Genomic DNA, 113488 nt, shown 5'->3' on the forward strand with positions numbered 1-113488 from the left:
GCAGGTCCCGATAGCTCTCCACCCGTTCCCGGCTGGGCACCGCCACCTGGACCATCACCGTGTCCCGCACCTTCACGAACCCGTCCCGCAGCAACTCGCTGTACGCCGTGAGCCGGTGCTCGATGCCCTTGGTGTAGTCGAGCCGGTCGACGCTGAGCAGCACCCGTTTCGGCGCGCCGAGACTGTGCCGCAACTGCCCGGCCTGGGTGACCACGTCGGGCCGGGTGGCCAGCGCCCGCATCTCGGCGACGTCGATGGAGACCGGGAAGGCGCCGGTCCGTACGGTCCGCCCGCCGACCGTTATCGCGTCGTCGGTGGCGTGCGCCCCGAGCAGCTTCTTGGCGAGCTGGGCGACGTTGTGGGCGGCCTGTTCCCGTTGGAAGCCGACCAGGTCCGCGCCGAGCATCCCGCGCAGCAGCTCGACCCGCCGGGGCAGTTGCATGTACAGCTCGGGCGGCGGGAACGGCACGTGCATGAAGAACCCGATCAGCAGGTCCGGCCGCAGTTCCCGGAGCATCGCCGGCACCAGCTGGAGGTGGTAGTCCTGCACCCAGACGGCGGCGCCCGGCTCGGCCACCGCGGCGGCGGCCTCGGCGAACCGGCGGTTGACCGTCCGGTACGTCTCCCACCAGCCCCGGTCGAAGGTCGGCTGCTGCACCGCGTCGTGGTAGAGCGGCCACAGGGTCGAGTTGGCGAACCCCTCATAGTAGCCGCGCAGTTCGTCCTCGGTCAGCGACACGGGTTGTAACCGCAGGGTGCCGACGTCTGGCAGAGCCGGTGCCGGGCCGACCCCGCCGGCCCACCCGACCCAGGTGGCCGGGGTCTGCTCCAGGATCGCGTGCAAGGCGCTGGCCAGCCCACCTGGGCTGCGGCGCCACTCGCAGGCGCCGTCCGGAGCGGCGTTGTCATCCAGGGGCAGGCGGTTGGCGATGACGACGAGCGAACTCTGACGCATCACCGTAGGTTACGGGGTAAACACCAGCATCGGTCTATACGACAGCGCCGTCGTCGAATTCGTCGTCGTCGTCGCCCGAGCGCAGCCGCCAGACGAGGGTGACCGCCCCGCCGACGATCGCCGCGAAGCTGATCAACTGCACCAGGTTGCGGTCGATCGGGAGGAGGGTGGGGAAGAGGAACAGCACGAAGCCGATCGTGACGCCCAGCAGGCCCATCACCGCGTACTTTGAGATGTGCGGCAGGGGTGGGGGTGGGGGAGGGATGTACCGCTCGTCCTCGTCGTCCTCAGCGGGCAGATCGTTGCCGAAGGTGTCGAGTCCGTAGAGGATCGACGGCTCCGGCGGTGGCGGGTCGGTCCGGCGCCGGTTGTGCGGCGTGCCCTCCTCGGTCACCGGCCGGGCCGGGGGCGGCGGAGTGTCCTCGGCGGCCGGCCACGGAGCGGTCTCGGCGTCGACGGTGGTGTGGAAGCCCGCGATGATCTTCGCCCACTCCTCGTCCACCTCGGCCTGGGGCCGTGGGTCGGACGGCGCCGGCGGGGCGGGCGGGGTGGGCGGTGTCCCGCCGGTCACCTTCTGCAGGTGCTCCCGGGCGGTCTCCAGCCGGGTGCGGTCGACATAGAGCCGGTCGATCGGAAGGGCGGGCAGTGTGGTCGCCCGCAGGACCGGGTTCAGATCCGCGGTGGGCTGCAGATACGCCGCGATCCCTCCGGCCGCCAGCACGTCGAGCAGATGCTCGCCGATCCGTGGATCCACGTCACCCGCCACCGCGTAGTCGGCAGCGTCGAGCCCGTTGTCGCGCCGCCCACGACGGGCTCCACCCGCTGTCACCGATGCACACCCCCTTGCCGACCGTGTCTTGAATGGTGACACGGCAGGCACCTGTTGCGGGAGTGCGTTGTGGCGCGCCGCCCCCGCTTCGTACGCTTCCTGTCGCCCCGGACACCCGCGGCATCCGCTGAAAGGACGTCAGTGTTCTACTGGCTGCTGAAGTTGGTGGTCCTCGGACCGCTGCTGAGACTCGTCTTCCGCCCCGAGGTGGAGGGCCTGAAGAACGTGCCCCGCTCGGGTCCGGTCATCCTCGCCTGCAACCACCTCTCGTTCTCCGACTCGATCTTCACCCCGCTGATCATGAAGCGGAAAGTGACCTTCGTCGCCAAGGCCGAATACTTCACCGGCAAGGGGATCAAGGGCTGGTTCTCGCGGATGTTCTTCACCGGCGCGGGGACGATCCCGGTGGACCGTTCGGGCGGCGAGGCCGCCCAGGCGGCGCTGAACACCCTCCTGCGGGTGCTGCGCGAGGGCAACGTGGCCGGCATCTATCCGGAGGGCACCCGCTCGCCCGACGGGCGCCTCTACCGCGGCAAGACCGGGGTGGCCCGGCTGGCGCTGGAGAGCGGCGCCGTGGTCGTGCCGGTGGCGCTGCTCAACACCGACGAGATCCAGCCGACCGGGACGCTGGTCCCGGCGGTGAAGCGGGTGCGGATCCGGATCGGCGCGCCGCTCGACTTCTCCCGGTACGCCGAACAGCGCGGCGACCGGTTCGTCGAACGCGCCATCACCGACGAGATCATGTACGAGCTGATGACCCTCTCGGGCCGCGAGTACGTCGACGTCTACGCCTCGACACTCAAGGCGCCGACGGCCTAACCGGTCATCCCGGCGCGGCGACGCAGGGCCTGCACATCGGTGACGACGATGCGCCGGCCCTCGGTGCGCAGCCAGCCCCGGCTCGCGAAGGAGCCGATCGCCTGGTTGACGCTCTGCCGGGAGCCGCCGGCCATCTCGGCGAGCTGGCTCTGGTTGAGCTCGATGGTGATCATCGGCGCCTGGCTCTCCCCGGAGAGCCGGACCAGGGTCTTGGCCACCCGGCCGGGCAGGTCGAGGAAGACGTGATCCGCGTTCTGCTCGGTGAGGCGGCGGATCAGGCCGCCGACCGAGCGCATCACCGCGTCCAGGATGCGCGGGTTGGAGTGGACCAGCTCCATGAAGGCGACCCGGGACAGCGAGAGCGCCTGTGAGTCCTCGATGGCCTCGGCCGAGGCGCTGCGGGTCGACGCGTCCAACAGGGACACCTCGCCCAGCACGTCGGGCGGGCGGACCACGGTGAGGACCGCGCGCTCGCCGGTCGGTGCGGTCCGGAAGACGGCGACGGCGCCCCGCTTCATGATGATCAGCGAGTCGCCGGGGTCGTGCTCCACGAAGAGGATCTGGCCCTTGCGGTAGTGGCGTGGGACGGCCGCGGCCACGACCCGCTGGCGTACCTCCGGCTCGAGCCCGGCGAACATGTCCACGCCGGTGAGCGCGTCGCCGGAATCCGGCAAGCGATGGTCCACGGCGCTATCCCTCCCCCGGTGGGGACCGCGTCGACCATGAGCCGGCGTCGGCCCCACGACGCGAACGATCACTCTTAGCACGAAGCGTGCCTCGAACGCCATTTTCGAAACGGACATCGGGGCTCGCCTCGTACGATCATGTCCCTTCAGTAGCGTTCTGTAAACCGTCAATCTCGTACAGTGACCGTCGCCCATGTTGTCCGTCGCTTTAGCGGCTTGTGCCGAGATAATCCCGCAGTGCCGGATGACGAGCTACTTCGATCGACGCTGCGCGACCAGTGGCACCTCACGCCGACCGAGCTGACCGAGCTTCCGGCCGCACTGCTGTCGCGTGGCTGGGAGTTCGTGGCGGGAGCCGTCCGCTACACGGCCCGGCTCGTGGAGGCGGCCGCCCGTCAGGCCTTCGAGGCCGGGCTGCTCGCCGCCGAGCACCTGCGCGCCCGGCGGATCGACGCGGGGCAGCCGGTCCGTACGCTCGGCGGCGCCCTCACCACGGAGATCCCGCTCGGGGTGCTGGCCGTCCTGCGGCGGGTCCCGGGCCGCTGTCTGGACGGGCGGGACCCGGTCGATCAGCAGTGGTGGGGTGAGCGCCTCGGCGCCGTACACCGGGCTCTTCAGGGTTTTCGGCATCCGGGCCTGCGCCCGTGGCGACTGCCGGAACCTGACGCGGGTCATCTCGGCGCGGAGCCCTGGCTCCGCGGGGCGGTGACCGCCGCGGTCACCGCGGCCACCAGGCTGACCGTGACGGATCAGCTCACCTACGGGGTGCTGCACGGCGATCCGGCGCCGGACGCGTTCGTCCTCGATCAGTCCACCGGGCGGCTCGGGCTGCTGCACTGCGGGGCGAGCGGTACCGGCCCGCTGGTGTACGACGTGGCCGCCGCGGTCGCCTACGCCGGTGGGCCGGACCGGGCGGCCGAACTGCTGGACGGCTACCGCGCCGCGGGTCCGGTCGGCGCCGACGAACTGGACGCCGCCCTGCCGGTCCTGCTGCGGCTGCGCTGGGCCGTGCTGGCCGAACGGGCGGCCCGTCGTGGCAGCCCAGCCGCCCTGGAGACCGCCAGGGTGGCCCTGGAGTCCATGCCCGGATGACGATGGGTCAGGATGGACCCCGATGCCTTACCGCTATTTCTATGACTGCGAGTTCATCGAGGACGGCCGGATCGTCGATCTGGTCTCGATCGGTGTCGTCGACGAGTTCGGCCGTGAGTTCTACGCGGTCAGCACCGAGTTCGACGACTCCCGCGCCGTGCCCTGGGTGCGCCGCAACGTGCTCGACAAGCTGCCGTCGCCGTCCGACCGGGCGTGGCGCAGCCGGGAACGGATCCGCGAGGAGCTGTACGAGTTCCTGGTCGAGCCGATCCGCGGCCGCAACGAGCAGATGGAGCTCTGGGCCTGGTACGCGGCCTACGACCACGTCGCGCTCGCCCAGCTGTGGGGCGCCATGCCGGCCCTGCCCCGGGAGATCCCACGGTTCACCAAGGACCTGCGCCAGCGGTGGGACGACCAGGGCCGCCCGCACCTGCCGGAGATGGCCGGCCGGCACGACGCCCTGGTCGACGCGCGGCACAACCTGGCCCGGTGGAACGCTATGTCCGCGAAGGCCTGAGCGGCGGGACGCACTCCCGCATGACCGCGCGGATGTCGGTGTCGGTCGGCGGCTCGCCCAGTGAGCCGTTGTCCGGCCGGGCCCGCAGGCCGTCGATCACCAGCTCCAGATAGCGCTCGTAGAGACCGGGCCGGCAGTCGGCGCTGTGCTGCGCCAGCTCGGTGACCATCGCCATGATGATCGGGAAGTCGTGGAACCCGGCGTCGGCCCGGAGCGTGCCCTCGGCGTGCGCGCGCTCCATGATCTGCTCCAGCAGCGGCACGATCTGCTCGCCCGCCGTCTTGAAATGCTGCTCGTCCATGCTCAGTGCGGCGTCGCGCAGCCCGCGGTCGGACGCGTGCCAGCGCGCCGACGTGCGCAGGAAGCCGGTGAGCCCCTCCCAGGCGGACGGGGCGGCGAGCGCCTCCTCGGCGAGGGTCACGAGGTCCTCCAGCCGGTCGGTGAAGACCGCCTCGATCAGCTCCTCCTTGGTGGGGAAGCGGCGGTAGACCGTGCCCACGCCCACGCCCGCGTGGTGGGCCACGTCGTCGAGCGTGGCCGCGAAACCACGGGCCGCGAAGACCTCGTGGGCGGCGAAGAGGATCTTCTCCCGGTTGCGCTGAGCGTCGCGCCGAAGGGCCATGTGGCCAAGCCTACAACTAAGTGGAGATGGTTCCTCAACTTCTGCTGCTAGCCTGCCGAAGTGGAGGACGTACCTCAACTTAGTCCCGGAAGGGTCCTGCATGAGCAGCACCGTTATTGATCGGCCGCCGACCACCGGACGTGAGGCGGGGCGCTGGTGGGCGCTCGTGGTGCTCGCGCTGGCGCAGCTCATGGTCGTGCTGGACGCCACGATCGTGAACATCGCCCTGCCCACGGCCCAGGCCGACATCGGCTTCGACGACCACGGCCGGCAGTGGGTGGTCACCGGTTACGCCCTCGCCTTCGGCAGCCTGCTGCTGCTCGGCGGCCGGCTCTCCGACTTCTTCGGCCGCAAGCGGATGTTCGTCATCGGCCTGATCGGGTTCGCCCTGGCCTCCGCGCTCGGCGGCGCCGCCGGCAGCCTGGAGCTGCTCATCGTGGCCCGCGCCCTCCAGGGCGTCTTCGGCGCCGCGCTGGCCCCCGCCGCGCTGTCGCTGCTGTCCACCACGTTCACCGAGCCGGCCGAGCGCGGCAAGGCGTTCGGCATCTTCGGCGCCATCTCCGGCGCGGGCGGCGGCATCGGCCTGCTGCTCGGCGGCGTGCTCACCGAGACCGTCTCCTGGCGCTGGTGCCTCTACGTCAACCTGGTGATCGCCGCGATCGCCGTGGCCGGCGCCTTCCTGAAGCTGCGGGACGAGCCGGTCCCCGCCCACGGCCGGATCGACGTCCCCGGCACGATCACCGCCGTCGCCGGCCTGGTCGCCCTCGTCTACGGCCTGGGCAACGCCGAGTCGGACGGCTGGACCGGCACCATGACCCTCGCCCCGATCATCGCCGGCCTGGTCCTGCTCACCGCCTTCGTGCTGATCGAGCGCCGCTCCACGCACCCGCTGCTGCCGCTGCGCGTCGTCCTCGACCGCAACCGCGGCGGCTCCTACGCCTCCATCGCGATCGCCGGCGCCGGCATGTTCGGCATCTTCCTCTTCCTCACCTACTACCTGGCCGGCATCCTCCAGTTCACCCCGATCGAGACCGGCCTGGCCTTCCTGCCGATGCTCGGCGCGGTGATGCTCACCGCCACCACCGGCGGATCGATGCTCGCTCCCAGGATCGGCCCGCGTCCGCTGGTCCCGGTCGGCGCCCTGATCGCGGCCGGCGGCATGATCCTGCTGACCCGCCTCGAGCTCGACTCCACCTACGCCTCCGGCGTCCTGCCCGGTCTGATCATCATCGGCCTCGGCCTCGGCCTGGTCTTCGCGCCCACCCAGAACGCCGCCACCTCCGGCGTCGAGCACCGTGACGCCGGCGTCGCCTCCGCGATGATCAACACGGTTCAGCAGATCGGCGGTTCCATCGGCACGGCGCTGCTCAGCTCGTTCGCCGCCACCGCCGCCGCCGACCACATGGCCGGCAAGGAGCCGACCCCGCTGGTCCAGGCCCAGGCCGCGCTGGAGAGCTACCACACGGTGTTCTGGTGGTCGGCCGGCTTCTTCGTCCTGGCCGCCGTCGTCGCCGCGGTGCTCTTCCGCACCGGCCCGCTCGACGTCGACCCGGACGCTCCGCCGGCCATGGCCCACTGACGGCCCGGCCACGCTCTCCGGGGCCGGTCGCCCTCGGTTTCCGGTCCCGCGTTCCACCCTTTCCGGTACGAGCGGCGAAGCCCGCAAAAGCACAGCGGCCGCTCGCGGAGCACCACGCGAGCCGGGCGGGACACCGGGCCGCGGCGCGGCCGCCGGGCTGATGCGCGGGTCCATGTCCGGGCCGTGACAAACGATGAGGTCACACGATCACTGATCGTGTGACCTCATCGCCGTCCTACGTGCACGCAACCCGATGCCGGCGCACACGCGGCCCCGTTCGTGTGCCCGGTCCGGCCGGACGGCGCGGGTGGGCGTCCACGACCGGGGCCGTGTGTGCGCCGGCCGCCGGTTGCGGGGTGGGGGCGCACGACGGGGCGGGCCCGCGCGGGGCGGCCGGAACTGTGGGGAACGGGCACCGCGGCCGCGGCGCCCACCGTCGTTCCCGCAGCTCTCGGGCGGGACGCTGCGGCGCTGGGCGGGATCGGGGCGGTCCGCGCGAAAACAGTCCGGTTTCTGTGGGGCGCGTTCACCCCCGTCAGGTACGGCGACTAGAGTGCGATTGCGGGCCCGCCCCGGGCCGGCAACGCTGCCGACGAAATCGTCCCTGGGGCCTCGACGGGCTATCCGCACTTCGCTACCCGATCCAGGGGGAAGAATAATGCGTATCGGCGTGCTCACCGGTGGCGGCGACTGCCCCGGTCTCAACGCGGTCATCCGCGCCGTGGTCCGTAAGGGCGTGACCGCTTACGGTCACGAGTTCGTCGGCTTCCGCGACGGCTGGAAGGGCCCGCTGGAGGGTCTCACCAAGCCGCTCGGTATCGCTGAGGTCCGTGGCATCCTGCCCCGCGGCGGCACCATCCTGGGCTCCTCGCGCACCAACCCGTTCAAGATCGAGGGTGGCGTCGAGAAGATCAAGGCCAACCTGGCCGAGCAGGGCGTGGACGCGCTGGTCGCGATCGGCGGCGAGGACACCCTCGGCGTCGCGACCAAGCTGCACGACCTGGGCGTCAAGGTCGTCGGCGTGCCGAAGACGATCGACAACGACCTGAGCGGCACCGACTACACCTTCGGCTTCGACACCGCGGTCAACATCGCGATGGAGGCCATCGACCGGCTGCACACCACCGCCGAGTCGCACCACCGCACCCTGGTCGTCGAGGTCATGGGCCGCCACGCCGGCTGGATCGCGCTGCACGCCGGCCTCGCCGGTGGCGCCAACGTGATCCTGCTGCCGGAGCGCCAGTTCGACGTCGAGCAGGTCGCCACCTACGTGACCAAGCGCTTCCAGGTGGAGTACGCGCCGATCGTCGTCGTCGCCGAGGGCGCCCAGCCGCTCGACGGCCAGATGGTGCTGCACAACCAGGAGCTGGACAACTTCGGCCACGTCCGCCTCGGCGGCATCGGCCAGTGGCTGGCCGAGCAGCTGGAGGAGAAGACCGGCAAGGAGGCCCGTACGGTCGTCCTCGGTCACATCCAGCGCGGTGGCACCCCGACCGCGTTCGACCGGGTGCTCTCCACCCGCTTCGGCCTCCAGGCGATCGACGCCGTGCACGAGGGCGACTTCGGCAAGATGGTCGCGCTGAAGGGCACCGACGTCGTCCGGATCCCGCTGATCGAGGGCACCGGCGAGCTGAAGACCGTTCCGCTCGAGCGGTACGAAGAGGCCGAGGTCTTCTTCGGCAGCTGATCCATCGGTGAATGCCGGGGGCCGTCCGGTCCCCGGCATTCCGCGTTCTACCGGGCCGGCTGCCGGCACTGGCAGCCGGCCCGGAACCAAGATCGAGGAGTCTGCGTTGCCCAAGCAAACCGTCGCGGTCCTCGGGGCCGGCAAGATGGGTGAACTCGTCCTCTCCGGCCTGCTCCGCTCCGGCTGGCCCGCCGAGCGGCTGCTGGTCACCGTCCGCCGGGCGGCCCGCGGCACCGAGCTGGCCGAACGGTACGGCGTGACGATCGTCGACAACGCGGACGCCGTCAGCCGGGCCGACATCCTGGCCATCGGGGTGAAGCCACAGGACGCGGGCGTGCTCCTCGACGAGATCGGCGGGAAGATCTCGGCCGACAAGCTGGTCGTGTCGCTCTGCGCCGGCCTGCCCACCAGCTTCTTCGCCGCCCGGCTGCCGGAGGGCACCCCGGTCGTCCGGGTCATGACGAACACCCCGGCGCTGGTCGACCAGGCGATGACCGCGATCTCGGCGGGCCCGCACGCCGACGGCGAGCACCTGGCCATCGCCGAGGAGATGTTCAAGCCGCTCGGCGTGACCATCCGGGTGCCCGAGTCGCAGCAGGACGCGGTCACCGCGCTCTCCGGTTCCGGCCCGGCCTACTTCTACCTGCTGGTCGAGGCGATGATCGACGCCGGCGTCCTGCTCGGCCTGCCCCGCCAGGTGGCGCACGAGCTGATCGTGCAGACCGCGATCGGCTCGTCCGTGATGCTGCGCGACTCGGGCGAGCACCCGGTCAAGCTCCGCGAGGCGGTCACCTCCCCGGCCGGCACCACCATCGCCGCCATCCACGAGCTGGAGAAGCACGGCGTCCGGGCAGCCATCCTGGGCGCCTTGGAGGCCGCCCGCAACAGAGCCCGCGAGATCGCTGAGTCAGCTGGCTCCGCTTCGCTCCGCGGCAAAACGCCTGATAACCGGTGACGAGGCAGGTGATTTCCCGCCGCCAGAAACCCCGCTGGCGTCGGCAAATCACTTGCCTCGTCACCGGCGGCGTTTTGCGGGAATGCTGAGTGCACCGCCGTAGGGGTGAGAGTGGCTGTTCTGTGATGAGGTGGACCGGCGATCTCCGCCCGGAAGCGCCTCGCGGGCGGGCAAGCGCGGGTGAAGGTAACCACGCGTGATCTTGGACGTTATCCCACCGGATTTGGTGGCCAAACGTCCAAGATCGCGAAGGCGCGCGAAGGCGCGCGTGAGGGTGCGATCTCCGCCCGGAAGTGCCTCGCGGGCGGGACCGGGCAGTGAGATCGCGGTGCGCCACGGGACGGCGTCGATTGCGGTCGGGGACGGCCGGTCCCGTACCGGAAACGGGTTTTCAATACCAGATGGCGATGCGGCTGCCGTTCTCCTCTTCCGGGGGGCTGGGGTGGCTGAGGGCCGTGCCGGTGGCGACGCGATGCGCGGTCCACGCGACGGCGGCCGCGTCCAGGACGTCGTCGGGTGGCGCCTGACCGGCCGGGCCGAGGCGTTCCGGCAGGACGATGCCGTTGCGGGCCAGGAGTTCACGGCGGCGCGCCTGGCCGCTCCATGTCTTTTTTGCGTGGGCGAGCGGCTCGCCGGCCATGGTCCGGAAGGACAGCTCCGGGTGGGCCTCGAAGAGCAGGCCGGGGTGGCGTTCCCAGATGGCGTTCGCCTCGAGCAGTTTGGGGCGCAGGGCCCAGGACTGCCGGCTCAGGCCGGCCCCGGTCAGCTCGCGGCAGAGGCGGTTCGCCGAGGTGAAGTCGCCCTCCTGCCAGACGGCGCGGGGCGGCACCCGGAAGACGCTGCCGCGGCGTGGCCCGAGCTGGTCGGCGGCCAGGGTGTCGGCGGCGCGCCAGCGGTCCGGGAGCATGCCGAGGGGGATGTCCACGCCGATGACGGCGGCGCCGGAGCTGCCGGCCACGATCTCGTAGAGGGTGGCGGCCAGCACCGCGCGCCCGAAGGCGCCGTCGCGCAATTCGACGCCGACCCAGCCGAGCGCGTACGCGTCGACCCCGATGACGTGAATGCTCATCGATGCGGCAGCAGCTTCTCGATCGTCGCGATCAGCTCGCCGTCGTCCGGCGTGGTGCCGGGGGAGAAGCGGGCGGCGACCGTCCCGTCCGGGGCGACCACGAACTTCTCGAAGTTCCACTCGATGTCGCCGCCGTCACCGATCAGCTCCCGGTAGAGCGGGTGCCGGCCGGGTCCGTTGACCTCGACCTTCTCGGTCACCGGGAAGGTGACGCCGTAGTCGACCCGGCAGAACTGCTCGATCTCGGTCGCGGTGCCGGGTTCCTGGCCGCCGAACTGGTTGCAGGGAACGCCGACCAGCACCAGGCCACGGTCGCGGTAGTTTTCGTAGAGTTTCTGCAATGCGCTGTACTGCGGGGTCAGGCCGCAGCGAGAGGCCACATTGACCACCAGCACGACCGATCCGCGGTAACGGTCCAATTCGGTCGCGCCACCGGTGAGGGCGCCAATGCTGACGTCGAAGATGGTCATGAGCGAAGACTACTGGGTGTGTCTGCTCGATTGCACCCCGTCGTGCCCGCCGGGCTTTTGTTAAAGAGACCTTAAAGGTGTTCACCTGGCTTGACTGGTGTTAATCGATGTGACTACGGTCTCTTCATCCAATTCTTTGGAAAGTTTCCTAACTGTCGAGGAGACATCCCCGTGCACAAAACCACCCGCCGGGCACTGTTCGCCGGCGCGGTCGTGACCGCGGCCAGCGTCGCGGTTCCGGTCGTGTCGGCGTCAGCGGCCACCGCATGTGCCCCCGCATGGACCTCTACCGCCGTCTACGTCAAGGGCAACGTCGCCTCGCAGAACGGCCACAACTGGACCGCCAAGTGGTGGACCCAGAACGAGTCCCCGGCCACCAACAGCACCGAGTGGGCGGTCTGGACCGACAGCGGCATCTGTGACGGCGGCACCACCCCGCCGACCACGTCCCCGACGACCGCGCCCACCACCGCCCCGACGACGGCGCCCACGACGGCGCCCACGACGCCGCCCACCACCAGCCCGACGGTGAACCCCGGCTCCAAGTGGCTCGTCGGCTACTTCGCCGAGTGGGGCGTCTACGGCCGTGGCTACCACGTCAAGAACATCGACACCTCCGGCTCGGCGTCCAAGCTGACCCACATCCTGTACGCGTTCGCCAACACCACCGGCGGCCGGTGCACGATCGGTGACTCCTACGCCGACTACGAGAAGGCGTACACCGCGGCGGAGAGCGTCGACGGCGTCGCGGACACCTGGGACCAGCCGCTGCGTGGCTCGTTCAACCAGCTCCGCAAGCTCAAGGCGAAGTACCCGAACCTCAAGGTGATCTACTCGGTCGGCGGCTGGACCTGGTCCGGCGGCTTCACCCAGGCGGCCGCCAACCCGACCGCCTTCGCCGACAGCTGCTACAGCCTGGTCGAGGACCCGCGCTGGGCGGACGTCTTCGACGGCATCGACATCGACTGGGAGTACCCGAACGCCTGTGGTCTCTCCTGCGACTCCAGCGGCCCGGCGGCGTACGCCAACGTCATCACCGCGCTGCGCAACAAGTTCGGCGCCAACAACCTGATCACCTCGGCGATCTCCGCCGACGGCAGCAACGGCGGCAAGCTCGACGTGGCCGACTACGCGTCCGGCATCGCGAAGCTCGACAAGGTCTTCCCGATGACGTACGACTACTTCGGCGCCTTCGCCGCGCAGGGCCCGACCGCCCCGCACTCGCCGCTGACCTCGTACACCGGGATCCCGACGGCCGGCTTCAACTCCGACGCCGCGATCCAGAAGCTGAAGAGCAAGGGCGTCCCGGCCAGCAAGATCCTGCTGGGCATCGGCTTCTACGGCCGCGGCTGGACCGGCGTCACCCAGGCCGCCCCGGGCGGTACGGCGACCGGCGCGGCGGCCGGCACCTACGAGGCCGGCATCGAGGACTACAAGGTCCTCAAGACCAAGTGCCCGGCCACCGGCACGGTCGGCGGTACGGCGTACGCGTTCTGCGGCAACAACTGGTGGGGCTACGACACCCCGTCGACCATCGCCGGCAAGATGACCTACGGGAAGAACCAGGGTCTCGGCGGCGCGTTCTTCTGGGAGCTGTCCGGTGACACCACCAACGGCGAGCTGATCACCGCCATCAAGAACAACGTGTAGAACCTGTAATCCGTCTCGCGAGGGGGGCACCGGGCGCAGGCCCGGTGCCCCCCTTCCGTACGCTTTCGGCATGCGCCGTGAGTGGCATCAGCTCAGTCATCCCGGGGTGGGCAACCCGGCCTTCCAGACGTCCCGCCCGTCCACCGACTCGGCCGAGGACGAGGCTCTCGGCCTCGACCACTGGCGATCCCTGCCGCGGGTGCAGATGCCGCCCTGGCCGGACATGGGCGAGGTCGCCGAGGTCTGCAAGGTCCTCGACAACGTGCCGTCGATCGTCGCGCCGTACGAGGTCGACCAGCTCCGGCACCGGCTCGCCGAGGTCTGCGAGGGACGGGCGTTCCTGCTCCAGGGCGGCGACTGCGCCGAGACGTTCGCCGACAACACCGAGAGCCACCTGCTCGCCAACGCGCGCACCCTGCTCCAGATGGCGGTGGTGCTGACCTACGGCGCCTCGATGCCGGTGGTGAAGGTGGCCCGGGTCGCCGGGCAGTACACCAAGCCCCGCTCGTCGCTGACCGACTCGCTGGGCCTCCCGGCCTACCGGGGTGACCTGATCAACTCGCTGGACGCGGACGAGGCGGCCCGCGTCGCCGATCCGCAGCGCATGATCCGGGCGTACGCGAACTCCGCCGCCGCCATGAACATGCTCCGGGCGTACCTTTCGGGTGGTCTTGCCGACCTGCACGGGCTGCACGACTGGAACAAGGACTTCGTCCGCGCCTCCCCGGCCGGCGAGCGCTACGAGGCGATCGCCCGGGAGATCGACCGCGCCCTCGACTTCATCCGCGCCTGCGGCATGACCGACAACGAGGCGCTGCGCACGGTCAGCCTCTACTGCTCGCACGAGGCCCTCGCCCTGGAGTACGACCGGGCGCTCACCCGGGTCTCCGACGGCAAGGCCTACGGGCTGTCCGGCCACTTCCTGTGGATCGGCGAGCGCACCCGCCAGCTCGACCACGCGCACATCGACTTCATCAGCCGCATCGCCAACCCGATCGGCGTCAAGATCGGCCCCGGCACGTCGCCGGACACCGCCATCGAGCTGTGCGAGAAGCTGAACCCGTCCAATGTGCCCGGCCGCCTGACGCTGATCAGCCGGATGGGCAACGGCAAGGTCCGCGACGTGCTGCCGCCCATCGTGGAGAAGGTGCACGCCTCCGGCGCCAAGGTCGTCTGGCAGTGCGACCCGATGCACGGCAACACCCACGAGTCGTCGAACGGCTACAAGACCCGCCACTTCGACCGGGTCGTCGACGAGGTGCTCGGCTACTTCGAGGTGCACCGCGGCCTCGGCACCCACCCGGGCGGCATCCACATCGAACTGACCGGCGAGGACGTCACCGAGTGCCTCGGCGGCGCCCAGGGCATCGAGGACCTCGACCTGCCGGACCGTTACGAGACGGCTTGCGACCCGCGCCTCAACACGCAGCAGAGCCTGGAGCTGGCGTTCCTCGTCGCCGAGATGCTCCGTGGCTGACCTGCGGTCGGACACCGTCACCCGCCCCACCAAGGGCATGCGGGAGGCGATGGCGAAGGCAGCGGTCGGCGACGACGTGTTCGGCGACGACCCCACGGTCAACGCGTTCGAGGCGTACGTGGCCGAGCTGTTCGGGCACGAGGCGGCGCTGTTCACCCCGTCCGGCACGATGGCCAACCAGATCGCGCTGCAACTCGTCGTCCCGGCCGGCGGCGAGCTGCTGGCCGGCGCGGATGCGCACGTGGTCACCTACGAGCTGGGCTCCGCCGCGCTCTACGGCGGCATCTCCACGCGCACCTGGGGCTCGGAGGGCGCCGCCCTGGACGTCGAGCGGATCGCCGCGATGATCCGCCCGGCCGGCTACCCCTCGGTGCCGACCGCCGCGATCGCCGTCGAGCAGACCCACAACCTCGGCGGTGGGGGCGTCGTTCCGCTCGCCACGTTGCAGCACCTGCGCGCGGTGGCCGACGCCCAAGGGGTGGCGCTGCACTGCGACGGCGCCCGGATCTGGCACGCCCATGTCGCCGACGGGGTGACCCTCGCCGAGTACGGCGCCCTCTTCGACACCCTGTCGGTGTGCCTCTCCAAGGGTCTGGGCGCGCCGGTCGGGTCGCTGGTGATCGGCAGCCGGGAGCGGATCACCCGGGCCCGGCTGATCCGCAAGCGGATGGGCGGCGGCATGCGGCAGGTCGGCATCCTGGCGGCCGCCGGCCGGTACGCCCTCGACCACCACATCCAGCGGCTCACCGAGGACCACGAGCGCGCCCGGATCATCGCCGAGGCCCTCGCCCCCTTCGGCGTGGTCGATCCGGAACAGGTGCGTACGAACCTGGTCCCCCTGGACCTGTCGAAGCACGACCTGGACGCGCCCTCGCTGACCGCACAGGCCGCCGAGCGTGGCGTCCTGATCTCGGCCATGCTGCCGCGGGTCGCCCGCCTCGTCACCCACCTGGATCTGGACGACGAGTCGATGGATCAGACCATCGAGGTCCTCAGCGAGCTTCTCGCAGCCCCTTGAGCAGGGCGATGTCCGCCGCGTGCCCCTCGTGCTCCACGGTCGGCGTCTCCACGATGATCGGCACCCCGGCGGTGGCCGGATGCGCGAACAGCTCCGCGAACGGCGCCGACCCGATCCGGCCCTTGCCGATCGTCTCGTGCCGGTCCCGGGTCGAACCGCACTCGTCCTTCGAGTCGTTCGCGTGGACGAGCTGCAACCGGCCCGGCCCCACCGCGGCGAGCAGCGCGTCCAGCGTCGCCGTCATGCCGCCCGGGGTGGCCAGGTCGTGCCCGGCCGCCCAGGCGTGGCAGGTGTCGAAGCAGACGCCCATCCACGGGTGGTTCTCCACCGCCGCGAGGTAGGGCTCCAGGTCCTGCACCTTCGACGCCAGGCTGCGGCCGCCGCCCGCGCTCGGCTCCACCAGCAGCCGGGGCAGGCCCTCGGCGGACGCCCGGTCGAGCAGTGGCAGCAGCGCCTCGCGCAGTTGGTGCAGCGCCTTGCCGGCGTGCGACTCGTCGACCGAGCTGCCCGCGTGGTAGACGACCGCGGTCGCGCCGATCGCCCTACCGCGCAGCAGGGCGTGCTCCAGCGTGGCGACCGACCGCTCCACCGTCAGCTCGGTCGGCGAACCCAGGTTCACCAGCAGCGACGCGTGAATGTACGCGGGCAGGTCCCGCTCTCCGATCCCGTCCCGGAACAGGGTGTCCTGCTTCGGGTCGCCGGCCGGCAGCGCCCAGCCACGGGAGTTGGAGACGTACACCTGAAGGGTTTCCGAGCCCGCCGCGTCGACGTAGGGGAGGGCGGCCTTGGCCAGCCCTCCCGACGTCTTCGTGTGCGAACCGATCCGATGGCTCACAGGAAGCAAGTCAGCTGCACCACACTGTTCGGCGGGACCGGAGTGCCACCCGGCGGGTTCTGCTGCCGGACCGTGGCGTTCGGGTCGATGTTGATCTGCACCTGGAAGCCCATGCCCTGGAGCGTGGCCTGCGCCTGCTGGCACGGCTGGTTCGTCAGGTCGGGCAGGGTGAGCTGCGCGGGACCCTTGCTCACCTGGAGGGTGACCTTGGTGTTCTTCTCCGCGCCGGTGCCCGCCTTGGGGCTCTGCCCGATCACCGTGTCGGCGGGCTTGTCGCTCTCCACCGTCTCCTCGGCGGCCTGCAGGCCCCGCTGCGCCAGGATCGTACGAGCGTTGTTGATGTTCTCGCCGACCAGGTTGGGCACCGTGATCGGCGCCTTGCCCTTGCTCAGCACCAGCGTCACCGTCGAACCGGGCTTGAGCTCGGTGCCCGCCTTCGGGTCGGTGGAGATCACCACACCCTCCGGCGCGGTGTCGCTGTAGACCGCCTTGCCCTGCTTCACCTTCAGCCTGAGTGCCTCCAGCTCGGCCTTGGCATAGGTCAGCTCCTGGCCCTCCAGCTCCGGAACCGGATGCACCTCGGGGCCCAGCGACAGGATCACCCGGATCGTGTCGCCCTTGACGATCTTCGCCAGCGGGCCCGGGTCCTGGCTGACCACCGAGCCCTCGGGCACGGTCTCGCTGTACTGCCCGTCGCCGATGAAGACCTCGAAACCCTGCTGTTTCGCGTACGCGACCGCCTGGTCCTGGCTCATCGTGAGCAGCTGGGGTGTCTCCGTGTACCGCCCCGAGGTGACCCACCAGGTGCTGCCGATCACGACCAGCGCCATCAGGGCGACCAGCGCGGTCAGCATGACCCGGCGGCGGTCCTCGAAGAACCCGGCCGCACCGGCGGCGGGCGGGGCGCTCCGCCGGTGCGGCGCGCTGCTCCGGCCACCCTGCTCCGGCAGCCGCGCCCAGGACGGGCGGTGCGACGCCTGGTAGTTGCCGCCCTGGACCGGCGGCACGATGGCCGTCGCGTCCGGCGCGGACACGGTGGGCACGATCGTGGTGGCGTCGCCCGCGCCGGGCCGGCCCGGGATCTGGCGCAGCATCGCCGTCTCCGCGTGGGTGACGCCGAGGCCGTCACGGGCCGCCTGCACCTCGCTCAGCATGGCGCCGGCGTCGGTGGGCCGGGAGCCGGGGTCACGCCGGGTGGCCCGGGAGACGAGCTGGTCGAGGACCGGGGGCAGGCCCGGAGCGATCGTGGACGGGACCGGCACGTCGTTGTCCACGTGCTGCCAGGCCACCTCGATCGGTTCGGCGCCGTCGTACGGCACCCGGCCGGTGAGCATCTCGAAGAGCACGACGCCGGCCGAGTAGACGTCGGTGCGCGCGTCCGCCTGACCGGTCTGCACCAGCTCCGGGGCCACGTAGGCCACGGTCGCCATGAGCTGCCCGGTGTCGTCGACGCTGCTCGCCTCGATGGCCCGCGCCAGACCGAAGTCGGCGACCTTGACCACGGCGTCCACCAGGTCCGCGGACCCGCCGCTGGGCGCCTCGGCGACCAGCACGTTCTCCGGCTTGACGTCACGGTGCACCAGACCGGCGCGGTGCGCGGCGGCGATCGCGGCCAGCATCTGATCGAGGATCGCGAGCGCCTCGACCGGTGTCAGCTTGACCCGCTGGCTGAGCAGCTCACGCAGCGTCTTGCCCTGCACGAACTCCATCACCAGGTAGGGGAGACCCTGGTGGCGGCCCTGGTCGTAGACGGCCACGACGTTCGGGTGCGTGAGGCGGGCGATCGTCTTCGCCTCGTCGGTGAACCGGTCGACGAAGTGGACGTTGGTGGCCTGCGAGGGGTGAATGATTTTCAGTGCGACGGTGCGCTCGAGGCGCTCGTCGGTGGCGCGGTAGACGGTCGCCATGCCACCACGGGCGACGCGACCGGTGATCCGGTAGCGCCCGTCAATCGTTGTGCCGATCAACGTATCGGCGACTGTGGTGTCCATCGGCGTGAAGTGTATGTGTCTTTCCAGTGGGGGTGACCCAGGATGTCACAGCTGAGTCCAAACGGGTACCTAGACCGGCGTGACCAGCACTTCAGCGTTGCCAGCGACGGTGGCGGCGGTCACTGTCGCCGCTTGGTTCGCTGATGTCCGGGGTGGGGGAGACGCTCCCGCTCGCGGACGGGGAGGCTGAAATGTCCGGCTCGGCGGACGTCGCCGAGGGCGCCGCGGTCGGTGTCGGGGCCGGCGGCGTCTCGCAGTCACAGCCCGGCGTGGGGGGTCGCGTGACGGCCCGGCGGGTGGTGGGAGCGGTCGTCCGTGCGGTGCTCCGAACCGAGGTCGGGGTGATCTTCGTGACGACCCGCGGCCTCCTCTCCCGGGCCACCGGCACGGCACCCATCCCGGCCACCCCGCCCACCGGTTCCACCTCGTCCGGCGGCAGCGGCGCCGCGACCGCCGGCGGCGCGCTCGGCCGCTCGGCCATCTCCCCGGCGAACGTCGTGGTGGCGGCCAGATAGGACCCGGCCGCGCCGGTCAGCCCGAGGGCACAGAACGCGGTAACCGCGACAAATCGCCGCGGTGGCCGGGCGTCGGTCCGCGGCGGTTCCCCCGGCAGGTCCACGAGGGACCCCGGGAAGGTGGACATCCCGGTCGAGGTGACGTCCGGCTGCGGATCCCGGCCGGCCGGGCGGCGGCCCAGGTCGTAGCAGACCGAACGCCAGGCCCCGGCCATCTCCCCACGGACGTTCCGCCACAGGCTCATCAAATGTTCTCCGATCTGGTCTGGCACGCTGTACAGGTGACCGAACCCGTAACCACCGGCCCCGCCGGTTGGATCACCCTGCCGGATGTGTCCGAAAAGCTTGGTTTGTCGATCAGCAAGGTGCACCAGCTGATCCGGGAACGCGCGCTGCTCGCGGTCCGCCGGGACGGCATCCGGGTGGTGCCGGCCGAACTGGTCGCCAACGCGACCGTGCTCAAGCACCTGCCCGGCGTCCTGAACCTGCTGCATGACGCCGGGTACAACGACGAAGAAGCCCTCCGGTGGCTCTACGAGCCGGACGAGGGTCTCGGTGGGAACGCCGCCGTCGCCCTCGGCGGCCCGCTCGCCCGCGAGGCCAAGCGGCGCGCCCAGGCCCTCGGCTTCTGACCGGATGCGGCAGTTCGGCTACCTGTCCGTCCTGGCCGGGTGCCTGCTGGCGGCGCTCTGGCTGGAGCCGATCCTCAAGGTCAACGTGCTCCGCCGCGGGCGCCGCCTGATCCTGACCATCCTGCCGGTGGCGGCGGTCTTCATCCTGTGGGATCTGGCCGCCATAGCCGCAGGGCATTGGACATTCGACCCGGAGCAGATCACCGGCGTCCACCTGCCCGGCGATCTGCCCCTGGACGAGGTGCTTTTCTTCCTGGTCGTGCCGTTGTGCGCGATTCTCGGCTTCGAGGCGGTCCGGGCCGTCCTGCGCCGCCCGGCCGGAGACGAGGAACTGTGACATACACCACAGCTGCTCTGCTGGGTGTCGCGATCGTGGTCGTTGTCGACCTGTTCGTCCTCCGTACCCGTCTGGTCACCAGACTGGTCTTCTGGGCGACATACCCGATCATCTGCACGTTTCAGCTGATCTCCAACGGCATCCTGACCGGGCGCGGGATCGTCGTCTACGACCCGGCGGCGATCATCGGCTGGCGCCTCGTCCACGCCCCGGTGGAAGATCTCCTCTTCGGCTTCGCCCTGATCCTGCTCACCCTCTCCGTCTGGATCACCCTGGGCCGCCGCGGCATCCAGCGCACCCCCGCGGCCGGCGAGGGAAGCGCCCTGCTCCGCCGCCTCCGCTCCTGAAGATCAAAATCAGGATGTCGCATCTCGGTGGTGGGTCCGGACCGCTGCTCCCGCCGAGGGCCCGGGCCGGCTCGCTGGCCGCTGGCGCGTCCAGAACGCTCCCCGCCCCGGGCGACGTGCGTGAGTGGTCACCCTCCCCAACCCCCGTGGCCGGTCCCCCGAGTGCGCCCGGCGTGTTTCGGCCGGATCAGCGGAGAGCGGCGCGGACCGCGACGGTGAGCTGTCCCAGACCGATGAGCTGGAGGACCAGCCAGGCCGCGACGGCGACGGCGAGAACCGCGGGGACCCAGCCGGGCGCGACCACGACGGCCAGTGACGCGACGATCAGGCCCGCGACGGTGACGGCGACGCGGGTGGGCCGTTCCCCGACCGTGACGACGCCGATGTCCGGCATGCCGGCGGCCGCGGCCCGCGCGCGAACGTACTCATGCAGCCAACTCGCCGCCCCGGTGCTGACCGTGAGCCAGGCCGGGGCGCCCGCCAGCCAGAAGGCGGCCAGCCAGGCGGCCTCACCGATCCGGTCGGCGACCGAGTCGTACACGTATCCGGCCCGGCTGACCCGCCCGGTGATCACGGCGACCGCCCCGTCCAGCCCGTCCGCGGCCGCCGCGAGCAGCACCAGCGCGGCGCCGAACGCGAGGCCGCCCGCCCCGGCCGGCACGGCGAGCGGTACGGCCAGGCAGAGCAGCACCCCGGCGAGGGTCACCGTGAACGGCGTGACCCGCCGGGCCCCGAGCCAGGACCCGGTCCGGTACGCCAGCCGCACCCACCCCCGGACCAGCGCCGACGCCCGTCGCGGATCGAAGCCGCCGTGCAGCCCGGCCCACGCCTCCGCGTACTGATCCCAGGTCACGACGCCGACGCCGGTCAGGCAGCGGTGGCGACCTCGGCAGGGGCCAGCTGCTGCCAGACCTCCCGGGTCGCGGTGGACCGGTTCAGGGTGATGAAGTGGATCCCGGGAACGCCCTCGTCCAGGAGCCGGGCGCACATGTCCACGCACGTCTCGATGCCCAGGGCCCGCACCGCCTCCTCGTCCCCGGCGACCCGCTCGAACCGTTCCAGCAGAGCCGGCGGGAAGGGCGCGCCGGAGAGCTGGGCGGACCGTTCGATCGTGGCCATCCGGGTCACCGGCATGACGCCGGGCACGATCGGGGTGTCGCTGCCCGAGGCCACGACCCGATCGCGGAGACGCAGGTAGTCCTCGGCGTCGAAGAACATCTGGGTGATCGCGAAATCCGCCCCGGCCCGGCATTTGCGGACGAAGTGCTGGGTGTCGGTCTCCACGTCGGCCGAGCGCGGATGCTTGTAGGGGAACGCCGCCACCCCGACGGTGAAATCGCCGGCCGCACGGATCAGGCGGACCAGATCCTCCGCGTACAGGATCCCGTCGGGATGCCGCACCCACTCGCCCATCGGGTCGCCGGGCGGGTCGCCGCGAACCGCCAGGATGTTGCTGATTCCGGCGCCGGCCAGCCGCCCGATGACGTTGCGCAACTCGGCGACGGAGTGGTTCACCGCCGTGAGGTGCGCCATCGGCAGCAGCGTCGTCTCGGTGGCGACACGTTCGGTGACGGCGACGGTGGTGTCACGGGTGGTGCCGCCCGCCCCGTAGGTGATCGAGACGAAGCTGGGCCGCAGCGACTCCAGCTCCCGGATCGCCTGCCAGAGCAGTTGCTCACCGGCTGGCGTCTTCGGTGGGAAGAACTCGAACGAGAAGGTGGGCGCCGGGCCGCGGATCAGCTCACCGACCGACGGCGCGCCGGGAAGCCGGGAGGGAAGTCCGAGAGACACGGGAGCACTCTACCGGCCACACCGCCCTCGATGATCCGCCCGAACGTCCGGGTCGGTCACTCTATGTGGTCGGCTTTTTCCGGTACGCGATGAAGTGTCAGCAAAAATCGGGCACGCCGTTTCGCCGTACCATGCGATCCGGGTGAGCCGTCGTGGCCGCGACGCGCGCTCCGGCATGTGACGGTCCGTCGCCGCGTGGGTCGTCCGGTGGATCGCGGTGATACGGCCGAACAGGGGGACGGACGACCAGATAGCGTCGACTCCGTGACGAACTCTCCGCTCGAGTCGGCCGGCCTGCGGCCGCGTGTCGACAAGGCGCTCTCCGGTTTCCTCGCCACCCAGCGCGCCCACCTGCTGGAGATCGACACGGCGCTGGCCGAGGTGGCCGACGCGGTGTCGGCGTTCGTGCTCGGTGGCGGCAAGCGGCTGCGGCCGGCGTTCGCGTACTGGGGTTTCCGCGGCGCGGGCGGCGCCGACTCGGACGAGGTCGTGGCGGCCGTCTCGGCGCTGGAGCTGGTGCAGGCGAGCGCGCTGATCCACGACGACCTGATGGACCGGTCCGACACCCGGCGCGGGGAGCCGTCGGTGCACCGCCGGTTCGAGCTGCTGCACACCGCCGAAGGCTGGCGGGGCGCGGCGGCCGGGTTCGGCGACTCGGCGGCGCTGCTGCTCGGCGACCTGGCCATGGTCTGGTCCGACGAGCTGCTGCACTCGTCCGGGATGGCACTGGCCGACCTGGCCCGGGCGCGGCCGGTCTTCGACCAGATGCGGACCGAGGTGACCGTCGGCCAGTACCTGGACGTGCTCACCCAGGCGACCGGCGACACATCCCTGGAACGCGCCGGCAAGGTGGCCCGCTTCAAATCGGCGAAGTACACGGTCGAACGCCCGCTCCTGCTGGGCGCGGCCCTCGCCGGCGGCGGCCCCGAAGTGTTCGCGTCGTACGCGGCGTTCGGCCTTCCGCTCGGCGAGGCCTTCCAGATGCGCGACGACGTCCTGGGCGTCTACGGCGACCCGGCCCAGACCGGCAAACCGGCCGGCGACGACCTCCGCGAGGGCAAGCGAACCTACCTGGTGGCCGCGGCCTACCAGGCGGTGGACGAGGCCACCCGGCAGCACATGGAGTCGGCTCTCGGCGACCCGGCCCTGGACGACACCGGCGTGGAACGCCTCCGAACGATCATCCGGGAGGCGGGCGCCCTGGCCGCCACCGAATCCCGGATCGAAACCCTGACCACCGAGGCCCTGACCGCACTGGCCGAGGCCCCCATCGAGGACGAGGCCCGAACCGTCCTGCACGCCTTGGCCGAGGCCTCCACCCACCGTTCCGGCTGACCGCCTACCCCTCGCCATCGAGGCCCCGACCGCTCCAGTGGAGCCTCGTCGGGGCCTCGCTTCGTCCTACGGGCCTCCACGCTGATCCGCGTTGTCCTCGCGGGCAGCCCCAGGCTTCGCGGGTTCCCGGGTTCGACCACCGCACCGATGAACGGAACGGAAGCGCTCTTTATTCGGTTGTCGGTGGTCGATGCCGCAGCCTATTTTCTCCTCAGCGAATCCGCCGGGGTGGAACGCCCTTGACCTGTGGATTCCTATTATGCAAACGATTTTCCGGGGGTGACGAAATGAGTGCGGTTCTGGTTCTCAATGCCGACTGCGGGCCGCTGCACCGGGTCAGCCTCCGGCACGCGATCCGGATGCTGTTCCGCCAGGTCGCCGTGGTGCACGAGGCCCAGCAGGACACCCGGATCGGGGTCTACCCGGTGCCGACCGTGGTGCGGCTGGTCTCCTACGTGGTGACGCGGTGGCGGCGCGGGCGCGGCCCGGGCTGGTCGCGGGCCGGTGTGCTGCTGCGGGACGGGCGAAAGTGCGCCTACTGCGGCGACTCCGCCTCGACCATCGACCATGTTCTGCCCCGCTCGCGAGGCGGCCGCAACGAATGGCTGAACACCGTCGCGGCCTGCGGTCGCTGCAACAACCGCAAGCGCGACCGCACCCCCGCCGAGGCCCGCATGCCACTCCGGATGACCCCGTTCGCCCCGATCTGGGCGGTAACGCTCACCTGATCGCGACGCTACCCACCGCCCGGTAGCGCCAGACCTTCCCCTCAAGCGGCGGCCGGCGGGTTTACACGGGGACCCGCCGGCCGCCCACCCCTCCCACCCCTCCGTTGGCACGTGGGTGTGGTGCGTGCCTGCTGGTGGCGCTGCTGGCCACGTCCGCGATTTTGCTGCGCCCGCGTGGGTGTGGTGTGTGCCTGCTGGTGGCGCTGCTGGCCACGTCCGCGTTTGTTGCGCCCGCGTGGGTGCGGTGTGTGCGGCTCGGAGTCCAGGTCATGAGGTGGTGACCTGATCCCGGGGCTCGGCCGGCTCGGTGATCCGGCGGGCTCCCGCCCCGCGGCGGGCTCCCGCCCCGCGGTGGGAACGATCGCGCTCCAGCCACCATTCGGCGATGAGCAGCGGGATGGTCCACCCGAGCCAGGCCGTGGCGGCTGAGGCCACCCATGCCAGGAGTCCTTCGTCGCCGTGGAAGGTCGTCTCCAGTTGGGGCATCAGGGCTATCACGAAGATCGCGCCCCAGATGCGGTTGGTGATGATCGAGGCGGTGAGCGCGAAGCTGCGGATCATCCACCGGCGGTGCTCGCCGAACCGGTGGTGGCGGGCGGCCCGCCAGCCTTTCACGGTCACGTAGAGCCAGACCGCCGCGAGCAGCATGTTGCTGGCCCGGGTGGCCGGCCCGAACGGGCTGAGCGAACCGATCGTGAGGGCCGCGACGCCGGCGGGCAGGACGCCGCCGAACACGTAGACCCGGCCGAGCCGCCGGTGCGCGACCGGATGCCGGCGGCGGAACCATGGCCAGATCTGGAAGACCGAACTGACCAGAGCCACGCTGCCGAACAGCACATGCGGCACGAGCAGCCAGAAGTGCGCGACACCGAGCTCCGGTGGCTGCGGAACGCGGGATCGCGCCGGGTCGAAGCTGAGATACGGCGGGATCGAGAAGGCCACGAAGATCACCACGATCGCCGCGAACGGAACGATCCACGGGCGCTGCCACCATCGAGTCACGTCACGCTCCTAACTGCGTATGAGGTACGCATCGAGCGTATGCCATACGCAATAAACCGGGAAGTGCCTAGGATGAGCCCGTGCCGATGGAGATTCCCCGTACGCTCAAGGTCCTCTGGGGTCTGGAAGAGCGCCGCAACCGCGGCCCGCAGCCGGCGCTGACCCTGGACCGGATCGTCGCCACCGCGATCGAGATCGCTGACCGCGACGGCCTCGCGGCCCTCTCCATGGCCCGTCTCGCCGAGCGTCTCGGCAGCGCGCCGATGTCCCTCTACCGGCACGTGGCCAGCAAGGACGAACTCCTCGTCTTCATGCAGGACGCCGCACCGGGCGAGCCGCCGATGCTGCCGCCCGGATGGCGCGCCGGTCTCGGGACGTGGGCCCGGGCGTTGCAGGCGGTCTATTACCGCCATCCGTGGATCCTCCAGGCCTCGGCCGGCCGTCCACCGCTCGAACCCGGTCAGATCGCTTGGCTGGACCGTGGCCTGTCAGTCTTCGACGGCACCCCGCTCACCAGCCGCGAGCGCTTTCAGGCGGTCATGGCGACGCTCTACTACGTGCGCGGCGAGGCGCAGATCTTTGCGGTCCTTCTCGGCGGTGAGGCGGATATGGCCGACGACGCCTACGGCGCTCTGATCGGCAGTCTGGTGACCGCTGACCGGTTTCCGGCGCTGGCCGTCGCGATCGCCGATGGCCTGTTCGCTCCGGAAGTCGAGGACGTCACCTTCGAGACCGGTCTGTCTCGTCTCTTCGACGGCATCGAACTCCTCGTGTCAGCAAAGAACTGATGGCGGAATGGCAAATCTGGAACGGTTGCGCCAGATCCCGGCCCGGCGCGCGAATCTCGACGCGGACGAGTTGGAGCTGATCGACCGTGCCCGGCGTGACGGCGCCACCTGGCCGGAGATCGCCGAGGCGCTCGGCCTGACCAGCCGTCAAGCCGCGGAGCAACGCAGGCACCGCTTGGCGCAGGCCGCAGAGCGTGCCTCCCGCCCGCAGCGTGCCGAGCTGGATCAGGGCTACGGCCACGCCGCCCCGGAGCTGCGCAGACGTGCCATAGAACTGCACCGGAGAATCGGCGCCGACCGCCGCTGGGACGCCCGCTTCCCGCGTGCCGCGCTGGTCCGCGAAACCCTGGTCGCAGCCCCCGACGCGCCTCCCGGCGCCCTTTACGACCTGGTCGCCGCCGTCCTGAAGGATCTGGCGGATCCCAGCGTCCCCGAATTCCCCGCCCCACTGCGTGCGGCGGTCGACCGTCTCCGAGCGGCCGCGATCAGAGGACCGCGATCAGCTTGAGGCGGGCGGTCGCGTCGGCCGGGTTTCAGGTTCAGGGGATTGCGATCAGTTTGAGGTGGGCGGTCAGGTCGGTTGGGTGTCCCGGGTTCAGGGGATCGCGATCAGCTTGAGGTAGGCGGCCACGTCGGCTGGGTCCCGGGTTACGCAGCCGACGTAGTTGTCCGGCCGGACCAGCACCAGTGTCGGCCCGTTAATGTCGTAAGCGCGTGCCGCGTACCCCTCGGGGTCTTGAAGGTGATGGATCGGGACCGTGAGCTCCGGCAGCGGCCCGGCCCAATCGAAGGCCAGGAGCGTGGCATGCGGGCCGCGCAGCAGATCGAAGACGTGGCCCTCGGCGAGAGGAGAGTCCGGCGCGCGGTCGCCGGCTCGCACCGCGCCCGGCTCGGACCGGTGCTCGGCCGCCAGCGTGCCGCCCCGGTAGTTGAGCGAGAGCTGCCGCAGCACCGGGTCGTCACGGCGCATCGCATCCGCCGAGCCGTCGACGTGGCCGCGGTGCAGCCGGGTGCTGATGCCGAGGACGTCGGCCGCGACCGGCAGGCGCTCCTCTTCGTAGGTGTCGAGCACCCGCTCGTCACCCGTCGCGATCTTCCAACCCAGGTTGTACGCATCCTGAATTCCGGTGTTCAGCCCCTGCCCGCCGGCCGGTGAATGCACATGAGCGGCATCGCCGGCCAGGAACACGTCACCCACCCGGAACCGGGACGCCATCCGGATGTTGGCCCGGAACTCGGACCGCCAGCCCACCTCGGTGACCGTGATCGACGGGTCGACTGATGAGACCAGCTGCCCGGGGGAGAGGTCGGTGGGCGGAGCCGTGAGCTGGAACCAGTCGCCACCCGGCAGCGGGCACAACCCGAGCCGGAACGACCCGCGCTCGGAGCCCGGCCAGACATGCCAGTGATCGCGGTCGAGGCCGGTCAACCGGACGTCGGCGATCATCAGTCGCTCCTCCTCGTGGGTCTCGCCCTCGAACTCGACGCCGAGCGCCCGCCGCACCGTGCTCCGCCCGCCGTCGGCACCGACCACATAGCGCGCCTGCACCACCTCGCCGGTGCTGAGCGTGACCCGCACCCCGCCCTCCTCCTGCTCCAACTCGGTGACACCCACCCCGAACTCGACCGGGATCCCCTCGGCGAGCAGCTCGGACGTGCGCCATTGCGGGACCATCCACAGATTTGGCCAGGGCACGGAGGGGGTCGGCTCGTGCCACTCGTCGAGCCGGAAATCGTGATGCCCGCCGGGCACGTGGGCGCGCAGCGACGGATAGTCGGCGCCGGCGGCCAGGAACCGGTCGATCAGCCCGAGATCGTCGAGAACCTCCAGCGTGCGTGGCTGCAGCCCCTTGCCGCGGGACCCGTCGAAGGGCCGCTCCGACCGCTCCACGATCCGGTAGGGCACGCCATGCCGGGCGAGCTGACGCGCGAGGGTGAGCCCGGTCGGCCCGGCGCCCACGATCATGGTGAATCTAGATTCAGTGAACATGAATTCACCATAGGGCACTGCTAATCTCCCGGTCAAGGAGGTTCGGATGGTGGCATTGGGGATGCGCAAGCGGCAGGCGGCGCAGACCGAGGCGGAGCTCAAGGCGGCCGCGATCCGGGTCTTCGAGCGGGTCGGCTATCTGAACGCCAAGATCACCGACATCACGACCGAGGCGGGCCGGGCCACCGGCTCCTTCTACAAGCATTTCGCGAGCAAGGAGGCGCTGCTCGAGGCGCTGCTCGCCGACCTGCTCGCCGAGGGCGACGAGAGTGCCGAGCTGGAGGGCCATCTCGACGACTTCCGGGATCGCGCGGCGGTCCGCTGGCACGTCTCGGCCTACTGGCACTTCCACCGCCGCCATCGCCCGCTCATGGTCGCGCTACAGCAGGCGGCCATCGTCGACGAGGGCTTCGCCCGCCGCAGCCAGGAACTGCTCGAACCGGATCTGCGTCACATCGCCGACCACATGCGTGGCCTCGACCTGCCCGGTGATCCGCTGGTGGCGGCGTCGCTCTTCACCACGACGCTGTCCGGTTTCGCCGCCACCTACCTCGGCGGCCACGGCCGGGCTCCCGGGGTCTCCGACGACGAGGCGATCGAGACGCTGACCTCCTTCCTGCACGCCGGCCTCGGCGGTGGCGCAAGCTGATCACCGCGGTCCGGCTTCCCTTCCGGTACGCTCCGCGCGCCCCGTGGCCGCGCAAGAGGCGGTCTGCCGCGCCGGTTTCACACGGTCGCGCCCCTGGACGCCGCGTGCGATCGCTGGCTCAGCGTGGTCGGAGGCCCGCGAACACCACCGCCAGGGTCCGCTCCCGCAACTCCGCGTCCCAGCCCCCGTGCACCGCTCCGTGCGTGACGCTGACCAGCAGCGCCATCACCTCGGGCAGGGCCACGTCGGGTGACACCGTCCCGGCGGCCTGCGCCTCGCTCAGCAGTCCGCCGACGGCCTCGGTGAGATGGCCGACCGCCTCGGGCAGGCGGACGGCTGTCCCGCCGCTCTCCAGCAGTCCGACGACCGTGCGCTTGTAGGACGCCTGGGCGGTCAGTTCGGTGAAGAACTCGAACAGCCCTTCCCCGCCGCCGCGCTGGCCGGCCGACTCGATCAGCTCGACCAGCAGCCGCTTCATGATTGCGCCGAGCAGGTCGCCCTTGGTGGGGAAGTGCCGGAACACCGTGCCGATCGCGACGCCCGCGCGCCGGGCCACCTCCTCGGTCGAGGCGCCCGGTCCGTTCTCGGTGAACACCTCGTCGGCGGCGACCAGGATGCGGATCCGGTTGCGCTGGGCGTCGGCGCGCAGCGGAGGGCCCTCGGTCTGCCGCGAAGAAACCTCTTCCAAAATGAGTCTCCACTCATTATTCTCGTACCCAAGTCGAGTGCATACTCATCTTATCGGGAGGATCGCTGTGACACCGACCGAGATCTTCGACAGCATGCGTTCCCGCTGGCTCGCCGACCAGCCGACCTACGATCCCGACCTGCTCGCCGACGACGTGGTGGTCGAGGTGCCGTTCGCCGCTCCGGGCCGGCCTGTGCGGACCGAGGGCAAGCAGCGGGTGCTGGATTTCACGCGGGCGGGCCGGGCGTCGTTCCCGGTGCGCTTCGACGACTGCCGTGACGTGGTGATCCACCAGACCGCCGACCCAGAGGTGATCGTCGTGGAGTACGAGTTGGTCGGCACTCACACCGAGACCGGGGTGACCGCGTCGGCGCCCTTCATCGGGGTGCTCCGGGCCAGAGGCGGCAAACTCGCCCACTGGCGGGAGTACCAGCACACCATGGCCATCGCCCAGGCCCTCGGTCAGGCATAGGCCTCAAGCAGGATCAGTGACCCGATGGCGATGAAGACCAGCGGCACGAGCCAGTGGCCCCAGCGCTCGACCACCGCGATCACCTGGCGGTGCGAGCCGAGCAGGGATCCGGCCAGGCACCACACCGCCACGAGGATGGCGAAGACCACGAGGTAGACGACGATCTCGGTCGCGTCGGCCGTACGGAATAGGGGTGTGTAGACGGCGATGTTGTCGGCGCCGTTGGCGATCGTGATGCCGGCGATGGGCAGCGGGCCGGCGGCGACGATCGGCGGCTCGCCGCCGGAGCCGTCGCGGACGGCGCCGATGAGGCCCTTGACGCCGAGGGCGATGGGCAGGAGGCCGAGGAGGCCGACCCAGCGGTCCGGGATGAGGGTCAGGCCGAGCGCGGCGAGCAGTGAGACGCCCACCAGGGTGGCGATGCCGAGGTATTGGCCCGCCCAGATCTGCCAGGGCCGGGGCTTCCCGGAGGCCCGGGCGGAGAGAAAGAGAACGGTCAGAACGATGAGGTCGTCGACGTTCGTGCCTACGAAGACGCCCACGGCGGCTGATACCGAACCCACGCCGGGATCTTAGGACGCGCCCCGGAAGGGCCGAGAGGGCCCGGGAGGCCGTCGGAACGCGGGCAGGAAAGCCGCGAGAGGGCGCGGGAGGCAGCGCGAGAGGGCGCGGGAGCCGCAGAACAGTTCAGGAGGGGCGGTGGGCAGAAGAAACGGATGCCCGGCACGACGCTGTGCCGGGCATCCGAAGAAGCCGGGTATCGGGCACGCCGTTGTGCCCGATACCTGGAGCGGGGGATCAGCTCTTGCTGATCGCCTTGCGGTAGTCGCTGTTGAGGCGGCCGATGAGGCTCAGCGGGATGCCCTTCGGGCAGACCGTGGTGCACTCGCCGGCGTTGGTGCAGCCGCCGAAACCGGCGTCGTCCTGTGCCTGGAGCATGTCGATGACGCGGCTGTCCCGCTCGGGCTGGCCCTGCGGCATCAGACCGAGGTGGGCGATCTTCGCCGCGGTGAAGAGCATCGACGAACCGTTCGGGCAGGCCGCCACGCAGGCGCCGCAGCCGATGCAGGTGGCCGCCTCGAACGCGGCGTCCGCGTCCTTCTTCGGCACCGGGGCGGCGTGGGCGTCCGGCGCGGTGCCGGTCGGGGCGGTGATGTAGCCACCGGCCTGAATGATCTTGTCGAAGGCGCTCCGGTCGACGACCAGGTCCTTGATCACCGGGAAGGCGGCGGCACGCCACGGCTCGACGTCGATCACGTCGCCGTCCTTGAACTTCCGCATGTGCAGCTGGCAGGTGGTGGTGGCCTTCTCCGGGCCGTGCGCCACACCGTTGATGACCATGCTGCACGCGCCACAGATGCCCTCGCGGCAGTCGTGGTCGAACGCGATCGGGTCGTCACCGTTGAGGATCAGCGTCTCGTTGAGGACGTCGATCATCTCGAGGAACGACGCGTCGGCGGAGATGCCCTTGACGTCGTAGGCGACCATCTTCCCGCCGGCCGTGGGACCGGATTGACGCCACACCCTGACCTTGATGTCCATTACTTGTAGCTCCGCGTGCTCGGGTGGACGTACTCGAAGTTGAGGTCTTCCTTGTGCAGGGTCGGCTTGCCGTCGGCGCCGAAGTACTCCCACGCCGCGGCGTAGCCGAACTCGTCGTCGTGGCGCAGCGCCTCACCGTCCGAGGTCTGGCTCTCGGCCCGGAAGTGACCACCGCAGGACTCGCGGCGGTGCAGCGCGTCGATGCACATGAGCTCGCCGAGCTCGAGGAAGTCGGCCACCCGGCCGGCCTTCTCCAGGTTCTGGTTGAGTTCCTCGCCCTTGCCCGGCACCTTCACCCGGGTCCAGAACTCCTCCTTGAGCGCCCGGATCAGACCGATGGCCTTGGTCAGGCCCTCCTCGGTCCGCTCCATGCCGCAGTACTCCCACATGATCTGGCCGAGCTCGCGGTGGAACGAGTCCACGGTCCGGTCGCCGTCGATCGACAGGAACTTGGCGATCCGGTCCTCGACCTGCTTGCGCGCCTCGACCACGGGGGCGTCGGTTTCCGACACCTTCTCGAAGGGCCCGGCGGCGAGGTAGTTGCTGATCGTGTTCGGCAGCACGAAGTAGCCGTCGGCCAGGCCCTGCATCAGCGCGGACGCGCCGAGCCGGTTGGCGCCGTGGTCGGAGAAGTTCGCCTCGCCCACCACGAACAGGCCGGGGACGGTCGACTGGAGGTCGTAGTCGACCCACAGGCCACCCATCGTGTAGTGCACGGCGGGGTAGATGCGCATCGGCGTCTCGTACGGGTCCTCGCCCGTGATCCGGTCGTACATCTCGAAGAGGTTGCCGTACTTCGCCTCGACGGCCTTGCGGCCCAGCCGCTTGATCGCGTCGGCGAAGTCCAGGTAGACGCCGAGACCACCGGGGCCGACACCGCGGCCCTCGTCGCAGACGTTCTTGGCGGCACGTGACGCGATGTCCCGCGGCACCAGGTTGCCGAACGACGGGTAGATCCGCTCCAGGTAGTAGTCGCGGTCCTCCTCGGCGATCTCCCCGGCGGGCTTCTGGCAGTCCTCGGCCCGCTTCGGCACCCAGACCCGGCCGTCGTTACGCAGCGACTCCGACATCAGGGTCAGCTTCGACTGGTGCGAGCCGGACTCCGGGATGCAGGTCGGGTGGATCTGCGTGTAGCAGGGGTTCGCGAAGAGCGCGCCCTTGCGGTGGGCCCGCCACGACGCCGTGACGTTGCAGCCCTTGGCGTTGGTGGAGAGGAAGAAGACGTTGCCGTAGCCACCGGAGGCGAGCACCACGGCGTCCGCGAACTCGGTGGTGATCTCGCCGGTGACCATGTCCCGCACGACGATGCCGCGGGCCTTGCCGTCGACGATGATCAGCTCGAGCATCTCGTGCCGGGCGTTCATCTCGATGTTGCCGAGGCCGATCTGCCGCTCCATCGCCTGGTAGGCGCCGAGCAGCAGCTGCTGACCCGTCTGGCCCCGGGCGTAGAAGGTCCGGGACACCTGGGTGCCACCGAAGGAGCGGTTGTCGAGCAGGCCGCCGTACTCGCGGGCGAACGGGACGCCCTGGGCCACGCACTGGTCGATGATGTTCACCGACACCTGGGCGAGCCGGTAGACGTTCGACTCGCGGGCCCGGAAGTCGCCGCCCTTGACCGTGTCGTAGAAGAGGCGGTAGACGGAGTCGCCGTCGTTGCGGTAGTTCTTCGCGGCGTTGATGCCACCCTGCGCGGCGATCGAGTGCGCGCGGCGGGGGCTGTCCTGGTAGCAGTACGACTTGACCCGGTAGCCGGCCTCGGCCAGGGTCGCCGCGGCCGAGCCGCCGGCCAGGCCGGTGCCGACCACGATGACCGTCAGCTTGCGGCGGTTCGCCGGGTTGACCAGCTTGGCGGAGAACTTGTGGCGCTCCCAGCGGGTCTCGACCGGCCCGTCCGGGGCGGCCTTGTCGACGACCGGTTCGCCCTCGGTCCAGAATTCGTTAGCAACCATGATCAACCCACCAATCCGGTCAGGACCGCGAAGGGCACCGACAGGTACATCGCGACGAGCACCACCGAGAGGACCAGCGCGACGGCCTTGGCCCGGCGCTCACCCTTGGTGGTCTGCTGGCCCAGCGTGCGGAACGCGCTCCAGATGCCGTGCCGCAGGTGGAAGCCGACGGACACCACCGCGAGGGTGTAGAAGAGGGTCACGTACCAGCGGTCCGGGGCGAAGCCCTCGATCACGCGGGCGGACGGGTCCGTGTCGCCGCCGGCCGGGTTGAACGTGCCGGTCGTCAGGTCGAGGATGTGGTAGATCACGAACAGCACGATGATCACGCCGCCCCAGCGCATGGTGCGCGCGGCGTAGCTGCCCTGGATCTTGGGCCGGTGCGCGTACTTGACCGGCCGGGCCTTCTTGGCGCGGATGGTCAGCGCCGTGGCCGCCCAGATGTGCAGGCCGATGCCGACCAGCAGGCCGGTCCGCTGGAGCCAGAGGAACCAGCCGTGCGGCAGCAGGGGTGTGCCCAGCTCCCGCAGCCACTCCGCGTAGTGGTCGAAGGCCGTCGCGCCCACGAAGATCTTGAGGTTGCCCGCCGCGTGCGCGAAGAGGAACAGCACCAGCAGCGCGCCGCTGACCGCCATGATCATTTTGAGGATGACCGACGAGGGCCGGACCGACTTCGGCGGCGTGGGGCGTGCCGTCGCACCCGCCGCGTTGGTCGTCGTCTTCGGAATAGGAGTGTCTACCGCCACGAGTTGGAAGGTAGGAAGTCCTGAACGATTCGTCTAATGCATGCCGGGTCGGCCTACCATAGATATAGGCTATTACCGTGCAGCTGCAACAACTCAGGTACTTCGTAGCGGTGGCAGAGTTTAGACATTTCACCCAAGCGGCGGACGAACTCGGCGTCTCCCAACCTACTTTGAGTAAGCAGATTCACACCCTGGAAATGTCACTCGGAGCCCCCCTGTTCGAGCGGATCCGCGGCGGAGTCACCCTCACCGTGGCCGGGGAGACGCTGCTCCCGCTGGCTCAGCGCATGATCGCGGACGCCGACGCGGCCCGGGACGCGGTCGCCGACATCGTCGGCCTGCGCCGTGGCGAGGTCCGGCTCGGCGCCACCCCCAGTCTCTGTTCCTCCCTGCTCCCGGCCGTGCTGCGCGGCTACCGCGCCGAGCACCCCGGCATCCGGCTGCACGTGACCGAGGGCAGCTCCCAGGACCTGATCGCCGACCTGCTCGCCCACACCCTCGACCTGGCCCTCGTCGTGCTGCCCGAGCAGGGCGCCGACCCGGTCCTGGAGACCGTCGAGCTGCTCCGGGAGAGCCTCGTGGTGGCCTCGGTCGCCTCCGGGCCGTCACCCACCGTGGCCCGGCAGCTGGACCTCGCCGAGCTGCGGCACACCCCGATGGTGATGTTCCGCGACGGGTACGACATCCGTGACGTGACCCTGCAAGCCTGCGAGCGGGCCGGGTTCACCCCCAAGTTCGCGGTGGAGGGCGGCGAGATGGACGCCGTTCTGGCCTTCGTCGAGGCCGGCCTCGGGGTGGCCCTGGTGCCGAGCATGGTGCTCGTCAACCGGCCGCTGCTGCGCGCCACGCCCCTGGCCCCGCCCGGCATGCGGCGGACCATCGCACTCGCCCAGCGCCGGGCCGCCATCCTGCCGCACGCGGCGGCCGCCCTGCGGGAGGCGGTCATCGAGCACATCGCGGCCGGCGAACTCCCGTTCGGGGTACGCGCTCTGTGATCCAGCGTCCACTTCGGGTAGTCAAGTGGGAACCCCGCGTTTAGCATCCGAGTGTGTGGCATGGCGAGTACCGGCATCCCAGACTGGTCGAGGTCTCCGACACCGAGCGGCTGTGGGGCTGGGAGGACGACTTCTTCATGCGGGTGCTCGCTGAGCGCACCGCACCCCGGGTCCTCGACATGGGCTGCGGCACCGGGCGGCTGGCCATCGCGATGGCCGGCGCCGGCCATGAGGTGACCGCCGTCGACCCGGCCGGGGCCGCGCTGGACGTGGCCCAGCGAAAAGAGGGCGCGGCCGGGGTCCGCTGGCTCCAAGGGTCCTTCGAGGACCTTCCGGACCGGCCGTTCGACGCCGCCTTCATGACCGGTCACGTCGCCGAGCACATCGTCACCGACGAGGACTGGTCCGGGGCGCTGCACCGGTTGCGCGGTGCCCTGGTCACCGACGGGCGGCTCGTCCTGGACAGCCGTGACCCGGCCGGCCTGCCGTGGCGGGAGTGGGCGCCGGACGACACCCGGCGGGACATCGTGCTGGCCGACGGCTCGGTGGTGGAGGCGTGGAGCGAGGTCACCTCGACCGAGAAGGACGTGGTGTCGGTCGTCCATCACTACCGGTTCGACGACGGGCTGGAGCTGACCAGTTCGGCCGCCCATCGCTTCCGTGACGAGATACAGCTGCGCGACTCGCTGCGGGCGGCCGGCTTCCGGGTGGATCAGATCTACGGCGGGTGGGGCCGTGAGCCACCCGGGCTCAGCGGGGACGGTGAACTGATAGTGATCGCGATCGCCGAGCCTCGAATGCTGCCGTGATGTGCCGCTTTACCCGCTGAACCATTGCGGGACATGAATCCCGGACTACTATCCGGCACGCATCGGTACCGACCATTACGACGGGGTTGGGTGACATGTCCGACAACGAGTGGCCAAGGGAGTTGCCTCCACCGAACCACGGTGACTGGGGCGACGAACCCCCGCAGGCTCGCAGCCGCATGTTGCTCTCCGCCGCCCTGGTGATCGTGGTCCTGCTGGTCGCCGGCGGGGTCGCATGGCAGCTCATGCGCAACGGCTCCGCCCAGCCGGCCACGCAGCCCAGCGCCGCCCCGCTGCCGTCGTCGACCCAGCCCAGCGTCGCGCCCTGCCCCGACCCGGAGCTGACCGTGGCCGCGGCGCCCGAGATCGAGCCGGTGATCAGGGCCGCCGCCGTCACCCTCAACCCGCCCGGGCAGCGCTGCGCGCCGATCCTGGTCCGGGCCGAGGAGTCCGGCGTCACCCTCGCCGAGGTGGACCAGCCGGACGTCTGGGTGCCGTCCAGCAGCGCCTGGCTGCGCATCGCCGAGGAGAACAAGCTCGCCTTCCGCACCTCCGGGGCCACCCTGGCGTACTCGCCGATCATGCTGACCGCGCCCGAGGCGATCGGCAGTCTGTACATCAAGGACGGCAAGACCACCTGGAACGAGCTGATCGAGGGGGTCGCCGGCGAGCGGATCCCGGTGGCCACCATGTCCGATCCGCTGACGACCACCACCGGCCTGCTCAGCGTGCACGGCGTGCACGCGGCCACCGCCCTGGCCGCCAAGGACCCCGGCATCGCCCAGCTCCGGGCGCTCACCCTGCGCAGCCGCCTGACCGACGCCACCGCCGACCCGGGCCGCCTGCTCGCCCGGATGGCCGCGCAGTCCGACACCACCTCCGCGGTCTACGACATCGGCGTCTTCCCGCTGATCGAGCAGCAGCTCCTCGCCTACCAGAAGGGTGGGCACCAGGTGGCGCTCACCGGTGCGGCGCCCTCCGACGGGATGGTCGAGGCCGACTACCCGTACGCGATCCGCAAGGGCGCCAAGACCGGCCTGGCCGACCGGCTGCGCGCCGCGATCACCAAGCAGGCGCTCACCGAGGCCGGTTTCCGTACCGAGCCGACGGCCGGCGGCGCCCGCCTGCCCGGCACCGGCAAGGCCCTGCTCGACCCGGCCCGGCAGTGGGCCGGATTCCAGAGCCTCGCCTTCCAGGTGCTGCTCCTGATCGACGCCTCCGGTTCGATGAACGAGAAGATCGGCGGCGGTCCGGCCACCAAGGCGTCCCTGCTCCGCGAGTCCGGTGCGAGCGCGGCCCAGCTGTTCAACCGGGACACCACCATCGGTATGTGGTATTTCGGGGCCGGCGCCGCGAGCAGTACCGCGCACACCGAGGAGGTGTCGTTCGGGCCGATCAACGGCGACGACGGGGGCAAGAAGCGGCGGGACGCCCTGACCGAGAAGATCAAGACTTACCGGCCGCAGTCGAACGCCGGCACGCCGCTCTACCAGAGCGTCCTCGACGGTGTCGACGCGATGCGTAAAGAGGTCAAGTCCGGCCGGCCCTCGGTCGTGGTGGTGCTCACCGACGGCGCCGACGGCGGGACCAGGTTCGCCATGTCCCAGCAGGAGTTCCAGAAGCGGCTCGCGGCCGGCCAGGATCCGGCCCGGCCCGTCCCGGTGATCGCGGTCGGTTACGGCCCGGACGCGAACATGCCCGCGTTGCAGAGCATGGCCAAGGCCACCGGCGGCCAGGCGATCGCCGCCAAGAATCCGGCCGACCTGGCCTCCGCCATGGCCAAGGCCTTCCTCGCGGCGCGAGCCGCCAACTGAAGGCAACTAAAAGGCCGGACCGATCTGATCGGCGACGATCCGGGCGGACAGGGTGACCATCGGCAGCCCGCCGCCCGGATGCACCGACCCGCCGACCAGGAACAACCCGTCCACCGGCCCCCGGTTGCCGGGCCGCAGCAGCCCACCCGCGGTTCCGTAGATGGCCCCGCCCGGCGACCCGGTCGCCTCGGCCAGGTCGGCCGGCGTACGCGTCTCGGCGAACTCCAGCCGCTCCCGCACGTCCAGCCCGCGCCGGGCGAGCACCGCCAGCACGTGATCCGCGTACGCCCCGGCCAGCCCCGGCCGCCGCCAGTCCACAGCGGACCATCCGGTGCCCTGCCGTGCCGCGTTGACCAGCACGAACCACGCCTCCCGGCCGTCCGGCCGAACCAGCGGATCGTCGGCCCGGGTGATGAACACCGCCGGATCGTCCACCGGCCGCGCCCGCCGCCCCGGCGCCCCGAAGACGGCGTCGAACTCCGCGTCGTAGTCGGCCGGGAAGAACACCGTGTGATGCGCCAGCTCCGGAGTCTCCCCGCGCACGCCGAGCAGCAGCACGAACCCGGCCAGGCTCCGGTCGGCCAGCCCGCGCAACGGCTTCGGCGCGGGCAGCAGATCCCGGTACAGGGTGACCGCGTCCACGTTGGAGACCACTACGTCGGCGGGCTGGAACTCGCCCGACGCCAGGCGCACCCCGCGCACCCGGTGGTCCGCCTCGATCGCCGTCACTTCGGAGCGCAGCTTCACCCGTACCCCATGATCGGCGCACCGGGCGTGCAGCGAGTCACCGAGCGTGACCAGACCGCCCGGCAGATACCACCCACCGTGCGTGAGTTCGGCGTAGGGGATCGCGGCGAGCGCCGCGGGCGCGCGGCGCGGATCCGTCCCGGTATAGGTGGCATACCGGTCCAGCAGCATGCGCAACCGCGGATCCCGCAGGTAGCGCCGGCCCAGCGCCCGCAGCGACGACCACGGCGCGATCGCCGCGAGATCACCCACCCGCCAGGAGAGCCGCGCCAGCGACGCGGCACTCACCGGACGTTGCAGCACCGACTCCCACGAGGCGTGCCAGATCCGCGCGGCCCGCCGCCAGAACCGGTCCCAGTCCGCGGCCGCCTCCGGGCCCAGCGCCGCGCCGATCCGCTCCAGGAAGACACCGTGATCGGAGGACGAGTCGAGCGTCACACCGTCCGGGAAGACGTGCCGCACCACCGGATCCAGTGGTTGCGGCCGCAGGCCCAGACCCAGGTCGGCGAACACCTCCGGCAGCGTGAGCAGGCTCGGGCCGGTGTCGAAACGGTAGCCGTCCCGCTCGTGGACACCCAGCTTCCCGCCCGGCCGCGCCGCCCGCTCGTGCACGGTCACCCGATGCCCGGCGGCGGCCAGCCGCAACGCCACGGCCAGCCCGCCGACCCCGGCGCCGATCACCACGATCTCACTCACCGCATCGCCTCCCGCACGGTCACAGAGCCCGGCCACGCCAGGTGAGCAGGTTGCGGCGTCGCCGGTGGAACGAGCGCGCGACCAGCCAGCCGAACAGCACGATCGAGAGCGGGTGCGCGAACGCGTCCGGGACGGCCCGGCCACCGGTCGCCACCGCGCTGATCACCCGGCCGGTCACCCCGAGCAGGCAGGCGGCCAGAGCGACGTCCCACCAGGGACTCATCAGGAACAGCATCGGTACGGCGTACAGAAGAAGGAGAAGGACCACGACGGCGGACGCGCCGAACGCGGAGCCGAACGACGCCCACAGCGATTTGCCGTAACCGTCGGTGAGTTCCCGCCAGGAGCCGTACATGTGACAGGTGGCCAGGCGGGAGCCGTCGGCGAGCGCGATCCGGCCGCCGGAGCGTTTCACCGCGCGGGCCAGGCCGATGTCCTCGAGCACGTCGTCGCGAACCGCGGCGTGACCACCGGCCCGCTGATAGCCGGCGCGATCCAGGACCAGCCACTGCCCGCCCGCGGCGGCCAGCGACGGCCGCGGCGAGCGCTCCATGCCGCGCAGCGGCAGAAACGTCAGCCAGGACCATTGCAACAGCGGTTGCACCAGCCGCCCGGCGCCGACGATCTTGGGGTACGGCGAGAGCAGCGTCACCCCGGCACGCCGCAGAAGCCCGGCCGCCCCGGCGATCGCGTCCGGTTCCAGGACCACGTCCGCGTCGACGAAGACCAGCACGTCCGCGTCGGCGGCGCTGTCGGCCAGTTGCCGGCAGGCGTTCGGCTTGCCGAGCCAGCCCGCGGGCGGGGCGGCCCCGGTGAGCAGGCGCACCCGCTCGTCCCCGGCGGCGATCCTCCGGACCACGTCGGCGGTGCCGTCGGAGGAGGCGTCGTCGAGGACGTGAACGGTCAGGTCCGGGACGCCGCGCTGGGCCAGCAGCGACCCCAGACAGGGGGCGACCCGCCCGGCCTCGTCGCGCAGCGGCAGCAGAACGGCGACCCGCTCGCCGGTGACCGCGTCCCGGCGCGGGCGGCGCAGCAGCAGCGCGTTGACCGCGGTGTGCGCGGTGAGCAGCAGCAACGGCGCCAAGGTGAGCCAGACGATCATGCGCGCAGCCGGGGCAGCAGCGGCAGGACGACGGCGCCCATCAGCACGCCACCCCACGCGGCGGACGCGGGCAGGCCCAGGAAGACGGCGTGCGCGAGAACCGACGAGAAGTAGGTCCACAACCAGAGCGCCAGCATCGGGCCGTCACCGGGCGTGGCGACGGCAGGCCCGGCCGCGAACGACAGAGCCGTCATCAGCAGCAGCGCGAACCCGAGCCAGCCCAGGTGATTGCCGATCGGCACGCCGGGCACACCGGGCAGCGCCGGAGCCGGATCGTGCCAGCGCCAGTAACCCTCGGCGACCATCTGCGGATCGAGGAACAGATCCCAGGCCGCCAGACCGACGGCCGCGACCGCGATCCGGGCCGCGCGGCCCTTGGCCACGCGCAGCGCCGCGAGCCACGCCGGCCAGGCCATCCAGGTCCAGGCCAGCGGGATGATCAGGGGTACGCCCAGCAGTTTCGGCCCGAGCTGACCGGAATAGTCGTAGGAACCGAACGGGAAACCGGTCGCCACCCCGATCGCCTCGACCGCGAAACCACCCAGCATCGCCGTGCCGATCAGCGCGGCCGCGGCCCGCACCCCACGGCTGAGCAGCGCGTGCGTCACCGACAGCAGCACCCCGATCAGCACGGTGGCCACGGTCAGCCCGGCACGGGTGTCACCGGTGGTGAGCGGATACCAGACCTGGGCCAGCACCAGCCCGCCGAGCAGGAACCACACCGCTCAACCGCCGGCCTGCCGCTCGACGATCGGGATCTCCCGCCCGAGGATCGCGAACGCCCGCTCGTCCCCCGGGAACAGGAAGTCGCGCAGCACGTCGCTGAACCCGAACCGCCGGTACAGCCGCCAGGCCCGGGACGTCTGCTCGTCGGCCTCCGGAGTGGACAGCAGCACCGTTTTTCCCTCGGCCATCGCCAGCAGGGCACGCAACTGCCGGGCGCCGATCCCGTGACCCTGCGCCGCCGGGCGGACGTGCAACTCGACCACCTCGAAACAGTCGGCCAGCCACCGGTGCCGGGCCTGCTCGTCGAGCGCGGACCGGACCTGGTCGTGCCACCACTGGCCGGGAGCGGAGGTGTAGCCGTACCCGAAGCCGGCGACCCGGCCCTCCGCGGTCAGCGTGGCCACCGCCCGGAAGCCGGGCCGCCGCGCGTGCGAGCCGATGTAGCCGCGGCGGGTCTGCAACAGCTCCTTGCGGTAGCCCATCGCCTCGCCGTAGACCGCCACCACGTCGTCGAGCCGGCGCAGCAGGTCATCCGGCTGCCAAGCAACGAGCCTCATCGCGTCGTCCGCTCCTTCTCGTCAGCGGTCCATCCCAGGACGGTCCGGTCGCCGCTGATGTCCAGCACCGCGAAACGGGCGAAGAGCTCCTCCGCGTACCAGCGGTCGGCGGGGGTGCGGGCGATCACCGCGCGGTGTTCTGGCTGACGGTACGCGAACGCGGTGAGATCCGCCGCGCCGCGCCACACGCTGACCGTGCCCTGCCAGCCGATCGGCGCCTCACCCACCCCGAAGCGGGCCAGCAGCCCCGGCGCGGCCGACAGTTCCCGGGCCACCGCCGGCACCGCCCGCCAGAACCGCAGCGCCCGGGACGGCCGCAACCGGGCCCGGGTCAGCGCCAGCACCATCCCGTCCGGTCTTTTCCCGGACGGCGTGAACGGGCTCCTGCCACCCCAGGCGCCCCTGCTGACCAGCGGTTCCAGATCGACACGCGCCTGCTTCACGGCGATCCGCTCCCACGTGGGGAACCGCACCGGGCGGTCGCTCACGGTGATCGCCGCCCAGCGGGTCAGGTCGGTGTCGCCGGGGCCGAAGGTGGAGCCGGTGCCCGTACCCAGGAATCTGCCGAACCGGACCCCGGAGAGATGGCGGCGGGCGAAGGCCATGCGCAGCATGGCGGAGCCGACGGCCTGCCGCGGGACCCGCCAGACGTGCAGGCTGACCAGATCATCGGTCACCGCGCCACGGTACCGCGGCCTCCGCGGGGCTTCCGGCTACGCGACCTCGGCCGGGCTTCCGGCCGTCACGCGGACCAGCTCCGGATAGGTGATCGGAAAGACCGACCGGGGTACGCCGCCGGCCGCCCAGATCACCGGACAGCTCTCCAGATCGACGTCGACCAGGGTGCGCACCGGCTTCGGATGGCCGAGCGGGGCGACCCCGCCGATCGCCTGGCCGGTGTGCTCCCGGACGAACTCGGGTGTGGCGCGGCGCAGTTTCGCCACGCCGATCGAGGCGGCCACCTTGGCGGTGTCCACCCGGTGCGCGCCCGAGGTCAGGACCAGCAGCGGCTCGCCGTCGGCGTCGAAGATCAGCGAGTTGGCGATCTGGCCGACCGTCACGTCCAGCGCTGCGGCGGCCGCCGCAGCGGTGTGCACCGCCTCGTCGAGGATGACGATGTCGGCCACGTCGGCGCCGGCTTCCCTCAGCGCCTCCCGGACCGCGATGACGTTGGGATGATTGTGCATCCCCTCATCCTGCCCGACTGTCCGCTTCGGTCAGTGACCGACAGCCTTGGCGCTGGCCTCCCACAATCGCGCGGCCAGGGCGCTGTCGCCGGCGTGCGCGGCCGGCCGGGTGACGGTGCGGCCCACGTAGTAGCCGCCGTCCACCAGCTCCGCCTCGGGCGTGGTGGCCAGCCAGACCAGCAGCTCACCGGCCTTCTCCGGGGTGACCAGGAAGGGCGCGTAACGGTAGAAGAGCCGGGTGACCCGGCCGGTGCCGAAGTTGGTGCGCACCACACCCGGATGGAAGGACACGCTGAACACCTCCGGCCAGCGGCGGGCCGCCTCGGCGGTGAACAGGATGTTGGCCGCCTTGCTCGCCCCGTAGGCCTGCCACGAGCTGTACCGCGCCGGATCGCCGGCCAGCCGCTCCGGATCGGGGCTGCCCTGCATGTGTGCCCGGGACGCGGTGTTCACCACCCGGCCGCCCTGCAACTGCTCCCGCAGCAGGCCGGTGAGCAGGAACGGCGCCAGGTGATTGCCCTGGATGGTGGCCTCGAGGCCGTCGCCGGTGCGGCGGAACTCCCCGACCATGCCGCCCGCATTGTTCGCCAGCACGTCGATCCGTGGACAGGCCGCGCGCAGCTGATCGGCCAGGGCGCGCACCTCGGCGAGGCTCTCGAAGTCGGCCCGGAAGGCGGCCGGCTCCCGCCCTCCTGCCGCCGTCACCCTCTCGACGGCGGTGGCCAGCCGGCCGGGATCGCGGCCGACCAGCACCACCTCGTCGCCGCGGGCGGCGAACTGCTCCGCTGCGGCCAGGCCCACGCCGGAACTCGCCCCGGTCACCACGATCGTCGCCATGCCGCCATGGTAGTCACGAAGCCGTCGATCATCCGTTCGAAAAAGCCGGTGGCACGGCGCCGTGAAGGTTGCCTTTTTGTCGGAGGGGGGTGTTAGTCTCTGCGGTAGTTAGAACGGATGTTCGAAAGGGTGTTCGTTCTGCTCCGGGATCGTGTTTCGCGGCACGTGTCCCGGGTGCGGTGGCCCGCGAAGCGCCGCACACCCTGGTCCGGGCATTCGCGGGTCCGGGCCTCAAGGCAGGCCGTCGCTCGCCACCCCCGACCCCCGGTGGTGGGCGACGGACCCGCCGGCGGTGCCGGCCGGGTGTGGTGTGGGGAAGCTTCACACCCGGCCGGCTTGCCGCCGGGCGGCCCGGACGGGCCGCCCGCCGGGGCTCCGGCTGCCCATTTCGGAGCCCCGGTTCCCGGCACGGCATGCTGCGTCTTCCTCCGCAGCGATCGGTTCGACCCACACGTCGGATGCGGAACAGGCGAGGAGATACGACGATGGCGAGCACCACGGCCCCCGGCCTCACGGCGGCTCCCGGTCCGGCGAGCGCCGGCGCGGCCCCCCGGGCGGATTCGCCCACGGTCCCGGCTCACATGCTGCCGCACCGCACACCGTCCCAGCTGCTGGCGCTCGCCCGGACGGGCTTGATCGAGGCAGCGCACACCACCCCTGACGGGCTGCGCTACGCGGCGGCGCATCTGGCCGCCCTGCGCGCGGCCGCCGCCCTGCTCGCTGCCCGGGCCCGGCCGGCCGCGCCCGGCCGCCGCAGCCGGGCGACCAGCGTCTGGTCCCTGCTGGTGCTGGTGGCGCCCGAGTTCAGCGACTGGGCCGGCTATTTCGCGCTCGGCGCCGGCAAGCGCGCGGCGGCCGAGGCCGGCATCCCCCATGTCGTGAGCGCCCGCGAAGCCGACGACCTGCTGCGCGCCGCCGAGCAGTTCGTCACCGTGGCGGAGTCCGCGCTCGGGTTGACATACCAGCCACCCTTGGCCGCGTGACCGCCCGCTCGCCGTCGTGGGCCGGCGGTCCGCCGGGCCGCGTGATCGTCGGCTCGCCGTTGCGGACCGGCCGTCCCTTCGGCCGCGTGACCGTCGGCTCGCCGTTGCGGACCGGCCGTTCTCTCGGCCGCGCGCCGGCCGCCCGACCCGGGTAGCCCGGCTCAGCGGCAGTCCCGGCCAGTGCGGCTCAGCCGCGCCGGGCGCGTTCCGCGAGGGGCGTCAACGGTTGTTTCGCACCGGCACAGGCCCCGGTAGATCGGGTCCCGCCTACCGGGCGCTCTGGGCTTCGGCGGCCTGGCTCCCCGCGGCCTCGGGCTTGGGCGGCCCGGTTCTCCGCGGCACGGGCTTCGGCGGCACGGGCTTCGGCCGGCGCGATCTCGGTGGGCGGGGCTCGGCGGGCGGTTGAGCGCCGGCGGTGGCCGGGTGGGCAGTGATGTGACGGGGATGTGCGACAGAGCGGGGCATGACGTGGCAGGGCGCATGATCAATGGTGCGGCCGCCCTCGCGGGGCTGGTCCGGACGGCGACCGGGACCGGCGAACCGGGGGTGCACCGGCTGCTGCCGGTGGCGCCCGAGCTGAGCGGGCTGTTGCCGGGGCGTGGGCTACGGCGGGGCAGCACGGTGGCCGTCGCCGCCGGGCAGAGCGTGTCGGCCGGTGGCCGGACCTCGCTGATGCTGGCGTTGCTCGCGGCCGCCTCGCGGAACGGCTCCTGGTGCGCGGTGGTCGGAGTGCCCGCGCTGGGTGCGCTCGCCGCCGCGGAGAGCGGCATCGTGCTGGAGCGGCTCGCACTGGTGCCCGACCCGGGGCCGGACTGGCCCACCGTGGTGGCCGCGCTGATCGACGGCGTGGACGTGGTGGTCGCGGCGGTTCCCGGGCCGGTGCCGGCGTCCGTCACCAGCCGGCTGGCCGCGCGGGCCCGGCAGCGGGGAAGCGTGCTGGTGCCGTTCGGTGACTGGTCCGGCGCCGACGTGACCCTCGAAGTCGGCACGGGCCGGTGGGAGGGTCTCGGATCCGGCCGGGGCCGGCTGCGCCGCCGGGAGGTCACCGTCGTGTCCCGCGGGCGGGGTGCGGCCACCCGGCCCCGGGAGATCACCATGTGGATGCCGGGTGTCACGGTCCGGGACAGCATCCCGCCGCCCCCGCCGTCCACGCTTCCCGAACGGCCCCCGGGCCCTCCGCCCGAGCGGGCCGCACCGCCGGAGGCGGCCGCGCCGCGTCTGCTGCGCCGTTCCGGATCCCCGGCGGGGGCAGCCCGGCCGGACCTGACGTGTGCGCAGGTGAGGAGCTGATGGAGGCGGCTGTTCGTACCCTGCTGGTCTGGTGTCCGGACTGGCCGGTGGTGGCCGCGGAGATCGTGGCGGGGGCGCCGGTGGCCGAGCCGGTCGCGGTGATGTCCGGGAACCGGGTGCTGGCCTGTTCCGAGGCGGCCCGGCGGGAAGGTGTGCGGCGAGGGCTCCGGCGGCGGGAGGCGCAGGGACGCTGCCCGCAACTGGTGGTCGTGGAGCACGATCCGGGGCGGGACGCGCGGGCGTTCGAGCCGGTGGTGGTCGCGATCGAAGGTGTGGTGGCCGGGGTCGAGGTGATCCGGCCGGGGGCCTGTGCGGTCGCCGCCCGAGGGCCGGCCCGCTACTTCGGCGGGGAGGAGGCGGCCGCTGAGCGGATCGTCGAGCAGGTCGCCCTGGAGTGCGCGGTGGAGTCCCAGATCGGGCTCGCCGACGGGGTGTTCGCGGCCGGGATCGCGGCACGGACGGGACGGATCGTCGAGGCGGGAGGCAGCCGGGAGTTTCTGTCCGGCGTACCGGTCGAGGCTCTTGAGGAGCCGGAGCTGACCGACCTGCTGAAGCGGCTCGGGGTCAAGACGCTCGGTGATTTCGCGGCGCTGCCGGCGGGGGATGTGCTGACCCGGTTCGGATTCTCCGGGGCACTGGCGCACCGGCTCGCCTCCGGGGGCGATCATCGGCCGCTCGCGGTGCGGCGGCCACCGGCCGATCTGACCGTGGAGGAGACCTACGACGAGCCGCTCGCCCGGGTGGACGTGGCGGCCTTCGCGGGGCGGGTGCTGGCCGAACGCCTGCACGACAGGCTGGCCGCGCACGGGCTGGCGTGCACCCGGCTCGGTGTGGAGGCGGTCACCGCGGACGGCCAGGAGCTGTTCCGGGTGTGGCGGCACGACGGTCTGCTCGGTGCCGCCGCCATCGCCGAGCGGGTGCGATGGCAGTTGGACGGCTGGCTCACCGGCGCCCGGCGGGGAAGGACGGCACAGCCCACCGCGGGACTGGTGCGGTTGCGGCTGGTGCCCGACGGGGTGCTGGCTCACGTCGGCCTGCAACCGGGGCTCTGGGGTGAGACCGGAGCGGAACGGGACCGTGCGCACCGGGCGTTCAGCCGGGTCCAGGGTCTGCTCGGCCCGGAAGCGGTGGTCACGCCGGTGCTGAGCGGCGGCCGGTCGGCGGACGACCGGGTGCGGCTGGTGCCCTGGGGCGACGAACGGGAACCGGAACGGCCGGTCGCCGTCCAGGCCGAGCCGATCCCCGGCATCGAGACGGTCCCGGTTCTGGAGAGGGCGGTGGCTCCGCCGTTGCGGCTGGCCGCCCCGCGGGCCTCCCATCTGAGATTGGTGGGCGGGCTCCGGACGGAGCCTGCCAACGGGGTCGAGACCTCCGGCGCGGACGGGTTCGCCATGGTCGAGGTGAGGGCCGGGCGGCCCCGGCGCGCCGGGCGGAAACCGGCCGCCCTGCCGCCGTGGCCCGGGCGGCTGCCGCAGCCTTCGCCGGCCGTGGTGCTGGAGCATCCGCTGCCGGCCGTGGTCGCCGACGCGGAGGGCCGGGCGGTCGGGGTCAGCGCACGGCTCGAGCTGACCGGGGCTCCCGCGACGTTGACGGTGGGCCGGCGGGAGCCGGTGGCGATCACCGGCTGGGCCGGGCCGTGGCCGGTGGACGAGCGCTGGTGGGCGGCGGGGGAGTCGCGGCGGCGGGCCCGGTTCCAGATGGCGCTCGCGGACGGGCGCGCGCTGCTGCTGACTCTCGCGGGCGGCCACTGGATGGTCGAGGCCGTCTATGACTGAGCGGGAGCTGTGGGCGATTCCCTCGCAGCGGGTGGTGGATCCGCTGATCGTGGACGGGGACGGTGGTGACTCGCCGGCCTGGAGCCGGAAGCGGGAACCGTACCGGCCCACGCCGGGTCTGGTCCGCGCCGAGAGCACGACTCCGTACGCGGAACTGCACTGTCACACCAACTTCAGCTTCCTGGACGGCGCCAGTCACCCGGAGGAACTGGCCGAGGAGGCGGCGCGGCTCGGGCTGACCGGGCTGGCGGTCACCGATCACGACGGCTTCTACGGTGTGGTCCGCTTCTCGCAGGCGGCCCGCGAACTGCACCTGCCCACGATCTTCGGAGCCGAGTTGTCGCTGGGCCTGACCAGGCCGCAGAACGGCGAGGCGGACCCGGAGGGCACGCACCTGCCGGCTCTCGCGCACGGCCACGAGGGGTATGCCCGGCTGGCCCGGGTGATCTCCGAGGCGCAGCTGCGCGGCGGGGAGAAGGGCCGCCCCGACTACGGCGACCTGGAGCGGGTCGCCGAGACCCTGCGGGATCACGTGCTGGTGCTGACCGGCTGCCGGAAGGGGGCGGTGCCGCTGGCGCTGGCCACCGGGGGGATGGAGCGGGCGGCGTACGAGCTGGACCGTCTGGTGGCCCTGTTCGGCGCGCCGAATGTGGCCGTGGAGCTGACCGACCACGGCGACCCGATCGACGGCGACCGCAACGACGCCCTGTTCGAGCTGGCCCGCAGTCGTCGCCTGGAGGTGGTGGCGACGAACAACGTGCACTACGCGACCCCGTCCCGCCGCCGGCTGGCGACCGCCCTGGCCGCGGTCCGGGCCCGGCGCAGCATGGACGAGATGGACGGCTGGCTGCCCGCGGCCGGCACCGCCCACCTGCGCAGCGGCGCCGAGATGGCCCGCCGGTTCGCCGGCTATCCGGGCGCGGTGGAGAACGCCGCGGTCTACGGCGGTGACCTGGCGTTCGACCTGGACCTGGTGGCTCCCCGGCTGCCGGACCACCCGGTGCCGCCCGGTCACACCGAGATGAGCTGGCTGCGGAAACTGGCGATGGACGGCGCCCGGCAACGGTACGGGGACGACGAGAAGGCCCATCAGCAGATCGAGTACGAGCTCCGCATGATCGAGGAACTCGGCTTCCCCGGCTACTTCCTGGTCGTCTACGACATCGTCCGGTTCTGCCGGGAGAACCGGATCTACTGCCAGGGCCGGGGTTCGGCGGCCAACTCGGCGGTCTGCTACGCGCTCTGGATCACGAATGTCGACGCGGTGAAGTACAACCTGCTCTTCGAACGGTTCCTCGCCCCGGAGCGGGACGGCCCACCGGACATCGACGTCGACATCGAGTCGGACCGGCGGGAGGAGGTGATCCAGCACGTCTACGGGAAGTACGGCCGGGAGCACACCGCCCAGGTGGCGAACGTGATCTCCTACCGGCCCCGGTCGGCGGTCCGGGACATGGCCCGTGCGTTCGGCTTCTCCCCGGGCCAGCAGGACGCCTGGAGCAAGCAGATCGACCGTTGGGGCGACGTGGCCGCCACCGGCACCGACATGCCGGAGGCGGTGCGCGACTTCGCCAACGAGGTGCAGACGTTCCCCCGCCACCTGGGCATCCATTCGGGCGGCATGGTGATCTGCGACCGGCCGATCATCGAGGTCTGCCCGGTCGAGTGGGGCCGTATGCCGGGCCGCACCGTCCTGCAGTGGGACAAGGACGACTGCGCCGCCGTCGATCTGGTCAAGTTCGACCTGCTCGGGCTCGGGATGCTGTCGGCGCTGCACTACGCGTACGACATGATCTCCGACGAGCTGGACATCGGGACGATGCCGCTGGACGACCCCGAGGTCTACGAGATGCTCTGCCGGGCCGACTCGGTCGGGGTGTTCCAGGTGGAGAGCCGCGCCCAGATGGCCACGCTGCCCCGCCTCAAGCCACGGGAGTTCTACGACCTGGTCATCGAGGTGGCGCTGATCCGCCCCGGGCCCATCCAGGGTGGTTCCGTCCACCCGTACATCCGCCGGAAGAACGGCCTGGAGGCGCCCCGCGTGCCGCACCACCTGATGGAGAACGCGCTGGCCAAGACCCTCGGCGTGCCGCTCTTCCAGGAGCAGTTGATGCAGTTGGCGATCGACGTCGCCGGCTTCGACCCGTCGGAGGCCGATCAGCTGCGGCGGGCGATGGGCTCGAAACGGTCGGTGGAGAAGATGGAGAGGATCAAAAAGCGACTGTACGACGGGATGGCCGCCAACGAGATCACCGGACAGCTGGCCGACGACCTGTTCGTGAAGCTCTCCGCGTTCGCCAGTTACGGCTTCCCGGAGAGCCATGCCATGAGCTTCGCCTACCTGGTCTACGCGAGCGCCTGGCTGAAGCGGTACCACCCGGCGGCGTTCTGCGCGGCCCTGCTCAACGCGCAGCCGATGGGCTTCTACTCGCCACAGACGCTGGTCGACGACGCACGCCGGCACGGGGTCGAGGTGCGCCGGCCGGACATCAACCGCAGCGATGCCGCGGCGACGCTGGAGACCACGCCGGAGAGCCGGTGGAGATCCGCGGCCGGGGAGCCACCGCACGCCTGGGGGATCGGCGGCCCGGCCGTCCGTCAGGGCCTTTCCAGCATTCGTACGATCGGTGCCGACCTCGCCGAGCGGATTGAGCAGGAACGCCGTACCCATGGTCCTTATCGGTCAATGACGGATCTCGCCCGGCGTACCGGATGCTCCACCGCACACCTGGAGGCGCTCGCCACCGCCGACGCGTTCGCGGGTTTCGGGCTTTCGCGCCGTGAGGCGCTGTGGGCCGCGGGCGCGGCCTCGCAGGACAAGCCGGACCGTCTTCCGGGCACGGTGACCGGCACCGAGGCGCCCGTGCTGCCCGGCATGAGCGACGTGGACATCCTGGTCGCGGACGTGTGGGCGACCGGCCTGTCACCGGAGACGCATCCGGCCCGTTTCCTGCGCGAGGAGCTGGACCGGGCCGGAGCGCTGCCGATCGAACGGCTCGCTGCGGTGGAGGCGGGCACCCGGATCCGGGTCGGCGGGATCGTCACCCACCGGCAGCGGCCGGCCACCGCGGGCGGGGTGACCTTCGTGAACCTGGAGGACGAGACCGGGATGCTGAACGTGACCTGCTCACCGGGTCTGTGGCAGCGCTACCGGAAGGTGGCCCGGATGAGCTCGGCGCTGTTGGTGCGCGGCCGGCTGGAGAAGGCGGAGGGGGTGCTCAACCTGGTGGCGGACCGGCTCGACGCGATCAGCCCACCGGTGACACCGGCGTCCCGCGATTTCCGATGATTCGCGCCTTTTGCGGTATATGGTGCTTCGGGAAAACATTCGGGGGTGCCTCATGATCCGTACGATGATCGGTCTTGCCGCGGCGCTCGCCGCCGTGGCGGGTGCCGCCGGCCCGGCCGCGGCCGTCACCGGAGGCTCCGGCCCGCGAGGGGCCGCCGACTCCAAGCTCACCCTCACCTATCAGGCCAAAGTCGTCCATCTCACCTGCGGCCCGGCCGGCGGCGACCATCCCCGGCCCGTTCAGGCCTGTGCCACGCTGCGTGACATCGACGGGAACCCGGCCCGGCTCAAGTCGGGCGACGCGTTCTGCATGCTGCTCTACGCGCCGGTCACCGCCCGGGTGCAGGGCACCTGGGAGGGCCGCAGCGTCCGGTGGCAGCAGACCTACGGCAACACTTGCGAGATGGCCCGCGCCACAGGCGTGCTGTTCCAATTCTGAATGGACGTCGCGGTTAGGCTGCCCTCGTGGAAACTTCTACGCGTACCGGTCGTCCGCACGTCACGGCTCGCACCGCCGCGGTCTGGGCGGTGCTCCGCCGGGAGCTGGAGCGGCAGGGTCGCGAGCTGACCGTCCTCGACGTCGGCGGGGGCACCGGCGGGTTCGCCGTTCCGCTCGCCGAGGCCGGCCACACCGTCACCGTCATCGATTCCAGCCCCGACGCGCTCGCCTCCCTCACCCGCCGGGCCGCCGAAGCCGGCGTCGCCGGCCGGGTCCGTGCCGTGCAGGGCGACGGCGACGCGCTCGCCTCCCTCGTCGCGCCGGGCAGCGCCGACCTGGTCCTCTGCCACTCCGTCCTCGAAGTGGTCGACGAACCGGCCGGGGTGGTCGCCGCCATCGCCGCCGCGCTGCGCCCCGGCGGCGCGGCCAGCGTGCTGGTGGCGAGCCGGGCCGCGGCGATCCTCGGCCGCGCCGTCAACGGCCATCTGAAGGCGGCGGCCGCGCTGGTCACCGACCCGGCGGGCCGGGCCGGGCCGCGCGACACGCTGCTGCGCCGCTACGACGCGGCGGGCGCGGGCGATCTGCTCACCGCCGCGGGGCTCCAGGTCGAGGAGACCCATGGGGTACGCGTGATCGCCGACCTTCTGCCCGCGGCCGTCCTCGAGGAGGACCCGCAGGCCGTACTGGAACTCGAACTGGAACTGAGCGACCGGCCCCCGTTCCGCGACGTCGCCTCCCAGCTGCACCTCTTCGCCCGCCGGCCATGACCCGGATCCTCGTGGGGTGAGGGGCGGCGATGACGGTTTCCGGGAGTGAACTGTTCGCGGAGCGGCCGCGGCCGGTCGGGGCGGTGCCCGAGGACGGGCTGCCGGAGGAGGCGTTCCGGACCGTGGCGCCCGCCTACGGGGCGGGCAGTCTCGCCGACCTGCTGCCCAGCGTCTGCGCGGTGCTCGGGGTGCCGGGTGCGGTCGACGTCCTCGGCCTCGGGGAACGGCTCGACGGGGTGGACCGGGTCGGGGTGCTGCTCGTGGACGGGCTGGGGACGTACCAGTTGCCCCGAGCCGTCCCGTTCGCCCCGGTCCTCGCGGACCTGGTCCGGAGCGGCCCGCGCGTTCCCGGGGCGCTGACCGCCGGTTTTCCGTCGACCACGCCGGTCAGCCTGGTGACACTCGGCACCGGGGTGACGCCGGGCGCCCACGGCGTGCTCGGGTTCACCCTGCGCCGTCCGGACGGGCGGGTGCTCAACCACATCCAATGGGCCGACGACCCGGATCCGCGGGACTGGCAGCCGGTGCCGACCCAGATGGAGACCGCCGTGGGTGCCGGGGTGCCGGTCACGGTGGTGAGCGCGCCCGAGTACGAGGGGACCGGGCTCAGCCTGGCCGCCAACCGGGGCGGCCGCTACCTGGGCGCGGGCGACGGCGCCGCGGTGACCGACGGGATGCTGGCGGCGCTGCGGTCCGGTCCCGGCCTGGTCTACGGCTACCACGCGGATCTGGACCGGGCCGGACACCAGGACGGGGTCTGTTCGGACAGTTGGCGTGCGACGGTCCGCGGGGTCGACCGGATGCTGGACCGGCTGGTGCACGGGCTCCCGGCCGGCGCCGCGCTCCTGGTGATCGCCGACCACGGCCAGCTCAACGTGCCCGACGCCGCCCGGTACGACCTCGGCGCCGATCCGGTCCTGGGGGCCGGGGTGATCGGCGTGACCGGCGAGCCCCGGGTTCGCTACCTGTACGTCGCGGACGGTGCCCGGGACGATGTCATGGCGAACTGGCGGGCGGTCCTGGGTGACGACGCCCGGGTGCTGTCCCGGGACGAGGCGATCGCCGAGGGCTGGTACGGCCCGGTCCCACCCCGGCACGCCGACCGGCTCGGGGACGTGGTGGTGATGTGCCGGCGCCGGGCCGTCGTGCTCGCCTCCGGCTGGGAACCGGCCAGAGTGGGCGAGTTGATCGCCTACCACGGCTCCGGCACCGCGGCCGAGATGACCATTCCATTCCTGATCGTCCGATAAGATCTATTTGCTTCAATCGATTTGTCTGGATTTTGAGAGTGTTCGCCGGGGTCTTCATGGGATCATGTGTCCAGGCAGCTCACGGCCGGTGATCAGGGACACACGCTGCCGTGACGGACGGGTTGTGCGGCGCGATGATCGGTCTTTTGGGACGAACCGATCTTCGGTACCCCGAAAATCACCCGCACTCGGTCGTCGTCCCGCTTTCCGACCCGCCGACCCGCTCGTAGACTTGCGTGATAAGGCAGCCGACGGCTGTCCCGCATCATCACATCTGCACCACCCCGACCCCGCCGCGGGGCCGGACATGCGCCCGGGGAGGAATGCCGTGCCGCTCTCGGAGCACGAGCAGCGGCTGTTCGATCAGATCGAGCGGTCGCTTGCCGAGGACCCCAAGTTCGCCTCGGCTGTGCGGGCCAGCGACCCGCGTTTCCACGCACGGCGCCGGCTCCTCATCGCCGCGTTCGTGATCGTCCTTGGTTTGGCTCTGGTCGTCTACGGGACGGTCGACCAGAACACGCCGCTCGGCGTGGCAGGTTTCGTCGTCATGCTCGGTGCCGCTGCCTTCGCGATGCAGTCGAGGCGCCGCAGCCAGGCACCCGACCTGAAATCGGTCGGGGGCACGGCGACCCGCCGCACCCGCTCGAGCCGCAAGAGCGGCGGCTTCCTGGAGCGGCTCGAGGACCGGTGGCGCCAACGCCCGGAGGGGCATCGCTGACCCACCGAGCCGGCTGGCAAGCCGGCTCCGATGACCGGCGGCCGGACATCCGGCCGCCGTCGTCATACCCGCGTCCGTGCTCATCCGGGTCCGTGCTCATCCGGGTCCGTGCTCATCCGGGTCCGTGCTCATCCGGGTCCGTGCTCATCCGGGTCCGTGCTCATCCGGGTCCGTGCTCATCCGGGTCCGTGCTCATCCGGGTCCGTGCTCATCCGGGTCCGTGCTCATCCGGGCCTGCGCTCATCCGGGCCTGCGCTCATCCGGGCCTGCGCTCATCCGGGCCTGCGCTCATCCGGGCCTGCGCTCATCCGGGCCTGCGCTCATCCGGGCCTGCGCTCATCCGCGCCCGCGCTCATCCGGGCCCGCGCTCATCCGCGCCCGCGCTCATCCGGGCCGCGCACCGCTCGCGGAAGCGGCGGGCCGTTGATGCCGCAGGGCGGGCGTCGCCCGTGCCGGATTAGAGCTTTCGCCTTCAAGGACCCAGCGTTAGCTTCCGCCTCCTTTTCCGGTACGCATTACTTTGTCCCGCCGTATCAGGGCCGTCCCGTCCAGTCGGCGCGCTCCCTTTACCCGCTCGGGCCCGTGCCGCGCCCGCCGGGCGCAGATCGCTGGCCGGGCGGGCCCGGCCAGCCGCCGCCACCCCCGTCTGCCGCCGGTCACGGCCAGGCGACCGGCTCGCCGCCCTCGGCAACCGGTCACGCCAGGCGGGTGGTTGCGGTGGTGGTCGCCAGGCATCCGGGGCGTTGCTCCCGGCCGTCACGCCGGTCGCGCCGGGTGGGTGGTTGCGGTGGTGGTCGCCAGGCATCCGGGGCGTTGCTCCCGGCCGTCACGCCGGTCGCGCCGGGTGGGTGGTTGCGGTGGTGGTCGCCAGGCATCCGGGGCGTTGCTCCCGGCCGTCACGCCGGTCGCGCCGGGCGGGTGGTTGCGGTGGTGGTCGCCAGGCATCCGGGGCGTTGCTCCCGGCCGTCACGCCGGTCGCGCCGGGCGGGTGGTTGCGGTGGTGCTTGCCATGCACCCGGGGTGGTGCTTTAGGCCGTTGCGCCGGTTGCGCCAGGTAGGGCCCGCCGGAAGGCGCTCACCGTAGCCGTGATCTTGGGTATGTGCGGGTGCGTGGTACATCCGTGCTGTTCTGGAGCCTGTTTCTCGGTTGTGGGTGGCCGCGATGTCGAGTCGCGCATTCGGAGGGCTGCGGCGTCACCCCGAGTCACCGGCGATCTTGGGCGATGATGACTGTCGGGCCGATCTTGATTCCTGGTCGCTGTCCGGCGGTCAACCATCGCCCATGATCTATTTCCGCTGGAAGACATTGGGTTATCGGATACATCCGGGAGTCTTCTTCTTGGCTGCCTACGGCCGAATCCGCAATCCCTCGTCCAGCGGACGCGTCACCCTGAGCGATCTTGGTCGATTTATCACCGTCTCGGGTGACCAATCGTTCAAGATCGCAGAGCGTCGGCATGTAAAGCGGGCGAAACGGGCATCTGTTCCCCGCGAAAGCCCCATTTCCACCTAGCGCGGCGGATGGCGGCACCTTCGCCGATTCGCCCGACCAGGCGCTTGACGTCGAACCGCAAACGCCCAAGGAGAAGGACGTGGGCCTTGACCACGAAAGATCTCCAGAGGCGCCACTCGGAGTGAGTGGCGCCTCGCGGCTGTAGTGGATCTCAGCGTGCCCGGTTCAGCAGGCGGCGTGGGTTGAAGCGGGACAGGGTCTCGCCGAGGCTGGTCATCCGTTCGGCCGCCCGGGTGGACCACTCCGCCATGCCCAGACGCCAGCTGAGCAGCACCGACGGGGGCAGGAGGAGGGCGCGCACGCGGGTCCCGGTGGGGGCGCCCTCGGCCATGCCGGAGCGGACCCGGGTGAGGGCGACCGCGAGTTCGGCGCCCTGGAGGGGGAGCCGGGCGTAGCGGGCGCGTTCCTCGGCGGTGCCCAGCAGGGTCGCCGCCTCGGCCGGGTCGCCGGTGAGGGACGACTCGCGGATCAGCCGCTGGGCGGTGATCCGGGGCGTCTCGGTCGGGTCCACCGGCACCTGGTAGTCGATCATCGAGTCGATGAGTTCGTCCCAGGCGGCGTGGGCGTCCTCGCGGGCCCGGCCGGTTTCGCTGGTCACCGTGATGTCGGTGATCCCTTCACCGCCCTCGGCGGACAGGACCGCGGGTGCCGGTGACGGCACCGTGGCGGCGTGCCGCCGGCGGCGGACCAGGATCCGGCGCAGAGCCGGGAGCAGCAGCAACGCGATGATCAGTGCGATGCCACCGGCGATCAACAGGCCGGTCCAGGAGGTTTCGTCGGCGATCGGGCCGGCCGCGCCGGTCTGGTTGCCCTCGTTCTCCGCCCGGTTGAGGCGTTCGGCCGCACCGGGGCCCGCCGACGAGTTCGTGCCGGTCGCGCCGGGGCCGGTCGAGGTGGAGGCCGCCGGGGCGGGCCGGTCCACGTCGGGCGCCCACGCCGAGCGGGCCGATCCGGTGACCGAGGCGGACGGTGTGGCGTCGAACGGCACCCAGCCGAAGCCCTGGAAGTAGACCTCGGTCCAGGCGTGCGCGTTCCGGTTGGTGATCTCGTAGGTGTTGTTGCCGATCGCCTTGCCGCGGGTGAAACCGAACGCCACCCGGGCCGGGATGTCGGCGGCGCGGACCATCCACGCCATCGCGGCCGCGTACTGCTGGCAGTAGCCGGCCTTGTTGTTCAGGAACTCGGCGACCTCCGAGGCCTTCCCGGTCGACGGCACGGACAGGCTGTACTTGAAACCCTTCTCCTGGGAGAAGGAGTCGTAGATCGCCCGGACCTTGTCGTAGTCGTTGTCCTTGCCGGCGATCAGCGCCGCCACCTTGTCCTCGACCGTCGCGTCCGGTGGCCGGGCGGTGAACGCCATCAGCGGGTCACCGGGATCGAGCGAGTCCGACTGGCGCAGCGCGGCGGCGTTGAACGTGGGCCGCAGGTACGTGATGTCGTACTGCTGCTCCTTGGTGGTGGCCCGCCCGGAGAACAGCACCTGCTGACTCGGGTCGTACGCCCAGTTGCCTTTGAGGTCGCCCACCTGCAACGCGTAGCTGTAGAGGGGCGCCATGTTCTGCTGGAGCCGGTCGGTGACCTGCACCTGGGCTTGGTACTGCGTGTACCGCGCCGCGCTGGTGGCCGCCACCTGCCGCGGATCGGGCAGGCCCTTGCTCAGCGAGTCGCCCTTCGGGGTGTCGTGGGCGAAACCGTTCTCCGTCAGCACCTCGGCGACGCCGAACCGCAGGTAGAACGGCTCCGGCTCGTCGGTTCTCACCTGGAGCAGCTTGACCGTCTCGGAGTGGTTGAGCTGCCCGCTCAGCGACGCGAACAGGTTGATCCGGCCGCCGTTGCCGTTACCCGGGCCGGTACCGATGCCCGGGCCGCTCTGTGTGATCTGGGAGAGCAGGCCGCCGCTCACGGTGGGCACGGCCAGGGGCAGCACGACGGCCGCGAGTACGCCGACCACGCCGATCCGGCGCCCGGCGGCGGCCAGCGGGGACGGCTCCCAGACGTCCACGTCCCGTCCGTCGCCGGTGAACCGGCGGCCGAAGCGGCGCACCCGGTCCACGTTGTCGGCGACCAGCAGCCACATGTACCCGATGGCGCCGATCATGAACGGCACCGCGGGCACACTGTCCAGGTAGATCGCGACCGGGATGGAGTAGATGGCCAGCATCGGCAGGCCGGCCAGGGCGGGCCGGCGGAACACCGCGGTCAGCAGGTCGACCGCGATGGCCACGACGCCGACGCCGAGCACCGTGACGAACAGCAGGCCGTCCCGGTCGGGGACGGGCACGCCGTACGACCGGGTGTCCTCGCCGGCCTGGTGGATCAGATCCATCCAGTGGCCGAAGGTGTCCGGCTGCGGGATGAAGAACTCCCCGCCGCTGGGGAAGAGCCAGGTCAGCGACAGCACGAAGGCGGCCACCATGCTCGCGGTCTGCGCCCAGGTGGGGAACCGGAAGGTCCGGGTGGCCACCGCGGCACCCTGGATCAGCAGCACCGTGAGCAGGCACTGCATCAACCAGGTCCAGTCCTTGAAGATCGACGACAGCGGCGCCGCGGCGAGCAGCGTGGCCGCGGCCGCGACGAGTCCTAGGCGACGCCGGCCGGTCATCGGATCACCCCGCTGACCGTCTCGGCCATCGCCGCGCGGTACGCGAAGCCCTGCGAGCCCCGCGCCACCGTCGGCCAGAGCGCCGCCAGGGTGTCGCCGTGCGTCACCGGGACCGACCGCCAGCCGCCGCGGACCAGGGCGAGCGACGCGGCCGCGTGCTCCCGGTCGGCCTCCTGCCGTTCCCCGTCGGCCAGCGGCACCCAGGTGGAGCTGTCCAGCGCGAACCCGATGCAGGTGGCGCCGTTGCCGCGGAGCTGGCCGAGCAGGCCCGCCTCGGCGGTGGTGAGCGCGCCGAACAGGCCGATCACCAGGCCGCCGTCGTTGCGCCGCCGGACGTGCTCGACCAGGATCGAGATGTCGCCGTTCTGTTCCGCCTTCACGTCGGCCAGGGTGTCCAGGATCAGGCTCTCGCCGCCGGCCTCGGAGGCGTCGATGTCGGTGCCGGTGCCGGTGACCAGGCGCAGTTTGTAGCCGGCCTCGCGCAGGTGCACCGCGATGCTGGCGACCGCCGACACCGCCCACTCGAAGCTGGCCGTCGGCCCCTCGCCGCGGTGCGCGTAGACCCGGGTGTCCAGCACGATCGTGGCCCGGCTCTCCCAGGGCTGCTCCTCGCGGCGGACCATCAGCTCACCGGTGCGGGCGGTGGACCGCCAGTGCACCCGGCGCAGGTCGTCGCCGCGCCTGTACTCACGGGTGGCCGCGTCGTCCTCGCCGTGCACCGCCACCGAACGGGCACGGCTGTCGCCGGTGCCCGCGTACTCCCCGGCCAGGCGGACCCGGGGCAGCGCCACCACCTGCGGGATCACGGTGAGCCGGTCCACGCTGGGGAAGGACCGGGTCAGCTCGCACAGCCCGAACGGGTCGGTGAGCCGGACGATCAGCGGGCCGATCGGGTAGCGGCCGCGGATGTCGGCGCGCACCGTGTACGCCACCGAGCTGGCCTGGTGTGCCCCGAGCTTCTCCAGCACGACGCGGGGGCGGCTGCCCAGCGCGTACGGCAGGCGGTCCTCCAGGAGCATGGTGCCGGTGGGCAGGCGGGACAGGTTCTGCAGGCGCAGGACGACCCGCGCGCTCGACCCGACCGGGGCCCGCCCCGGCTCCAGCGACCGGGTGCAGGCCAGCTTGTAGCGGCTGCGGCCGACGTACCACGCGGCGAGCAGCGGGAGGGCGGCCAGCAGCACCGCCACCCGTAGCAGGTCACGCTCGCCGAGGATGAGCGCCGAGACCGCGGCGGCGATCGCCGCGGCCAGGAACGAGCGGCCGCGCGTGGTGAGCCCCCGCAGCGCCTCCCGCATCCTCAACGCCCCCGTGACTCGTACGACGCGCGCCCGTCACGGGTGTCGTAGGGATTGCGGGCGTGCGGCAGCGGCAGCCGGTGCACGATCTCGGAGACGATGGCGTCGGTGGTCCGCCGGTTGAGCTGGGCGTCCGCGGTCGGGATGATGCGGTGCGCGAGGACCGGCACGGCCAGCGCCTGGAGATCGTCGGGGAGCACGTAGTCACGGCCCTCCAGCGCGGCCACCGCCTTGGCGGTGCGCAGCAGCTGGAGCGTGGACCGGGGCGACGCGCCGAGCCGGATCTCCGGAGCCTCCCGGGTGGCGGTGACCAGGGCGATCGCGTACTGCTGGACGGCGTCGGCGGCGTGCACCGCGCGGGCCGTCTCGATCAGCCGGCGGACCATTGCGGCGTCCGCCACGGCCCGCAGGTCGTTGAGCGGGTCGTGGTCGCCGTGGGCGCTGAGCATCGCCAGCTCGGCCCGCGGGTCGGGGTAGCCCATCGCGATCCGGGCGGTGAACCGGTCGCGCTGCGCCTCGGGGAGGGGGTAGGTGCCCTCCATCTCGATCGGGTTCTGCGTCGCGACCACCATGAACGGCGCCTGGAGCTCGTAGGTGGTGCCGTCGACGGTGACCTGCCGCTCCTCCATGCACTCCAGGAGGGCGGACTGGGTCTTCGGCGAGGCCCGGTTGATCTCGTCGCCGACCACCAGGTTGGCGAAGACCGCGCCCGGCTTGAACTCGAAGTCCCGCGTCTCCTGGTTGTAGACGCTGACCCCGGTCACGTCGCTGGGCAGCAGGTCGGGCGTGAACTGGATGCGCCGCACCGAACAGTCGATCGAGCGGGCCAGGGCCTTGGCGAGCTTGGTCTTGCCGACGCCCGGCACGTCCTCGATCAGCAGGTGGCCCTCGGCGATCAGGACCGCGAGTGCCAGTCGGACCGTCGCGCTCTTGCCCTCGATGACCTGTTCGATGTTGGCCATGATGGCTTGCGTCGCGACGCGGAACTCGGCGCTCGTCAGCGGGCCTGACGGCTCACCCCAGGTCGGCGTTGTCACGGGCCTCCTCCAAATACGTGTCTACCCCCGTTAGGCGGAGATCACCCACCGTCAAGGGGCACCGTAAGGTCGCGGGCGCCCAGCGGCCGTGGGCCCCGGCGCTCGCCACCCGTCCCCACAGGTTATCCCCGTACAACCGCATCGCCGAAAGGCCTGATCGTGACCCTGTTGATATCGGTTTTCGGGGGATACCGGACGAACGCGTGTCATCCGCCGTCCCAGGCCGGTCGCCTGTGGACAGCCGGGAGTATTTCACGCGCCCGCCATACCGGTCGCCGTCCGTGACGGGGGAGGGGTATCATGCACGCATGGCTCGGTCTTTCCTGCTCCTTAGCCGGCCGTGCTGATCCGTTAGTCGGACCAGGCACGGCTACCCCTCCTGTGCGAGGGGCTTTTTTATGCCCTCTTTCCGAAAAAAGACGAGACGTAGACGAGATGGTGAAGATGAGCGAGACCGAGACCCCACCGTTCCGCTATACCGCCGCGATGGCCGGCGAGATCGAGCTGCGCTGGCAGGACCACTGGGCCGAGAAGGGTACGTTCCACGCGCCCAACCCGGCCGGTGAGCTGGCTGATCCCACGCACCCCCGAGCGGGTGCGCCCAAGCTGCACGTCCAGGACATGTTCCCGTACCCGTCCGGCGCCGGCCTGCACGTCGGCCACCCGCTGGGCTACATCGGCACCGACTGCTACACCCGCTACCAGCGGATGGCCGGCTTCAACGTGCTGCACCCGATGGGCTTCGACGCGTTCGGCCTGCCCGCCGAGCAGTACGCGGTGCAGACCGGCACCCACCCGGCGGTCACCACGGCGGCGAACGTCGAGCGGTACCGGCAGCAGCTGCGCCGGCTGGGTCTGGCGTACGACGACCGCCGCTCCTTCTCGACCACCGACCCGGAGTACTACCGCTGGACCCAGTGGATCTTCCTGCAGGTCTTCAACTCCTGGTTCGACCCGTCGGTGCAGAAGGCCCGCCCGATCAGCGAGCTGATCGCCGCGTACGAGGCCGGCGAGCGCGGCCCGGAGTGGGCCGGCCTGTCCGCGGCCGAGAAGCGCAAGGTCATCGACGGCCACCGCCTGGCGTACGTCTCCGAGGCCCCGGTCAACTGGTGCCCGGGCCTGGGCACCGTGCTGGCCAACGAGGAGGTCACCCCGGAGGGCCGCTCCGAGCGCGGCAACTTCCCGGTGTTCCAGCGCAGCCTGAAGCAGTGGATGATGCGGATCACCGCCTACGGTGACCGCCTGGTCGAGGACCTGGACACGCTGGACTGGCCGGAGCCGGTCAAGCTGATGCAGCGCAACTGGATCGGCCGGTCGCGTGGCGCCCACGTCGACTTCCCGGTCGAGGGCGGCGTCATCAAGGTCTTCACGACCCGCCCGGACACCCTGTTCGGCGCCACCTACATGGTGCTGGCCCCGGAGCACGAGCTGGTCGAGAAGATCACGCCCGCGGCCTGGCCGGACGGGACGCACGCGGTCTGGACGGGCGGTCACGAGAGCCCCGCGAAAGCGATCGCCGCCTATCAGAGAACCGCGGCCGCGAAGACCGACGAGGAGCGGACCGCCGACGGCAAGGTCAAGACCGGCGTCTTCACCGGCGCCTACGCGACCAACCCGGTCAACGGCGCCCAGGTCCCGGTCTTCATCGCCGACTACGTGCTGGCCGGTTACGGCACCGGCGCGATCATGGCGGTGCCCGGCCAGGACGAGCGGGACTGGGCCTTCGCCGAGGTCTTCGAACTGCCCATCATCCGTACGGTGAAGGCTCCTGAAGGTTTTGAAGGGGCTTTCACCGGCGACGGACCGGCGATCAACAGCGACTGGCTGGACGGCAAGGAGGTCGCCGAGGCCAAGGCCGCCATGATCGAGTGGCTGGAGGCGAACGGCAAGGGCCGTGGCGCCACCACCTACCGGCTGCGGGACTGGCTGTTCAGCCGGCAGCGCTACTGGGGCGAGCCGTTCCCGATCGTCTACGACGAGACCGGCCTGCCGATCGCGCTGCCCGAGTCGATGCTGCCGGTAATCCTGCCGGACACCGACGACTTCTCGCCGCGGACCTTCGACGCGGACGACGCGGACACCGAGCCGGAGACGCCGCTGTCCCGGATCAAGGAGTGGGTGCAGGTCGAGCTGGACCTGGGTGACGGCCCGAAGACCTACACCCGCGAGACCAACACGATGCCGCAGTGGGCCGGTTCCTGCTGGTACGAGCTGCGATACCTGGACCCGCACAACGACAAAGTGCTGGTCGACCCGGAGAACGAGGCCTACTGGATGGGCCCGCGCTCGGAAGGCGACGCGGGCGGTGTCGACCTGTACGTCGGCGGTGTCGAACATGCGGTTCTGCACCTGCTGTACGCGCGCTTCTGGCACAAGGTGCTGTTCGACCTGGGTCACGTCTCGTCGTTCGAGCCGTTCAAGAAGCTGTTCAACCAGGGCTACATCCAGGCGTACGCGTTCCGGGACGCCCGCGGGATGATCGTGCCGGCCGACGACGTGGTCGAGCGCGACGGCAAGTGGTACCTGGGCGAGCAGGAGGTGTACCGCGAGTACGGAAAGATGGGCAAGGGCCTGAAGAACGTCGTCACCCCCGACGACATGTGCGAGCAGTACGGCGCCGACACGTTCCGGGTGTACGAGATGGCGATGGGCCCGCTGGACGTGTCCCGCCCGTGGGAGACCCGCGCCGTCGTCGGCTCGCAGCGCTTCCTGCAGCGTGCCTGGCGTCTGGTGGTCGACGAGGAGACCGGCGCCGTCCGGGTGACCGGCGAGCCGCTGGACCCGAAGACCCGCAAGGTCCTGCACAAGGTCATCGCCGGCGTCCGCGAGGACATGGAGGAGCTGCGGTTCAACACCGCGATCGCCAAGCTGATCGAGCTGACGAACGCGCTGACCCCGCTGCCGGTCGCCTCCCGCGAGGCGGTCGAGCCGCTGGTGCTGATGCTGTCCCCGTTCGCCCCGCACATGGCCGAGGAGCTGTGGAGCAAGCTGGGCCACGACGGCTCGCTGGCGTACGCCGACTTCCCGGTCGCCGACCCGGCCCAGCTGGTCGCCGACGCGATCACCTACCCGGTGCAGGTCAACGGCAAGGTCCGCGGCCGCGTCGAGGTCTCCCCGGAGACCGGCGAGGACGAGGTCCGCGCCGCCGCGCTGGCCGCGGTCGCCGAGGCGCTGGGCGGCAAGGAGCCGAAGAAGGTCATCGTGGTCAAGGGACGCCTGGTCAGCGTCGTCGTCTGACCACTGGGTGGACACGGCCCGTCGCGGTACGCCGCGGCGGGCCGTCGCCTGTTTGGATGGGCGGTATGTCTGACGTTCTCGCCGTCGCCCCGCTCACCAGGCCCGTCGACGCGACCGTCCGGCCGCCCGGCTCCAAGAGCATCACCAACCGGGCGCTGCTCTGCGCGGCGCTCGCCGACGGCACGTCCACCCTCTCCGGGGTGCTCTTCGCCGACGACACCCGGGCCATGCTGGGCGCGGTGGGCGCGCTCGGCGCGACGGTCACCCTTTCCGAGAGCGATCGTACGGTCGTCGTGCGCGGCATCGACCCCGGTACCGCCGGCGGCGCCGGAACGATCGACGCCCGCCAGTCCGGCACCACCTCACGGTTCCTCCTCCCGGCGGCGGCCCTCCTCGGCGGCCGTACCGTCGTCGACGGGAGCGAGCAGCTGCGGGCCCGCCCGTTCGGCCCGGTCCTCGGCGCGCTCCGGCAGATCGGCGCGCACGTCGACGAGCTGGACCGGCCCGGCTTCCTCCCGGCCGCCGTCACCGGACCCGCACACGGCGGGCCGGTCGAGGTCAGCGGCCACATCTCCAGCCAGTTCCTGTCCGGCCTGCTGATGGCCGGGCCGTTGATGGACCGCGGGATCGACGTCACCCTCACCTCACCGCTGGTCTCGGTGCCCTACGTGGAGATGACCAAGGCGGTGATGGCGGCCTTCGGAGTGACCGTCACCGGGCTCACCGTTCCGGCGGGCGCCTACCGGCCGGCCGACTACGCGATCGAACCCGATGCCAGCGCGGCCTCCTACTTCCTGGGGGCGGCGGCGATCACCGGTGGGCGGGTCACCGTCTCCGGACTGGGCGCCGGGAGCCTCCAGGGAGACGTACGGTTCGCCGACGTCCTGGAGCGGATGGGCGCCTCGGTGACCCGTACCGCCGACGCGGTGACCGTCCGCGGTGGGGACCGTCTCCGCGGCATCGACGTCGACATGGCCGACATCTCGGACACCGCGCAGACCCTGGCCGCGGTCGCCGTCTTCGCCGACGGGCCGACCCGGGTCCGGGGGATCGGCTTCATCCGCGGCAAGGAGACCGACCGGGTCGGCGCCGTCGTCACCGAGCTGCGCCGGGCCGGGATCGACGCGGTCGAGGACCCCGACGGCTTCACCATTCACCCGGGAGCGCCGCGGCCGACCCGGTTCGCCACCTACGACGACCACCGGATGGCGATGAGCCTCTCGCTGATCGGCCTGCGTGCCCCCGGCATCGAGATCGCCGACCCGGGCTGCGTCGCCAAGACCTACCCCGGCTACTTCACCGACCTCGCCACCCTGGCGTGAACCCGCCGTGACCGGGGGCGGAGCTCGCGGAGGCCGCCCCGGCCCACGCCGATCGCGACCTACCCGCCGGGTGCCCGGATTGCCCGCTCACGGCCGTTGCGCCACGCACAGCGGGAGCTCGCCCGCGGTTCCGTGAGGCGGGTGGGCGCGGCAGCCGGCCGGGTTCGGGTGATGTTGCGGGGGCGCGGCAGCCAGCCGGGTTCGGGTGGCCCGGAGGGCCGTCGGGTGGCCCGGCAGCACAGCCCGGCGGCGGGGTGAGGGCTTGCGTTGCGACCGGCTGATCCGTGCGCCAGGACGGCGGCCAGGGTTGCGGTCGGGTGCTCGTAGCCCGTACGAGAAAAGTAGGAAAGCCGGCGGCGAAGCGATCAGGCCGTGGAAATGGTTCGGGCCCGGCCGGCGCGGGGGCACCAGCCAGACCCGGGTGTTCGCTGTGGCGGGCGCCGTCAGGCGGGGGCGGCGGTGCGGCGGGCGGTGTGGCGCCAGCGCAGGATGATCGCCGTGGAGAGGACGAAGCTGAACACGGCCGGGGCCAGGGTGAGGAAGTTCATCTCGCCGGGGGCGACGACCGCGGCGCCGATCACGGCGTAGGTGACCGTGGACGGGATGGCGGCGATGGTGGTGCCGAGCAGGTAGCGCTTGCGGCACACGCTGGTGGTGCCGTAGGCGTAGCCGACCAGGCCGAACGGGGCCAGCGGCAGGAAGCGGACCAGCAGGACCGCGGCGAGGCCGCGACGGTTCAGCCAGCCGTCGAGGCGGGCCAGACGGCTCCCGGCGCGGGCCTGGAGGGCGCCGCGGCCGGCCCAGCGGCCCGCGTAGTAGGTGGCGACCGCGGCGATCACCGCGGCGGCCAGGGCGGCCGCGGAGCCGGTGACGGCACCGAGCAGGGCGCCGCAGGTCATCGTGATGAGGGTCCGCGGGACGAGAACCGACAGCAGCATGCCGCCGAGGAACGCCACCGCGAACACGGCGCTCGGGCCCATGGCGGACAGGGTGTCGGCGATGTCCCGCAGCGGCAGCACGGCGGCGAGGCCGGCGAGAGCGCCGATCCCGGCGCCGAGCAGGGAGAACCGGATCAGACGGCGCTTCCACCCCAGCGGAGCGGAAGCGGTGGGGGCGGCAGCGTGGTCAATGGCCTGAGGGTCCGCGGGGATTTCGGTTCCTCGCGGGTCGATCAGGTTGTCGGTCATGCAGGCCTACCGCCCCAACTGTCGTCGTTTCAGGACTCGGTGGTGCCGGTCTATACCGCCGGGCTCGCCGCGGCGAGCCGTTCGTTCCGGAGGCGCTCGCTCCAGGTGTCGTCGAGGGGGGTGAGCCTATCCGCGCCGGTGGACCAGCGAAGGAGCAGATCGGCTATCGCCGGGTTGCGGGCCAGCGCCGGGCCGTGCGAATACGTCCCCAGGATCTTGCCCGCCCAGGCGCCCTCGGTCTGGCCGTCGTTGCCGATGCCGCCGGTCACCCGGGCGAGTGGTGCGGCGTGCGCGCCCAGATGGGTACGCCCGCCGTGGTTCTCGAATCCGGTCAGTGGAGGCAGGCCGAGCCGCGGGTCGATGTCACCGCGCAACTCGCCGACCGCCCGGGTCTCGCCCCGGTCGGAGGTGATGTCGAGCAGTCCCAGCCCGGCGCACTTGGCCCCCTTGGCATAGAACGAGTGACCGAGGAGCTGGTAACCCGCGCAGATGGAGAGGATCGCGGCGCCCTGGTTGACCGCCTGGTGCAGGCCTCCGTCGGCGAGCAGGTGCTGAGCCGCCAGGGCCTGGGGGCCGTCCTCGCCGCCGCCGATCAGGTAGATGTCGGCGCTGTTCGGCACCCGCTGGTCGGACCGGACCTCGTAGGTCTCCACCGGGATGCCACGGTCGGCGGCCCGGCGGGCCAGGATGAGCAGGTTGCCCCGGTCGCCGTACGTCGACAGCAGATCCGGGTAGATCCACACGATCCGCAGGGACTCAGTTGACACGGTCCAACTCCGCTCGGATGTCCTGGAACGCCGTGTAGTTGGCGATCACCTCGAGGCGGCCGGGCGGAACGGACCGCAGCGCCTCGTCGAAACTGTTTACGTGCCGGAAGGGCACGTGGTTCACCTGGAGGCGGACCGCCAGGTCGAACGCCCGGTCACCGGTGATCAGCACCGGCCGGTCGCGCAGCGGCGAGAAGTCGACGTCGTAGAGCCACGACGTGTCCAGGCCGTCGGGGTCGCGGGCGTTGATGGAGAGCAGTGTCGGCGCCTGGTCGGCCATGTCGAAGGCCTCCAACCAGCTTGCCGGGTTCTTCGCCAGCAACAAGCGGATGTTGCGACCGTCACGGTCGACCTGGGCGTACCGCCCGGCGATCGACGCCACCCGGGAGAGCCGGGGGAGCGCCTCGATCGGGCGGACCCCGAACTCGCCGGCCACGGCCAGCGCGGTGGCGGCGTTACCGATGTTCACCCGGCCGGGCAGCTGGAGCTTCACCAGATGCCAGTCGCCGCGGGGGTCGATCACGCCCTCGTCCTCGACCACCCACTGCGGGCGCGGGCGGCGCAGCGGGCAGCCGGTGCACCACCAGTCGCCGCCGGACCGCTCGATCGGGTGGCCGCTCTCCGGGCAGACGAACGAGTCGTCGTGCCAGCGCTGGCCGGCGCTGAACCAGGTGGTCTGCGGGCTGCTGCTGGCCGCCCACACCACCATCGGGTCGTCGGCGTTGGCGACCACCCGGATGTCGGGGTGACCGGCCAGCGTGGTCTTCCACAGCTGCGCCATCATGGCCACCTCCTTCGCCCGGTCGAGCTGGTCGCGGGAGAGGTTGAGCAGGGCCACCACCTTGGGCCGGGTCTGGTCGATGACCTGGGGCAGGTAGTGCTCGTCCACCTCCAGCACGGCGAACGGGGTGTGCCCCTCCTTCGCCAGCGCCGAGGTGTGGCCGGTCGGCATGTTGGCGCCGAACGAGTTGGTGGCGACCCGGCCGAGCACACCGACGGCGGCCGCGGTGAGCCGGGTCGTGGTGGTCTTGCCGTTGGTGCCGGAGACCAGCGCGACGGCGCGGCCCGAGGCGAGGTGGGCGAGGAGATCGGGGTCGATCTTCAGACCGATCCAGCCACCGATCACCGAGCCGTCGCCGCGACCGGCGGCCCTGGAGAGCGCGGCCGCGGTCTTCGACACGGAGGTCGCGACCTTGGCGATGAGAGGCATTCCGTCCGTCACGCCAGCGAGGGTACCGGACGCGAAGGTTACGTCGAGTTGCCAGACGGTCAAGATCACCGACCACTTCGGCTTTTGCGAGGTCCGGACGATTCGGACGTGCTCCCAACTGGGTGACGGACTTTTTCTGTGTCCTGATTCACCCGTAACCGTCGACCAAGCGTCACTGTTCCAACACCCTGTGTGGCGGCATTTGTCTCGCGGAGATAACAAATTGGACAGCGACAAATGTGCCAAACACGGAGAGTGATCAATGCGCCGCTGACGATCATGGCCGAATTCGGGTAGCAAGGACTCGCCGGCGGCACACCGCCCGCCGGCCGCACCGGACCGGTTCACGCCGAGCCCTGCCCCGGACCGGACGGTGCGACACCGCAGTTGGCCAGACCAAAACAAGGCAATCGGGGGCAGGGACGGGGGACCCATATCCGGTCTCTCCCGCGACGCCCGGCTTCCACGGGTGACGCATCCGGGAGCGACCTTGGGGTGAAGCCGCACCCACCCGCGGCCGGGCATGCCTTCCCGCCCGAACCCGACAGCTAACCTCGCAGGCGTGCCGGAGGGATTTCTCTACCGTGCACGAACTCAGTTCGCGCCGGCGTCGTCGCACGTCCGTCGGCACCGGTACCGTCGCACTGTCCCTGGGGCTCTGCCTCTGCGCCGGCCAGTTGGTCGCCGCATCGCCGGCGGCGGCCGTGACCGCCACCGTCGCCCCGGTCACCGCGAGTGCGGCAGCCGCGAAGATCACGCCCCAGATCGCCACGAAGGCCAGCACCCGCAGCCTGGCGTGGGGCTCCACCCTCAAGGTCACCGCCAAGGTGATCGACCCGGCCACCGGCCAGGTCGCCAAGGGCACGGTCCGTCTCCAGGGCTGGAGCAACGGCGCCTGGCGTACCTGGGACACCGACACCGTCAAGGGCGGCGCGGTCACGCTGACCGCGAAGCCGACGAAGACGGTGTGGGTCCGGACCCTGTTCACCGGGACCGGGTACAACCAGCAGGCCACCAACAAGATGAAGGTCACGGTCCGCGCCAGTGGCGCCAAGGTCCTGGCCGAGGCCAAGAAGCACAAGGGCGCGCTGTACCTGTTCGGTGCGGCCGGCCCGAAGCGCTTCGACTGCTCGGGCTTCACGAAGTACGTCTACAAGAAGGCGGCCGGCAAGAGCCTGCCGCACAAGGCGAACTCGCAGCAGAAGTACGGCAAGTCCGTCTCCAGGAGCAACAAGAAGGTCGGCGACCTGATCATCTTCCGCAACGGGTCGTACGGCTACCACGCCGGGATCTACGCCGGGAACGGCTACGTCTACGACTCGCCGCACAGCGGGGCCCGGGTCGGCAAGCACAAGATCTGGAACAACAACTATGTGGTGCGGCGCCTCGTCGCGTAGGACCCGTAGTAAGTAAGGAACAGCGCTGTGGGGTGTGACCCGGTCCGGGTCACACCCCACGGGCGTCTCCACTTTCCTCCACGCACCCGCCCCCGAGGCCTCCGGGGCGGGTGTTTTCGTACCCGGAGCGCCCGATGTCGGAAACCGGACGGGGTTGATCATGCGCTTGGCCCTCCACTCCGCTCCACCGCCTGTGAACAGGGCTTTCGTCCGCGAAAACGGCTCGCGAGCGATCGCTTTCGGGTTGCAGGTGGAGGGAAGTGGAGTAGAGTGGGGCGCAGTGGCAGGGGCGGAGGAGCGCAGCCGGACCTGCCGGCCCGAGTTGACAGGCGGTCCACTCCCTCCGTGAAGGAGCGGGCGCCACGGCAAAGGGGTGGGGGCCGATGTTCCTCGGCACGCACACTCCGCGCCTCGACGAGAAGGGCCGGCTGATCCTCCCGGCGAAGTTCCGTGATGAGCTGGCGGGAGGTGTCGTGATCACGAAGGGGCAGGAACGCTGTCTTTACGTGTTCCCGATGCCGGAGTTCCAGAGCATCGCCGGTCAGCTCCGTGCGGCGCCGGTGACGAACAAGGCGGCCCGTGCGTACAGCCGGGTGTTCTTCGCCAGTGCGCATGACGAGGTGCCCGACAAGCAAGGCAGAGTCACGATTCCTGCCCATTTGCGGGAGTATGCCAGTCTTGGTCGCGATCTGGTGGTGATCGGCGCGAGCACCCGGGTCGAGATCTGGGACAAGCAGTCCTGGGATGACTACCTCTCGGCGAACGAGGAAGAGTTCGCCGGCATCGAGGAGGGGGTGCTGCCCGGCGGACTGTAGGGCGTGGCACTCGGTGGGCCGCCGCGACGGCCCGGATCGCCACTGCCGCCGTACTGCGAGATCTCCAGCCGCTCCCGCTCCTGGCGCCTCTTCCCCGGCGCCAGGCGTGCGTCCGGAGCCGGTTCGCCGGCGTGGGACAGAGCGGATGGGGATCTGGCGGTACGGAAGGTGGGCCGGGCCGGAACGGCAGTAACTGAACAACCGGGTGAGACGCGGACGGGTAAGGCAACTTGGGGGGCGACATGGGGGAGCCGCGGGGCACACACGTGCCGGTGCTGCTCGAGCGCTGCATCGAACTGCTCGCTCCCGCTCTGGAGTTGCCGGGCGCCGTCCACGTCGATTTCACGCTGGGTCTGGGCGGGCACGCCGAAGCGGTTCTGGAGCGGTTTCCGGACGTGGTCCTGGTCGGGCTCGACCGGGACACCGAGGCGCTGGCGCACGCACGGCACCGCCTCATCCGGTTCGGCGACCGTGCACGCCTGGTGCACGCCGTCTACGACGAGCTGCCCCGGGTTCTCGCGGAGCTGGAGATCCCGGCGATCCACAGCGGACTGTTCGATCTCGGGGTGTCCTCGTTGCAGCTGGACGAGGCGGACCGCGGGTTCGCGTACGCGCAGGACGCCCCACTGGACATGCGGATGGACCAGTCCCGCGGGGCGACCGCCGAGGAGATCGTCAACGAGTACACGCCGGGTGAGCTGGTGCGCATCCTGCGGCAGTACGGCGAGGAGAAGTTCGCGCCGCGGATCGTCTCGTCGATCGTGCGGGAGCGGGCGAAGGGCCGGATCACGTCGACCGCCCGTCTGGCCGAGCTGGTGAAGGACTCCATCCCGGCCGCCGCGCGGCGAACGGGTGGAAATCCGGCAAAAAGGACTTTTCAGGCACTACGCATTGAGGTGAACGGCGAGCTGGAAGTGCTCGAGCGAGCGGTTCCTGCTGCTTTGGACGTGTTGGCGCCCAAGGGGCGTCTTGTGGTGATGAGTTATCAATCGTTGGAGGACAGGATCGTCAAGCGCGCTCTCACCGCGAGGTCGCGCAGCACCGGGCCGGTCGACCTTCCGGTCGAACTGCCCGGGACCGGTCCCAGTCTGCGGCTGCTGACCCGTGGGTCCGAGCCGCCCAGCGAGGCGGAGGTGGCGGAGAACCCGAGGGCGGCCTCGGTGAAGCTGCGCGCCGTGGAACGGATCGACGAGCAGGAGCAGAGCCAGAAGCACAACCAGGCAGCCGGGGCGGTCCGCGAACGGCCCCGGATGTCTACAACTCGCGGGGGACGAGGGCGGTTACGCCCGGGGGCGAACGAGGAAGAGGGGGAGGGACGAGCATGAGCGAGCGATCCGAAGCGCCGCGGCCGGGGGGCCGATCGGCGCAGCCGCGCGACAACGCCGGGGTGAGCCGCGATGCCGAGACCGGGCGTAACGGTGTGCGGGGGGCACGCCGGTCGTCCGGGAGTTCCGACACGCGCCGGTCAGGGATCCGGGGCCGGAGCGCGGACAAGCCGGCCGCGTCGGTCGACGGGGCCACCGCGCTGAACATCGAGGTGACCGGCGACGCGCCGCCGATCACCGGCCGCGCCCGGCTGTGGGTCGCGCCGCCACTGCCGATCCGCGCGCCGCGGGCCACGTTCGCGGCGGCCATGATCGCCGTGGTCCTCGTCGGCGTGGTCGGCATCCTGCTGATCAACACCAAGACCGTGGAGCGGTCCTTCCGGCTCGACGCGCTCCGCAAGGAGAAGGTGGCGCTCGACAAGCGGCAGCAGGAACTGGACCGGCAGCTGGTCGAGAAGTCCGGTCCGGGCAACCTGGCCGCGGCGGCCCGCCGGCTCGGTCTGGTGCCGGCCGAGGCGCCCGCGGTGATCTGGCTGCCGGAGGGCACCATCGTCCGGACGCCGGTGCCGGGCAAGGGCGACCGGTCGGTGACCGCCTCGGACGACCTGAACCGGGCGGGCACGCCGTCCGCGGGTGCCGGGGAGTAGGCCGGCATGACGCCGAGAAACGAGGACGAGGAACCGCGCCGGGGCAAGCAGCCCCGGCGCGGTTCGTCACGTGACCTGCCGGGCGACGAGCAGCCCGACGACCCCCGGGAGGGCCGGCGCGGCTTCTCCAGCATCGGGGAGGCGCGGGCGTACACCCCGCGCGGCCGGACCGTGGCCGAGCGGGGGCGCCTGCCACGTACCGGGGGCCGCAACGCCGACCCGTTCCGGCCGGCGCTCCAGGTGCTCGACGGGGGCGAGAGCGGCCAGCGGACCCGTGGGCGCGGCCGCCCGGCCGAGCAGCCGCCCAGTCCTCGGGAGAGCAAGGCCGACAAGCCCCGGGAGAGCAAGGCGGGCAAGCCCCGGGAGAGCAAGGCGGACAAGCCCCGGGCCGCGGACAAACCGCGGGAACGCCAACCGGAGCGGCGGGAACGCGAGTCGTCCACCCGTACCAGGAATGCCCGTACCGGAAAAGGCGGAGCCGGACCACGACGGACCGTGCCCAACCGGCCGAAGCCGGTCCCGGCGGAGCCGCCGAAGCTCGCCAGCAGCACCCGCCGGCTGCGGCTCGGCACCGTGCTCGCGCTGTCGTTGTTCGTCACCATCGGGGTCCGTCTCGTGGTGCTCCAGGTGGCGACCTCCCCGGAGGAGGCGGAGAGCCTGCTCAAACTGCGGGAGAACCGGCTCAGCACGGTGGCGCTGCCGGCGCCGCGCGGCAGCATCCTGGACCGGGACCGCCACGTGCTCGCGCACAGCGTGGAGGCGCGCTACGTCTACGTCGACCCGGAGAACGAGGACCTGCGCAAGGACGTGGCCGGCACCGCGGCCAAGCTGGCCCCGCTGCTCGGCATCCGGCAGTCCGAGCTGCTCGAGGACATGCGGCGCAAGCAGGTGCTCGGCAAGTGGCTGAAGTTCCGCTACCTCGCCCGTGGCGTGCCGGTCGCGGTGGCCGACGAGATCGAGGAGCTGGGCCTGCCCGGCATCTACACGCACTCCGACGAGCGGCGTGACGTGCCCGGCCGGGACCTCGCGGCGAACCTGATCGGCTTCACCGGCGACGACCACCACGGTCTCGAGGGGATGGAGGCGCGCTACGACGACCTGCTGCACGGCACCGACGGCAAGCGGGTCTTCGAGGTCGGCACCGGCAAGAAGCTGAACCTGCCGATCCCGAGCGGATTCCAGCAGGAGACCCCGGCCCAGCCGGGCAGCTCGCTCCAGCTCACCATCGACCAGGACCTCCAGTACCAGGTGCAGCGGGTGCTCAACACGGCCGGCCGCAAGCAGAACGCGACGGTGGGCAGCGCAGTGGTGCTGGACATCAAGACCGGCGAGGTGCTCGCCCAGGCCAGTTACCCGCCCTACAACGCCGCGGACGCCGAGAAGTACGACGCCGACGAGCGGATCGACGCGGCCAGCAGCATCGTGACCGACCCGGGGTCGAGCCACAAGGCGTTCATCTTCGGCGCGGCCCTCCAGGAGGGCCTGATCAAGCCGGACGAGCTCATCGAGATCGGTCCGGCGATCAAGAAGGGCGACACCAAGTTCGAGGACACCCACCCGCAGGACACCGGCACCCGGATGACCCTGCCGGGCCTGATGGCCTATTCGTCGAACGTCGGCACCATCCTGATCGCCGACCGGCTCGGCAAGGAGAAGGTCTACGAGTACCAGCAGAAGTTCGGGCTGGGGAAGGCCACCGGCGAGGGGATGCCCGGCGAGGCCGAGGGTGAACTGCTCAAGCCGGAGGACTGGAGCGGCTCCTCGTACGGCTCCGTCCCGATCGGCCACAGCGTCTCGGCGACCCTGATCCAGATGGCGGCCGGGTTCGCGGCCATCGCGAACGACGGTGTCTACATCCAGCCGCACCTGATCAAGGCGACCATCTCCGGTGAGGACGGCGAGGTGACCCCGGCCGCCGCGCCGGAGACGCACCGGGTGCTGGACACCGATGTGGCCCGCCAGCTGCGCCTGATCATGGAGGCCGTGGTCGACGTCGACGGCGGCACCGGTGGCGCTGCCGCGGTCCAGGGCTACCGGGTGGCGGGCAAGACCGGCACCGGCAAGATGCTCATCGACGGCCAGTACACCAGTCACAACGCCAGCTCGTTCATCGGCATGGCGCCGGCCGACAACCCGCGGTACGTGATCGGCGTATCGATGGACGTGCGGGAGGGTAGCGGCGGTGACGTGGCGGCCCCGGCGTTCAGCGAGATGATGAACTACACCCTTCTTCATAACCATGTGCCACCGTCCGGTAGCAAGGCGCCGAAGTTCAAGATCAAGGAGTGAAGCGGGTCGCATGGCGTTGACAGCAAGTCCCCGGGTACGGGGTAGGGTCTGACGCCGTGTCCGGCATTCCACGTCCCGAGACCGTCACGCCGTGCCTGTTGACGCGGCTGGCGGAGCTGATACCGGCAGAACTGACCGGCGGTGACGTCCCGGTCACTGGTGTCACCCACAGTAGCGGCGCGGTTCGTCCGGGCGACCTCTACGCGGCCCTGCCCGGCGCCAACCGGCACGGCGCGGAGTTCGTCGCGGACGCCGCCCGGTCCGGCGCGGTCGCCGTCCTGACCGACCCGGCCGGGTTGCCCGCCGCGCTCGCCGCGGGGCTTCCCGCACTCGTCGCCGCCGACCCGCGGGCGGTGCTCGGCGCCGCGTCGGCGGCGATCTACGGGGAGCCGTCCCGCGGGCTCACCATGATCGGCGTGACCGGCACGGCCGGGAAGACCTCCACGTCGTACCTGGTCGAGTCGGGCCTGCGGGCCGCCGGCCTGGTGACCGGCCTGGTCGGCACGGTGGAGACCCGCCTCGGCGACCTGGTGGTCAAGAGCGTCCGCACCACCCCGGAGGCCACCGACCTCCAGGCGGTCCTCGCCGCCTCCCTGGAGCGCGGCGTCCAGGCCGTGGTCATGGAGGTCTCCAGCCACGCGCTGGTGATGGGCCGGGCCGACGGGATCCGGTTCGCCGCCGCCGGGTACACCAACTTCGGCCAGGACCACCTGGACTTCCACCCGACCTCGGAGGAGTACTTCGCGGCCAAGGCGCGGCTCTTCGACGGCCGGTCCGCGGTGGCGGTGCTCAACCACGACGACCCGGCCGTGATGGGCCTGTTCCGCGAGGGGACGATCACCTACTCGGCGGCCGGGGACACGGCGGCCACCTGGTGGGCCTCCGACGTGCGGCCGTCCGAATTCGGTCAGCGGTTCACGGCGCACGGCCCGGACGGCCTGACCGTCGCGACCGGGGTGGCGCTGCCCGGCCTGCACAACGTGGCGAACGCGCTGCTCGCGCTGGCCCTGCTGGTCGCCGTCGGCGTCGACCCGGCGGTCGCGGGCGAGGGCATCGCCGCCTGCCGGGGCGTGCCCGGCCGGCTGGAGCAGGTCGAGGCGCCCGGTGAGGTCCTCGGCGTGGTCGACTACGCGCACAAGCCGAACGCCATCGTGGCGGCGCTGGCCGCGCTGCGCGAGCTGGCCACGGCGCGCGGTGGGCGGCTGGTCTGCGTGATCGGCGCCGGCGGTGACCGGGACAGGGGCAAGAGGCCGTTGATGGGCGCGGCCGCGGCGCAGGGCGCCGACCTGGTGATCGTCACCGATGACAACCCCAGGACCGAAGACCCGGCATCCGTACGCCACGCGGTGCGCGCGGGCGCGGAAGAGGCGTCGACGCACGCCAAGGTCATCGAGGTGGCCGGACGCCGCGCCGCGATCGAGGAGGCGGTCCGGCAGGCCGTCGCCGGTGACGTGATCGCGGTGCTCGGCAAGGGCAACGAACAGGGCCAGGAGGTGAACGGTCAGGTGCTGCCGTTCGACGACCGGATCGAGCTCGCCCAGGCGCTGGAGGCACACGCATGATCCCGCTCTCGCTCGGCGAGATCGCCGAGATCACCGGTGGCCGGGTGGCCGGCGGCGACCCGTCGGTGATCGTTACCGGCCCGGTCGAGTACGACTCCCGCAAGATCGGCCCGGGTGGCCTGTTCGTGGCGTTCGCGGGCGAGAAGGTGGACGGCCACGACTTCGCGGGCGTCGCGATCGAACGGGGCGCCGCCGCGGTCCTGGGCTCCCGGGACGCCGGCGTGCCCGGCGTCGTGGTCGAGGACCCGCTGGCCGCCCTGGCCGCCCTGGCCCGGGTGGTGGTCGCCCGGCTGGACAAGCTGACCGTGGTGGGCCTGACCGGGTCGTCCGGCAAGACCACCACCAAGGACTACATCGGCCAGCTGCTGTCCCGGCTCGGGCCGACGGTGGCGCCGGCCGGGTCGCTCAACAACGAGCTCGGTTTTCCGTACACGGTGTTGCAGGCGACCGAGGAGACCCGGTTCCTGGTGCTGGAGATGGGCGCCCGGGGCATCGGGCACATCCGCTATCTGACCGAGATTGCCCAGCCGTCGATCGGTGTGGTGCTGAACGTGGGCGCCGCGCACATCGGCGAGTTCGGTTCCGTGGAGGGCACCGCCCGGGCCAAGGGTGAGCTGGTCGAGGCGCTGCCGGCGTCCGGCACCGCGATCCTGAACGCGGACGATCCGCTGGTGGCGGCGATGGCGTCGCGTACCCCGGCTTCGGTTGTCCTGGTCGGTTCCACCGGTTCTCTGACGGCCTCCGGCGTTTCGATCGATGCCACGGGCCGCGCCTCCTACACGCTCATTTCCCACGAGAAATCGGGAGATGTCCGGCTTTCCGTGGCCGGGGAGCATCAGGTGGCCAACACGCTCGCCGCGGGCGCCGTGGCGCTGGCCGCCGGCATGGAGTTCACCGACCTGGTGGCGGCGCTCGGCGAGGTCGGCATCGTCTCCGGCCGCCGGATGGACGTCTTCACCCGGCCGGACGGGATCGTCGTCATCGACGACTCCTACAACGCCAACCCCTCGTCGACCGCGGCCGCGCTGCGGGCGCTGGCATCGATGGGTTCCGGAAAGCGCACCACCGCCGTGCTCGGCTACATGGCCGAGCTCGGCGAGTTCGAGGTGTCCGGGCACGCCGAGGTCGGGCGGCTCGCCGCCGAACTGGGCGTGGACCGGTTGATCGCGGTAGCCGGCGAGGCCCGTCCGATCCTGGACGGTGCGGCCGGCGTGGCCGGGTGGCGGGGCACGGGGCACTTCGCCGCCGACCAGGCCGCCGCGATCGAGATTCTGCAACAGGACCTGCACGCCGACGACGTCGTGCTGGTCAAGGGTTCCCGGTACCGCACATGGGACGTCGCCGACTGGCTGCGGCGCCCCGAGGAGGTTCAGCCCACGTGAGGGCAGTCATCGTTGCGGCCGCGGTCGCCTTTCTCATCTCGCTCTTCGGCACCCCGATCGCGATCCGGGTCTTCTCGGCGCTCAAGGCCGGTCAGCCGATCCGCACCATCGGCCCGCAGACCCACCTGGGTAAGCGGGGCACCCCGACGATGGGCGGCGTGGCGTTCATCCTCGCCACCGTCCTGGCGTACGTCGCCGGGCACGTGGCACTGACCACGCTCCCGGAGCGGCAGATCGCCCAGGAGAAGCCGACCATGACCGCGCTGGTCCTGCTCGGCGTCTTCGTCTTCTGTGGCGCGGTCGGCTTCATGGACGACTTCCTCAAGGTCCGCAAGCGCAACTCGGACGGTCTCAGCGCCAAGGGCAAGCTGCTCGGCCAGCTGCTGATCGGCACCGGGTTCGGCATCGCGGCCCTGTACTTCCCGAGCACCAACGGGCAGACCGTGGCCAGCGAGCAGATCTCCTTCATCCGGGACGTGAGCTGGCTGGACGTCGGCAAGGTCGGCTCGGTCATGGTGTTCGTCTTCGTCATCATGGCGATGTCGAACGGCGTGAACCTCACCGACGGCCTGGACGGCCTGGCCACCGGCGCCTCGATCCTGGTGCTCGGCGCGTACTCGCTGATCGGGTTCTGGCAGTACCGGCACTGGTGCGGTGACAACGACTACGTCGGTCAGGCGGGCTCGCTCACCGCGCAGCACTGTTATCAGGTCCGGGACCCACTCGAGATCGCGATGATCGCCGCGGCGGCCGCGGCGGCCTGTGTCGGCTTCCTCTGGTGGAACACCAACCCGGCCCGGATCTTCATGGGCGACACCGGCGCGCTGGCGCTGGGCGGCCTGATCGGCGGCCTCGCGGTGGCCACCCGGACCACCCTGCTGTCGGTCATCATCGGTGGCCTGTTCGTGATCATCACGATGTCCGTGGTCATCCAGATCATCTCGTTCAAGACCACCGGCAAGCGGGTCTTCCGGATGTCGCCGTTGCAGCACCACTTCGAGCTGGCCGGCTGGAGCGAGGTCAACATCGTGGTCCGGTTCTGGATCATCGCGGGCATCTGCGCCGCCATCGGTCTGGGCCTGTTCTACAGCGACCACCTGGCGGTCATGGGATAGATCTCCCCGCGACACGCCATCGACGTGACGCGGCGGAATGTGGACATCGGACGAAGATGGGGGTATGGCGGACGACCGTACCCAGAAAGCGGCCCGCCCGTCGCTGAGCCGGCAGCTGCTGCCCGCGGTGCACGGGCTGCTGGCCAGACCCCTGTCGTCGTACTACCTGCTGATCAGCAGCTGCACCCTGCTGCTGCTGATCGGCCTCACCATGGTCTTCTCGGCGACCTCCGTGAAGGCGTACGCCGAAAAGGGCAACGCCTTCACGGAGATCAGCAGCCAGGCGGTGTACGCGCTGCTCGGCCTGGTCGCCTTCTGGATCTGCCAGCGACTTCCCGCGGTCACGCTGCGGGTGCTCGGCCGGGGCCTGCTGGCCCTCTCCATCCTCCTGCTCACCCTCCTCGCCGGGATGACCGCGCTGGCCTCGCTGGGGGTGCTGAGCCGGAACGGCGACGGCAACCCGACGCTCGGCCCGCTCGTGGCCGACCTGAACTGGCTCATCCTCGGCTCGTTCAGCATGCAGCCGGGCGAGCTGGCCAAGCTCGGCATGGTGCTCTGGGGTGCCGACGTGATCGCCCGCAAGGGACCGCTGCTCGGTCACTGGCGGGAGCTGGCCATGCCGCTGTTCCCGATCATCGGCCTGCTCTTCGTCCTGGTCGGCTACAACGACCTGGGCACCATGCTGGTGCTGCTGGCGCTGATCGTCGGCCTGCTCTGGGCGGCCGGGGTCCGGATGCGGGTCTTCGGCGCGCTGGGTGTGCTGGGCCTGGCCGGTGTCGGCCTGCTGATCGCGGCCGCCTCCCGCGGCGCCGGGTCGGGCGCGGCGGACGCGGAGAACTACCGGTGGCGCCGGCTGACCGCCTTCATGGAGCCGTTGGAGAACTGCGACACCACCACCGAGGCCGGGCGCTGGTGCTACCAGCTCATCCAGGGCCGGTCGGCGATCTTCGAGGGCGGCTGGTTCGGGGTCGGCCTGGGCAAGAGCGCGCTCAAGTGGGGCTACGTGCCGGAGGCCGGCAACGACTTCATCTTCGCGATCGTCGCCGAGGAGCTGGGTGTCGTCGGCTGCGGCGTGGTGCTGGTCCTGCTGTCGGTGCTGGCGTACACCGGCTTCCGGATCGCCCGCCGGGTGAACGACCCGTTCCGCCGCCTCGCGGCCACCGCGATCACCACCTGGCTGGTCGCCCAGGCCGTGATCAACATGGGCGGCGTGGTGAAGCTGCTGCCCATCACCGGTCTTCCGCTACCGTTCATCTCCGCAGGTGGCAGTGCCCTGATCGTCACCATGGCGGCGATCGGGATGCTGGCGTCGTTCGCCCGTGCGGAACCGGACGCGTCCCGTGCCCTGAACGCCCGTCCGACGCCGCGATGGGTGCGGCTAGTCTGGGCCCCGCTGCCGCCGCTCCCCCCGCCGCGGCGGCCGGGACAGCAGCGCCCGCCTGCCCAGAAGAAGGCCGGCAGGGCACCCGAAACCACGGGGGGCGGAAGGAGACGGTGATGGGTCCGCTGCGGTCGGTCGTTCTCGCCGGAGGAGGCACCGGTGGGCACATCTATCCGCTGCTCGCCTTCGCCGATGCTCTGCGGCGCCACTTCCCCCAGATTCGGATCACCACGCTGGGCAGCCCCAAGGGCATGGAGAACCAGCTGATCCCGGCCGCCGGCTACGATCTGCGGTCCATCCCGGCGTTCCAGCTGCCCCGGTCGCTCAACCTCGACCTGCTGCGCACCCCGGACCGGATGTACCGGTCCGCCCACGCGGCCGGCGAGATCATCGACGAGGTGCAGGCCGAGGTGGTAGTCGGCTTCGGGGGGTACGTGTCGGTGCCCGCCTACCTGGCCGCCTGGCGCCGGGAGCTGCCCATCGTGATCCACGAGGTGAACGTTCCGCCGGGTGTGGCCAACCGGATGGGCATGAAGTTCACCAAGCGCGTCGCCGTCGGGTTCCCGCACCAGCTGGAGCAGGCCGAGGCGCTGCGCAACGCCCGGCTGGTCGGCGTGCCGCTGCGCACCGGGATCACCCACATGGACCGGCCGGCGCTGCGCCCCCAGGCCCTGTACCACTTCGGACTGCGGCCGGACCTGCCGGTGCTCTTCGTCTCCGGCGGCTCCTCCGGCGCTCGTACGATCAACCTGGCCGTGGCCGCCGCGGCCAAGCGCTTGGCCCACGCCGGCATCCAGGTGCTGCACGTGCAGGGCGGGCGCAACGACCCGTTCGAGGTGCCGAACGACCTGCCGGTGCCCTATGTCGTCGTGCCCTACCTGTCGGACATGCAGCTCGGCTACGCTGCCGCCGACCTGATGCTCTGCCGGGGAGGTGCGATCACGGTGGCCGAGACGACCGCGCTCGGCCTGCCGGCGATCTACGTGCCGTACCCGTTCAGCAACCAGGAGCAGCGCCGCAACGCGCTGCCGGTGGTGGAGGCGGGCGGTGGCCTGCTGGTGGACAACAGCGAGCTGACGCCGGACTGGATCGAGCGCAACATCGTCCCGCTGGCGCGGGACCGGCAGCGGCTGGCCCAGATGGGCACGGCGGCGGCGGGTTACGGCCGGCGTGACGGTGACGAGCAGCTCCTGCGCTTCGTTCTTGAAGCGGTGAGCTGATGCTGCGGATTGAGGGAGTGGAACTGTGAACACGGCGGAGCTGACGCCGGCCGGTGAGATGACCGCCGAGGACCTGGGCAGCGTGCACCTGATCGGGATCGGCGGGGTCGGCATGGCCGGCCTGGCCCGGCTCCTGTTGACCCGGGGCGTACCGGTCTCCGGCAGCGAGCTGCGGGAGTGGCCGGCCCTGGCCGCCCTGCGGGCGCTCGGCGGCACGGTGCACATGGCACACGAGGCGTCCAACCTCGACGGCGTGGACACCGTGGTCTACTCGACCGCGATCCCGCAGGACCACGTGGAGATGGTCGAGGCGCGCCGCCGTGGGCTGCGCGTGCTGCACCGCTCCGAGGCGCTGGCCGCGGCGATGACCAACCGGCAGACCATCGCGGTGGCCGGCACCCACGGCAAGACCACCACGACGTCGATCATGACGGTGATCCTCCAGCATGCCGGGCACGACCCGTCGTTCGTGATCGGCGGCGAGATGTCGGCCGCCGGGTCGAACGGCCATCACGGCACCGGGCCGCACTTCGTGGCCGAGGCGGACGAGCACGACCGCTCGTTCCTCATCTACCGGCCGCATGTCGCGATCATCACCAACATCGAGGGCGACCACCTCAACAACTGGGGTGACCTGGAGACGCTGAAGGCCGGGTTCCTCGAGTTCGGCTCGCTGGCCGACGGGTTCGTGGTGACCTGCGCCGACGGGCCGGGCACCGAGGAGCTGATCGCCGGGCTGCGGGCGGCCGGGAAGACCGTCTACACGTACGGCGAGTCGGCGGGCTCGGACCTGCGGATCTTCGACGTCGTCTCGTCGGCGAGCGGGGTCCGCTACCGGGCCGAGCTGGACGGCGAGCCGCTCGGCGAGTTCAAGCTGGCGCTGCCCGGCACCCACATGGGCCTGAACAGCGCGGCCACCGTGCTCACCGCCCTGAAGCTGGGACTGCCGCTGGAGAAGGTGTCCGAGGCGCTGGAGTCGTTCCCGGGGGTCCGGCGGCGCTTCGAGCGCAAGGGCATCGCGGCGGGCGTGCGGGTGTACGACGAGTACGCGTACCACCCGACCTCGGTGAAGGCCGCGCTGCGGACGCTGCGGGAGGTGGCCGGGGACGGCCGGCTGCTCGTGGTGTTCCAGCCGTACCGGGTGTACCGGACCCGGGACCTGGAGGCCGAGCTGGCCGACGGGCTCCAGGTGGCCGACGAGGTGATCTGCATGGAGGTGTTCGGTCCGGGCGAGACCCGCGGCCCGGGCGAGGGCGGCCGGGCGCTGACCGCGGCGATCGACCTGCCCGACGAGCACAAGGTCTTCGTGCCGGACTGGCAGGACGTGCCGGCCGAGGTGGTCCGGCGCAGCCGTCCGGGCGACGTGGTGGTGACCATGGGCGCGCCACCGATCTCACTGATGGGCGACGAGCTGCTGGCCGCGCTCGCCGAGGCGGACCAGCAGCCGGACCTGGCCCGGTAGGTCCGGTGGCGGGCGGGGGCACGCGCAACTGGCGGCTGGTCCGGGCGGACACCGACGCCGTGCCGCCGTCGGCGCGGCGGTTCATGGCCCGGGCCCGGGAGCGGCGCCTGCGTGCCGCCTTGCCCTGGCTGACCGCGGCCGGTGTCGTGCTGCTGGCCGGTGGCCTGGCCTGGGTGGTCTACGGCACCTCGCTGTTCGGGGTGCGGGAGGTCCGGGTGGTGGGCGCCCAGGTGCTCACCGCCGACCAGGTGCGGGCCGCCGCGGCGGTCGAGCCGGACCGCCCGCTGGCCCGGGTCGACCTGGACGCGGTGGCCGCTGCGGTGCGCGGTCTGCCCCCGGTGGACCGGGTGCTGGTCACCCGCAGCTGGCCGTCGACAGTGGAGATCCAGCTGGTGGAGCGCGCCCCGGTGGCCGCGGTGCCGGCCGGCGAGCAGTTCCTGCTGATCGACGACGAGGGTGTGCCGTTCCGTGCGGTCGCCACGCCGAAGGACCTGCCGCTGGCCCGGGTGGCGACACCCGGCCGCAACGACGAGAACACCGGCTCGGCGCTGACCGTGCTGGCCGCGCTCAGCGACGAGCTGCGTGAGCAGCTGGTGGCGATCTCGGTGGCCTCGCCGGTGCAGATCCGCCTGGAGCTGCGCAAGGGCCGGGTGGTCATCTGGGGTGACGACACCGCGAGCAAGCAGAAGAGCATCGTGGCCACCGCGCTGCTGCGGGAGAAGGGCGACGAGATCGACGTGAGCGCCCCGTCGGTGGTGACCATTCGCTAGTCATGCTGATAAACGGACAAAGCATCACGAACGCAATAAATGGTTCAAGGTTACGGCTCAGTCGGATACTCACCACGTAAGCGGACGCGACACGCCGCTCCGGGTCTTTGGCTGAGGCCCCATGTCCGCATACGTTGCCCCGAGAGGTTCGAATGGTTGACATAACTTTGAACCTCTAGTAGAGGGTGAGGGTTTCCTCGCCCTCCCTTGTACGGCAGCGGATGTCGAAGTGCGGTTCCCGGGACCGCAGGGGCCGTCGACGTCCGCCAACCCTGGAAGGGATGGCTGAGCCCGATGACACCTCCACACAACTACCTTGCGGTCATCAAGGTCGTCGGCATCGGCGGCGGCGGCGTGAACGCTGTGAACCGCATGATCGAGGTTGGGCTCAAGGGCGTGGAGTTCATCGCCATCAACACGGACGCACAGGCCCTGTTGATGAGCGACGCCGACGTCAAGCTCGATGTCGGCCGGGAACTGACCCGTGGCCTGGGCGCCGGCGCCCAGCCCGAGGTCGGCAAGAACGCCGCCGAGGACCACCGGGACGAGATCGAAGAGGTGCTCAAGGGCGCCGACATGGTCTTCGTCACCTGTGGCGAGGGCGGCGGCACCGGAACAGGTGGCGCGCCCGTGGTCGCCAACATCGCCCGCAAGCTGGGCGCTCTCACCATCGGCGTGGTGACCCGCCCGTTCAACTTCGAGGGCAAGCGCCGCCAGGTGCAGGCCGAGGCCGGCATCGACGAGCTGCGCAACCAGTGCGACACCCTGATCGTGATCCCGAACGACCGGCTGCTCGCCCTGGGCGACCGCGGGATCAGCATGATGGACGCGTTCCGTCAGGCCGACCAGGTGCTGCTCTCCGGTGTGCAGGGCATCACCGACCTGATCACCACGCCCGGTCTGATCAACCTGGACTTCGCCGACGTCAAGAGCGTGATGAGCAACGCCGGCAGCGCGCTCATGGGCATCGGCAGCGCGCGCGGTGACAACCGCGCGGTCGAGGCGGCCGAGAAGGCGATCTCCAGCCCGCTGCTGGAGCAGAGCATGGACGGCGCCCGCGGCGTGCTGCTCTCCATCGCCGGTGGCTCCGACCTGGGACTCTTCGAGATCAACGACGCGGCCCAGCTGGTCACCGACGCGGCCCACCCGGACGCGAACATCATCTTCGGTGCGGTCATCGACGACGCTCTCGGCGATGAGGTGCGGGTCACCGTGATCGCGGCCGGTTTCGACGCGGGCTCACCCTCCTACAAGCCGGCCGAGCCGGTGCGCAAGGTGCCGGCCCCGGCCCCCGGCGGCGCCTCGCTGCCGCCGGTCCCGCCGCCGGTCACCTCGCCGCCGGCGAGCACCCCGCCGCCGCGCAGCCGGGTGCTGTTCGACGACGTGGACGTGCCGGACTTCCTGAAGAACGGCTCCTGAAGCACGCCCTCTCCCGTACCTCCAAGAAGGTTGAACCTTGACCGACCCCGGACGGCGCGCTGAGCTCGCCGCCTCTCTCGAACAGGTGCGGGAGCGCATCGCGCGTGCCTGCGTGGCGGCCGGAAGGCCGCCCGGGGCGGTCACGCTGACCGCGGTGACCAAGACCTACCCGGCGAGCGACGTCCTGTTGCTCGCCGGGCTGGGCGTCACCGACATGGCGGAGAACCGGGACCAGGAGGCGGCCGCGAAGGCGGCCGAGGTGAACGCCGCGGGCGTGCACCCGCGCTGGCACTTCGTCGGCCAGTTGCAGCGCAACAAGGTCAGATCGGTGATCCGGTACGCGGACGTGGTCGAGTCGGTCGATTCGCTCCGCCTCGCCGACGCGATGGCGAAGGCCGCCGTGGGACGGGAGATCCCGCTGGAGGTGCTCGTCCAGGTGAGCCTGGACGCCGACCCGGCGCGCGGGGGCGTGACCGAAGACGATCTCTGGCGGGTATCCGACGCGGTGGCCTCGGCGGAGGGCCTGCGGCTCGGCGGTGTGATGGCCGTCGCGCCGCTCGGCGAGGACCCCGGCGCGGCCTTCGCCCGGCTGGCCGTCATCGCAGGCCGGATGGCCTCCGAACACCCCGGCGCGACGACCGTCTCGGCGGGGATGAGCGGGGATCTGGAGGCCGCTGTCCGGCACGGGGCGACACACGTACGGATCGGTACATCTTTACTCGGGATGCGAAACTCGCTGCGGTAGCCTTGCCGCGGGCAGCAAACTACACAGGTGTTGTTTTGCGCGACCTGTCGCGGGTCATGATCCACACCGCGGCCGGTGCGTCCGACGACGCGGCGTCGCAACGGGTCGTGGGTCCGAATCGGACCTGGTTTCCGGCTCGTGAGGGGGGACGCGGCACGCCAGGGGGCGCGGGCCGCAACAGCGGACGGAGGTGGGGGCCATGGGTCTTCGGCAGGGAGCGGCGGCATGAACGACCGGAGGGAGTTTATGCCGCCACCGGCCTGGGCTCTTGACTCCCGAGAGGGGGGTCAGTCATGAGCGGGGGCGCGTTTCGCAAGGCCGGCGTGTGGCTCGGCCTCGTCGAGGAGGACGACGACCGCGGTTACGACGACCGTAACTACCGGGAGAGCTCCTACCGTTCGCGCGAGCGTGAGCGCGAGCGCCCCGACCGTTACTCCAGCGACCGTTACTCCGACGAGTTCGCCGAGGACGAGGACGAGGAGGAGCGCGCCGTTCCGCGGGCCCGTGCCGACCGTCGTTCGTCGCGCGCCGACCTCGACCGCCCGTCCCGCAGCGACCTGGACCGTTCGTCCCGCGCCGACCTGGACCGCCCGTCCCGCGGCGACCTGGACCGTTCGTCGCGCGCCGACCTGGACCGGGAGGAGAGCGAGCGCCTCGATCGGGCGAGCGTCCGCTCCATCACCCGGCCGTCGGTCGCGCCCGAGCCGTCCGGCGCCCTGACCTACTCCACGCGGGACAATCTGGCCCTCAAGCCGCAGCCCGCGCATCCGGAGCCGGTCCGCCAGCGCCAGGTCGAGGAGGAGCAGCGGTACCAGATCACCACGCTGCACCCGACCACGTACCGGGAGGCGCGGACCATCGGCGAGCACTTCCGCGACGGCGTCCCGGTCATCATCAATCTGACCGAGATGGATGAGTCGGACGCTCGCCGGCTGGTCGACTTCGCCGCCGGGCTGGCCTTCGGCCTGAGGGGTACGATCGAGCGCGTGACCAACCGGGTGTTCCTGCTCTCTCCGGCGAATGTGCAGGTCACCGCGGAGGACAAGGCGAAGATCGCTGAGGGTGGCTTCTTCACCTCGAGCTGATCGACCCGGAATTGATTGACCCGAACGAGGGATCCGCCTGACGTGCTGTCGATCGTGTTCCAGATTCTCTACATATTGCTGTATCTCTTCTTCATGGTGCTGTTGGCCAGGTTTGTGCTGAGTGCGGTGCTCCAGTACGGACGGCGCTGGCAACCCAGCCGGGGCGCCTCGGCCGCACTCGAAGCCGTGTGGAGCGTCACGGATCCGCCTCTCAACGCGTTGAGGCGTGTGATCCCACCGCTGCGCATTGGTAACGTGAGTTTGGACCTGGCTTCCATCGTGCTGCTGGTTATCCTGTTCGTGCTCATGGACTTCGTATTGGCAAGACTGATCGTGCAGTACAGCTAGACAGCAGCCCCAACCGCGGCCGCGACTGACCCGAGGAGTTTCGATGCCGCTGACCCCGGCCGACGTTCATAACGTCGCCTTCAAGAAGCCCCCGATCGGCAAGCGGGGGTATGACGAGGAGGAGGTCGACGCCTTCCTGGACGAGGTGGAGCGCGAGCTCGCCCGTCTGATCGAGGAGAACGCAGAGCTTCGTGCCCAGGTCGAGCGTGGTGGCCGGGGCGGCGCTCCCGCCGGTCCCGCGGCGGACCCCCGCCTGGCGGCCGAGCTCAACGAGCTGAAGGCGCAGCTGGACCGTGTCCAGCGTGACAAGACCGCGGCCGAGCAGGCCGCCCGGCAGATGCAGGCCGAGCTGGAGCAGGTCCGTGCGCAGGGCCCCGGCGCCGGTGCCGGCGCCACCGGCGCGGACGGCGAGCAGCAGGCACTGCGCGTGCTGATGATGGCCCAGCGCACCGCCGACGACCACGTGGCCGACGCCCGGCGCGAGGCCGACAAGCTTCTCTCCGACGCCCGCTCCAAGGCGGAGGAGGTCACCCGCGAGGCCCGGGCCAAGGCCGACGCCCTCGAGCGTGACGCTCGCCAGCGCCACCAGGAGGCCATGGGCGGCCTGGACGCGAAGCGGACCGCGCTCCAGAAGCACATCGAGGAGCTGAAGCAGTTCGAGCGGGAGTACCGCACCCGTCTCAAGGCCTACCTGGAGAGCCAGCTCCGCGACCTGGACGGCCGCGGCCAGGGCCTCGAGGCCGAGCTGACCCGCGCCGACTCCAACCGGGCCGTGGGCGGTTCGGGCGGTCTCGCCGCGGCCGGTCTCGCCGGATCGTACGGCGGCAGCCGGACCAACTCCATCGAATCGGGTCGCTGACACGGCCCCCCGCACCGCGACGAGGATGAGCCATGATCGTTGCTAGTCTCCTGCTCATCCCCGTCGCGGTTCTGTTTCTCGCGTTAGGGCTGGTCAACGGCTCGAGCAGCCTTCTCATAGCCTCGATCGTGGTCAGCCTGCTGGCCGCGGTCGCTCTCGTCATCGGGACCCGGCAGGCCGCCACGCGGCGAGCGGCCGTGGGCGCTTTCGAGGTGCCGCCACGCCCCGCTCGCCGAGATCCCGAGTTCGACGAAGCGGTGCCGGCGGCTCCCACCGCAACCGACGCTAGCGATTCTGCCCCCGAGCCGGTGGGCGCCGCAGGCGAATCCCGCAGCTATGACGAGCCCGATCCGGCCGATGTGGACGAGGCCGGGGTGGCCGAAGAGCGGGACCCGGCCACTCATCCGGGTGATGTCAGGGAGCCCGCCGGGCCCACCCGCGCAGACTATGCCGATTCTGACTCCGCGGCGGATTCCACCCCGGATTTCCGGGACGTGCCACCGCCCGCCGGGGATTCCGACGAGCAGGCGTGGCGCCCGGCCCCCGCGGGGGCCGCTGTGGAGCAACCGGACGAGTTCGACGAGCCGGACGCCGACGACCCCGACGACGAGCCGCTGCCCCAGTCGGTGCGGCCGGCCGACGCGGTGCTGGTCGCGCGGTTCGACACCGAGGTGCTGGTGGTGGACGGCCGGCCCCGCTACCACATGGCGGACTGCCCGCACCTGGTCGGCCGGCTGACCGAGTCGCTGCCGGTGAACGAGGCGGTCGAGCTCGGGTTCAGCCCGTGCGGTCTCTGCCGTCCGGTGGACCGGCTGGTGGCCACCGTGGCCCACCAGCGTTGAGGGGCCCGGCGGGCGTCTCGGTGCCGGTGCGGGTGCGTCCCGGCGCCGGCCGGACCCGGGTGGGCGGCTGCTATGAGGGCCCGCACGGTCCGGCCCTGATCATCGCGGTGGGTGCGCCCGCGGTGGACGGCAAGGCCACCGAGGCGGTGCGCCGGGCGTTGGCCACCGCACTGGGCGTCCGCGCCGCCGAGGTGTCCCTGCGGCTCGGGGCGACCAGCCGGGACAAGGTCTTCACCGTGACGGCGCCGCCGGAGGAGTGGGAGGTTCGGCTCGCCGACCTGCGCGACGACAACAGGTGATCTTCCCGTCACGGTGGGTGTATCGTCGGTTATCCGACGCCTCTGTGCGCGCTTCGTGGCCGTTTGTCGTTTCCGCGGTTCGCGCCGGGTTGTCGGGATACTTCACGTTCCGTATCCTTGCCAACCTCACCGAGTGCGCGGCCGCCCTTTCAGCCGCGCCGTTTGTGCAGGTGGGGCAAGATCTACCGCGGCCGTCGCGGTGGCACGGGGACCAGACAAGGGGACAGACGGCCCGGCGAGCCGGCGCCGCCGGAGTTCCGCAGACCGCTGACCGCCGCGCCACGCGCGCGGCCGAGGGAGCGACGATGGCCAAGGCAACCGACATCCGGCCCGGTTCGACCGGTACGTCCGCCGCTGAGCGCAACCGCAGTGCCGCCGAGACCGAGGAGATCCGGACGGCGCTGGTCGCGCGGCGTGACGAGCTGCAGGCCGAGTACGATCAGGCGCTCAGTGAGATCACCGAGTTGCAGCGCGAGCGGCTCGCCGACTCGGCCGGGGACGACCAGGCCGACACCGGCACCAAGACGTTCGAGCGGGAGCAGGAGATCACGCTGGCCAACAACCTGCTCGAGCGGATCACACAGGTCGAACGTGCGATCGATCGGCTCGGGTCGGGCAATTACGGTTGGTGTGAGCGGTGCGGCACCCAGATCCCGGTCGAGCGGCTGGCTGCGTTCCCCTCCGCCACCCTCTGTGTCTCGTGCAAGCAGTTGGAGGAACGACGCTGAACGCCGACGAACAGGCCGCGCCGGGGTTCGCACCCCGCGCGGTCGCCGTCCTGGCCGTCACCACGGCGGTCGCCGTGGCGGTCGACCAGTGGGTCAAGCACCTCTCCACCGAGAACCTGGATCCCCGCGAGCCGGTTCGCCTCCTCGGTGGCCTGATCTACCTGTCGCTGCTGCGCAACAGCGGAGCGGCGTTCAGTTTCGGCAGCGGTTACACGTGGATCTTCCCGCTGATCACCCTGGTCGTCGTCGGGGTGATCGTGTGGCTCGCCACGAAGCTGCGCTCGGTGCCGTGGGCGGTGGCGCTCGGTCTGGTGCTGGGCGGCGCGCTGGGCAACCTGACCGACCGCCTCTTCCGTGCGCCCGGCCCGTTCCAGGGCCACGTGGTCGACATGATCAGCGTCTTCGCGCCGTACGGGGAGAGGTTCGCGGTCTTCAACGTCGCCGACGCCTGTCTCACCGTCGGGGTCTGCCTCGCCGTGCTGCTGGAGCTGACCGGCCGCCAGCGTGACGGCAGCCGGATCACCAAGGTGAAGCCGGTGACCGGCACCCAGACGGAGGAGAACGCATGAGCGAGCTTGCGAGCGAATCATCAGGCTCAGTTCTGAACTCATGCCGACGCCGGAGCGCAGCGGAGGTGTCGGTATGAGTGGGCAGCGATCTCTTCCGGTCCCGGACGGGCTCCACGGGATGCGGCTGGACCAGGCCGTCTCCCGGCTCTTCGGGCTCTCCCGCACGGCCGCGGCCACCCTCGTGGAGGCCGGTGACGCGCTGGTCGACGGCATTCCCCGGCTCAAGTCGGAGAAGGTGGTCGCCGGCTCCTGGCTGGAGGTGACCCTGCCGTCGCCGGTGGCCGCGCCCGCGATGGTCGCCGAGCCGGTGCACGGCCTCGGCATCATCTACAGCGACGACGACATCGTGGTGGTGGACAAGCCGGTCGGCGTGGCCGCCCACCCGAGCCCCGGCTGGACCGGCCCGACCGTGGTCAGCGGCCTGGCCGCGATGGGACAGAACGTCGCGACCAGCGGGGCCGCCGAGCGGCAGGGCATCGTGCACCGGCTCGACGTGGGCACCACCGGCCTCATGGTGGTGGCCAAGAGCGAGATGGCGTACAGCGTCCTGAAGCGCGCCTTCAAGGAGCGCGAGGTGGAGAAGCGGTACCACGCGGTGGTCCAGGGGCACCTGGACCCGCTGCGGGGCACCATCGACGCCCCGATCGACCGGCACCCGACGGCCGACTACAAGTTCGCCGTCATGTCCGGTGGCAAGCCGAGCGTCACCCACTACGACACGGTCGAGGCGTTCCGTTCGGCCAGCCTGGTGGACGTACGCCTGGAGACCGGGCGGACGCACCAGATCCGGGTGCACTTCTCGGCGATGCGGCACCCCTGTGTGGGCGATCTGACGTACGGCGCCGATCCGACCCTGGCGACCCGCCTCAAACTGGACCGGCAGTGGCTGCATGCACGGGAGCTGGCGTTCGCACACCCCCGAACGCACGATGAGGTCCGCTTCGTCAGCGACTACCCTGCTGACCTGAAACACGCGCTGGACGTCCTCCAGGACGCCGGCTGACCGTCGGGAGCATCGCCGTGGGCCGCGCGCACCGCATGCGGGCAGTCCTCCTCGGGTTCGGGGGCGCCTCGCTCCGGTTGCAGATCATGACCGGAGTGGCGCTGGCGGCTACCGTCGCGCTGGTGCTCGCGGTGTTCTGGGCCGACCGGGAGCCGCCGGCCGGCACCGATCCCGGCGAGGTCCTCCACGTGGGGGTGGTCGAGGGCCAGTCGGTGGGCGGTTACCTGGCGGCGTCCCGCGACGAGCTGGCGCGGCTCACCGACCCGTCCGCCCCGTCCGCCGGGGACACCTGGGCGCTGGTGGCCTTCCAGCGCTACGCGGCGCCCGGCTGGCTGCCCGATCTGCTGTCCGGGGCACAGGTGGCGCAGGTGTACACGCGGGTGCCGCTGACCGGCTCGCGGACCGCGGTGAACCGGATCCCGGTCTACCGGCTGCCCGACGACGTGACCGCCGGGATGATCTCGGCGGCCGTCTCCCGGGAACGCGAGCGCGCCGACTATCAGCGGCTCAGCCGGGCGCTGACCGGCGACGGGCGCAACGAGATGCGGTTGCGGGCGGCCTACGAGAGCGCCGCCCGGCTCGCCGCCGAGGAGGCCGCCGCCTACCGGGCCGGATGTGAGTGCGTCTTCGCGGCGGTGGTACGCGGCACCCCGGCCGCGCTCGACGGGATCGCGGACCGGCCGGGGGTGCGGGTGGTGGACCCGGCTCCCGAGGTGCGCGGGCTGGACCGTACCGAATTCCGGCCGCCGCGGCCCGAGGACCTGGAGACGGCGCCGGCGGATCCGTCGTCGTCGGCCGTGCCATCCGGGAATCCCGGCGTTGCCCCGGACGCCATCGGACCGTTACCGTCGTCGATCGGGGTCCATGTGACATCCGCCTCACCGGAAAGTTCAGGCCGTACGCCGTCCGCGGCCGTACTGCCTTCCGGGGATCCTGTTGCCGTACCCTCGGCGTCGGACGCGAGTCCTGCTCATGGCGGTCCGGATGCGTCATCGGGAGCATCCACCGGCGATTCCGGCCGTTAGGTTTTCCGTCCGCGAAACGTTCGGGTGGATGCACGTGCACGACCGGGGTTCCGTCATGTGATCAAGAACGACCGGGGGATGGGCGCTCGGCCGGTGGCCCGAATAGGGTTCTCCTCCGTAGCCTGTCAGGGGCGAGACCATCGCCGTGAATGATCGGGTAGGCGCAGAGAGGACGAGCCGTGGACGGGACCGAGACCGGCTGGGGCCGGCCTGCGGAACCAGCCCCGCGCTGGCGGGCGCTGCTCGACCGGGCTCGGCATGGTGGCCGCAGCGAGGAGTCGGAGGAGACTCCGCAGCAGCCGGAGACACCCCAGCAGCAGCAGTGGAACCAGCAGCAGCAGCCGAGCCGTGGCTCGGCCGCGGTCGAACGCCGGCCGTTCAACCCGCTGGACCCGCGCCAGGCCGCGTTCGACGGCCGGCAGCAGGGGCAGCCGCAGCCCGGCGGTTTCGAGCGCCGTGCCCCGGAACCACCGGCCGAGCGCGCCGTTCCGCAGCGGCCGGTCAACCCGCTCGACCCGCGCTGGCAGCGTGGCCGCGAGCCGGAGCAGCAGCACAGCTTCTTCGAGCCGGCGCCGCGCACCCCGCAGCAGCAGCCGGCCCAGCCGGCCCAGCCGCCGGCTCAGCCGCCCGCGCGGGAGTACGGCGCGCCCACCGGCTACCCCCAGCAGAACAACGGCTACCCGCCGTCCGGTAACGGCTACCAGCCGCCGCCGGCGAACGGCTACGCCCCGCCCGCCGGTGCGTACGGGGCGCAGGCCGCCGCGTACCCCCAGGCCCCGGTCGCGCCGCCGCCCGTACCCCCGCAGATGTCCCCGCCGCAGGCGGCGCCGGTCCGGCAGCCCGCTGCTCCGCCCGCGCCGGTCCGGCAACCCGCTGCTCCGCCCGCGCCGGTCCGGCAGCCTGCCGCCCAGCCCGCGCCGGTCTCGCCGGCGCCCGCCGCGGCCCGGATCGAGTGGCGGCAGAGCCGCACCGAGGACGGCATGGACCGTGCCGTCTCGATCATGCGGCGCAAGCTGGGCAAACCCCGGGTGCTGGCGTTCGCCAACCCGAAGGGCGGGGTGCACAAGACCACCGCGACCGTGCTCGCCGCGGCCACCATCGGCAGCGTCCGCGGCCGTGGCGTGCTCGCCTGGGACGACAACGAGCTGCGCGGCACCCTCGGCCTGCGGGCCGGCAGCGCCCGGCACGCCCGGACCATAAAGCACCTGCTCGCCGACCTCATGCGGATCGAGAGCCTGCACGGCGACGCGCTGCTCCAGGAGCTCGACGCCTACCTGCGGCACGCCTCGGACGGCTCCTACGACGTGCTGGCCGGCGAGGAGAACCCGCGGTTCGCCCAGCGGCTGGACCAGGGCACCGTGCGGCGGGTGATGGACCTGCTGCGCCGCACCCACGACGTGATCTGCGTCGACACCGGCAACAACGTGGAGAGCGTCAACTGGCAGACCGTGATGCGCACGGCCGACCAGCTGGTGATCACCACGGTGCCCCGGGAGGACGCCGCATTCACCGCCGACTGGATGCTCGACGTGCTCGAGGAGAGCGGGATGGGCGACATGGTGTCCAACGCCGTGACGCTCATCTCCTGCCCGTCGGCGGGTCACCTGCCGCTGCTGGAGGACTTCAAGAAGCACTTCGCGACGCGGACCCGTGCGGTCGCCGTGGTGCCCTACGACCCGGCCCTGGAGGTCGGTTCCTCGATCGAGTATGGCGACCTGCAACAGGAGACCAGGCAGGCCTGGCTCCGCGCGGCGTCGACGATGCTGGAGCCCTTCGCGGAGTAGGTTTCTGTCGTACGGCGGGGCTAGGCTTCACGGCACTGTTCGGGGAAGAGGGGGTTCCGGGTGTCTGACTCGTTCGTGCACCTTCACGTGCACACAGAGTATTCAATGCTCGACGGGGCGGCCCGGATCAAGGAACTCCTCGCGGAGGCGAAGCGGCTCGGCATGCCGGCCGCGGCGATCACCGACCACGGCAACATGCACGGGGCGTATGACTTCTACAAGCAGGCCAAAGACGCCGGCGTGACGCCGGTCATCGGTGTCGAGGCCTATGTCGCGCCGGAGTCCCGGCTCGACAAGAAGCGCATCAAGTGGGGCCGTCCGGAGCAGAAGTCGGACGACGTCTCCGGTAACGGTGCGTATACGCACATGACCATGTGGGCGCGCAACGCGGTCGGTCTGAAGAACCTGTTCCGGCTCAACTCGCGGGGCTCCATCGAGGGCCAGCTCGGCAAGTACCCGCGGATGGACTTCGACATCATCGCGGAGCACTCCGAGGGCATCATGGGGACCACCGGCTGCCCGTCCGGCATCGTGCAGACCCGGCTGCGGCTCGGCCATTTCGACGAGGCGCTCAAGTCCGCCGCGCGCTACCAGGAGGCGCTCGGCAAGGACTACTACTTCCTCGAGATCATGGACCACGGGCTGTCGATCGAGAAGCGGGTCCGCGACGGCCTGCTGGAGATCGGCAAGAAGCTCAACATCCCGCCGCTGGTCACCAACGACTCGCACTACACCCACGAGGCGCAGGCCGCCGCGCACGACGTGCTGCTCTGCGTGCAGACCGGCAGCAACGTCGCCGACCCCAACCGGTTCCGGTTCGACGGCTCCGGCTACTTCGTGAAGTCGCCCGACCAGATGCGCGCCGTCGACTCGTCCGAGGCCTGGCAGGAGGGCTGCCGCAACACCCTGCTGGTGGCCGAGAAGGTGGACATCGACGGGATGTTCACCTTCAAGAACCTGATGCCCCGGTTCCCCATCCCGGACGGGTTCACCGAGCCGGAGTACTTCCGCCACGTCGCCTTCGAGGGCCTCCGGGGGCGGTTCCCCGGCGGCATCCCCGAGTCGCACATCAAGCAGGCGGAGTACGAGCTCGGCGTCATCCTCGAGATGGGCTTCCCGGCGTACTTCCTCGTCGTCGCCGACTTCATCCAGTGGGCCAAGAACAACGGCATCGCGGTCGGCCCGGGCCGTGGCTCGGCGGCGGGCTCCCTGATCGCGTACGCGATGGGCATCACCGACCTCGACCCGATCCAGCACGGCCTGATCTTCGAGCGGTTCCTCAACCCCGAGCGCATCTCGATGCCCGATGTCGACATCGACTTCGACGAGCGCCGGCGCGGCGAGGTCATCCGGTATGTGACGGAGAAGTGGGGCGAGGACAAGGTCGCGCAGATCGCCACCTTCGGCACGATCAAGGCGAAGGCCGCGATCAAGGACTCGGCCCGGGTCCTGGGCTACCCGTTCGCGGTCGGCGACAAGATCACCAAGGCGATGCCGCCGGACGTCATGGGCAAGGGCATCACCCTCGGCGGCATCTTCAACAAGGACGACAAGCGGTACAACGAGGCCGGCGAGGTCCGCGGGCTCTACGAGACCGACCCGGACGTCAAGAAGGTCATCGACACCGCGCAGGGCATCGAGGGCCTGATCCGGCAGACCGGTGTGCACGCCGCCGGCGTCATCATGAGCGCCGAGCCGATCATCGACCACATCCCGCTGTCCCGCCGGGACGCCGACGGGGCGATCATCACGCAGTTCGACTACCCGACCTGCGAGACGCTCGGCCTGCTGAAGATGGACTTCCTCGGCCTGCGGAACCTGACGATCATCGACGACGCCAACAAGAACATCGAGCTCAACCACGGCCAGAAACTCGATCTGCTGGGTCTGGAGCTGGACGACCCGAAGGCGTACGAACTGCTCTCCCGCGGTGACACGCTGGGCGTGTTCCAGCTCGACGGCGGGCCGATGCGGTCGCTGCTGCGGCTGATGAAGCCGGACAACTTCGAGGACATCTCCGCCGTCCTGGCCCTCTACCGGCCCGGCCCGATGGGTGTCGACTCGCACACCAACTACGCGCTCCGCAAGAACAAGCTCCAGGAGATCACCCCGATCCACCCGGAGCTGGAGGAGCCGCTGCGGGAGATCCTGGAGCCCACCTACGGCCTGATCGTCTACCAGGAGCAGGTGCAGCGCGCCGCGCAGATCCTGGCCGGCTACAGCCTCGGCCAGGCCGACCTGCTCCGCCGGGCCATGGGTAAGAAGAAGAAGGAGATCCTCGACAAGGAGTTCGGTCCCTTCCGGGACGGGTGCCGCGAGCACGGCTACTCCGACGAGGCGATCCAGGCCGTGTGGGACGTCCTGGTCCCGTTCGCGGGCTACGCGTTCAACAAGGCGCACTCCGCGGCGTACGGGCTGGTCTCCTACTGGACCGCCTATCTCAAGGCGCACTACCCGGCCGAGTACATGGCCGGTCTGCTGACCAGCGTCGGCGACGACAAGGACAAGATGGCCATGTATCTGGCGGAGTGCCGCCGCATGGGCATCCAGGTGCTGCCACCGGACGTCAACCAGTCCGCCGGGCCGTTCACCCCGGTCGGCACCGACATCCGGTTCGGCCTCGGCGCGGTCCGCAACGTCGGCGCCAACGTGGTCGAGGCGATCGCCCGCTGCCGCAAGGAGAAGGGCGAGTACGGCGACTTCTACGACTTCCTGTCCAAGGTCGACGCGGTGGCCTGCAACAAGCGGACCATCGAGTCCCTGATCAAGGCCGGCGCCTTCGACTCGATGGGGCACAGCCGCAAGAGCCTGCTCGCGGTGCACGCCGAGGCCATCGACGCCTACGCCGACGTCAAGCGCAACGAGGCGGCCGGGCAGTTCGACCTGTTCGGCGCGTTCGGCGACGACGCCGGAGCCGGCGGTTCGGCCGCGGTCACCATGCCCCCGATCGGCGACAGCGAGTGGGACAAGCGGGACAAGCTGGCCTTCGAGCGGGAGATGCTGGGGCTGTACGTCTCCGACCACCCACTCGCCGGGCTGGAGGTCCTGCTCCAGAGTTCGGCGGACACCAGCATCGCGGCGCTCAACGAGGAGGGCTCGGTCCCGGACGGCCAGGTCGTCACGCTCGCCGGCATCCTCACCGGCGTCCAGCGGCGGATCACCAAGCAGGGCCGGTCGTGGGCGTCGGCCACGCTGGAGGACCTGGCCGGTGGCGTCGAGGCGCTGTTCTTCCCGAACACGTACGAGCTGGTCGGCCAGTACATCGCCGAGGACGCCATCGTGGTGGTCAAGGGCCGGATCGAACGCCGTGACGGCGCCGCCCGGATCATGGCGATGGACATGTCGATCCCCGACATCACCCACAACCCGGACACCAAGCCGGTCACCCTGACGATGCCGATCACCCGGTGTACCCCACCGCTGGTCGACGAGCTCAAGGAGATCCTGGTGAGCCACCCGGGCGACACCGAGGTGCACGTCCATCTCCAGAACGGCAGCCGGACCACGATCATGCGGCTGGGCGGGGTGCGGGTCGCGGCGACGCCGGCCCTGCGCGCCGACCTCAAGATGATCCTCGGTCCGTCGGCCGTCGCCTGACCGTGCCGGCTGATCTGGAAGGATCGCAGGGTGTACCCGAGTGAACAGCCGGCCGGACCCTCCACGCCGGAGGACGGCCCGCGGCCCGTCGCGGCCGTCGCCGGCCTGAACCAGGCCTGGCATCAGATGTGGCGGCTGAACGAGGGCAGCCGGCGCCCGTGGCGGCGTTCGCTGGCCGTCACGGCCGGCACCGCCGGGACGATCGCGCTGCTCGGGGTGCCCCTCGGGCTGCTCTGGGCGTGGCTCACCCCCACCGTCCCGGTGGTCCTCACCGGCGCCGGAAAGGCGCAGGCCTACGACATGTCCGAGCGGTACGTCGCGGCCGACGGCTGGATGACCCTGCTCGGGCTGGGCTTCGGGTTGCTCGTCACGCTCCTGGCCTGGCTGATCCTGCGCCGGGACCGGGGGCCGTACCTCCTCGGTGGGGTGGTCGTCGGCACCCTGGTGGCCGGGCACTGGGTGGCGCCCTCGGTGGGCGAGCTGCTCGGGCGCGGCGCGTACGACGAGTGGAAGGCGACCGCGCAGATCGGCGCGACCTATCTCGCGCCGCCGGAGGTGCAGTCGCTCGGGCCGACCCTGATCCCGGCCTTCGTGGCGGCGATCCTGCTCACCCTGCTGGCCGGCTGGTCCAACGACCCCGACCTGGACCATCCGGGCGCGCAGCCCGGGTGGGGGCCGAACCACGCCTACGAGCCACCCTATGTGGACCACCACGATGCCGGGGTGGGCGAGTACGACCTGGTGGCGGACGCCGAATCGGCGGCGGCCAACGGCACGGCCCCGGGCGAACGGATCACGGACGGCGGCGAGCACCCCCACCGCGAGCCGCACCCTCCCGCCTGAGCCACCCGCTCACGCCCGGCGGGCGCGGCACGGTCGGGACCCGGCAGGTGTTCGCGGGTCTGGTACGGCGGGTTCGCGTAGCCCGTACCGAATCAGTTGGGGCTTGCCGGCCGGGCCAGGTCGGAGAGTGGGACCGGGACGGCCCGGACCCTCGCCAGCAGGCCGGCCTCGCGGTTGAGGATGCGCAGCTCGGCGCGGAGGCGGCTCGCGGTGTCCGGCATCGCCAGGAGCATCTGGCGCTCCTCGACGGTGAGCTGGGCGGTGGCGGCGACCAGGTGGGAGAGGACGGTCGCGTCGTCGGGCACCTGCTCGAGGGTCTCGCTGTTGGGGCGCAGCAACTCCAGGTAGGCGCGGAACGCGGTGAGCACCCGGGGCGCCAGCAGCGTGGCGGTGCCGCTCGGCTCCTCCTCGTCGGGAAGCCAGCGGACGTGGGCGGTCAGGTAGGGCTCGGCGCCCTGCTCGACGCTGAGGACGGTGAACCGGCGTCGGCCGACCGTCATGATGTCGAAGCGGCCGTCCGGCAGCTCGGTGACGTGGCGCAGCTCGGCGGTGCAGCCGACCTCGTAGACGTCGGTGGCGGTGACCGGCCCCTGGGGGGAGTCGCCGTCCTCGGCGACCTCGCTGCCGTGCCGGAGGGTGACCACGCCGAACTCGTGCGGTGTCTCCTCCGAGGCGGCCACCAGCTCGCGCACGAGGGTGCGGTATCGCTCCTCGAAGATGTGCAGGGGCAGCACCAGACCGGGGAAGAGCACCGTGCTCAGCGGGAAGACCGGCAGCCGATCGCTCACGCGTTCAGCCTAGTCCCCACCCGACCATGGTCAACCCGGCGCGGCGTGCGGGTGTCTCAACGCCTGGGCCTGGGGAGTCGCGCATGTGAACCCGGTTGGGCGGCAACCTAGACTGGGTGGCGTGCTGAATCGGATCGACCTGCGCGGCTCCCGCCGGGACCCGCGCGGTCTGCTGCCCCGTGCCCAGCTCGACGTCTCCGTTGCCGTCGAGAGGATTCGCCCGCTTGTCGAGGCGGTCCATGAGCATGGGTTCAGCGCGATCCGGGAGGCGACCGAGCGGTTCGACGGCGTCACCCTGGAGCGCCTGCGGGTGCCGGCCGAGGCGATCGCCGCGGCCGCCGAGACGCTCGACCCCGAGGTGCGGGCCGCACTCGTCGAGGCGATCCGGCGGACCCGGAAGGTGCACGCCGACCAGCGCCGCGCCGACGTCACCACGCAGGTGGTCGACGGTGGCACGGTGACCGAGCGCTGGCTGCCGGTGCGCCGGGTGGGCCTCTACGTGCCGGGCGGTCTGGCCGTCTACCCGTCGACCGTGGTGATGAACGTGGTGCCCGCCCAGGAGGCCGGCGTCGAGGGCCTGGTGGTGACGTCGCCGCCGCAGGCCTCCAACAACGGCCTGCCCGACTCGCGGGTGCTGGCCGCGTGCGCGCTGCTCGGCGTCACCGAGGTCTACGCCGTCGGTGGCGCGCAGGCGATCGCGATGCTGGGCTACGGCTGCGACGGTGTGGATGAGAGCGATCGCTGTGAGCCGGTCGACGTCATCACCGGGCCGGGCAACATCTGGGTGACCGCGGCCAAGCGGCTGCTCCAGGGCACTGTCGGCATCGACGCGGAGGCCGGCCCCACCGAGATCGCCGTCCTGGCCGACGACACCGCCGACCCGCGGCACGTCGCGGCCGACCTGATCAGCCAGGCCGAGCACGACCCGCTGGCCGCTTCGGTCCTCGTCACCCCGTCGCTGGAGCTGGCCGACGCGGTCGAGATCGAGCTGGAGAAGCAGGTGGCGGCCACCAGGCACGAGGAGCGGGTGCGCACCTCGCTGACCGGCGAGCAGTCCGGTGTGGTGCTGGTCGACGACCTGGAGCAGGGCCTGCGCGTGGTCGATGAGTACGCGGCCGAGCACCTGGAGATCCAGACGAGGGACGCGCGCGAGTGGGCCATGCGGGTCCGCAACGCCGGCGCGATCTTCGTGGGCGCGTACGCACCGGTGTCGCTGGGCGACTACGCGGCCGGGTCCAACCACGTGCTGCCGACCGCCGGGTGCGCCCGGCACTCGTCGGGGCTGTCGGTGCAGTCGTTCCTGCGGGGGATTCACGTCGTGGAGTACACCGAGGAGGCTCTCCGTGATGTGGCCGGGCACGTGGTGGCCCTGGCCAACGCCGAGGACCTGCCCGCCCACGGTGACGCGGTCAAGGTGAGGTTCGCCCAGTGACTACCATCGACGATCTGCCGATCCGGGACGATCTGCGGGGCAAGTCGCCGTACGGCGCACCCCAGCTGAACGTTCCGGTGCAGCTGAACACGAACGAGAACTCGTACCCGGTGCCGGACGACGTGGTCGAGGCGATCGGCAAGGCCGTGCAGGCCGAGCTGCGTGACCTCAACCGCTACCCGGACCGGGACGCGATCGCCCTGCGCAACGAGCTGGCCGGCTATCTGGGTCACGGCCTGACCTCGGCGAACGTGTGGGCCGCCAACGGGTCGAACGAGGTGCAGCAGCAGCTGTTGCAGGCGTTCGGCGGCCCGGGGCGCAGCGCGCTCGGGTTCGGGCCGTCGTACTCGATGCACCCGCTGCTGGCGCAGGGCACCGGCACCCGCTGGATCGGGGCGCTGCGTGACCCCGACTTCGGCCTGCGCCCGGAGGCCGCGGTCGCCGAGATCGAGAAGCACGACCCGGACCTGGTGTTCGTCTGCTCGCCGAACAACCCGACCGGCACCGCGCTCGACCCGGCCGTGATCGACGCGGTGCTGGGCGCCGCACGCGGCATGGTGATCGTCGACGAGGCGTACACCGAGTTCGCCCGCCCCGGCACGGCGAGCGCGCTGACCCTGCTGCCGCACCACCCGCGCCTGGTGGTGAGCCGGACCATGAGCAAGGCGTTCGGCTTCGCCGGCGGGCGGCTGGGCTATCTGGCCGCCGACCCGGCCGTGGTCGACGCCGTGCAGCTGGTGCGCCTGCCCTACCACCTGTCGGCGATCAGCCAGGCGGCCGCGCGGGCGGCCGTCGTGCACCGGGCGTCGCTGCTGGCCACCGTGGAGGCCATCAAGGAGCAGCGCGACCGGATCGTCCAGGTTCTCCGGGAGCGCGGCGTGCGGGTCGCCGACAGCGATGCGAACTTCGTGTTGTTCGCCGTTTCGGAAGACCAGAAAGCCGACTGGCAGGCCTTCCTGGACCGGGGTGTGCTGATCCGCGACGTCGGGTTGGCCGGCTGGCTGCGGGTCACCGCCGGGACCGAGGACGAGACCACCGCATTCCTGAACGCCGCCGAGGAGATCCTTCTGTGAGCCGGACCGCCCGTATCGATCGCGTTACCCACGAGACCAAGGTGCTGGTCGAGATCGACCTCGACGGCACCGGCAAGGGCGACCTGCACACCGGGGTCGGCTTCTACGACCACATGCTCAACCAGCTCGCCAAGCACGGCGGGTTCGACCTCACGGTGCGCTGCGAGGGCGACCTGGAGATCGACTCGCACCACACCATGGAGGACACCGCCATCGCCCTCGGCGAGGCGTTCGCCAAGGCGCTCGGCGACAAGCGGGGCATCCGGCGGTACGGGTCGGCCACCATCCCGATGGACGAGGTGCTGGTCCGGGCCGCCGTGGACCTGTCCGGCCGGCCCTACGTGGTGCACGACGAGCCGCTGCTCACGCCGTACATCGGGCCGGTCTACGCGACAAGCATGACCCGGCACATCTTCGAGGCGTTCGGCCACGCCGCCAAGGTGACCCTGCACGTGGACGTGCTCCGCGCCTGCCGTCCGGGCGGTCACCCGGACGCGCACCACGTGGTGGAGGCCCAGTTCAAGGCGTTCTCCCGGGCGCTGCGGGAGGCCGTCGAGATCGACCCGCGTAACGCCGGTTCGCTGCCCTCCACCAAGGGGGTGCTGTGATCTCGCTGGTGCTGTTCGCGCTCGCCGGGATCCTGATCGGCGGCGTGATCCAGCTGGTCAAGTCGGGGGCGACCCGGTTCAGCATCGGGATCACCGCGGTGCTGGCGGTGCTCGCGGTCGCCGGCGGGTTCGCCTGGTGGCCCTCGGGGGAGGCGTGATGGCGAAGAGTGTGGTCGTCCTCGACTACGGCTCGGGGAACCTGCGGTCGGCGGAGCGGGCGGTCGCCCGTACCGGGGTGGACGTGACGGTCACCAGCGATCTGGCGGCGGCCGCCGAGGCGGACGGTCTCGTGGTGCCCGGCGTGGGGGCGTACGCGGCCTGCATGGCCGGGATCGAGGCGCTGAACGCCGGACCGGTGATCGCCGAGCGGGTGGCGGCCGGAAAGCCGGTGCTGGGCATCTGCGTCGGCATGCAGATCCTCTTCGAGTCCGGGGTGGAGCACGGCGTCGAGACCAAGGGGCTGGGCCTGCTGCCCGGTTCGGTCACGAAGCTGTCCGCGCGGCGGATCCCGCACATGGGCTGGAACACGGTCGACGTCGCCGAGGGCTCGCGGCTGCTGGACGACCTTCCGCCGGGGGCACGGTTCTACTTCGTCCATTCGTACGCGGCTCAGGATCTTGATCTTCTGGGTCACGCCCGGGTGACCACCGCGTCGCACGACCTGCCGTTCGCGGCCGTGGTGGAGGCGGGCGCGCTCAGCGCCGCCCAGTTCCACCCGGAGAAGTCGGCCGACTCCGGCTACCTGCTGCTGAGCAACTGGGTCGCGACGCTTTGAGCAAGGAACGCGCCCGGCGCCGGGCCGAGCGGCTCGCCGTCCAGGAACGGGAGAAGGCGGTCCGCGCCCGGCGCGTGGCCCGCCGGGGCCGGCGCCGCGCCTTCCTGCGCTCCCTGAAACCACGGTTCGGCCGGGACGGGCGGCTCTACCACCGCAGCCGCCGGCAGCGGATCGGCATCGTGGTCGTCACGCTGCTGGCCGTCGCCGCCGTCTGGACGCTCATCCCGGACCTGCCACTTCGCATCATCCTCACCGCCATGCTCGTTCTCGCCGTGCCGGCCCTCGTCGTCGTGGTGTTCGGCCGCCGGGCTTAGCTTCGATCAGGAGAAACATGACCCTCCAACTGCTGCCCGCCGTCGATGTCGCCGACGGCCAGGCCGTCCGCCTGGTGCAGGGCGCCGCCGGCTCGGAGACCGCCTACGGTGACCCGCTGGAGGCCGCGCTGGCCTGGCAGAACGACGGCGCCGAGTGGATCCACCTGGTCGACCTGGACGCGGCGTTCGGCCGTGGCTCCAACGCCGACCTGCTCGCCGACGTGGTGCGGCGGCTCGACGTGAAGGTGGAGCTGTCCGGCGGCATCCGCGACGACGAGTCGCTGACCCGGGCGCTGGCCACCGGCGCCCAGCGGGTCAACATCGGCACCGCCGCGCTGGAGGACCCGGAGTGGTGCGACCGGATCTGCGGCGAGTACGGCGACCGCGTGGCGATCGGCCTGGACGTGCGCGGGCGGACCCTGTCGGCGCGCGGCTGGACCCGTGACGGCGGCGACCTGTACGAGGTGCTGGCCCGGCTGGACAAGGCGGGCGCGTCCCGGTACGTCGTCACCGACATCACCAAGGACGGCACCATGCGCGGCCCGAACCTGGACCTGCTGCGCGAGGTGTGCGCCGCCACCGACAAGCCGGTCATCGCCAGTGGTGGCGTCTCCACCCTGGACGACCTGCGGGCCCTGGCCACCCTGGAGCCGGTCGGGGTGGAGGGGGTCATCGCGGGCAAGGCGCTCTATGCGGGCGCGTTCACCGTACGAGAAGCTCTTGCCGTTCTCGGTTGATCTTCCAAGCCTCACGTAGTGCCTGTTCGGCGGCCCGGATGGCGGGCCGGGCCGCTGAGGAGTCCCGCCAGGCGAGGACCACCCGGCGAGTAGGTGTCGGATTTATTCGGACAATTCGGACGCCATCCGGCAGAAAAGAGCGTGCCAGCCGCGGGATGAGGCCCACCCCCAACCCGGCGGCGATCAGCGTCAACTGCGTCTCGAACTCCCCGACCTGGAAGTCCGGAACCACTCCGGGCAGGCTTCGGATCAGGTACTCATAGCAGACGTCACCCGCGCGCACCCCGATCCACCGCTCGTCGCGGGCGTCCTCCAGGGTCGCGGTGCCCTGCAGAAAATGATCATGTGGCACGACCAGGTCGGCGTGATCCTCCCCGAGCGTGATCTTCGAGACCCCGTCCGGGTAGCGCAGCGCCACCTCCGGCCAGTCGTCCAGCACCGCGAGATCGACATGGCCGCGGCGTAACAGGTCGAGACCCTCGTGCGGATTCACCTCGATCAGCCCGGTGGTCAACTGCGGATGTTCGGTGGCCAGACGGCGCAGGGCGTGCGGCATCAGCGCCCGGCAGGCGGTCGCGAAGGCCGTCATGGTGAGCCGCCCGGTGACCGTGTCCCGGTGTGCGGCGAGCGCTGTCTCCGCCTCGTCCAGGCTGGTCAGCACCCGCTCGGCGTGATCGGCGAGGACCCGCCCGGCCTCGGTGAGCCGCAGCCGCCGCCCGTCCTTCTCGACCAGCGTGGCACCGGTCTCCCGCTCCAGCTTGGCGAGCTGCTGGGAGACCGCCGACGGGGTGCAGTGCAGCGCCTGGCCGGCGGCGAGAACCGTGCCGTAGCTGGCCACCGCGTGCAGTGCCCGGAGTCTCCCCACGTCAATCATGTAGCGATGCTACATCGACGGTGTAGCTTATTTTGCTGGTGCTTAACGTTCCGGCCGGGCGAGGCTGGGCCCCATGAGACCGCGTGACCTCGCCCTCGCCGTCGCCGTGGCGGCCGTCTGGGGATTCAACTTCGTCGCCATCGACGCCGGGCTGGAGCACTTCCCGCCGCTGCTCTTCTCCGCCCTGCGGTTCGGCCTGGCCGCCTTCCCGGCGCTGCTGCTGGTCGGCCGCCCGCAGGTGCCGTGGCGCTGGCTCGTCACGGTCGCCCTGGTCCTCGGCGTGGTCAAGTTCAGCCTGCTCTTCATCGGGATGCACGCCGGGATGCCGGCCGGCCTCAGCTCGCTGGTCCTGCAGAGCCAGGCGATCTTCACGATGCTCTTCGCCACGCTGTTCCTGCGTGAGCGCCCGCGCCCGGTGCAACTGGCCGGGCTGGCGGTGGCGATCGCCGGAGTCGCCGTGGTGGCCACCCGGATGACCGCGAACCTGCCCGCCTTCCTCCTGGTCATCGGCGCGGCCGCGGCCTGGGGGGTGTCCAACGTCGCCACCCGCAAAGCGTCGCCGCCGGACACGCTGCGCTTCATGGTCTGGGTGAGCGCCCTGGCCACCGGCCCGCTGATCATCCTCACCCTGCTGGTCGACGGCCCGGCCGCCGACCTGGCCGCGCTGCGTGCCGTCGACACCGAGGCGGTGCTGGCCGTGCTCTACATCGCACTGATCTCCACCCTCGGCGGGTTCGCCGGCTGGGGCTACCTGATGCGGCGGTACGGCGCCTCGACCGTGGCCCCGTTCTCGATGCTCGTCCCGTTCTTCGGCATCGCCTCGGCCACCCTGTTCCTCGGCGAGCGGATCCACGGCGCCGACGTCGCCGGCGGCGCGCTGGTGGTCAGCGGCGTGCTTTTGGGACTGGTCAGGTCCCGCCCGGCCCGGAAACCGGAGCTGGCTAGGGTGGGAGCATGACGGTCGCGGTGCGTGTGATCCCCTGCCTGGACGTGGACGCCGGCCGGGTGGTGAAGGGTGTCAACTTCGTCGACCTGCGCGACGCCGGCGACCCGGTCGAGCTGGCCGCCGCCTACGACGCGGCCGGCGCCGACGAGCTGACCTTCCTCGACGTGACCGCCTCCTCCGACGACCGGGGCACCATGCTCGACGTGGTCCGGCGCACCGCCGAGACGGTCTTCATCCCGCTCACCGTGGGCGGCGGCGTCCGCACCCCGGAGAATGTGGACGTGCTGCTGCGCGCCGGCGCCGACAAGGTCGGGGTGAACACGGCGGCCATCGCCCGTCCCGCGCTCATCTCCGAGATCGCCGAGCGGTTCGGCAACCAGGTGCTGGTGCTGTCGCTGGACGTGCGGCGTTCCGGCGAGCAGCCGAGCGGCTGGGAGGTCACCACGCACGGCGGCCGCCGCAGCGCCGGGCTCGACGCGATCGAGTGGGCCGCGCGGGTGGCCGAGCTGGGCGCCGGGGAGATCCTGCTCAACTCGATGGACGCCGACGGCACCAAGGCCGGTTTCGATCTCGGCCTGATCCGGGCGGTGCGGGCGGTCGTCGACATCCCGGTGATCGCCAGCGGCGGTGCGGGCGCGGTCGAGCACTTCCCGCCGGCCGTCGAGGCGGGGGCGGACGCGGTGCTCGCGGCCAGCGTCTTCCACTTCGGCGAGCTCACCATCGGCGAGGTCAAGGACAGCCTGCGGGCGGCCGGAAACCCGGTCCGCTAGCCGTTAGCGGCCGTCGGCCAGCCGGAGACTGTATTCCCGTACGGCGGCGTTGTAGGCCCGCTCGTCCAGCGTCCACTCGCTCCAGCCGGGCCGGGCCGCCCGGTTGAGCTGCGCCTGCAACGTCATCACGGCCGATGACAGGCCGCTGAACGGCCGGGTCCGCCAGAGCTGCTCACCGGCCGGGGCGATCTCGAACACGTCGTCGTCCACGATGATCAGCCCGGCACCGGCCAGGCGGCGGATCGACTCCTCGAGTTCCTCGCGGGTGGGCACGCTGTGGTGCAGGAAATCCGCCGAGGCGAGCAGATCGGCCAGCGTCGCCCCGGTCACCGGCAGCGCCGCGTGCAGTGCCCGGTCACGCTCCAGGCGCTCGGCGATGACCGCGGAGACGAAGATCCAAGCGTCGTTCCAGTTCCAGTCACCGGCCCCCATGCCGCAATGATGCCGTGCCGTCGGCGTACCCGGAAGCGAATGTGTCCGGAAGATCACTGCCGGCCGGTTGCGGGACGGTCAGCAACGGCAGGAACAGGTGCACCAGCGGACCGATCGCCAGCGCGTACGCGATAGTGCCCACCCCGACTGTCCCACCCAGCAGGAATCCGGCGCCCAGCACGGTCAGTTCGATGCCGGTACGGATCACCCGCAGCGACACCCGCGGGAGCCGCCCGGCCAGCCCGGTCATCAGCCCGTCGCGCGGCCCCGGCCCCATCCGGCTGCCGATGTAGAGGCCGGTCGCGAACCCGTTCACCAGGATCCCGCCGACCAGATAGCCGACCCGGCCCGGCATCGTGGCGGCGGACGGCAGCAGCGCGAGGGCCGCGTCCGCCGCGAAGCCGACCACGATGAGATTGGCCACCGTGCCGAACCCGGGACGCTGCCGCAACGGGATCCACAGCAGCAGCACCGGGATGCCGGTCAGCAGCACCACCCAGCCGAAGCTGATCCCGGTGACCTCGGAGACGCCCTGGTGGAAGACGTCCCACGGGTTGAGGCCGAGACCCGACTCGATCATGAGGGCCATGCTGGCGCCGTAGAGGACGAGACCGGCGAACAGTTGGGGGACACGGCGCAGCAGGCTCATGACAGCCACTCTTCATGCCAATCGGCCGGTGCTAAAGTGCCAATTCATCGGAGGTGGCTATGACGACGTCGGTACGTGGAGACCAATTGGCCCGCCTGCTCGGCCGGTGGCACGCATTGCCGGGCCGTCGCCGCAGCCCTGACTACGCCGCCCTGGCCGCCGCCGTCCGCGGGCTGCTGTCCGACGGCCGGCTCGCGCTGGGCGTCCGGCTGCCGGCCGAACGGGAGCTCGCCGAGGCGCTCGCGGTCAGCCGGACCACCGTGTCCGCGGCGTACCGGAACCTCCGCGAGACCGGCCACCTCACCAGCCGGCGCGGCGCCGGAAGCTGGACCACCCTGCCGCACGGGCACCGGGTGGCCACCTCCGGCCTGTGGACGCCCGACGACGACCTCGACATGATCGACCTCGGGGTGGCGGCCTCCGCGGCGCCGGTCGAGCTGGTGCCGGCCGCCCGTGCCGCCGCCGACGACCTGCCCCGCTACCTCGGCAGCGCCGGCTACCACCCGACCGGGCTGCCCGAGCTGCGGGCCGCCGTCGCCGAGGCCTACTCGGTCCGCGGCGTGCCCACCTCGGCCGAGCAGATCCTCGTCACCAGCGGCACCCAGCAGGCCCTCGACCTGGTGCTGCGCCTGTCCGTGCCGGTCGGGGCGCCGGTCCTCGTGGAGACGCCCACCTATCCGAACGCGCTGGCCGCCCTCGCCGCCCGCCGCGCCCGGATCAGCACCCACGGCCTCGACGCCGAAGCCGGGTGGGACGGCGAGATGCTGCTCGGCGCGCTGCGCCAGACCCGGCCGCGGATGACCTACGTGATCCCCGAGTTCCACAACCCCACCGGCCACCTGATGCCGGCCTCGCTGCGCGAACGCCTCGTCGCCACGGCACACGCGACCGGCACCGAACTCGTCGTCGACGAGTCGTTCGTGGACCTTCCGCTCGACGGGGCGCAGATGCCGCCGCCGGTCGCCGTCTTCGACCGGCACTCCAGGGTCACCTCGATCGGCGGCATGAGCAAGGCATATTGGGGTGGCCTGCGGATCGGCTGGGTGCGAGCGTCCGCGCCGGTCGTGCAACGGCTGGCCGCCATCCGGGTCGGCGTCGACATGGCCAGTCCCGTTCTCGAACAGCTCGTCGCGGTCCACCTGCTCCGCCTCTCCGCGGAGATCGTCACGGCCCGCCGGGCCCAGCTGCGGTTCCGCCGCGACGCCCTGGTCGCCGAACTCCGCGTCCGCCTCCCCGAATGGCGTTTCGTCACCCCGGCCGGCGGCGTCACCCTCTGGGCCGAACTCGACGGCCCCATCTCCAGCGCCCTCTCCCGCGCCGCCGAGGACGTCGGCGTGCGCCTGGCGCCCGGCCCCCGCTTCGGCCTCGACGGCACCCTCGAACGCTTCCTGCGCCTGCCCTTCACCCTCCCGGCCGACGACCTGGTCGAGGCCGTCCGCCGCATCGCCTCGGTCCGCCACGACCTCGACCACGCCACCGCGCCGTCCTGGCGCACCCCCGCCGTCATCGCCTGACCCCGCTCTCCGGCACCCGTCACGCTCGGGCGGGCGTTTCGCTCTCCGGCGGTTCCTTGCGCTTGGTTGGGCGGCTCGTTCTCCGCGGCCCCTTGCGCCTTTTTCACACCCGTTTTCGGTACGGCGTGCGCCGCCCCGCCGAATCCTGGCCGTCCCGCCGGCGCCACGCGAGCATCTGCCGTCCCCCGGCCTGTGCCGCGCCCGCCGGGCTTAGCCCGGTGGTCCCGCCCCACGCGATCACCTGCAACGCAGACCCATGGCGCGCCCGCCGGCTGATCGGTGGTCCGGCCGGTTCTGAGTGCTGTCCCGGGCCCTCCGAAACAGTTCTGGGAGCCGGCCGGTCAGATCAGCCAGGCGCCGTCGCGCATCAGGGTGCGGCCGCGGATCTCGTTGACCTCGCGCCAGGCCTGGACGCGGTCCGGGCGCAGGATCAGGAAGACGTACGACGGGCCGGCCGTGCGCGGATCCCAATCGTTCTGGCCGGCGTAGGCCTCGCCGATCCCGGGCGCCTCGGAGACCGGAAGCCAGCGGTCCAGCACCGTGTCGATCATGATGACGTCGCGGGTGGGGCCGAGCCCGACGCGCGCCCTGCCGGTGGCGATCAGGCTGCGGGCGGTCGGCGACTCCCGGTCCGTGGCCAGGATGATCCGGTTCTCGTGCCAGGCGAGGGTGAGCGGCACGAGGTACGGCCCGTCGGTCGCCACCCAGGCATCGACCACCGGGGCCGCGAGACGTGCGAGGGTGTCGGCCTTGCGCTGGGCTCGTGTTCTCACGACATCGCTCATGGCCGCCAGCCTAGGACGCACTAACAATCTTGCCGACTGTCTCAACCGAGTGAACAGCCCTCACGAAACGCCGGAAGATCACCATGGCGCCTCACCCACCCACCCACAGAACGCCCACCCGACACCTACGGCGGTGCACTCGCCATACCCGCAAAACGCCGCCGGTGTCGAGGCAAGCGATTTGCCGACGCAGCGGGGTGTGCTGCGGCGGGAAATCGCCTGCCTCGACACCGGTTACAAGGCGTTTTGCCGCGGAGCGAAGCGGAGCAATCAGGCCTAGCTCAGATCTGGGCGAGGGATCCCGCGTACATCTTGTCGATCTCGTCGGAGAAGTTGGCCTCGACGCTGCGGCGCTTGATCTTCATGGACGGGGTGACCTCGCCCGCCTCGATGCTCAGGTCGCGCGGGAGGAGGGCGAACTTCTTGATCGTCTCCCAGCGGTTCAGCTTGCCGTTGAGCTCCTGGATGTAGCCCTCGACCAGGGCGATCGTCTCCGGCGCGGCGACGATCTCGGCGTAGGTCTTGCCGGCCAGCGGGCCGGACGCCGCCCACGCGGTGATGGCTTCCTCGTCGAGGGCGATCAGCATGGTGACGAAGTTGCGGTTCTGGCCGATGACGACCGCCTGCGAGGTGTACGGGCAGACCGCCTTGAACGAGCCCTCGATCGCGGACGGGGCGATGAACTTGCCGCCCGACGTCTTGACCAGGTCCTTCTTCCGGTCAGTGATCTTGAGGTAGCCGTCGGCGTCGATCTCGCCGATGTCGCCGGTGCGCAGGAAGCCGTCCTCGGTGAACGCTTCGGCGGTGGCCTCCGGCAGGTTGTGGTAGCCGCGCATCACCGGGGCGCCGCGCATCAGCACCTCGCCGTCGGTGTCGATGCGGACCTCGAGGTCACCGAGCGGCTGGCCGACCGAACCGATCTTGAGCTTGCCGCGGCGGTTCACGAAGTTGGCGGCGCAGGCCTCGGTCATGCCGTAGCCCTCGAGGATCTGGAGGTTGGCCGCCGCGAAGAACTCGGAGATGTCGCGGCTGAGCGCGGCCGAACCGCTGACCAGGACCTTGATGTTGCCGCCGAGCTTGGCCTGGAGCTTGGAGAAGACCAGCTTCTCGGCGATCGAGTACTGGAACGCGAGGCTCGCCGGGACCGGCTTGCCGGCCTGCTGGAGGGCCACCCGCTTCTTGCCGGTGGCGACCGCCCAGCTGAAGATCTTCGGCTTCAGGCCGCTGCCGGAGAGGCCGCTCGTGACGGTCTTGTTGTAGACCTTCTCGTAGATGCGCGGCGGGGCGCACATCAGGGTCGGCTTGATCACCGCGAGCAGGTCGATCAGCCGGTCCACGCGGCCGTCGACGTAGGTCGGGACGCCGACGTGCAGGATGCCGCAGAGCAGCGTCTTGCCGAACGCGTGCGACATCGGCAGCCACAGGTAGTGCAGGTCGGTCGGGGCGAACAGGCCGAGGTTCTCCTGCGCGACGCCCTCCCACGTCCAGCCGCGGTGCAGCAGCTCGACGCCCTTGGGGCGGCCGGTGGTGCCGGAGGTGTAGATCAGCGTGGCCAGGGTGTCCGGGCCGAGCTGGGCGACCACGTCGTCGATGAGGCTGGGCTCGCGGGTCAGCGCCTCGGCGCCGAGCTGCTCCAGGTCGGCGAGGGTGATCTGCGGCGGGGTGGCGCCGGCGTCGGCCGGGCCGTCGATCAGCACCACCTTGGTGATGGCGGTCTCCGTGCCGGAGATCTTCAGGGCCTGCTTCGCGTTCTCCGCGATCAGGACCTTCGACCCCGAGTCGGAGACGATGAACGCGGTGTCCTCCGGCTCGGTGGTCGGGTAGACCGTGGTGGCGGCCGCGCCGGCCACGTTGATGCCCAGGTCGGCGAGGATCCACTCGAGCCGGGTGTTGGACAGGATCGCGACCCGGTCCTCCAGGCCGACGCCGAGCTCACGCAGGCCGGCGCCGATCGCCTTGACCCGCTCGCCCACCTGCCGCCAGGTCAACCAGTCGGCGCCGGTGTCCGTCGCGTTCGGGCCGGCCAGGGCCTGCGCGTCGGGGGTCTTGGCCACGCGCTGGAAGAGCATGTCCGGGATCGACCGGTAGGGAACCTCGAGAGCCATCGGGCGCCGCCTTCAACCTGAACGGGGGGTAGGTAACGTGAGTGTTACCGCACAGTAATGGGCGCACGGCATCACGGGAAGAGTCTGTATCAATCGCCCCCATCCTAGTCAGCGGACGGGCCGGGTCCAGAGACCCGCACATCTCGCATTAGGTTTGCCGCCATGACATTCCTGGTGATCGGCGGCACCGGCATCGACACCGTGGTGCCCGTGGCGGACCTGCCCGTGCTCGGCGCGGACTCGGCCCGGCCGCAGGGACCCATCCTCGATCACGTCTCACACACCGGGACATGCGTGGCGCTCGCGCTGCGCGCGCTCGGTGAGCGGGTCTCGGTGATCGACACGGTCGGTGACGACGAGCCGGGCGGCCGGGTCCGGGCTGCCTTCGCGGAATGGGGCATCGGTCTGCGTGCCGCGCCCGCCCCGGCCGGCACCCGCCGGGCGGTGAACCTGATGAGCCCGGACGGCCGGCGGCTGTCGCTCTACGACGGGCGCGACGTTCCCGGATACCGCCTGCCGGTGGAGTACTACCGGCCGCTGCCGGCGGACGTCCGGCACGTCCACGTGACGATCATGGACTATGCCCGGCACCTGCTGCCCGACCTGCGTGCGGCCGGTGTGTCGATCTCCACCGACCTGCACGACTGGGACGGCGAGAACCCGCACCACCTGGAGTTCGCGCTCGGCGCCGACATCGTCTTCGTGAGCGGGGTGCAACTCGCCTCCGGCGCCGCCGAGCGGATCCTGAAAGAGGGCGTGGCCACCAGGGTCGTGGTCACCAACGGCGGCAAGGGCGCAGACCTGTACACCCGGGACGGCGTGACGCACCGGGACGCGGTCGACCCGGGCGCGCCGATCGTGGACACCAACGGCGCCGGTGACGCGTTCGCGGCGGCGTTCCTCTCCGCCTGGCTGTCCGGCGCCGGCGACGACGCCTGCATGGACCGGGCGGTCATCGCCGGGGCGTACGCGTGCACCGCCCCGGTCGGCCCCGGCTCGTTCATCGACCGGGAGACCCTGACGACTCGCTGATCGGGGAGGGCCTGGCCCTCCTGCGCCCGCTGACCGCCTGATAGAGCAGCGCGCCGCCGGCGATCACCAGGCTGAGCAGGGCCGGCCACCCGTTGAGCCAGAGCAGGCCCACCACCGCCACGAACGCGATCCCGGCCACCACCCGGGACCCGGCGGCCGGCAGCAGGCGCAGCGCCGCCGCCGTGCCGATCACGTAGACCAGCGTGAAGCAGCCGGTCACCAGCAGGGCG

At 71.3% G+C, this 113488-nt stretch carries 107 protein-coding genes and 1 riboswitch (2 of these 108 running past the window's edge); of the genes, 68 read left to right on the forward strand and 39 right to left on the reverse strand.

Annotated features, from left to right (window positions below):
* Together BJ964_RS17900 and BJ964_RS17905 are read right to left on the reverse strand one after the other, a co-directional pair.
* On the reverse strand, positions 1-955 hold the 5' portion of the coding sequence (locus BJ964_RS17900) for an alpha,alpha-trehalose-phosphate synthase (UDP-forming) (RefSeq protein ID WP_188121722.1). 461 nt of this gene lie to the left of the window's left edge; only the first 955 of its 1416 coding nucleotides appear in the window; its start codon is at positions 953-955; its stop codon lies off the left edge, out of view.
* A gap of 34 nt (positions 956-989) precedes the next feature.
* The gene (locus tag BJ964_RS17905; protein WP_188121723.1) at positions 990-1784 is read right to left on the reverse strand and encodes a DUF308 domain-containing protein; all 795 of its coding nucleotides are present in this window, start codon (positions 1782-1784) and stop codon (positions 990-992) included.
* A gap of 141 nt (positions 1785-1925) precedes the next feature.
* On the opposite strand from BJ964_RS17905, the gene BJ964_RS17910 reads away from it, so the two are divergent.
* Complete coding sequence (locus tag BJ964_RS17910) at positions 1926-2603, forward strand: lysophospholipid acyltransferase family protein (RefSeq protein ID WP_188121724.1); 678 nt, start codon at positions 1926-1928, stop codon at positions 2601-2603.
* Here BJ964_RS17910 and BJ964_RS17915 read toward each other — a convergent pair.
* On the reverse strand, positions 2600-3289 hold the full coding sequence (locus BJ964_RS17915; RefSeq protein WP_183217298.1) for a Crp/Fnr family transcriptional regulator: 690 nt from the start codon (positions 3287-3289) through the stop codon (positions 2600-2602). The two genes, BJ964_RS17910 and BJ964_RS17915, sit on opposite strands and share 4 nt — an antisense overlap.
* A gap of 237 nt (positions 3290-3526) precedes the next feature.
* Here BJ964_RS17915 and BJ964_RS17920 point away from each other — a divergent pair, with 237 nt between their 5' ends.
* Both BJ964_RS17920 and BJ964_RS17925 read left to right on the forward strand, forming a co-directional pair.
* Positions 3527-4381 carry a phosphotransferase enzyme family protein gene (locus tag BJ964_RS17920; protein ID WP_188121725.1) on the forward strand — a complete coding sequence of 285 codons (855 nt, stop codon included), beginning with the start codon at positions 3527-3529 and terminating at the stop codon, positions 4379-4381.
* A 22-nt stretch (positions 4382-4403) separates the two neighbouring features.
* On the forward strand, positions 4404-4898 hold the full coding sequence (locus BJ964_RS17925; RefSeq protein WP_188121726.1) for a polyadenylate-specific 3'-exoribonuclease AS: 495 nt from the start codon (positions 4404-4406) through the stop codon (positions 4896-4898).
* Here the strand turns inward: BJ964_RS17925 and BJ964_RS17930 are convergent.
* Positions 4879-5520 carry a TetR/AcrR family transcriptional regulator gene (locus tag BJ964_RS17930; protein ID WP_188121727.1) on the reverse strand — a complete coding sequence of 214 codons (642 nt, stop codon included), beginning with the start codon at positions 5518-5520 and terminating at the stop codon, positions 4879-4881. The two genes, BJ964_RS17925 and BJ964_RS17930, sit on opposite strands and share 20 nt — an antisense overlap.
* A 100-nt stretch (positions 5521-5620) precedes the next feature.
* On the opposite strand from BJ964_RS17930, the gene BJ964_RS17935 reads away from it, so the two are divergent.
* The 3 genes from BJ964_RS17935 (at position 5621) to proC (ending at position 9741) form a co-directional block, all read left to right on the forward strand.
* Positions 5621-7099, forward strand: coding sequence for a DHA2 family efflux MFS transporter permease subunit (locus BJ964_RS17935; protein WP_188121728.1), 1479 nt, complete (start codon positions 5621-5623; stop codon positions 7097-7099).
* 658 nt (positions 7100-7757) lie between these two features.
* On the forward strand, positions 7758-8786 hold the full coding sequence (locus tag BJ964_RS17940) for a 6-phosphofructokinase (protein ID WP_188121729.1): 1029 nt from the start codon (positions 7758-7760) through the stop codon (positions 8784-8786).
* Positions 8787-8892: 106 nt separating this feature from the next.
* Positions 8893-9741, forward strand: coding sequence for a pyrroline-5-carboxylate reductase (gene proC, locus BJ964_RS17945; protein WP_188121730.1), 849 nt, complete (start codon positions 8893-8895; stop codon positions 9739-9741).
* Between the two features lie 391 nt (positions 9742-10132).
* Here proC and BJ964_RS17950 read toward each other — a convergent pair whose 3' ends face one another.
* Both BJ964_RS17950 and BJ964_RS17955 read right to left on the reverse strand, forming a co-directional pair.
* Positions 10133-10810, reverse strand: coding sequence for a DUF429 domain-containing protein (locus tag BJ964_RS17950; protein ID WP_188121731.1), 678 nt, complete (start codon positions 10808-10810; stop codon positions 10133-10135).
* A complete protein-coding gene (locus tag BJ964_RS17955; protein ID WP_188121732.1) occupies positions 10807-11280 on the reverse strand; it encodes a glutathione peroxidase in 474 nt (157 codons plus the stop codon). The genes BJ964_RS17950 and BJ964_RS17955 overlap by 4 nt, the downstream gene beginning before the upstream one ends.
* A 171-nt stretch (positions 11281-11451) precedes the next feature.
* On the opposite strand from BJ964_RS17955, the gene BJ964_RS17960 reads away from it, so the two are divergent.
* The 3 genes from BJ964_RS17960 (at position 11452) to BJ964_RS17970 (ending at position 15425) form a co-directional block, all read left to right on the forward strand.
* Positions 11452-12930: a glycosyl hydrolase family 18 protein gene (locus BJ964_RS17960; RefSeq protein ID WP_188121733.1), complete on the forward strand. Its 1479-nt coding sequence runs from the start codon at positions 11452-11454 to the stop codon at positions 12928-12930.
* Between the two features lie 70 nt (positions 12931-13000).
* On the forward strand, positions 13001-14407 hold the full coding sequence (locus tag BJ964_RS17965) for a class II 3-deoxy-7-phosphoheptulonate synthase (protein WP_188121734.1): 1407 nt from the start codon (positions 13001-13003) through the stop codon (positions 14405-14407).
* Positions 14400-15425, forward strand: coding sequence for a threonine aldolase family protein (locus BJ964_RS17970; RefSeq protein ID WP_188121735.1), 1026 nt, complete (start codon positions 14400-14402; stop codon positions 15423-15425). The genes BJ964_RS17965 and BJ964_RS17970 overlap by 8 nt, the downstream gene beginning before the upstream one ends.
* On the opposite strand, the gene BJ964_RS17975 is transcribed toward BJ964_RS17970, so the two are convergent.
* The 3 genes from BJ964_RS17975 to BJ964_RS17985 all read right to left on the reverse strand — a co-directional run bounded on the left by BJ964_RS17975 (position 15400) and on the right by BJ964_RS17985 (position 19011).
* Positions 15400-16260 (reverse strand): deoxyribonuclease IV, encoded by an 861-nt coding sequence (locus BJ964_RS17975; protein ID WP_407650809.1) that lies wholly within the window; start codon positions 16258-16260, stop codon positions 15400-15402. The two genes, BJ964_RS17970 and BJ964_RS17975, sit on opposite strands and share 26 nt — an antisense overlap.
* Positions 16257-18251: a Stk1 family PASTA domain-containing Ser/Thr kinase gene (gene pknB / locus BJ964_RS17980; protein WP_188121736.1), complete on the reverse strand. Its 1995-nt coding sequence runs from the start codon at positions 18249-18251 to the stop codon at positions 16257-16259. The genes BJ964_RS17975 and pknB overlap by 4 nt, the downstream gene beginning before the upstream one ends.
* 91 nt (positions 18252-18342) lie before the next feature.
* A complete protein-coding gene (locus BJ964_RS17985; protein ID WP_188121737.1) occupies positions 18343-19011 on the reverse strand; it encodes a hypothetical protein in 669 nt (222 codons plus the stop codon).
* 3 nt (positions 19012-19014) lie between these two features.
* Between BJ964_RS17985 and BJ964_RS17990 the strand changes: the two genes are divergently transcribed.
* The 3 genes from BJ964_RS17990 to BJ964_RS18000 are packed head-to-tail and all read left to right on the forward strand — an operon-like array spanning position 19015 to position 20082.
* Complete coding sequence (locus BJ964_RS17990; protein WP_188121738.1) at positions 19015-19398, forward strand: Rv2175c family DNA-binding protein; 384 nt, start codon at positions 19015-19017, stop codon at positions 19396-19398.
* A gap of 4 nt (positions 19399-19402) precedes the next feature.
* Positions 19403-19735, forward strand: a complete 333-nt coding sequence (locus tag BJ964_RS17995) for a lycopene cyclase domain-containing protein (RefSeq protein WP_188121739.1) — start codon at positions 19403-19405, stop codon at positions 19733-19735.
* Complete coding sequence (locus BJ964_RS18000; RefSeq protein WP_188121740.1) at positions 19732-20082, forward strand: lycopene cyclase domain-containing protein; 351 nt, start codon at positions 19732-19734, stop codon at positions 20080-20082. Before BJ964_RS17995 ends, BJ964_RS18000 begins: the two co-directional genes overlap by 4 nt.
* Positions 20083-20269: 187 nt before the next feature.
* Here BJ964_RS18000 and BJ964_RS18005 read toward each other — a convergent pair whose 3' ends face one another.
* Positions 20270-20935 carry a CDP-alcohol phosphatidyltransferase family protein gene (locus BJ964_RS18005; RefSeq protein WP_188121741.1) on the reverse strand — a complete coding sequence of 222 codons (666 nt, stop codon included), beginning with the start codon at positions 20933-20935 and terminating at the stop codon, positions 20270-20272.
* A 14-nt stretch (positions 20936-20949) separates the two neighbouring features.
* Positions 20950-21873, reverse strand: coding sequence for a methylenetetrahydrofolate reductase [NAD(P)H] (gene metF, locus BJ964_RS18010; RefSeq protein WP_188121742.1), 924 nt, complete (start codon positions 21871-21873; stop codon positions 20950-20952).
* 264 nt (positions 21874-22137) lie between these two features.
* Here metF and BJ964_RS18015 point away from each other — a divergent pair, with 264 nt between their 5' ends.
* Positions 22138-23208, forward strand: a complete 1071-nt coding sequence (locus BJ964_RS18015; RefSeq protein ID WP_188121743.1) for a polyprenyl synthetase family protein — start codon at positions 22138-22140, stop codon at positions 23206-23208.
* A 287-nt stretch (positions 23209-23495) separates the two neighbouring features.
* A complete protein-coding gene (locus tag BJ964_RS18020) occupies positions 23496-23936 on the forward strand; it encodes an HNH endonuclease (RefSeq protein WP_188121744.1) in 441 nt (146 codons plus the stop codon).
* 267 nt (positions 23937-24203) lie between these two features.
* Here BJ964_RS18020 and BJ964_RS18025 read toward each other — a convergent pair whose 3' ends face one another.
* Complete coding sequence (locus BJ964_RS18025; RefSeq protein WP_188121745.1) at positions 24204-24938, reverse strand: DUF2306 domain-containing protein; 735 nt, start codon at positions 24936-24938, stop codon at positions 24204-24206.
* 86 nt (positions 24939-25024) lie between these two features.
* Between BJ964_RS18025 and BJ964_RS18030 the strand changes: the two genes are divergently transcribed.
* Positions 25025-25726, forward strand: a complete 702-nt coding sequence (locus BJ964_RS18030; protein ID WP_188127012.1) for a TetR/AcrR family transcriptional regulator — start codon at positions 25025-25027, stop codon at positions 25724-25726.
* A gap of 7 nt (positions 25727-25733) precedes the next feature.
* Positions 25734-26234 carry a hypothetical protein gene (locus BJ964_RS18035; RefSeq protein WP_188121746.1) on the forward strand — a complete coding sequence of 167 codons (501 nt, stop codon included), beginning with the start codon at positions 25734-25736 and terminating at the stop codon, positions 26232-26234.
* 87 nt (positions 26235-26321) lie between these two features.
* Here the strand turns inward: BJ964_RS18035 and BJ964_RS18040 are convergent, their stop codons facing one another.
* The gene (locus BJ964_RS18040) at positions 26322-27716 is read right to left on the reverse strand and encodes an FAD-dependent monooxygenase (protein ID WP_188121747.1); all 1395 of its coding nucleotides are present in this window, start codon (positions 27714-27716) and stop codon (positions 26322-26324) included.
* A gap of 46 nt (positions 27717-27762) precedes the next feature.
* On the opposite strand from BJ964_RS18040, the gene BJ964_RS18045 reads away from it, so the two are divergent.
* Positions 27763-28365, forward strand: coding sequence for a TetR/AcrR family transcriptional regulator (locus BJ964_RS18045; protein ID WP_223149574.1), 603 nt, complete (start codon positions 27763-27765; stop codon positions 28363-28365).
* A gap of 118 nt (positions 28366-28483) precedes the next feature.
* Here the strand turns inward: BJ964_RS18045 and BJ964_RS18050 are convergent, their stop codons facing one another.
* Entirely contained in the window at positions 28484-29053 is a 570-nt protein-coding gene (locus tag BJ964_RS18050; protein WP_229807325.1) for a TetR/AcrR family transcriptional regulator, read from the reverse strand.
* A 67-nt stretch (positions 29054-29120) separates the two neighbouring features.
* Here BJ964_RS18050 and BJ964_RS18055 point away from each other — a divergent pair, with 67 nt between their 5' ends.
* Entirely contained in the window at positions 29121-29525 is a 405-nt protein-coding gene (locus tag BJ964_RS18055; protein WP_188121748.1) for a nuclear transport factor 2 family protein, read from the forward strand.
* Here the strand turns inward: BJ964_RS18055 and BJ964_RS18060 are convergent.
* The 4 genes from BJ964_RS18060 to BJ964_RS18075 all read right to left on the reverse strand — a co-directional run bounded on the left by BJ964_RS18060 (position 29516) and on the right by BJ964_RS18075 (position 33666).
* Positions 29516-30088, reverse strand: a complete 573-nt coding sequence (locus BJ964_RS18060) for a cadmium resistance transporter (RefSeq protein ID WP_188121749.1) — start codon at positions 30086-30088, stop codon at positions 29516-29518. The genes BJ964_RS18055 and BJ964_RS18060 overlap by 10 nt on opposite strands.
* A gap of 235 nt (positions 30089-30323) precedes the next feature.
* On the reverse strand, positions 30324-31067 hold the full coding sequence (locus tag BJ964_RS18065) for a succinate dehydrogenase/fumarate reductase iron-sulfur subunit (protein ID WP_188121750.1): 744 nt from the start codon (positions 31065-31067) through the stop codon (positions 30324-30326).
* Entirely contained in the window at positions 31067-33016 is a 1950-nt protein-coding gene (locus BJ964_RS18070) for a fumarate reductase/succinate dehydrogenase flavoprotein subunit (RefSeq protein WP_188121751.1), read from the reverse strand. The genes BJ964_RS18065 and BJ964_RS18070 overlap by 1 nt, the downstream gene beginning before the upstream one ends.
* A 2-nt stretch (positions 33017-33018) precedes the next feature.
* Positions 33019-33666 (reverse strand): succinate dehydrogenase cytochrome b subunit, encoded by a 648-nt coding sequence (locus tag BJ964_RS18075; protein WP_268248042.1) that lies wholly within the window; start codon positions 33664-33666, stop codon positions 33019-33021.
* A 167-nt stretch (positions 33667-33833) separates the two neighbouring features.
* Between BJ964_RS18075 and BJ964_RS18080 the strand changes: the two genes are divergently transcribed.
* The 3 genes from BJ964_RS18080 to BJ964_RS18090 all read left to right on the forward strand — a co-directional run bounded on the left by BJ964_RS18080 (position 33834) and on the right by BJ964_RS18090 (position 37380).
* On the forward strand, positions 33834-34757 hold the full coding sequence (locus BJ964_RS18080; RefSeq protein ID WP_188127015.1) for a LysR family transcriptional regulator: 924 nt from the start codon (positions 33834-33836) through the stop codon (positions 34755-34757).
* A gap of 53 nt (positions 34758-34810) precedes the next feature.
* Positions 34811-35566: a class I SAM-dependent methyltransferase gene (locus BJ964_RS18085; RefSeq protein WP_188121753.1), complete on the forward strand. Its 756-nt coding sequence runs from the start codon at positions 34811-34813 to the stop codon at positions 35564-35566.
* A 95-nt stretch (positions 35567-35661) separates the two neighbouring features.
* Positions 35662-37380 (forward strand): substrate-binding domain-containing protein, encoded by a 1719-nt coding sequence (locus tag BJ964_RS18090; RefSeq protein ID WP_188121754.1) that lies wholly within the window; start codon positions 35662-35664, stop codon positions 37378-37380.
* Positions 37381-37386: 6 nt separating this feature from the next.
* Here BJ964_RS18090 and BJ964_RS18095 read toward each other — a convergent pair whose 3' ends face one another.
* The 7 genes from BJ964_RS18095 to BJ964_RS18125 form a co-directional block, all read right to left on the reverse strand.
* The gene (locus tag BJ964_RS18095; protein ID WP_188121755.1) at positions 37387-38823 is read right to left on the reverse strand and encodes a phytoene desaturase family protein; all 1437 of its coding nucleotides are present in this window, start codon (positions 38821-38823) and stop codon (positions 37387-37389) included.
* Positions 38824-38842: 19 nt separating this feature from the next.
* Entirely contained in the window at positions 38843-39925 is a 1083-nt protein-coding gene (locus BJ964_RS18100; RefSeq protein ID WP_188121756.1) for a glycosyltransferase, read from the reverse strand.
* A complete protein-coding gene (locus BJ964_RS18105) occupies positions 39922-40647 on the reverse strand; it encodes a carotenoid biosynthesis protein (RefSeq protein WP_188121757.1) in 726 nt (241 codons plus the stop codon). Before BJ964_RS18105 ends, BJ964_RS18100 begins: the two co-directional genes overlap by 4 nt.
* A 3-nt stretch (positions 40648-40650) precedes the next feature.
* Positions 40651-41208, reverse strand: a complete 558-nt coding sequence (locus BJ964_RS18110; RefSeq protein ID WP_188121758.1) for a GNAT family N-acetyltransferase — start codon at positions 41206-41208, stop codon at positions 40651-40653.
* Positions 41205-41822 carry a monooxygenase gene (locus BJ964_RS18115; protein WP_229807331.1) on the reverse strand — a complete coding sequence of 206 codons (618 nt, stop codon included), beginning with the start codon at positions 41820-41822 and terminating at the stop codon, positions 41205-41207. The genes BJ964_RS18110 and BJ964_RS18115 overlap by 4 nt, the downstream gene beginning before the upstream one ends.
* A gap of 99 nt (positions 41823-41921) precedes the next feature.
* A complete protein-coding gene (locus BJ964_RS18120; protein WP_188121760.1) occupies positions 41922-42395 on the reverse strand; it encodes a YbaK/EbsC family protein in 474 nt (157 codons plus the stop codon).
* A gap of 30 nt (positions 42396-42425) precedes the next feature.
* The gene (locus BJ964_RS18125) at positions 42426-43232 is read right to left on the reverse strand and encodes an SDR family NAD(P)-dependent oxidoreductase (RefSeq protein WP_188121761.1); all 807 of its coding nucleotides are present in this window, start codon (positions 43230-43232) and stop codon (positions 42426-42428) included.
* Positions 43233-43717: 485 nt separating this feature from the next.
* On the opposite strand from BJ964_RS18125, the gene BJ964_RS18130 reads away from it, so the two are divergent.
* The 8 genes from BJ964_RS18130 to BJ964_RS18165 all read left to right on the forward strand — a co-directional run bounded on the left by BJ964_RS18130 (position 43718) and on the right by BJ964_RS18165 (position 53743).
* Positions 43718-44215, forward strand: a complete 498-nt coding sequence (locus BJ964_RS18130; RefSeq protein ID WP_188121762.1) for an SAV_6107 family HEPN domain-containing protein — start codon at positions 43718-43720, stop codon at positions 44213-44215.
* A gap of 468 nt (positions 44216-44683) precedes the next feature.
* Positions 44684-45505, forward strand: a complete 822-nt coding sequence (locus tag BJ964_RS18135) for a hypothetical protein (protein ID WP_307838023.1) — start codon at positions 44684-44686, stop codon at positions 45503-45505.
* Positions 45505-47280, forward strand: coding sequence for a DNA polymerase Y family protein (locus BJ964_RS18140; RefSeq protein ID WP_188121763.1), 1776 nt, complete (start codon positions 45505-45507; stop codon positions 47278-47280). The genes BJ964_RS18135 and BJ964_RS18140 overlap by 1 nt, the downstream gene beginning before the upstream one ends.
* Entirely contained in the window at positions 47273-50569 is a 3297-nt protein-coding gene (locus tag BJ964_RS18145; protein WP_188121764.1) for an error-prone DNA polymerase, read from the forward strand. The genes BJ964_RS18140 and BJ964_RS18145 overlap by 8 nt, the downstream gene beginning before the upstream one ends.
* Positions 50570-50633: 64 nt before the next feature.
* The gene (locus BJ964_RS18150) at positions 50634-51008 is read left to right on the forward strand and encodes an SSI family serine proteinase inhibitor (protein WP_229807326.1); all 375 of its coding nucleotides are present in this window, start codon (positions 50634-50636) and stop codon (positions 51006-51008) included.
* A 26-nt stretch (positions 51009-51034) separates the two neighbouring features.
* The gene (locus BJ964_RS18155; protein ID WP_188121766.1) at positions 51035-51775 is read left to right on the forward strand and encodes a methyltransferase domain-containing protein; all 741 of its coding nucleotides are present in this window, start codon (positions 51035-51037) and stop codon (positions 51773-51775) included.
* A 29-nt stretch (positions 51776-51804) separates the two neighbouring features.
* Positions 51805-53025 carry an alkaline phosphatase family protein gene (locus BJ964_RS18160; RefSeq protein ID WP_188121767.1) on the forward strand — a complete coding sequence of 407 codons (1221 nt, stop codon included), beginning with the start codon at positions 51805-51807 and terminating at the stop codon, positions 53023-53025.
* 328 nt (positions 53026-53353) lie between these two features.
* Positions 53354-53743, forward strand: coding sequence for a DUF3040 domain-containing protein (locus BJ964_RS18165; protein ID WP_188121768.1), 390 nt, complete (start codon positions 53354-53356; stop codon positions 53741-53743).
* A gap of 695 nt (positions 53744-54438) precedes the next feature.
* Here BJ964_RS18165 and BJ964_RS18170 read toward each other — a convergent pair.
* The 4 genes from BJ964_RS18170 to BJ964_RS18185 all read right to left on the reverse strand — a co-directional run bounded on the left by BJ964_RS18170 (position 54439) and on the right by BJ964_RS18185 (position 60190).
* Positions 54439-54618, reverse strand: a complete 180-nt coding sequence (locus BJ964_RS18170) for a hypothetical protein (protein WP_188121769.1) — start codon at positions 54616-54618, stop codon at positions 54439-54441.
* Between the two features lie 789 nt (positions 54619-55407).
* Complete coding sequence (locus BJ964_RS18175) at positions 55408-57858, reverse strand: transglutaminase TgpA family protein (RefSeq protein ID WP_188121770.1); 2451 nt, start codon at positions 57856-57858, stop codon at positions 55408-55410.
* Positions 57855-59153 (reverse strand): DUF58 domain-containing protein, encoded by a 1299-nt coding sequence (locus tag BJ964_RS18180; protein ID WP_188121771.1) that lies wholly within the window; start codon positions 59151-59153, stop codon positions 57855-57857. The genes BJ964_RS18175 and BJ964_RS18180 overlap by 4 nt, the downstream gene beginning before the upstream one ends.
* Positions 59154-59155: 2 nt before the next feature.
* Positions 59156-60190, reverse strand: a complete 1035-nt coding sequence (locus BJ964_RS18185; RefSeq protein WP_188121772.1) for an AAA family ATPase — start codon at positions 60188-60190, stop codon at positions 59156-59158.
* Positions 60191-60625: 435 nt separating this feature from the next.
* On the opposite strand from BJ964_RS18185, the gene leuS reads away from it, so the two are divergent.
* Complete coding sequence (gene leuS, locus BJ964_RS18190; RefSeq protein ID WP_407650810.1) at positions 60626-63427, forward strand: leucine--tRNA ligase; 2802 nt, start codon at positions 60626-60628, stop codon at positions 63425-63427.
* A gap of 65 nt (positions 63428-63492) precedes the next feature.
* Positions 63493-64749 carry a 3-phosphoshikimate 1-carboxyvinyltransferase gene (aroA, locus tag BJ964_RS18195; protein WP_188121774.1) on the forward strand — a complete coding sequence of 419 codons (1257 nt, stop codon included), beginning with the start codon at positions 63493-63495 and terminating at the stop codon, positions 64747-64749.
* A 443-nt stretch (positions 64750-65192) separates the two neighbouring features.
* Here aroA and BJ964_RS18200 read toward each other — a convergent pair whose 3' ends face one another.
* The 3 genes from BJ964_RS18200 to BJ964_RS18210 are packed head-to-tail and all read right to left on the reverse strand — an operon-like array spanning position 65193 to position 67913.
* On the reverse strand, positions 65193-65936 hold the full coding sequence (locus tag BJ964_RS18200) for a TVP38/TMEM64 family protein (RefSeq protein WP_188121775.1): 744 nt from the start codon (positions 65934-65936) through the stop codon (positions 65193-65195).
* Positions 65937-65986: 50 nt separating this feature from the next.
* Complete coding sequence (locus tag BJ964_RS18205; RefSeq protein WP_188121776.1) at positions 65987-66703, reverse strand: type 1 glutamine amidotransferase; 717 nt, start codon at positions 66701-66703, stop codon at positions 65987-65989.
* Positions 66693-67913 carry a Mur ligase family protein gene (locus BJ964_RS18210; RefSeq protein WP_183218328.1) on the reverse strand — a complete coding sequence of 407 codons (1221 nt, stop codon included), beginning with the start codon at positions 67911-67913 and terminating at the stop codon, positions 66693-66695. Before BJ964_RS18210 ends, BJ964_RS18205 begins: the two co-directional genes overlap by 11 nt.
* Positions 67914-68293: 380 nt before the next feature.
* Positions 68294-68490: riboswitch (cyclic di-AMP (ydaO/yuaA leader) on the forward strand.
* Between the two features lie 7 nt (positions 68491-68497).
* Between BJ964_RS18210 and BJ964_RS18215 the strand changes: the two genes are divergently transcribed.
* From BJ964_RS18215 to BJ964_RS18340, 26 genes are all read left to right on the forward strand, one after another.
* Positions 68498-69310 carry a C40 family peptidase gene (locus tag BJ964_RS18215; RefSeq protein ID WP_229807053.1) on the forward strand — a complete coding sequence of 271 codons (813 nt, stop codon included), beginning with the start codon at positions 68498-68500 and terminating at the stop codon, positions 69308-69310.
* Positions 69311-69693: 383 nt separating this feature from the next.
* Positions 69694-70125 (forward strand): division/cell wall cluster transcriptional repressor MraZ, encoded by a 432-nt coding sequence (gene mraZ, locus BJ964_RS18220; RefSeq protein ID WP_188121777.1) that lies wholly within the window; start codon positions 69694-69696, stop codon positions 70123-70125.
* Positions 70126-70355: 230 nt separating this feature from the next.
* A complete protein-coding gene (rsmH, locus tag BJ964_RS18225; protein ID WP_188121778.1) occupies positions 70356-71450 on the forward strand; it encodes a 16S rRNA (cytosine(1402)-N(4))-methyltransferase RsmH in 1095 nt (364 codons plus the stop codon).
* A complete protein-coding gene (locus tag BJ964_RS18230) occupies positions 71447-72097 on the forward strand; it encodes a hypothetical protein (RefSeq protein ID WP_188121779.1) in 651 nt (216 codons plus the stop codon). The genes rsmH and BJ964_RS18230 overlap by 4 nt, the downstream gene beginning before the upstream one ends.
* Positions 72098-72103: 6 nt before the next feature.
* Entirely contained in the window at positions 72104-74386 is a 2283-nt protein-coding gene (locus tag BJ964_RS18235; RefSeq protein WP_188121780.1) for a peptidoglycan D,D-transpeptidase FtsI family protein, read from the forward strand.
* A 56-nt stretch (positions 74387-74442) separates the two neighbouring features.
* Positions 74443-75948: a UDP-N-acetylmuramoyl-L-alanyl-D-glutamate--2,6-diaminopimelate ligase gene (locus BJ964_RS18240; RefSeq protein WP_188121781.1), complete on the forward strand. Its 1506-nt coding sequence runs from the start codon at positions 74443-74445 to the stop codon at positions 75946-75948.
* Entirely contained in the window at positions 75945-77330 is a 1386-nt protein-coding gene (locus BJ964_RS18245) for a UDP-N-acetylmuramoyl-tripeptide--D-alanyl-D-alanine ligase (protein ID WP_188121782.1), read from the forward strand. The genes BJ964_RS18240 and BJ964_RS18245 overlap by 4 nt, the downstream gene beginning before the upstream one ends.
* Positions 77327-78445 carry a phospho-N-acetylmuramoyl-pentapeptide-transferase gene (gene mraY / locus BJ964_RS18250; protein WP_183217409.1) on the forward strand — a complete coding sequence of 373 codons (1119 nt, stop codon included), beginning with the start codon at positions 77327-77329 and terminating at the stop codon, positions 78443-78445. Before BJ964_RS18245 ends, mraY begins: the two co-directional genes overlap by 4 nt.
* Positions 78446-78509: 64 nt before the next feature.
* Entirely contained in the window at positions 78510-79943 is a 1434-nt protein-coding gene (locus tag BJ964_RS18255; protein ID WP_188121783.1) for an FtsW/RodA/SpoVE family cell cycle protein, read from the forward strand.
* Positions 79943-81046 (forward strand): undecaprenyldiphospho-muramoylpentapeptide beta-N-acetylglucosaminyltransferase, encoded by a 1104-nt coding sequence (murG, locus tag BJ964_RS18260; protein ID WP_188121784.1) that lies wholly within the window; start codon positions 79943-79945, stop codon positions 81044-81046. Before BJ964_RS18255 ends, murG begins: the two co-directional genes overlap by 1 nt.
* Before the next feature lie 25 nt (positions 81047-81071).
* Positions 81072-82508, forward strand: a complete 1437-nt coding sequence (murC, locus tag BJ964_RS18265) for a UDP-N-acetylmuramate--L-alanine ligase (protein ID WP_188121785.1) — start codon at positions 81072-81074, stop codon at positions 82506-82508.
* Between the two features lie 5 nt (positions 82509-82513).
* Positions 82514-83278, forward strand: coding sequence for a cell division protein FtsQ/DivIB (locus BJ964_RS18270; RefSeq protein ID WP_229807055.1), 765 nt, complete (start codon positions 82514-82516; stop codon positions 83276-83278).
* A 294-nt stretch (positions 83279-83572) separates the two neighbouring features.
* Positions 83573-84697, forward strand: a complete 1125-nt coding sequence (ftsZ, locus tag BJ964_RS18275; RefSeq protein WP_188121786.1) for a cell division protein FtsZ — start codon at positions 83573-83575, stop codon at positions 84695-84697.
* Positions 84698-84734: 37 nt separating this feature from the next.
* Positions 84735-85442 carry a YggS family pyridoxal phosphate-dependent enzyme gene (locus tag BJ964_RS18280; protein ID WP_188121787.1) on the forward strand — a complete coding sequence of 236 codons (708 nt, stop codon included), beginning with the start codon at positions 84735-84737 and terminating at the stop codon, positions 85440-85442.
* Between the two features lie 293 nt (positions 85443-85735).
* Positions 85736-86527, forward strand: coding sequence for a cell division protein SepF (locus BJ964_RS18285; RefSeq protein WP_188121788.1), 792 nt, complete (start codon positions 85736-85738; stop codon positions 86525-86527).
* Between the two features lie 42 nt (positions 86528-86569).
* Complete coding sequence (locus BJ964_RS18290) at positions 86570-86875, forward strand: YggT family protein (RefSeq protein WP_183217422.1); 306 nt, start codon at positions 86570-86572, stop codon at positions 86873-86875.
* A 43-nt stretch (positions 86876-86918) separates the two neighbouring features.
* Positions 86919-87734, forward strand: a complete 816-nt coding sequence (locus BJ964_RS18295; RefSeq protein WP_188121789.1) for a DivIVA domain-containing protein — start codon at positions 86919-86921, stop codon at positions 87732-87734.
* Positions 87735-87766: 32 nt separating this feature from the next.
* A complete protein-coding gene (locus BJ964_RS18300; protein WP_188121790.1) occupies positions 87767-88576 on the forward strand; it encodes a hypothetical protein in 810 nt (269 codons plus the stop codon).
* Positions 88573-88875, forward strand: a complete 303-nt coding sequence (locus BJ964_RS18305; RefSeq protein ID WP_188121791.1) for a DUF167 domain-containing protein — start codon at positions 88573-88575, stop codon at positions 88873-88875. The genes BJ964_RS18300 and BJ964_RS18305 overlap by 4 nt, the downstream gene beginning before the upstream one ends.
* Before the next feature lie 305 nt (positions 88876-89180).
* Positions 89181-89603 (forward strand): TraR/DksA family transcriptional regulator, encoded by a 423-nt coding sequence (locus tag BJ964_RS18310; protein WP_183217429.1) that lies wholly within the window; start codon positions 89181-89183, stop codon positions 89601-89603.
* Positions 89576-90172 carry a signal peptidase II gene (gene lspA, locus BJ964_RS18315; RefSeq protein ID WP_188121792.1) on the forward strand — a complete coding sequence of 199 codons (597 nt, stop codon included), beginning with the start codon at positions 89576-89578 and terminating at the stop codon, positions 90170-90172. The genes BJ964_RS18310 and lspA overlap by 28 nt, the downstream gene beginning before the upstream one ends.
* 73 nt (positions 90173-90245) lie before the next feature.
* Positions 90246-91175, forward strand: a complete 930-nt coding sequence (locus tag BJ964_RS18320; RefSeq protein ID WP_188121793.1) for an RluA family pseudouridine synthase — start codon at positions 90246-90248, stop codon at positions 91173-91175.
* A gap of 17 nt (positions 91176-91192) precedes the next feature.
* On the forward strand, positions 91193-92200 hold the full coding sequence (locus BJ964_RS18325) for a hypothetical protein (RefSeq protein ID WP_188121794.1): 1008 nt from the start codon (positions 91193-91195) through the stop codon (positions 92198-92200).
* A gap of 179 nt (positions 92201-92379) precedes the next feature.
* Positions 92380-93984, forward strand: a complete 1605-nt coding sequence (locus BJ964_RS18330) for a MinD/ParA family ATP-binding protein (RefSeq protein WP_188121795.1) — start codon at positions 92380-92382, stop codon at positions 93982-93984.
* Between the two features lie 60 nt (positions 93985-94044).
* Complete coding sequence (gene dnaE, locus BJ964_RS18335; RefSeq protein ID WP_188121796.1) at positions 94045-97581, forward strand: DNA polymerase III subunit alpha; 3537 nt, start codon at positions 94045-94047, stop codon at positions 97579-97581.
* Positions 97582-97611: 30 nt separating this feature from the next.
* Complete coding sequence (locus BJ964_RS18340) at positions 97612-98424, forward strand: DUF2567 domain-containing protein (protein ID WP_229807057.1); 813 nt, start codon at positions 97612-97614, stop codon at positions 98422-98424.
* A gap of 92 nt (positions 98425-98516) precedes the next feature.
* Here the strand turns inward: BJ964_RS18340 and BJ964_RS18345 are convergent, their stop codons facing one another.
* Positions 98517-99212: an LON peptidase substrate-binding domain-containing protein gene (locus BJ964_RS18345; protein ID WP_188121797.1), complete on the reverse strand. Its 696-nt coding sequence runs from the start codon at positions 99210-99212 to the stop codon at positions 98517-98519.
* A gap of 121 nt (positions 99213-99333) precedes the next feature.
* Between BJ964_RS18345 and hisD the strand changes: the two genes are divergently transcribed.
* Genes hisD through priA form a run of 7 tightly spaced genes read left to right on the forward strand, consistent with a single transcriptional unit; the run spans position 99334 to position 104151 of the window.
* A complete protein-coding gene (gene hisD, locus BJ964_RS18350) occupies positions 99334-100644 on the forward strand; it encodes a histidinol dehydrogenase (protein ID WP_188121798.1) in 1311 nt (436 codons plus the stop codon).
* Complete coding sequence (locus BJ964_RS18355) at positions 100641-101717, forward strand: histidinol-phosphate transaminase (RefSeq protein ID WP_188121799.1); 1077 nt, start codon at positions 100641-100643, stop codon at positions 101715-101717. The genes hisD and BJ964_RS18355 overlap by 4 nt, the downstream gene beginning before the upstream one ends.
* Positions 101714-102325 (forward strand): imidazoleglycerol-phosphate dehydratase HisB, encoded by a 612-nt coding sequence (hisB, locus tag BJ964_RS18360; protein ID WP_188121800.1) that lies wholly within the window; start codon positions 101714-101716, stop codon positions 102323-102325. Before BJ964_RS18355 ends, hisB begins: the two co-directional genes overlap by 4 nt.
* Entirely contained in the window at positions 102322-102483 is a 162-nt protein-coding gene (locus BJ964_RS18365; protein WP_183217447.1) for a hypothetical protein, read from the forward strand. The genes hisB and BJ964_RS18365 overlap by 4 nt, the downstream gene beginning before the upstream one ends.
* Positions 102483-103100, forward strand: a complete 618-nt coding sequence (hisH, locus tag BJ964_RS18370) for an imidazole glycerol phosphate synthase subunit HisH (protein ID WP_188121801.1) — start codon at positions 102483-102485, stop codon at positions 103098-103100. The genes BJ964_RS18365 and hisH overlap by 1 nt, the downstream gene beginning before the upstream one ends.
* Complete coding sequence (locus tag BJ964_RS18375) at positions 103097-103414, forward strand: hypothetical protein (RefSeq protein WP_188121802.1); 318 nt, start codon at positions 103097-103099, stop codon at positions 103412-103414. The genes hisH and BJ964_RS18375 overlap by 4 nt, the downstream gene beginning before the upstream one ends.
* Before the next feature lie 17 nt (positions 103415-103431).
* Complete coding sequence (gene priA / locus BJ964_RS18380; protein ID WP_188121803.1) at positions 103432-104151, forward strand: bifunctional 1-(5-phosphoribosyl)-5-((5-phosphoribosylamino)methylideneamino)imidazole-4-carboxamide isomerase/phosphoribosylanthranilate isomerase PriA; 720 nt, start codon at positions 103432-103434, stop codon at positions 104149-104151.
* Here priA and BJ964_RS18385 read toward each other — a convergent pair.
* The gene (locus tag BJ964_RS18385) at positions 104117-105025 is read right to left on the reverse strand and encodes a LysR family transcriptional regulator (protein WP_188121804.1); all 909 of its coding nucleotides are present in this window, start codon (positions 105023-105025) and stop codon (positions 104117-104119) included. The genes priA and BJ964_RS18385 overlap by 35 nt on opposite strands.
* A gap of 73 nt (positions 105026-105098) precedes the next feature.
* Between BJ964_RS18385 and BJ964_RS18390 the strand changes: the two genes are divergently transcribed.
* Both BJ964_RS18390 and hisF read left to right on the forward strand, forming a co-directional pair.
* The gene (locus BJ964_RS18390; RefSeq protein WP_188121805.1) at positions 105099-105983 is read left to right on the forward strand and encodes an EamA family transporter; all 885 of its coding nucleotides are present in this window, start codon (positions 105099-105101) and stop codon (positions 105981-105983) included.
* On the forward strand, positions 105980-106741 hold the full coding sequence (hisF, locus tag BJ964_RS18395) for an imidazole glycerol phosphate synthase subunit HisF (protein WP_188121806.1): 762 nt from the start codon (positions 105980-105982) through the stop codon (positions 106739-106741). The genes BJ964_RS18390 and hisF overlap by 4 nt, the downstream gene beginning before the upstream one ends.
* 3 nt (positions 106742-106744) lie before the next feature.
* On the opposite strand, the gene BJ964_RS18400 is transcribed toward hisF, so the two are convergent.
* Both BJ964_RS18400 and yczE read right to left on the reverse strand, forming a co-directional pair.
* Entirely contained in the window at positions 106745-107173 is a 429-nt protein-coding gene (locus BJ964_RS18400) for a hypothetical protein (protein WP_188121807.1), read from the reverse strand.
* Positions 107160-107822, reverse strand: a complete 663-nt coding sequence (gene yczE / locus BJ964_RS18405) for a membrane protein YczE (protein ID WP_229807058.1) — start codon at positions 107820-107822, stop codon at positions 107160-107162. The genes BJ964_RS18400 and yczE overlap by 14 nt, the downstream gene beginning before the upstream one ends.
* Before the next feature lie 59 nt (positions 107823-107881).
* On the opposite strand from yczE, the gene yczR reads away from it, so the two are divergent.
* The gene (yczR, locus tag BJ964_RS18410; RefSeq protein WP_188121808.1) at positions 107882-109336 is read left to right on the forward strand and encodes a MocR-like transcription factor YczR; all 1455 of its coding nucleotides are present in this window, start codon (positions 107882-107884) and stop codon (positions 109334-109336) included.
* A gap of 341 nt (positions 109337-109677) precedes the next feature.
* Here yczR and BJ964_RS18415 read toward each other — a convergent pair whose 3' ends face one another.
* Together BJ964_RS18415 and BJ964_RS18420 are read right to left on the reverse strand one after the other, a co-directional pair.
* Entirely contained in the window at positions 109678-110121 is a 444-nt protein-coding gene (locus BJ964_RS18415) for a pyridoxamine 5'-phosphate oxidase family protein (protein WP_188121809.1), read from the reverse strand.
* A gap of 281 nt (positions 110122-110402) precedes the next feature.
* The gene (locus BJ964_RS18420; protein WP_188121810.1) at positions 110403-112226 is read right to left on the reverse strand and encodes an AMP-dependent synthetase/ligase; all 1824 of its coding nucleotides are present in this window, start codon (positions 112224-112226) and stop codon (positions 110403-110405) included.
* A gap of 162 nt (positions 112227-112388) precedes the next feature.
* Between BJ964_RS18420 and BJ964_RS18425 the strand changes: the two genes are divergently transcribed.
* Positions 112389-113258: a carbohydrate kinase family protein gene (locus BJ964_RS18425; RefSeq protein WP_188121811.1), complete on the forward strand. Its 870-nt coding sequence runs from the start codon at positions 112389-112391 to the stop codon at positions 113256-113258.
* On the opposite strand, the gene BJ964_RS18430 is transcribed toward BJ964_RS18425, so the two are convergent.
* Positions 113227-113488, reverse strand: the 3' end of a protein-coding gene (locus tag BJ964_RS18430; protein WP_188121812.1) for an APC family permease. The gene runs 998 nt beyond the window's last position; 262 of the gene's 1260 nt are visible here — the last part of the coding sequence; its start codon lies off the right edge, out of view — the gene reads right to left on this strand; its stop codon occupies positions 113227-113229. The two genes, BJ964_RS18425 and BJ964_RS18430, sit on opposite strands and share 32 nt — an antisense overlap.

The sequence above is a fragment of the Actinoplanes lobatus genome (assembly GCF_014205215.1).
GTDB classification, from domain to species: Bacteria; Actinomycetota; Actinomycetes; order Mycobacteriales; family Micromonosporaceae; genus Actinoplanes; species Actinoplanes lobatus.

What these genes read in the sequence shown, in the direction of transcription:
- BJ964_RS17925 (WP_188121726.1), top strand. Translation starts at nt 4,404, where the DNA reads ATGCCTTACCGCTATTTCTATGACTGCGAGTTCATCGAGGACGGCCGG.
- BJ964_RS17930 (WP_188121727.1), bottom strand. Translation starts at nt 5,520, where the DNA reads ATGGCCCTTCGGCGCGACGCTCAGCGCAACCGGGAGAAGATCCTCTTC.
- BJ964_RS17935 (WP_188121728.1), top strand. Translation starts at nt 5,621, where the DNA reads ATGAGCAGCACCGTTATTGATCGGCCGCCGACCACCGGACGTGAGGCG.
- BJ964_RS17940 (WP_188121729.1), top strand. Translation starts at nt 7,758, where the DNA reads ATGCGTATCGGCGTGCTCACCGGTGGCGGCGACTGCCCCGGTCTCAAC.
- BJ964_RS17950 (WP_188121731.1), bottom strand. Translation starts at nt 10,810, where the DNA reads ATGAGCATTCACGTCATCGGGGTCGACGCGTACGCGCTCGGCTGGGTC.
- BJ964_RS17955 (WP_188121732.1), bottom strand. Translation starts at nt 11,280, where the DNA reads ATGACCATCTTCGACGTCAGCATTGGCGCCCTCACCGGTGGCGCGACC.
- BJ964_RS17965 (WP_188121734.1), top strand. Translation starts at nt 13,001, where the DNA reads ATGCGCCGTGAGTGGCATCAGCTCAGTCATCCCGGGGTGGGCAACCCG.
- pknB (WP_188121736.1), bottom strand. Translation starts at nt 18,251, where the DNA reads ATGGACACCACAGTCGCCGATACGTTGATCGGCACAACGATTGACGGG.
- BJ964_RS17985 (WP_188121737.1), bottom strand. Translation starts at nt 19,011, where the DNA reads ATGAGCCTGTGGCGGAACGTCCGTGGGGAGATGGCCGGGGCCTGGCGT.
- BJ964_RS17990 (WP_188121738.1), top strand. Translation starts at nt 19,015, where the DNA reads ATGTTCTCCGATCTGGTCTGGCACGCTGTACAGGTGACCGAACCCGTA.
- BJ964_RS17995 (WP_188121739.1), top strand. Translation starts at nt 19,403, where the DNA reads ATGCGGCAGTTCGGCTACCTGTCCGTCCTGGCCGGGTGCCTGCTGGCG.
- BJ964_RS18020 (WP_188121744.1), top strand. Translation starts at nt 23,496, where the DNA reads ATGAGTGCGGTTCTGGTTCTCAATGCCGACTGCGGGCCGCTGCACCGG.
- BJ964_RS18030 (WP_188127012.1), top strand. Translation starts at nt 25,025, where the DNA reads ATGGAGATTCCCCGTACGCTCAAGGTCCTCTGGGGTCTGGAAGAGCGC.
- BJ964_RS18035 (WP_188121746.1), top strand. Translation starts at nt 25,734, where the DNA reads ATGGCAAATCTGGAACGGTTGCGCCAGATCCCGGCCCGGCGCGCGAAT.
- BJ964_RS18040 (WP_188121747.1), bottom strand. Translation starts at nt 27,716, where the DNA reads ATGTTCACTGAATCTAGATTCACCATGATCGTGGGCGCCGGGCCGACC.
- BJ964_RS18045 (WP_223149574.1), top strand. Translation starts at nt 27,763, where the DNA reads ATGGTGGCATTGGGGATGCGCAAGCGGCAGGCGGCGCAGACCGAGGCG.
- BJ964_RS18065 (WP_188121750.1), bottom strand. Translation starts at nt 31,067, where the DNA reads ATGGACATCAAGGTCAGGGTGTGGCGTCAATCCGGTCCCACGGCCGGC.
- BJ964_RS18070 (WP_188121751.1), bottom strand. Translation starts at nt 33,016, where the DNA reads ATGGTTGCTAACGAATTCTGGACCGAGGGCGAACCGGTCGTCGACAAG.
- BJ964_RS18090 (WP_188121754.1), top strand. Translation starts at nt 35,662, where the DNA reads ATGTCCGACAACGAGTGGCCAAGGGAGTTGCCTCCACCGAACCACGGT.
- BJ964_RS18100 (WP_188121756.1), bottom strand. Translation starts at nt 39,925, where the DNA reads ATGATCGTCTGGCTCACCTTGGCGCCGTTGCTGCTGCTCACCGCGCAC.
- BJ964_RS18110 (WP_188121758.1), bottom strand. Translation starts at nt 41,208, where the DNA reads ATGAGGCTCGTTGCTTGGCAGCCGGATGACCTGCTGCGCCGGCTCGAC.
- BJ964_RS18115 (WP_229807331.1), bottom strand. Translation starts at nt 41,822, where the DNA reads ATGCTGCGCATGGCCTTCGCCCGCCGCCATCTCTCCGGGGTCCGGTTC.
- BJ964_RS18120 (WP_188121760.1), bottom strand. Translation starts at nt 42,395, where the DNA reads ATGCACAATCATCCCAACGTCATCGCGGTCCGGGAGGCGCTGAGGGAA.
- BJ964_RS18125 (WP_188121761.1), bottom strand. Translation starts at nt 43,232, where the DNA reads ATGGCGACGATCGTGGTGACCGGGGCGAGTTCCGGCGTGGGCCTGGCC.
- BJ964_RS18130 (WP_188121762.1), top strand. Translation starts at nt 43,718, where the DNA reads ATGGCGAGCACCACGGCCCCCGGCCTCACGGCGGCTCCCGGTCCGGCG.
- BJ964_RS18140 (WP_188121763.1), top strand. Translation starts at nt 45,505, where the DNA reads ATGGAGGCGGCTGTTCGTACCCTGCTGGTCTGGTGTCCGGACTGGCCG.
- BJ964_RS18145 (WP_188121764.1), top strand. Translation starts at nt 47,273, where the DNA reads ATGACTGAGCGGGAGCTGTGGGCGATTCCCTCGCAGCGGGTGGTGGAT.
- BJ964_RS18150 (WP_229807326.1), top strand. Translation starts at nt 50,634, where the DNA reads ATGATCGGTCTTGCCGCGGCGCTCGCCGCCGTGGCGGGTGCCGCCGGC.
- BJ964_RS18160 (WP_188121767.1), top strand. Translation starts at nt 51,805, where the DNA reads ATGACGGTTTCCGGGAGTGAACTGTTCGCGGAGCGGCCGCGGCCGGTC.
- BJ964_RS18170 (WP_188121769.1), bottom strand. Translation starts at nt 54,618, where the DNA reads ATGCCTGGCGACCACCACCGCAACCACCCACCCGGCGCGACCGGCGTG.
- BJ964_RS18175 (WP_188121770.1), bottom strand. Translation starts at nt 57,858, where the DNA reads ATGACCGGCCGGCGTCGCCTAGGACTCGTCGCGGCCGCGGCCACGCTG.
- BJ964_RS18180 (WP_188121771.1), bottom strand. Translation starts at nt 59,153, where the DNA reads ATGCGGGAGGCGCTGCGGGGGCTCACCACGCGCGGCCGCTCGTTCCTG.
- leuS (WP_407650810.1), top strand. Translation starts at nt 60,626, where the DNA reads ATGGTGAAGATGAGCGAGACCGAGACCCCACCGTTCCGCTATACCGCC.
- aroA (WP_188121774.1), top strand. Translation starts at nt 63,493, where the DNA reads ATGTCTGACGTTCTCGCCGTCGCCCCGCTCACCAGGCCCGTCGACGCG.
- BJ964_RS18200 (WP_188121775.1), bottom strand. Translation starts at nt 65,936, where the DNA reads ATGACCGACAACCTGATCGACCCGCGAGGAACCGAAATCCCCGCGGAC.
- BJ964_RS18210 (WP_183218328.1), bottom strand. Translation starts at nt 67,913, where the DNA reads ATGCCTCTCATCGCCAAGGTCGCGACCTCCGTGTCGAAGACCGCGGCC.
- mraZ (WP_188121777.1), top strand. Translation starts at nt 69,694, where the DNA reads ATGTTCCTCGGCACGCACACTCCGCGCCTCGACGAGAAGGGCCGGCTG.
- BJ964_RS18230 (WP_188121779.1), top strand. Translation starts at nt 71,447, where the DNA reads ATGAGCGAGCGATCCGAAGCGCCGCGGCCGGGGGGCCGATCGGCGCAG.
- BJ964_RS18235 (WP_188121780.1), top strand. Translation starts at nt 72,104, where the DNA reads ATGACGCCGAGAAACGAGGACGAGGAACCGCGCCGGGGCAAGCAGCCC.
- BJ964_RS18245 (WP_188121782.1), top strand. Translation starts at nt 75,945, where the DNA reads ATGATCCCGCTCTCGCTCGGCGAGATCGCCGAGATCACCGGTGGCCGG.
- BJ964_RS18255 (WP_188121783.1), top strand. Translation starts at nt 78,510, where the DNA reads ATGGCGGACGACCGTACCCAGAAAGCGGCCCGCCCGTCGCTGAGCCGG.
- murG (WP_188121784.1), top strand. Translation starts at nt 79,943, where the DNA reads ATGGGTCCGCTGCGGTCGGTCGTTCTCGCCGGAGGAGGCACCGGTGGG.
- ftsZ (WP_188121786.1), top strand. Translation starts at nt 83,573, where the DNA reads ATGACACCTCCACACAACTACCTTGCGGTCATCAAGGTCGTCGGCATC.
- BJ964_RS18285 (WP_188121788.1), top strand. Translation starts at nt 85,736, where the DNA reads ATGAGCGGGGGCGCGTTTCGCAAGGCCGGCGTGTGGCTCGGCCTCGTC.
- BJ964_RS18295 (WP_188121789.1), top strand. Translation starts at nt 86,919, where the DNA reads ATGCCGCTGACCCCGGCCGACGTTCATAACGTCGCCTTCAAGAAGCCC.
- BJ964_RS18300 (WP_188121790.1), top strand. Translation starts at nt 87,767, where the DNA reads ATGATCGTTGCTAGTCTCCTGCTCATCCCCGTCGCGGTTCTGTTTCTC.
- BJ964_RS18310 (WP_183217429.1), top strand. Translation starts at nt 89,181, where the DNA reads ATGGCCAAGGCAACCGACATCCGGCCCGGTTCGACCGGTACGTCCGCC.
- BJ964_RS18320 (WP_188121793.1), top strand. Translation starts at nt 90,246, where the DNA reads ATGAGTGGGCAGCGATCTCTTCCGGTCCCGGACGGGCTCCACGGGATG.
- hisH (WP_188121801.1), top strand. Translation starts at nt 102,483, where the DNA reads ATGGCGAAGAGTGTGGTCGTCCTCGACTACGGCTCGGGGAACCTGCGG.
- priA (WP_188121803.1), top strand. Translation starts at nt 103,432, where the DNA reads ATGACCCTCCAACTGCTGCCCGCCGTCGATGTCGCCGACGGCCAGGCC.
- BJ964_RS18385 (WP_188121804.1), bottom strand. Translation starts at nt 105,025, where the DNA reads ATGATTGACGTGGGGAGACTCCGGGCACTGCACGCGGTGGCCAGCTAC.
- BJ964_RS18390 (WP_188121805.1), top strand. Translation starts at nt 105,099, where the DNA reads ATGAGACCGCGTGACCTCGCCCTCGCCGTCGCCGTGGCGGCCGTCTGG.
- hisF (WP_188121806.1), top strand. Translation starts at nt 105,980, where the DNA reads ATGACGGTCGCGGTGCGTGTGATCCCCTGCCTGGACGTGGACGCCGGC.
- BJ964_RS18400 (WP_188121807.1), bottom strand. Translation starts at nt 107,173, where the DNA reads ATGGGGGCCGGTGACTGGAACTGGAACGACGCTTGGATCTTCGTCTCC.
- yczE (WP_229807058.1), bottom strand. Translation starts at nt 107,822, where the DNA reads ATGAGCCTGCTGCGCCGTGTCCCCCAACTGTTCGCCGGTCTCGTCCTC.
- yczR (WP_188121808.1), top strand. Translation starts at nt 107,882, where the DNA reads ATGACGACGTCGGTACGTGGAGACCAATTGGCCCGCCTGCTCGGCCGG.
- BJ964_RS18415 (WP_188121809.1), bottom strand. Translation starts at nt 110,121, where the DNA reads ATGAGCGATGTCGTGAGAACACGAGCCCAGCGCAAGGCCGACACCCTC.
- BJ964_RS18420 (WP_188121810.1), bottom strand. Translation starts at nt 112,226, where the DNA reads ATGGCTCTCGAGGTTCCCTACCGGTCGATCCCGGACATGCTCTTCCAG.
- BJ964_RS18425 (WP_188121811.1), top strand. Translation starts at nt 112,389, where the DNA reads ATGACATTCCTGGTGATCGGCGGCACCGGCATCGACACCGTGGTGCCC.